The following is a 112,700-nucleotide window of genomic DNA, read 5'->3' on the forward strand; positions in this document are numbered from 1 at the left end:
CAGGGCCGACACCAGGCTGACCCACATCATGCGGGCCACCGGGGCCGTGGAGCCCGCGCCCGCGTCGCGGCCGAACAGGGCGGCCTTGTAGGTCTCCCAGAAGTGGCCGCCGGGCAGCAGCGGCATGGGGGCCTGCACGATCTCCTGCGCGGTGTGCGTGGAGGCGACGAACGCCAGGTACAGCGGAAAGGCGACGATCAGCACGCCCAGCACCATGATCACATGGGCCAGGATGCCGGCGGTCAGGCGGCGCTCAACCATGGGCGGCCTCCATCGAGGAAACGCATTGCATCGGGCGTTGCATCAGTAGTTCACTTTCTTTTCGACATAGCGGAACTGCACCACGGTGAGCGCGACGACGATCAGCATCAGCACCACCGATTGCGCGGCGGAGCCGCCCAGGTCCATGGCCTTGAAGCCGTCGTAATAGACCTTGTAGACCAGGATGGCCGTGTCCTTGCCCGGGCCGCCCTGCGTGGCCGCATCGACGATGGCGAAGGTGTCGAAGAAGGCATAGACCACGTTGATCACCAGCAGGAAGAACGTGGTGGGCGACAGCAACGGGAACTGGATGGTCCAGAAGCGGCGCCACGGGCGCGCGCCGTCGATGGCCGCGGCTTCGATGAGCGACTTGGGGATCGACTGCAGCCCGGCCAGGAAGAACAGGAAGTTGTAGGAGATCTGCTTCCACACCGAGGCCATCACGATCAGCGTCATGGCCTGGCCCGAGTCGAGCAGGTGGTTCCAGTGGATGCCGACCTTCTCCAGGCCGTAGGCCACCACGCCGAGCGACGGCGAGAACATGAACACCCACAGCACCGCGGCCACGGCGGGCGCGACGGCGTACGGCAGGATCAGCATGGTCTTGTAGAACATGGCCGCCTTGACCACGCGGTCGGCGAAGATCGCCAGCATCAGCGACAGGCTGATGCCGATGCCCGCCACCAGCACGGAGAACATGGCCGTGGTCTTGAACGACTCCACGTAGCTGCCGTCGTTGAAAAGCTGGCGGAAGTTGGCCAGGCCCACCCATTCGGTGGAGGTTCCGAAGGCGTCCTGCAGCTGCATCGACTGCACCAGCGCCTGGCTGGCGGGCCAGAAGAAGAAGACCAGGATGATGGCCATCTGCGGCGCGATGAGCAGCCAGGGCAGCCAGGCAGATTTGAAACGGACGCGTTTTTCCATGGGGCGGAAGGTTGGGAGAAATCGGCGCTTCCCAAAGCAAAAAGCAGATGGATGACCCATCTGCTTTTTACGGTTGGCGAAACGGTCAGTTTAAGCCGTATTACGACTTGTTCGCCTTCTGGAAGCGTTCCAGTTGCTCGTTTCCACGCTTGACGATCGTGTCCAGCGCTTCCTTGGCGGTCTTCTTGCCGGACCACACCTGTTCGAGCTCTTCGTCCTCGATCGCGCGGATCTGCACGTAGTTGCCCAGGCGGATGCCGCGGCTCTTGTCGGTCACCTTGCGGATCATCTGCGTCACGGCCACGTCGGTGCCGGGGTTCTGCTGGTAAAAGCCCGACTTCTCGGTCAGCTCATACGCGGCCTTGGTGACGGGCAGGTAGCCGGTGCGCTTGTGGCTGGCGGACTGCACTTCAGGCGTGGAGATGAACTGGAAGAACTGCGCCACGCCCTTGTATTCGGCAGGCTTCTTGCCGGCCATGACCCACAGGCTCGCGCCGCCGATCACGGTGTTCTGCGGTGCGCCGGGTACATCGGGGTAGTAGGGCAGGGGAGCCAGGCCGTAGGCGAACTTGGCGTTCTTGGCCACGTTGCCGTAGAAGCCCGACGACGTGTTGATCATGGCGCACTCGCCGGACACGAAGCTGGCCTCAGGCACGTTGCCACGGCCCTTGTAGACGAACAGGCCCTGCTTGGCCATGTTGGCCAGGTTCTCGATGTGGCGCACGTGCAGGGGCGAATCGACCTTCAGGCGCGCGTCCAGGCCCTGCAGGCCGTTGGACTTGCTGGCGAACTCCACGTTGTGCCAGGCCGAGAAGCTCTCGACCTGCGTCCAGTTCTGCCAGGCCGTGGTGAACGGGCACTTGTGGCCCGAGGCCTTGAGCTTGGCCGCCGCGTTGACCACTTCGGGCCAGGTGGCAGGTGCCTTGTCGGTGGGCAGGCCGGCCGCCTTGAAGGCGTCCTTGTTGAAGTAGAAGATGGTGGTGGAGCTGTTGAACGGGAAGCTCAGCATCTGGCCGTTGGGGGCTGTGTAGTAGCCGGCCACGGCGGGGATGTAGGCGGCCGGGTCGAACTTGGCGCCTGCGTCCTGCATCACCTTGCCCACGGGCACGATGGCGCCCTTGCTGGCCATCATGGTGGCCGTGCCCACTTCGAACACCTGCAGGATGTGCGGTGCGTTGCCGGCGCGGAAGGCGGCGATGGAGGCCGTCATGGACTCGTCATACGTGCCCTTGTAGGTCGGCACGATCTTGTATTCCTTCTGGCTCTCGTTGAACTGCTTGGCCAGGTCGTTCACCCACTCGCCGTTGACCGCGGTCATCGAATGCCACCATTGGATCTCGGTCTGTGCCTGCGCCGTGGCGCAGAACGAAGCGGCGATGGCGGCAGCGGCCGCCAGGTGCTTGAATTGCATGAAAACTCCTCGAATCGATACGAAATGCACGAAGCGCCGATGGTAGGACGCATTTCGTGACACGAATATGTCGTTGTCGCATAGGCCCACGCAGCGATCAAGCGGGGAAACCCGTCGCGGCGCAGTGGCCCGCCATGGCCGCCAAACGGGCGCCAGCGCTGGCGATTTCGTGACAATTCCGTGACAGATCGGCGGTGACCGGAGTCGCCTTCGCGACTCGTGTCGCGCACCATTTCAGCGAATTGCAAGGATGCCAGCAGGGTTTTGTGCGGTGCACAATGATCTCGCGTCCCCATTTCGGGGCTGATCGCGGGGCCGAATCCCGCGCCTTTTCCTTTTCCGATCCTCCGGACCTTTCCATGGCCAAAACCTCTCTGGACAAAAGCAAGATCAAGTTCCTGTTGCTCGAGGGCATCCACCCGTCCGCGCTCGACGTGCTGCGCGGTGCGGGCTACACGCAGATAGAGGCGATCTCTGGCGCGCTGCCCGACGACGAGCTCAAGCGCAAGATCGCCGATGCGCACTTCGTGGGCATCCGCTCGCGCACCCAGCTGACGGCCGAGGTCTTCGCCCAGGCGCACAAGCTCGTGGCCGTGGGGTGCTTTTGCATCGGCACCAATCAGGTGGACCTGAACGCCGCGCGCGAGCGCGGCATCGCCGTGTTCAACGCGCCGTACTCCAACACCCGCTCGGTGGCCGAACTGGTGCTGGCCGAGGCCATCCTGCTGTTGCGCGGCATTCCCGAGAAGAACGCGGTGGCGCACCGCGGCGGCTGGCTGAAGTCGGCCGACAACGCCTACGAGATCCGCGGCAAGACGCTGGGCATCGTGGGCTACGGCTCCATCGGTACGCAGCTGTCGGTGCTGGCCGAGGGCCTGGGCATGCACGTGATCTTCCACGACGTGGTCAACAAGCTGCCCCTGGGCAATGCGCGCCAGGCGCCTTCGCTGCACGCGCTGCTGGGGCAGGCCGACATCGTGAGCCTGCACGTGCCCGAGCTGCCTTCCACGCAGTGGATGATCGGCGCGGCCGAGATCGCGGCGATGAAGCCGGGCGGCATCCTCATCAACGCCGCACGCGGCACGGTGGTGGAGATCGAGCCGCTGGCCGAGGCGCTCCGCGCCAAGAAGCTGCTGGGCGCCGCCATCGATGTGTTCCCGGTCGAGCCGCGCACCAACAAGGACGAGTTCCTGTCGCCGCTGCGCGGGCTGGACAACGTGATCCTGACCCCGCACATCGGCGGATCGACCATGGAGGCGCAGGCCAACATCGGGCTCGAAGTGGCCGAGAAGCTGGTCAAGTACAGCGACAACGGCACCTCGATCTCGTCGGTCAACTTCCCCGAGGTGGCGCTGCCCGCGCACCCGGGCAAGCACCGGCTGTTGCACATCCACCAGAACGTGCCGGGCGTGCTGTCGCAGATCAACCAGATCTTCTCGGACAACCGGATCAACATCGCCGCCCAGTACCTGCAGACCAACGAGAAGGTGGGCTACGTGGTGATCGACATCGACGCCCAGTCGTCGGACCTGGCGCAGGACGAGCTGGCCAAGGTGCCGGGCACGATCCGCAGCCGCGTGCTGTTCTGACCAGCCGGGCCGGCCGCCAGGGGCTCCGCCGGCCGGCCTTGGGATTTGGTGCCAAAACGGCCTCCAGCACAATAAAAACGCCGGCATGATGCTATAGAAATAGTAGCAACCGGGGTGCGGTCGTTGCCGCGCCGGCTGGCGGGGCCGTCCCGGCCCCCGGGACCGCCCGGAGGCTGGCATAAAATCGCGGCCCCGAGGCACAGGGGCGCCCCACGCGCCCGACCCAGGTTGACCCCATGAACGTTCCCATAGCGCTGGCTGCCCTGCAGGCGCAGGCCGCCGAGCCCGCCCGCCTGCGAGAGATTCCCTACAACTACACCTCGTTTTCCGACCGGGAAATCGTCATCCGCCTGCTCGGGTCTCCGTCCTGGGACGTGCTCGACCAGCTGCGCCGCGAGCGCCGCACCGGCCGCTCGGCCCGCATGCTCTATGAAGTGCTGGGCGACATCTGGGTGGTGCAGCGCAACCCCTATTTGCAGGACGACCTGCTGGACAACCCCGACCGCCGCAAGCTGCTGGTCGAAGCGCTGGAGCACCGCCTGGCCGAGATCGGCAAGCGCCGCACGCCGGCCGACGACTCCGGCCGCGACCAGCTCGTGGGCCAATTGGTGGACGCCGCCCGCCGCGCCATCGCCGAGTTCGACGCCACCTTCATCGAGGCGGCGCAACTGCGCCGCCAGGTGCAAAAGCGCCTGGGCCGCCACACGGCCAAGGACAACATCAAGTTCGACGGCCTCTCGCGCGTGTCCCACGTGACCGACGCGACTGACTGGCGCGTCGAATACCCGTTCGTGGTGCTCACCCCCGACACCGAGGCCGAGATGGCCGCGCTGGTCAAGGCCTGCATCGACCTGGAGATGACCATCATCCCGCGCGGCGGCGGCACCGGCTACACCGGCGGCGCCATTCCGCTCACCTGGCGCAGCGTGGTCATCAACACCGAGAAGCTCGAAGCCATGACCGAGGTGGAAATGCGCCGCCTCCCGGGCATGGACCGCGAGGTCGCCACGGTGTGGACCGAGGCCGGCGTGGTCACCCAGCGCGTGGCCGATGCGGCCGAGCGCGCGGGCTACGTGTTCGCCGTGGACCCGACCAGCGCCGAGGCCTCTTGCATCGGCGGCAACATCGCCATGAACGCCGGCGGCAAGAAGGCCGTGCTGTGGGGCACGGCGCTCGACAACCTCGCCAGCTGGCGCATGGTGACGCCCGACGCCCAGTGGCTGGAGGTGACCCGTGTGAACCACAACATGGGCAAGATCCACGACGCCGAGGTGGCCAGCTTCGAGCTGCAGTACTTCGAGGCCGACGGCAGGACGCCGATCCGCACCGAACGCCTGGACATCCCCGGCAAGACCTTCCGCAAGGAGGGCCTGGGCAAGGACGTGACCGACAAGTTCCTGTCGGGCCTGCCCGGTATTCAGAAAGAGGGCTGCGACGGCCTCATCACCAGCGCGCGCTGGGTGGTGCACCGCATGCCCGAGCACACGCGCACCGTGTGCCTGGAGTTCTTCGGCAACGCCAAGGATGCGGTGCCCAGCATCGTGGAGATCAAGGACTTCATGTTCGCCGAGCAGCAGCGCAGCGGCGTGCTGCTGGCAGGCCTGGAACACCTGGACGACCGCTACCTGAAGGCCGTGGGCTACGCCACCAAGAGCAAGCGGCACGGCGGCGGCCTGCCGAAGATGGTGCTGTTCGGCGACATCGCGGGCGACAACGCCGACGATGTGGCGCGCGTGACCAGCGAGGTCGTGCGGCTGGCCAATTCGCGCTCGGGCGAGGGCTTCGTCGCCATCAGCCCCGAGGCGCGCAAGAAGTTCTGGCTGGACCGCAAGCGCACGGCCGCCATCAGCCGCCACACCAACGCCTTCAAGATCAACGAAGACGTGGTGATCCCTCTGCCGCGCATGGCCGAGTACACCGACGGCATCGAGCGCATCAACATCGAGCTGTCGCTGCGCAACAAGATCGCGCTGTGCGATGCGCTGGAAGACTTCTTCCTGCGCGGCAACCTGCCGCTGGGCCGCCAGGACGACGCGCACGAGATCCCGTCGGCCGAGCTGCTGGAAGACCGCGTGGGCCAGGCCGTGGCGCTGGTGGGCGAGGTGCGCGCGCTGTGGACCGGATGGCTGCGCGACGTGGAGCCGCTCTTCGCCCAGCTGCAGGACCACACGCTGCGCGCCAGCTGGAAGACCCAGCTGCGCGAGCCGCTGGCCAAGATCTTCGCCGGCGCCGCCTTCCAGCCCATCATGGACGAGGCCCAGGCCATCCACCAGCGCGTGCTCAAGGGCCGCGTGTGGGTGGCGCTGCACATGCATGCCGGTGACGGCAACGTGCACACCAACATCCCGGTCAACAGCGACGACTACCGCATGCTGCAGACGGCCCATGAGGCCGTGGCGCGCATCATGGTGCTGGCCCGCCAGCTCGACGGCGTGATCTCGGGCGAGCACGGCATCGGCATCACCAAGCTGGAGTTTTTGACCGACGACGAGCTGCGGCCGTTCGCCGACTACAAGCAGCGCGTGGACCCCGAAGGGCGCTTCAACAAAGGCAAACTGCTACGAAATCAGGAGCGTGGTGCCCTAGTGGATATTGCCCGGGAGCCCGGTTCGGCCCGCAACTCGCTGATGTTCGCCGACCTGACCAACGCCTACACGCCGAGCTTCGGCCTGATGGGGCACGAGTCGCTGATCATGCAGCAGAGCGACATCGGCGCCATCGCCGATTCGGTCAAGGACTGCCTGCGCTGCGGCAAGTGCAAGCCCGTGTGCGCCACCCACGTGCCGCGCGCCAGCCTGCTGTACAGCCCGCGCAACAAGATCCTCGCCACCTCGCTGCTGGTCGAGGCCTTCCTGTACGAGGAGCAGACGCGCCGGGGCGTGTCGATCAAGCACTGGCAGGAGTTCGAGGACGTGGCCGACCACTGCACCGTGTGCCACAAGTGCTACACGCCGTGCCCGGTCAAGATCGACTTCGGCGACGTGACCATGAACATGCGCAACCTGCTGCGCAAGATGGGCAAGAAGACCTTCCGCCCGGGCAACGCGCTGGCCATGACCATGCTCAACGCCACCAACCCCGACACCATCAAGCTGATGCGCAGCGCCATGGTCGGCGTGGGCTTCAAGGCCCAGCGCATCGCCGTGGACCTGCTGCGCAAGGTGGGCCGCCGCCAGACCGCGCGGCCGCCGGCCACGGTGGGCACCGCGCCGGTCAAGGAGCAGGTGATCCACTTCATCAACAAGAAGCTGCCCGGCGGCCTGCCCAAGAAGACGGCGCGCGCGCTGCTGGACATCGAGAACAAGGACTACGTGCCCATCATCCGCAACCCGGCCACGACCACGGCCGAGACGGAGGCGGTGTTCTACTTTCCCGGCTGCGGCTCCGAGCGCCTGTTCAGCCAGGTGGGCCTGGCCACGCAGGCCATGCTGTGGCATGCGGGCGTGCAGACCGTGCTGCCGCCGGGCTACCTGTGCTGCGGCTACCCGCAGCGCGGCAGCGGCCAGTTCGAGAAGGCCGAAAAGATGATCACCGACAACCGGGTGCTCTTTCACCGCGTGGCCAACACGCTCAACTACCTCGACATCAAGACCGTGGTGGTGAGCTGCGGCACCTGCTACGACCAGCTGCAGGGCTACGACTTCGGCAAGATCTTCCCGGGCAGCCGCATCATCGACATCCACGAATATCTGCTGGAAAAGGGCGTGACCCTGCAGGGCAAGGGCGCCTACCTGTACCACGAGCCCTGCCACAACCCCATGAAGCTGCAGGACTCGGTCAAGACCGTGAAGGCGCTGGTGGGGCCGCAGGTGCTCAAGAGCGAGCGCTGCTGCGGCGAGTCCGGCACGCTGGGCGTGACGCGGCCCGACATCTCCACGCAGGTGCGCTTTCGCAAGGAAGAGGAAATCAGGAAGGGCGAGGCCGCGCTGCGGGCCAGCGGCGCAGCGGGCGCGCAGGACAACGTGAAGATCCTCACCAGCTGCCCCAGCTGCCTGCAGGGCCTGAACCGCTACCAGGACGACCTGAACAACGGCCTGCTGGAGGCCGACTACATCGTCGTCGAGATGGCGCGCGAGATCCTGGGCGACCAATGGATGCCCGAATACGTGCAGCGCGCCAACGCGGGCGGCATCGAGCGGGTGCTGGTCTGATGGCGGCCACGGCGCCTGCTGCGGCCACCGTACCCGGTTGCCCGCTGTGCGATGGCGACGGCGGCGCACTGGTCTGGCGCGGCCCGAAGCTGCGCGTGATCCGCGCGCAGGAGCCCGGCTTTCCGGCCTTCTACCGCGTGGTGTGGAACGCGCACGCGGCGGAGTTCACCGACCTGGACGCGGGCGACCGCCTGCACTGCATGGAGGCCGTGGCGGCGGTGGAGACCGCGCTGCGCGCCGATGTGCAGCCTGACAAGATCAACCTGGCCGCGCTCGGCAACATGGTGCCGCACCTGCACTGGCACGTGATCGCGCGCTTTGCCTGGGACAGCCATTTCCCCGGCGCCGTGTGGGCCACGCCGCAGCGCGACCGCGCGCCCGAGCGCGAGGCCGAGGTGGCCGCCCGCCTGGCCGCGGCCGAGGCGGCGATGGCCGCGCGGCTGGCGCAACTGGCCTGACGCCCAGGCGCGTGAGCCCGCGCAGGGCGCGCTGACGGCCCGGCCAGGGCGCGGTGGGACAATCGCGCTCCGGCTCCATCGGGCCGCCCGCAGCGGGCACAACGCAAACGCACAGAGGATTTCCATGGCAGGTTTGAAAGCCGGCGCACCCACGCCGCAGTCGATCACGGTGCACGAGGCATCCCGCGTGCTGGAGGTGGTGTTCTCGGACGGTGCGGCCTTCCGCATCCCGTTCGAGCTGATGCGCGTGTACTCGCCCTCCGCCGAGGTGCAGGGCCACGGCCCGGGCCAGGAGGTGCTGCAGACCGGGCAGCGCCACGTCACGCTCGCGGGGCTGGAGCCGGTGGGGAACTACGCGGTCAAGCCCACGTTCTCCGACGGCCACGACACGGGCATCTTCTCGTGGGATTACCTCTACGAACTCGGCCAGCGCCAGGACGCGCTGTGGGCCGACTACCTGCGCCGGCTGGACGAGGCCGGCGCCGATCGCGACACGCCGATGCCGCCCCGGCGCGGCGGTGGCGGCCATTCGCACGGTTCTGGCGGCTGCGCGCACTGACGGCGGCGGGCCCGCTCGGCGCGCGCCGCAGCGTCCAAATTGCGACAGATGCCCCATGCAGGTGCGGGGTTGTCGCTGTACGAGCGGGGCCCGCGCCCCTAGCATCGCGGAATGAGCACCACGCATTTCGGATTCCAGTCGGTCGATGAAGCGGAAAAGGCGCGCCGCGTGCGCGGCGTTTTCGACTCCGTCGCATCGAAGTACGACGTCATGAACGACCTCATGTCCGGTGGCCTGCACCGCGCATGGAAGGCCTACACGGTCATGGTCGCCAACCTGCGCGAGGGCCACCGCGTGCTCGACATCGCGGGCGGCACGGGCGATCTGGCGAAGGCCTTCGCCAAAAAGGTCGGCGCATCGGGCGAGGTGGTGCACACCGACATCAACGAAGCCATGCTGCGCGTGGGGCGCGACCGCCTCATCGATGCCGGCGTGGTGCTGCCCACGCTGGTCTGCGACGCCGAGAAGCTGCCCTTTCCCGATGGCCACTTCGACGTGGTGAGCGTGGCCTTCGGCCTGCGCAACATGACGCACAAGGACCAGGCCCTTGCCGAGATGTGCCGCGTGCTCAAGCCGCGCGGCCGCCTGCTCGTGCTGGAGTTCTCCAAGGTGGCCAAGCCGCTGGAGAAGGCCTACGACTGGTATTCCTTCAAGGTGCTGCCCCAACTGGGCCGGATGGTGGCCGGCGACGACGCGAGCTACCGCTACCTCGCCGAGTCGATCCGCATGCATCCGGGGCAGGAAGAACTCAAAACCCTCATGCAGAAAAATGGCTTTGGGCATGTGGACTATCACAACATGACGGGGGGAATCGTTGCTTTGCATGTTGGAATCAAGTGCTGAGCCGCCTTGCGTTTTCGTTCGCAGCCGGCACCTATCTATAAATTGGAGATGACATGATGAAACTGTGGTCCGTGGCGCTGGTCGCCATGTTGTTGGTGGTGCATGCCGATGCGGATGCGCGCCGCATGGGCGGCGGCAAGTCCGTTGGCAAGCAGTCGAGCAATGTGACGCAGCGCGAGTCGGCTTCGCCTCCTCCCGCTGCGCCCGGCGCACCGGCTCAGAACGTCAACAGCGCGGCGGCCGCCAAGCCCGCCGCCGCACCGGCGGCCGCTCCCGCGGCGGCCGCCAAGAAGCCCTGGGGCGCGATGCTCGGCGGCCTGGCCGCGGGCCTGGGCCTGGCCTGGCTGGCCCACTCGCTCGGCCTGGGCGCGGGCTTCGGCCAGTTCCTGCTGATCGCGCTGCTGGCGCTGGGGGCCTTCGCCGTGTTCCGCATGTTCATGCGGTCGCGCAAGCCCGCCGAAGGCGGTGGCGCGGGCAATTCGCCCTTCGCCTTCCAGGGCGCCGGCGGCGGTGCCGCTTCACCGGCCGAGGCGCAGATGCCCCGCCAGTACAGCCCGCAGAACGTGGGCAACGATGCCTCCGCGCGGCCCTTCGAGCGCAGCAGCATGGCCTTCGACGCCTCGCGCCAGAGCGGCGGTGGCTCCGGCGTGGTGATCGGCTCGGCGCTGGCCGGCTCGCAGAACTGGGGCGTGCCCGAGGGCTTCGACACCGAAGGCTTCCTGACCGCGGCCAAGCGCAACTTCATCACGCTGCAAGGCGCCTGGGACCGTTCCGACATCGCCGCGCTCCGTTCGATGATGACGGACAGCATGGTGGAGGAGATCCGCACCCAGCTGAGCGAGCGCGAGTCGCTGCGCGGCGCCAGCCAGCCCAACCACACCGACGTGGTCATGCTGGAGGCACAGTTGCTGGGCATCGAGGACCTGGGCGATGGCTACATGGCCAGCGTGGAGTTCTCCGGCATGATCCGCGAGGAACTCTCGGCCGGCCCGAGCCCGTTCCGCGAGGTGTGGAACATGACCAAGCCCAAGAGCGGCGGCAGCGGCTGGCTGGTGGCCGGGGTGCAGGCCCTGCAGTAACCGGCCGCAATGGCGCGGCGGGCGCGGGGGTAAAGCCCTCGGTGCCGCGCCCAGTTCGGGGAATAATCGGGGACTATGGCAACACAGTCCCCTTTTTCATTCCTGGATGGGCTTTTCGAGCGCATCGCCGCAGGCCCGCAGCCACCGCAGTGGCTGGTGCACGAGGTGCAGCACCGCCTGGTGCTGTTCCTCAACCACGTGCTCATGCAGGAGCCCGAGGCCATGGACCGCCTCGTGCGCCAGAAGGGGCGCGTGGCGCGGGTGCAGTGGCGGGTCTATTCCATGGCCCTGCAGATCACCCCGGCCGGGCTGCTCGACCTGGCGCCCGAGGGCCAGGTGCCGGACCTGCGCCTGGAGGTGATCGAAACCTCCCCCCTGTCGCTGGCCCAGACCGCGCTGCGCGGTGACAAGCCCGGCATCCGCATCGAAGGCGACGTGCAGCTGGCCGCCGACATCAACTGGCTGGTGGACCACGTGCGCTGGGACGTCGAGGAAGACCTGGCCCGCGTGATCGGCGATGCGCCGGCCCATGCCATCGGCTCGGCGGCCCGCCGCGCCGCGCAGGCGCTGCGCCAGTTCGTCGGCGCACGCCGGGCGTCCTCCGCCGGCGAGGCCGGCGGTACCGACCGATTCGCACCATGAGTCGTTTCCTTCGCGGCGTCACCATCGTCTGGGTGGTGCTGCGCTATGGGCTGGACGAGCTGGTCCTGACGAGCTTCCAGAAGCCCTGGCTGCGCCTGGTGGCGCGCATCGTGTCGATCGGCCGCAATCTGGACGCCCCGCGCGGACAGCGCCTGCGCGAGGCGCTGGAGCGGCTGGGCCCGATCTTCGTGAAGTTCGGCCAGGTGCTCTCCACCCGGCGCGACCTGATGCCGCCCGACATCGCCGACGAGCTGGCGCACCTGCAGGACCGTGTGCCGCCCTTCGATCCCGACGTGGCAGTGGCCACCATCGAGCGCGCCTTCCGCCGCCCGCTGGCTGAGGTGTTCGTGTCGTTCGACCGGGTGCCGATCGCCAGCGCGTCCATCGCCCAGGTGCACTTCGCGGTCGTGCGCGACCGCAAGGGTGTCGAGCGCGAGGTGGCCGTCAAGGTGCTGCGCCCGGGCATGCTGCCCGTGATCGAGAACGACCTGGGCCTGATGCGCCTGATGGCCGGTTGGGTGGAGAGCCTGTCGGCCGACGGCAAGCGGCTCAAGCCCCGCCAGGTGGTGGCCGAATTCGACAACTACCTGCACGACGAGCTGGACCTGGTGCGCGAGGCCGCCAATGCCGCGCAGCTGCGCCGCAACATGCAGGGGCTCGAACTGGTGCTGATCCCCGAGATCCTCTGGGACTTCTGCCACGCCGAGGTGCTGGTGATGGAGCGCATGAAGGGCGTGCCCATCAACCAGATCGAACGCCTTCGTGCCGCGGGGGTGGACATCCCCAAGCTGGCGCGCGACGGGGTCACGATCTTCTTCACCCAGGTGTTCCGCGACGGCTTCTTCCACGCCGACATGCACCCGGGCAACATCCAGGTGAGCCTGGAGCCCGAAACCTTTGGGCGCTACATCTCGCTGGACTTCGGCATCGTCGGCACGCTGACCGAGTTCGACAAGGAATACCTCGCGCAGAACTTCACGGCGTTCTTCCGCCGCGACTACAAGCGCGTGGCGGAGCTGCACATCGAAAGCGGCTGGGTGCCGGCCCACACGCGCGTGAACGAGCTGGAGGCGGCCATCCGCACCGTGTGCGAGCCGTACTTCGACCGCCCCCTCAAGGAGATCTCGCTCGGCATGGTGCTGATGCGGCTGTTCCAGACCTCGCGGCGCTTCCATGTGGAGATCCAGCCGCAGCTGGTGCTGCTGCAAAAGACGCTGCTCAACATCGAGGGCCTGGGACGCCAGCTCGACCCCGACCTGGACCTGTGGAGCACCGCCAAGCCGTTCCTCGAAAAGTGGATGCTCGACCAGATGGGACCGCAGCGCCTGTGGCGCGAGCTGCGCGCCGAGGCGCCGCGCTTTGCCAAGATGCTGCCCGAGCTGCCGCGCCTGCTGCACGGCTACCTGCGCGAGCGGCCGCACGACCACCGGCGCGAGCTGCTGGAACTGCTGGCCGCGCAAAAACGCACCAACCGCCTGCTGCAGAGCCTGATCTACGGTGGCATGGGATTTGTATTGGGGCTGCTGGCGATGCAGCTGCTGATCCGCGTGCGGCTCTTCTAGCCTTTTTCCGACCCCTCCCTTTCCCCTTACCCCTCCCTACGCGACATACGAGGAGCATGCCGTGCTGTTGACCCTGGTCATTGTCTATCTGCTGATCACCATCGCCATCGGCCTGCTCGCAGCGCGGCGGGTGAAGAACTCGGCGGACTTCGCCATCGCCGGGCGGCACCTGCCGCTGTACATGATCGTGACGACCACGTTCGCCACGTGGTTCGGCTCCGAGACGGTGCTGGGCATTCCGGCCAAGTTCATCGAGGGCGGGCTGGGCAACGTGGTGGAAGACCCGTTCGGCGCGGGCTTCTGCCTGATCCTCGTGGGGCTGTTCTTCGCGGCGCGCCTGTACCGCATGACGCTGCTGACCATCAGCGACTACTACCGCGAGCGCTACGGCCGCGCGGTCGAGATCGTGTGCTCGCTCATCATCATGCTGAGCTACCTGGGCTGGGTGTCGGCGCAGGTGACGGCGCTGGGCCTGGTGTTCAACCTGCTGTCCGGCGGTGCCATCAGCATTCCGATGGGCATGACCATCGGGGTGATCTCCATCCTGGCCTACACGCTGTTCGGCGGCATGTGGTCGGTGGCGGTGACGGACTTCATCCAGATGATCATCCTGGTGGGCGGGCTCACGATCATCGCCGTCTTCGCCGGCAACATGGCCGGCGGGGCGGACAAGGTGATCGAGCTGGCCAGCAGCCGCGACCTGTTCCGCTTCCTGCCCGAGCCCAAGCTGCACGACATTCTGTTCTTCATCGCGGCGGGCATCACGATGATGTTCGGCTCCATTCCGCAGCAGGACGTGTTCCAGCGCGTCATGTCGGCCAACAACATCCGGGCGGCCACGCGCGGCCCGGTGATCGGCGGCATCTGCTACATCCTGTTCGCCTTCGTGCCCATGTTCCTGGTGGCCAGCGCGCTCATCATCATGCCGACCGAAACGGCCGAACTGCTCAAGGACGACCCGCAGAAGGTGCTCCCCACGCTGGTGCTGCAGAAGATGCCGTTCATCATGCAGGTGTTCTTCTTTGGTGCGCTGCTGTCCGCCCTCAAGTCCACGGCCTCGGCCACGCTGCTGGCGCCCAGCGTCACGTTCACCGAGAACATCTGGCGCCAGTTCCGCCCGAACGGCACCGACAGCGACCGCCTGCGCACCATGCGCATCAGCACGCTGGTGTTCAGCGCCCTGGTGCTGGCCTATTCGATCCACATGCAGGGCACGTCGATCTATGAACTGGTGTCGGGCGCCTACCAGGTGCCGCTGGTGGGGGCCTTCGTGCCTCTGGTCTTCGGCCTGTACTGGAAGCGCGCGACGACCCAGGGCGCCATCCTGGCCATCATCGCGGGCCTGTCGTCGTGGCTGCTGTTCCTGGCCACGCCGGCCGGCGCCGTGTTCCCGGCCCAGCTGGCGGGCGTGCTGGCCGCCACGGCGGGCATGCTGATCGGTTCGCTGGCGCCGCAGGGGCTGCGCAACGTGCATGCATCGCACCACCCGGTGGCAGGGGTGGAGCAGGCGTGAAGGGGGTTGGGACGCGGTGCCTATAATTGAAGGTTTTGCACTTTCCATCGCACACGCTCAAGATGCCTATCTATGCTTATAAATGCGGTTCCTGTGGCCACGCCAAGGATGTGCTGCAAAAAATCTCGGACGCCCCCCTCACGGTGTGTCCGGCCTGCGGGGCCGAGGCCTTCACCAAGCAGGTGACGGCGGCCGGCTTCCAGCTCAAGGGCTCGGGCTGGTACGTGACCGATTTCCGGGGCGGCAACAGCGGTGCGGGCGGCTCCAAGCCCGACGCCACGGCCCCCGCCGCCGCATCGCCTGCCAGCGACAGCGCCCCCAAGAAGGAATCCGCCAGCCCGGCGCCCGCGCCGGCCGCCAGCAGTTCCGACACCAAGAAGAACTGAACGGCCCCGGATGTCCGCTTTGCGCAAATGGCTGTTCACCGGCCTTCTGGTCATCGTTCCCGGCGTCATCACGGCCTGGGTGCTGAACTGGATCGTGAGCACGCTCGACCAGACCCTGCAGATCCTGCCCGGCTCCTGGCAGCCCGACAAGCTGCTGGGCTTTCACATTCCCGGCTTCGGGGTGCTTCTCACCCTGGGCATCCTGCTCGCGGTCGGCGCGCTCACCAGCAACTTCGCGGGGCGCAAGCTGGTGGAGTGGGGCGATGCCCTGGTGAGCCGCATCCCGGTGGTGCGCTCGATCTACTCCAGCGTCAAGCAGGTGTCGGACACGCTCTTTTCCGAGGGCGGCAACGCCTTTCGCACCGCCGTGCTGGTGCAGTGGCCGCGCGAGGGCGTGTGGACGGTGGCGTTCATCACCGGCACGCCGAGCGGTGAAGTGGCGGCCTACCTGCGCGATGAATACGTGAGCGTCTATGTTCCCACCACCCCCAACCCGACGGGCGGTTACTTCGTGATCCTGCGCAAGAGCGATTGCATCGAGCTCGAAATGAGCGTCGATGCGGCACTCAAGTACATCGTCTCCATGGGGGTGGTCGCACCCCCGGATCTCACGCCGCCCGATTCCCGATAACACCTCGTCGCATGCCCGCTTGCCGCGGGCGTGCGGAAACCTTGTCGCGCTCCACGAGGGCGCAGGAAGACTCTCCAATGGCCATGCGTTCCCACTACTGCGGTCTCGTCACCGAAGCCCTCCTGGGCCAAACCGTCACCCTCGCGGGCTGGGTGAACCGCCGCCGCGACCATGGCGGCGTGATCTTCATCGACCTGCGCGACCGCGAAGGCTACGTGCAGGTGGTGTGCGACCCCGACCGCGCCGAGATGTTCAAGACGGCCGAAGGCGTGCGCAACGAGTTCTGCGTGCAGGTCAAGGGCCTGGTGCGCGCGCGCCCCGAGGGCACGACCAACGACAGCCTCAAGAGCGGCAAGATCGAGGTGCTGTGCCATGAGCTGAACGTGCTCAACCCCTCGGTCACGCCCCCCTTCCAGATCGACGAGGAAAACCTGTCGGAAACCACGCGCCTCACGCACCGCGTGCTGGACCTGCGCCGCCCGTACATGCAGAACAACCTGATGCTGCGCTACCGCGTGTCGATGGAGGTGCGCAAGTTCCTCGACGCCAACGGCTTCGTGGACATCGAAACCCCCATGCTCACCAAGAGCACGCCCGAAGGCGCGCGCGATTACCTGGTGCCCAGCCGCGTGCACGACGGCCAGTTCTTCGCGCTGCCGCAGTCGCCCCAGCTGTTCAAGCAGCTCTTGATGGTGGCTGGCTTCGACCGCTACTACCAGATCACCAAGTGCTTTCGCGACGAAGACCTGCGCGCTGACCGCCAGCCCGAGTTCACCCAGATCGATATCGAAACGTCGTTCATGGAAGAGCAGGACATCCGCGACATGTTCCAGGGCATGATCAAGACGGTGTTCCAGAACACGCTGGGCGTGGACCTGGGCGAGTTCCCGGTCATGACGTACCAGGACGCGGCCTACCGTTACGGCTCCGACAAGCCCGACCTGCGCGTGAAGCTCGAATTCACCGAGCTGACCGAGGTGATGAAGGACGTGGATTTCAAGGTGTTCTCGGGCGCTGCCAACATGAAGGGCGGCCGCGTGGTGGCTCTGCGCGTACCCGGCGGCGCGCGCGAGACCGGCGGCCTCTCGCGCGGCGAGATCGACGGCTACACCGAGTTCGTGAAGATCTACGGCGCCAAGGGCCTGGCCTACATCAAGGTCAACGAGCTGGCCAAGGGTCGCGACGGTCTGCAGTCGCCCATCGTCAAGAACATCCATGACGCGGCCATCGCCGAGATCCTCAAGCGCACCGACGCACAGGACGGCGACCTGCTGTTCTTCGGCGCCGACAAGGAAAAGGTCGTCAACGACGCCATCGGCGCGCTGCGCATCAAGATCGGCCACAGCGAGTTCGGCAAGAAGAACGGCCTGTTCGAGGACCGCTGGGCGCCTCTGTGGGTGGTGGACTTCCCGATGTTCGAGTTCGACGAGGACTCCCAGCGCTACACCGCCGTGCACCATCCCTTCACCGCGCCCAAGGACGGCCACGAGGACTGGATGGTCACCGCACCCGAAAAGTGCATCTCCAAGGGCTACGACATGGTGCTCAATGGCTGGGAGATGGGCGGCGGCTCCGTCCGTATCCACCGCGCCGACGTGCAGCAGAAGGTGTTCGACGCCCTCAAGATCACGCCCGAGGAAGCGCAGCAGAAGTTCGGCTTCCTGCTGGACGCCCTGCAGTACGGCGCGCCACCGCACGGCGGCCTGGCCTTCGGCCTGGACCGCATCGTCACGCTGATGACGGGCGCCGAGTCGATCCGCGACGTGATCGCCTTCCCCAAGACGCAGCGTGCGCAGTGCCTGCTGACGCAGGCGCCGAGCCCGGTGGACGAAAAGCAGCTGCGCGAGCTGCACATCCGCCTGCGCAACCCCGACGCCGTCAAGGCGGCCTGATCCGTCCAGGCGCACGGCCGATCCCCCGGGACCGCTGAAGCGATGGACCCCCAAGCGGCAGGAGCGTCATGTTCCTGCCGCTTTTTTCATTGAAGGACGCGTTGATGCAAACCCGCAAAGTGACCCGGCTCTCCGTGGCCCTGCTGGCCCTGGTGGCTGCGCTGGCCGGCTGTGGCGAGAAGAAGACCGAGCTGGGGCAGGGCGGCTCCGTCGTCACCGGCTCGGCCGGCCCGGAAGGGGCGCGCAACGCCGCGCGCGAACTGGTGCGCTGCGACGCGCCCGTGGCCACGCTGGCGCTGGCCGAGAACCCGAACGGCTACATCATGGGGTCGGGCTACCAGTTGCCGGCCTCGCCCGTGCCGCTGATCAAGCTGCTGGCGCAGCAAAGCGGCTGCTTTCGCGTGGTGGACCGTTCCGCCGGCCTGCGGGGCACGGTGCAGGAGCAGGACCTGAAGGACGCGGGCGTTCTGCGCAAGAACTCCACGGTGCAAAAGGGCCGGGGCTACGAGGCGCAGTACACGCTCACGCCCAGCCTCACGTTCAGCGAGCAGGACGCGGGCCGCGGGCTGTCCGGCGTCATCGCCATGATTCCGGTGCTGCGCGACATCGCGGGCCTGGCCGGCCTGGTGGAGCAGGTCAAGTTCAAGGAAGCGCAGACGGCCCTGCTGCTGTCCGACAACGAGACCACCGAGCAGGTGGCGGCCTCCACCGGCGCGGCGCGGTCCACCGACCTGGGCGTGGGCGGGCTGGTGTTCGGCAAGCTGGGCGGGGCGGCCGGCGCGGGCTGGAGCAATACCAACGAGGGCAAGGTGATTGCCGCGGCTTTCCTGGATGCGCACAACCAGCTCGTCACGCAGGTTCGCGCGCTGCAGGCCAAGGAAATGCCGCCGCCCGTGGCCACGGCACGCCAATCCTCGGGACGCTGACGCGCCGGGCGCAGCGAATCGGGGGGCACCGGGTCGCCCGAGTGGGTGATGGGGCCGGGAAGGCGGAACAGGGTGCGGGGGTGTGGCACGCATTGTGCTGCTGTCTTCGGCCCCGTCGTGCAGGCCCTGCCTGGATGGCAGAGGGCAAACCCCATGCCGATGGCATGCGGTTTGCGCCATGCATGCATCACAATCTGGGCCATCGCCCAGGCAAAAGGACTTCCTGTGTCTCACGCGTCTCCCTTTCTGGCCACCCCCGAGCAATGGTTACGGTACATGCCGGCGGCGCAGCACCAGCGACAGGAATTGAGACTGGTCGAGAACGCATGGGACCACCTGTCCTTGCTGTCATCCCTGTCGCTGCTGTCGTCCAAGGCCTCCTCCGGCCATGATCTGGCGCAGGCCCGCAGGGACTTCGCCGCGCTGTCGGCCGACCTGATGCGCGGTCTGGCCGGCGAGGCGCTCAAGAACCGGATCAGCGATCTCGCCTCGCGCGCCCAGGTCTGCATCGATGTGCTGGTGCGCAACCTCTTCGAGCGCACGGCCGACATCGGCTTTTTCGCCACCGACGTGGGCGTGGCCGAATTCCTGGGACATCCCGACCCCGGCACCCGCCCCGCCATCGCCGCCCGGCTGCGCGAGTACGCCGACAAGTACACGGTCTACGGCAACATCTTCCTGTTCGATACCGCTGGCCGGCCGTGCGCCCAGTTGCATGCGGTGGAGCCGATCGCCTCCGAGGCGCAGCGGCAGGCTGACCAGGCGTTTCTGCTGTCGGTGCTGCAAAGCCATGCGCCCTATGCCGAGCACTACGCGGTGCACGGTTTCAGCGGCGAGGCTGGCAAGACGCTCATGTACGCCCGGCGCGTGGATTTCGAGGGGCATGCGGCGGGTGTGCTGTGTCTGCAGTTCAAGCTGGCCGACGAAATGCCGGCCATCTTCGCCTCGGTGCAGGACGGCGGTCGCCCGCAGGGCCAGGGCTGCGACGCCGTGCTCGCGCTCACGGACGGCCAGGGCCGCGTGCTGGTGTCCAGCGACCCGCTGCAGCTGCCGGCCGGCTGGCCGGTGCCGCAGGCCGCGGCCGCCGGTGTGCAACCGATCCACCATGCGAGCCGGCGCTACCTGATGGTCGTGCGCGACGCCGAGGGTTTCCAGGGTTATGCCGGGCCGGGCTGGCGCGGCGTGGCGCTGCTTCCCCTGGACGTGGCCTTCGACGAAGCGGCCCAGAGCGATGCCGACGCTTTTCCCGTCGAACTGGCAGGCCACGCCGATGTGCTGTCGCAGGAACTGCGCGATATTCCGGCGCGCTCGGCCACCATCCAGTCGGCGCTGGAGCGCTCGGTGTGGAACGGCCTGCTGGACCTGCACCAGCTCGGTGGCGACGCGGCGGCGCCCCGCGAGCTGCAATTCGCCAAGACCTTGCTGTCCGAGATTGGCGCCACCGCCCGCAAGACGGCGCTGGCCTTCGCCAGCGCCCTGCAGGACCTGTACGGCGTGGTCATGCGTTCGCTGCTGAGCGATGCCCGGGGCCGCGCGTCGCTGGCGATGCAGATCCTGGACCGCAACCTGTACGAGCGGGCCAACGACTGCCGCTGGTGGGCGTTGACGCCGCAATTCGCCCGCACCCTGGAGGCCGGCACGCCGGGCTGCGAACAGGCCACCGCGGTGCTGCAGGGCATCAACCGGCTCTACACCGTGTACGCCTGCCTGGTGCTGTTCGACCGCGAGGGCCGCGTGGTGGCCGTCTCCCAGCCCGGCCAGGCGCGGCAGGTGGGCACGTCACTGGACGAGGAATGGGTCGGCCGCTGCCTGCGCCTGCAGGGCAGCCAGGGTTACGTGGTGAGCCGCTACGCGCCGAGCCGGTTCTACGGCCAGGGCCCGACCTTCGTCTATGCCGCAGCGGTGCGGGGCGAAGCACGCGGCGAGGGCAACGGCCGCGGCACCCCGGGACCGCTGCTGGGCGGCATTGCGATCGTCTGGGATGCGGCCGAGCAGCTGTCGTCCATCCTGGCCGACTGCGCGGTGGGTGCGGGCGGGCGCGACGTCCTGGCGTTCGTCGATGCGCAGGGCGCGGTGGTCTGTGCCACGGGCAGCGAGGCGCAGGCGGCGCTGCCCGCCTGGACGGCCGGCCGCACCGAGCCCCGCATGGCGGTCCTGGGCCGCCACCTGTACGCCACGGGGTTCGCGCGGGGCCAGGGCTACCGCGAGTTCCGCGCGCAGGACGGCTACGACCACGGCCTGGGCTGCGCGGTGCTGCGCCACGTGTGCGAGCACCAGGCCGCCGCGGCGCTGGCGCCCGCGCTGGCGACATTGCCCGGCGCGCGCATCGAGGCCGCGCAGGGTTTGCAACTGGCATCGTTTCGCATGGGCGCGCAGTGGTTCGGGCTGGAGGCCGCCTCGGTGGTGGAGGCCGCACCCGACGTGACCGTGCTGCACGCGGGTGGCCTGCGCGCGCCGTTCCTCGGCCTGGCGCAGATCGGCCACCGCGTGTGCCCGGTGGTGGACCTGCGCAGCGTGATCGCCGCGCCGGCAGGCCAGGCGCATGCGCCGGCCCCGCGCGAGGGCGACCCCAACCGCCAGATCGTGGTGGTGCGCGCGACCCTGGACGACGGGCGCCTGCAGGAGTTCGCGCTGCGGGTGGATGCGCTCGGCGCCATCCTCGAACTGGACCGCCGCACGCTGCAGCCGGTGGGCGTGGGAGCGGTCGCCGGAGCGGCGCCCTTGATCGATGCCGTGGTGCCGGTCGCCACCGCGGGCGAGCCGGCCGGCCGGGCCATGCTCTGCCGCATCTCGCCGCAGTGGCTGCAGCAGTGCGCGGCCGGTGCGCTGGCGGACGCGCCCCGGCAGGACCTGCAGTCCTTGCTCGCCGCGGCGGCCTGATCCCGTTGCCGGGCGCGTTCAAGATCCCCGAGTCGGTGCTGGTGGTGGTCCACACCCCGGCGCTGGATGTGTTGCTGATCCACCGGGCGGGCGGTGGCGACCACTGGCAGTCGGTCACCGGCAGCAAGGACTGGCCCGAGGAGCCCTTCGAGGAGGCGGCGGTGCGCGAAGTGCGCGAGGAAACCGGCATCGATGCCCGCGCCCCCGGCTGCGTGCTGACCGACTGGGCGCTGGAAAACGTCTACGACATCTGGCCGCAGTGGCTGCATCGCTACGCGCCGGGCGTGGTGCGCAACCGCGAGCGGCTGTTCGGCCTGTGCGTGCCCCAGGGCACGCCGGTGGTGCTGAGCCCGCGCGAGCATGTGGCGTGGCGCTGGCTGCCTTGGCGCGATGCGGCGCTGGCCTGCTTTTCGCCCTCCAATGCCGAGGCGTGCCTGATGCTGCCCCGGTTCACGCCGCCCGCCTGACCGCGGCCTCCTGGCCAGCGCTACATCGGCCGCAGGCGCAGCACCGCAGCGAGATCGGCCGGTTCGGGCAGTGGCGAGGCGGGTGACGAAGGCGAGGCGGGCGTGGCGGCGGGCGTGCTGGCGGCGCTGGACGTGCGCAGCACCAGCTCGCCCGGCTTTCTTTCGGTGGCCTGGCCCAGCACGGCGCGCGGCGTGGTTGGGCCGCAGCGCGAGCGCAGGGCATCGATGGCCGCTTGCCGCGCGGCAGCGTCGTCGATGCGGGCGGCGTGCCGGGTCAGCATCTGCTGCGCCAGGTCCAGCAGCTTGGTGTTGAGCGTGGTGCCGGCCGCTTCGAGCAACTGCGCCACCGCGCCGCCGGGATCGCCCGACAGGCTGAGCGCCACCGCGTTCTCGGCGGCCTTGTTGATCTGGGGCAGGCAGCCGCGCACGATGTCCGAGTAGTCGGGGTGGACCAGGCAGGCATTGGCCATCAGCTCGCACAGGCCGCGCGTGTTGGCGTAGCGCATGCCGATGGCGGTGACCCACGCCGGTCCCTCCTGCAGGTCGATCGAGGTGGCCGCCAGCACGGCCAGCAGGCTGCTCAGGTTGCAGGCGGCTTCGTAGTCGAAATCGCCGATGCCGATCTCGCGCGCCATGGAGCGCACCCCCGCCACGGCCTGGGCGAACTGGCGCTGCTGGATCTGCTGCAGCGCCGCCACGATTTCGCTGAAGCGCTGCACGCGGCGGCTGTCGCCATGGCGCTCCAGGATGCGCACGAAGTCGGCCATGCAGCGCTCCAGGCCCTTGCGGTCGTTGCCCGCGAAGTGCGCGAAGGCCAGCAGCACCAGCGACTGGTAGTCGAACAGCTTGGAGTCGATTCCCAGCACCGCGGCGCGCGACAGGGCCTTGGCCGCCGTTTCGCGGTCGCCCATGTAGTGGGCCATCATGCCGAGCTTTTGCAGCCGCACCACCGAGTCCGGCGTGAGGCCGCTGGCCGTGCGGTAGGTGGCCATGGCGTCCTCGAAATGGCCCATCTCGACTTGCGCGCGCCCCAGCACGTCATACGCGTCGGCGAACGAGGCGTCCTCCCCGATCAGGCCCTGCAAGGTGGTGATGGCCCGCGGCGCCTGGCCGGACTCGATCTGCGCCCGCGCCACCCCCAGTTTGGCCCAGGGCAGGGCGCGCGCCTCGATCACCGCCTCGAACAGGGTGCGGGCCTCGTCGTGCCGCGCCAGGCGCAGCAGCAGTTCGGTGCCGATGCGCGCGGCATACAGCCAGTAGGGCTTGCGCGCCTCGAAGCGCTCCACGCACAGCTGCGCGGCGGCCTCGAAGTCTTCCCGCCCGATGGCATCGAAGATCGGGCGCAGGTGGGTCTTGCGCAGGCGCGCCAGGCCCAGCCGCTCGAACAGCGCGCTGGGCGTGAAGGGCTTGAGCAGGTAGCCGTCCAGCGCGGATTCCGCCGCCTCAGCCACGGCGGCGTAGGAGGCCTCGGCGGTGACCATGAAGAACACGGTGGAAAACGGCAGCATCTGGGCGCGCCGCAGGTCGTCCAGCAGTGTCTGGCCGGACTGCCCTGATTCGGCGAAATACTGCTCGCACAGCACGTAGTCGAACACGGTGTGCTCCAGCCGGCTGCGCGCGTCCTGCACCCTGCTGCACTGCACCACGCGGTGGATGCCGTACTCGCGCAGCTGCGCCACCAGGATGCTGCGCGAGGTCGCGTTGCTGTCGATCACCAGCGCCTGGGATTCCGTGGAGTCTGGTTCTTTGGCGGTGGCCATGGCGGTGCGGCGCGCGTCCCGTTGAGCAAAGAGCACAGTGTAGGCCGCGCGGCGCGGGCCCGAGGGTGGAAAAAAGCCCCTTCCCGCAGGCTGACACCGGAACGACGCGCGCCTGCGACACAATCGCGCCATGGACCCCTCCGACATCCTGCGCGTTGCCACCTACAACATCCACAAGGGAGTACAGGGCCTGGGCCCAGCCCGCCGCCTGGAGATCCACAACCTGGGCCATGCCGTCGAGCAGCTCGACGCCGACATCGTCTGCCTGCAGGAGGTGCGCAAGATGCACCGCCGCGAGCAGCAGTACTTCCAGCGCTGGCCGGACATGCCCCAGGCCGAGTTCCTGGCGCCCGAGGGCTACGAGGCGGTGTACCGCACCAACGCCGTCACCCGCCATGGCGAGCACGGCAATGCGCTGCTGTCGCGTTGGCCGGTGATCGGGCACCGGCACGAGGACATCTCCGACCACCGCTTCGAGCAGCGCGGCCTGCTGCATGTCGAGGTCGAGATCCACGGCCGCCGCGTGCATGCCATCGTGGTGCACCTGGGCCTGATCCCCGGCAGCCGCGTGCGCCAGGTGGCGCAGTTGCAGCGTTTCATCGCCCGCGAGGTGCCGCCGGACGAGCCGCTGGTGGTGGCCGGCGATTTCAACGACTGGGGCCTGCAGGTCAAGCGCGCGCTGGCGGCCTGCGGGCTGTACGAGTACGAGGAGGCGCCCCGCACCTTCACCTACCCGGCGCGCCTGCCCATGGTGCAGCTAGACCACGTGTACGTGCGCGGGCTCACGCCGCTCGGCCTGCACGTGCCGCGCGGGCGCATCTGGTGGCGCATGTCGGACCACCTGCCGCTCATCGCCGAGTTCCGCCTGTGAGCCGCGGGGGGCTTTGAGCCATGTCGCATGCCGCCGTCCTCGGCGCGGACCACCGCGTCCGCTTGCTGCAGGGGTCCGAGGAACTGTTCGCGGCCCTCGTGGCCGACATGGACGCCGCCACGTCCGACATCCAGTTCGAGACCTACATCTTCGACTGCACCGGCACCGGCGCCGCCATTGCCGAGGCGCTGGTGCGCGCGGCCGAACGCGGCGTGCGCGTGCACCTGGTGGTGGACGGCGTGGGCACCGGCTCGCTGCCCGGCCCGTGGCCCGAGCGCTTCCAGGCCGCGGGCGTGCAGATGCAGGTGTATTCGCCGGTCGGCACGCTGGGCCTGCTGCTGCCGCACCGCTGGCGCCGGCTGCACCGCAAGCTGTGCGTGGTGGACGGCTGCGTGCTGTTTTGCGGCGGCATCAACGTGCTGGACGACCTGCACGACCCCAATCACGGCGTGCTGGAAGCCCCGCGCTTTGATTTCGCGGTGCGTGCCGAGGGCCGGCTGGTGGAGCAGGCCGACGAGGCCATGCAGCACGTGTGGTGGCGGCTCAAGGCGGTGCGCGACGCGCGCCGCCACCGCCTGGCCGATGCGCTGCGCGACCTGCGCGCGGCCGCCCGGGCCCGGCGCGCGCAGGAGGACGCGGACGACGCGGGCCCCCGCATGCGGGCCGCGCTGGTGCTGCGCGACAACCTGCGCAACCGCAGCCGCATCGAGCGCGCCTACCGCCGCGCCATCGCCAACGCGCGGCACGAGATCATCATCGCCAACGCCTACTTCGTGCCCGGCGGCAAGCTGCGCCGCGCGCTGGTGCTGGCCGCGCGCCGCGGCGTGCGCGTGCGCCTGCTGCTGCAGGGGCGCTACGAATACTTCATGCAGTACCACGCGGCCCGGCCCGTGTACGGCGCGCTGCTCAAGGCCGGCGTGGAGATCCACGAGTATTCGCCCAGCTTCCTGCACGCCAAGGTGGCGGTGGTCGATGCGCTGGGCGAACACCCCTGGGCCACCGTGGGCTCGTCCAACCTGGACCCGCTGTCGCTGCTGCTGGCGCGCGAGGCCAACGTGGTGATCGAGGACGCGGGCTTCGCCGCCGACCTGCGCGAACGCCTGGTGCACGCCATGGAGCATGCCGGCCAGCGCATGGACCCGCGCGCCTATGCCGAGCGCCCCTGGCGCCAGCGCGCGCTGGACCGCATCGCCTTCGCCATCATGCGCGCCGCGCTCTGGGTGACCGGCAACCGCTACTGAGCCGGTGCGGCTTGGGTTAGATGCTATTATTTTTATAGCTATACGCCCTAGAGGAATATGCGCTGGGGGCCAAAAACACTCGGCAAGCCGGGGCGGGCATTCGCTGGTACGATGCCGCCCATGTTCAGACAACTCGCCGCCGAATCGAACGACGCGCCGCCCGAAGAGGGCACGCCCGTTTCCGTCAAAATCCGCGAACGGCTGGCCGCGGCACGCAAGCGCTTCAATGCGAACGACAACATTGCCGAGTTCATCGAGCCTGGCGAGCTGGAACTGCTGCTCGACGAGGTCGAGGCCAAGATGCAGGGCGTGCTCGACAGCCTGGTCATCGACACGGCGACCGACCACAACACCCAGAACACCGCGCGGCGCGTGGCCAAGATGTACCTCAACGAGGTCTTCAAGGGCCGCTACGCGCAGCAGCCGGCCATCACCGAGTTCCCCAACGCCGAGCACCTGAACGAGTTGATGATCGTCGGCCCGATCACCGTGCGCAGCGCCTGCAGCCACCACTTCTGCCCCGTGATGGGCAAGATCTGGATCGGCGTGCTGCCCAACGAGCACACCAACGTCATCGGCCTGTCCAAATACGCGCGGCTGGTGGACTGGGTCATGGGCCGCCCCCAGATCCAGGAAGAGGCCGTGGTGCAGCTGGCCGACCTCATCATGGAAAAGACCCAGCCCGACGGCCTGGCCATCGTGATGGAGGCCAGCCACTTCTGCATGTCCTGGCGCGGCGTGCGCGAGATGGACAGCAAGATGCTCAACTCCGTCATGCGCGGCGTGTTCCTCAAGGACCCGGCCCTGCGCCGCGAATTCCTCTCGCTCATTCCCGGAAGGAACTGACATGCTCGTCCGACTGCTTTACGCCAGCCGCGCCGTGGACACCTCGCCCGACGCCATCGAAGCCATCCTCAGCCAGTCGCGCCAGCACAACCCCACCTGCGGCATCACCGGCGTGCTCTGCTACGGCGGGGGCGTGTTCCTGCAGGCGATCGAGGGCGGCCGCTCCGCGGTGAGCGCCCTGTACGGCCACATCCAGAAGGACCCGCGGCACAAGGACGTGGAGCTGCTGCACTTCGAGGAGATCCACGAGCGCCGCTTCGGCGGCTGGACCATGGGCCAGGTCAACCTGACCCGGATCAACCATTCCATCTTGCTCAAATACTCCGAAAAGCCCGAGCTGGACCCGTACTCGGTGTCGGGCCGCGTGTCATTCGCGCTGCTGGAAGAACTGATGGCCACCGCGTCCATCATCGGCCGCGCCTAGGCGGGCCTGCCTCCCCCGTCCCCCACCCGTCCTCCGAGGCCGCAGGCGCCATGCGCTGCGGCCTTCTGCATTCAGGCTTCCTCTCCCCCGTTTCACCACCGTGACCTTCAACGCCTTCGCCCTCATCCTGCTGGCCGGGCTCATCCACGCATGCTGGAACATCGCGGCCAAGAAAGCGGGCGGCGATTCGCGCTTTGCCTTCTTCACCTCGGTGCTGATGATGCTGGGCTGGGCGCCGCTGGGCTGGTGGCTCGGGCGCGATGCCGTGCCCGAATGGGGCGCCAGGGAATGGGGCTTCGTCGTGGCCAGCGGGCTGCTGCACGTGGCGTACTACGTCATCTTGCTGCGCGGCTACCGCCAGGCCGACCTGACCGTGGTGTACCCGCTCGCGCGCGGCTCGGGGCCGCTGATGTCGTCGCTCGTCGCCATCACGTTCCTGGGCGAGCAGATCTCGCTGCTCGGGGGGCTGGGCATCGCGGGCGTGGTGGGCGGGGTGTTCCTCATCGCCGGCGGCCCCGCGCTGCTGCGCGCCGCGCACGACCCGGCCGCGCGGCAGCGGGTGCATGCGGGCATCCGCTACGGCGTGCTCACCGGCGCGTTCATCGCCAGCTACACGGTGGTGGACGGCTACGCGGTGAAGGTGCTGCGCATGTCGCCCATCCTCGTGGACTACATGGGCAACTTCGTGCGGGTGGCGGTGCTCGCGCCCGTGGTGCTGCGCGACCTGCCGGCCGCGCGCGTGCTCTGGCGCGTGCAGTGGCGCTTCGCCCTGCTGGTGGCGGCGGTGAGCCCGGTGGCCTACGTGCTGGTGCTGTACGCCATGCAGGAAGCCCCGCTGTCGCACGTGGCGCCGGCGCGCGAGGTGTCGATGCTGTTCGCCGCTCTCATCGGCGGCCACCTGCTGGGCGAGGGCGATCGGGCCGCGCGCATCGCGGGCGCGGTGCTGATCGCGGCGGGGGTCACCGCCCTGGCGCTGGGGTAGGGCATGGATGCGGGTGACAGCGCCGTGCCGCCGCTGCCGATGCTGATCGGCTGCGATTTCTCCAGCAGCCCCAGCCGGCGCAAACCCATCGTGGTCGCCAGCGGGCAACTGGCCGGCGCGCGCGTGGTGCTGTCGGGGCTGGAGACCTTCGACACCCTGGCCGGCTTCGGCCGCTGGCTGGCCGAGCCGCGCACCTGGGTGGGCGGGTTCGACCTGCCGTTCGGCCTGCCGCGCGAGCTGCTGGCGCACCTGGGCTGGCCGCTCACCTGGCACGCGAGCATGCAGCACTACCGGGGCCTGAGCCGCGCGCAGATCCGCGACACCTTCGCGGCATTCTGCGATGCGCGCCTGGCGGGGGCCAAGTTCGCCCACCGCGCCGCCGATGGGCCGGCGGGCTCCAGCCCGTCGATGAAGTGGGTCAACCCGCCCGTCGCCTACATGCTGCACGCGGGCGTGCCGCTGCTGCTCGATGCCGGCGTGCACCTGCCCGGCCTGCATGCGGGCGATCCGGCCCGCGTGGCGCTGGAGGCCTACCCCGGCCTGTTGGCGCGCGAGATCCTGGCCCGGCGCAGCTACAAGAGCGACGACCGCGCCAAGCAGACGCCCGACCGCCTCATCGCCCGCAAGGACCTGGTCACGGCGCTGGAGAACGGCGCCACCCGGCTGGGGCTGCGGCTCAAGCTCACGCACGCGCAGCGCGATGCGCTGGTGGACGACGCCAGCGGCGACCGCCTGGACGCCGTGCTGTGCCTGGTGCAGGCCGCCTGGGCGGAGCAGCGCCACCGGCAGGGCGATGCGCTGTACGGCCTGCCGCCGGGGCTGGACCCGCTGGAGGGCTGGATCGTCTCGGCGCCCGTGGATTGAGGCCCGGGCCCTCACAATGGCAACGGGGCGGCGCCGCAGGCTGCGACCCGTCCATGCTCAACAGCCATGTCAAAGACACGCCATGACTTCGTCGCTTCCCGATTTCCGCACCCGCCCGGCCGGCGCCTTCGCCCTGCGTTGCGGCGCCGCGCTGCTGGCAGCCGCATGCCTGGCCGGCGCTGCGGGGGCCGCGCCCGCGCCGTGGTACTTCTGGCGCAGCAAGGTCGACGGCAAGCGCGTCTGCGCCCAGGTGTCGCCAGGGCCGGGCTGGGAGCGCGACAGCACGCCTTACGACGGCCCGGGCTGCGAGGCGCGCCGCCGGGTGTTCGTCATCCCGATGCGCTGACGCTGCCGCCGCAGGGCATGGCAGCACCTGCACCGCGCCGCTATACGCCGGCCTGCTGGTGCCGCCATTCCTGGCTGCGTCCGCCGTAGCCGTAGGCGGCCGCGCGGGCATCGATCAGGTGGATGTAGCTCACCTCGTGCAGGCGGGGCAGCAGGCCGGCGAACGCGGCATGGATCTCGCGCAGGTAGCGCGCCTTCTCCGCCTTGGTGTTGGTCTCGTCGGTGATGCTGATGTCCAGGTGGAAGGCGGTCTGGCCCAGCTCGGCCAGCGAGACGCCCCCGATGAACCATTGGTCGGCCGCGATGAACTGCACCGTGGTGGCGATCACGGGCAGGGCCTTGCCCAGTACGTTCTGGGTGATGTCGGCGACAGCCGCCGTCGCGCGGCGGGCCAGGGCGGCATCGGCGGGGCCGGACAGGTGGATGGCGATGTGGGGCATGGTGCGGGTGCTCGTTGAGAAGATGCCGTGATTTTTCGCAGCATCCACCGTCCTGAAAAGCGGGATTCATGGATACCATCCATCGGTTTTACCGTTGGATCTTCTGGACCATGCACGCCTTTCCCCTCGACCAGCTTCGCACCTTCGCCGCCGTGATCGACGCGGGCAGCCTCACGGCTGGCGCGCCGCGGGTGTTTTTGTCGCAGTCGGCCGTCAGCGAGCAGTTGCGCAAGCTCGAAGAGCAGGCCGGGCAGTCGCTGCTGCTGCGCTCCAAGGCCGGCGTGGCGCCCACGGCAGCAGGCGAGCGGCTGCTGGGCCATGCGCGCCAGTTGCTCGCGCTGAGCGAGGCGGCCTGGCGCGATCTGCACGGCGTGGCGCTGCAGGGCACGCTGCGGCTCGGGGTCACCGATTACTTCCGCCCGGCCGATCTGGCGGGCCTGCTGGCGCGCGTGGAGGCGCAGTACCCGCAGGTGCGGCTGCAGGTCACGGTGCAGAAAAGCGGGCTGGTCGAAGCGGGCTATGCCGGCGGCGAGTTCGACGTGGGGCTGACCATGGCCTTGCCCGCCGCGCGCACGACGGCCGGCGCGGCCCGCGCACGGCCTGCCGCCAATGCCGCCGCGGCGAAGGCGTCGCTGCTGCGCCAGGAGGCCCTGCACTGGATGGCCGCCCCCGGCGTCACGCGCGTGCGGGGCGAGCCGCTGCGCCTGCTCGCGCTGCCCGACAGCTGTTCGCTGCACCAGTTCACCGTGTCGCTGCTGGAACGCCGCCGGGTGCCTTACCGCATCGCGCTGCTGGCCTCGGGCGTGGCGGGGCTGCAGTCGGCGCTGGCCGCGGGCCTGGGCGTGGCCTGCCTCAATGCCTCGGCGCTGTGCCCCGGCGTGCGGGTGCTGCCGGCGCCCCACGGCCTGCCGGCCTTGCCGCAGGCGGGCTTTTATCTGCTGCCGCCCCGGGCCGGGGAGTCGGACTTCGTGCGCGAGGCGCGCGGGGTGCTGGCGGCGGGCTTTGGCTGATCCCCCCACGTCCGTGCGGATTGCTATTAAAAATATAGCGATATGCCCTGGTTCCAGTTGCGCTGGAGGCACTTTTCGCCCCCAATCATTGAAGGGCGGCCCGCGCAGGTCTCGGCCCGGATGGCCGCAGGCGCGCCCGCCCGCATGGCCCTGCCGGCACGCGGGCCGGGCCGGCTGACTACAATCGCGCTCCCCGAAAGGCGGCTGTCCCGGCCGCCTTTCGCGTTTCCATCCCCCGGGACCATGTAGAGGACCACCATGTACAAAAACCTCGCAGCCACGCTCGTGGCCGCTTGCTGTTGGCTTTCCCCCGCCTTTTCCCAAACCAGCCACACCGCCCAGACCGTCCCCCCGGCCGTGGTGAAGGCCGGCTTCGTCTATGTCTCGCCCATCACCGAAGCGGGCTGGACGCGACAGCACGACGAGGGCCGCAAGGCCGTCGAGGCCGCCTTGGGCGACCGCGTGCGCACCACGTTCGTGGAGAACGTGGCCGAGGGCGCGGACGCCGAGCGCGTCATCCGCGACTTGGCCGCCACGGGACACCAGATCATCTTCACGCCCAGCTTCGGCTACATGGAGCCCACGCTGCGGGTGGCGCGGGACTATCCCGGCGTGAAGTTCGAATCCATCACCGGCTACCAGACCGCGCCCAACGTGGCCACGGCCAACGCCCGTTACTACGAGGGCCGCTACCTGGCTGGCGTCGCCGCCGGGCGCATGACGCGCACCAACGTGGCAGGCTACGTGGCCGGCTTTCCCATCCCCGAGGTGCTGCAGGGCATCAATGCGTTCACGCTGGGCCTGCGCTCGGTCAACCCTCAAGCCACGGTCAAGCTGGTGTGGCTGGACGTGTGGTTCGACCCGCCCAAGGAACGCGATGCGGCCATGGCTCTGTTCAACCAGAACGTGGACGTGGTGGCCTTCCACACCGGCTCCACGGCGGTGATGGCCGCGGCCCAGGAGCGCGGCAAGCTCGCGATCGGCTACCACTCCGACATGCGCCGAATGGGGCCGGACGCGCAGATCCTCGCCGTCACGCACCAGTGGGGCGGCTACTACACCGAACGCGTGCGCGCCGTGGCGCAGGGCACGTGGAAAAGCGGCAACCTCTGGGGCGGCGTGCGCGAGGGCATGATCCGCGTCGAGGGCTTCGGCAGCAAGGTGCCGCCGGCCGTGAAGGCCGAGGTGCTGGCCCGCCAAGAAGACATCGCCAAGGGGCGCTTCCACCCGTTCCGCGCGGGCGCGACGCCCGTGCGCGACAACACCGGCCGCGAGGTCATCGCCGCGGGCCAGACCCTCGGCGATGCGCAGATCCTGCAGATGAACTGGCTCGTCGAGGGCGTGCAGCGCTGAAAAGGGCGGAGAGGGGCCTTGGCGAGGGGCCGTCCTCTCTTTCGGCCGCTACAGGTGGCGCGCCACCAGCTGCGGCAGCGACGAGGCCAGCAAGGCCACGCCCGATGCCGTGAGCAGGCCCAGCACGATCTGCCGGAATGCCGCGTCGCTCAGCCCGATGTACAGCCGCGTGCCGAGCAGCGTGGGCACCAGCATCGCCGGCGCCACGATGGCGAAGAAGGGCAGCATGTCCCGCGTGACCATGCCGGTGCCCAGGTAGGTGCCCATGGTGACCAGCAGCATCGACAGGTTGAAATTCTGGATCACGGCGCGCTGCTGGTCCTTCTCGTAGCCGCGCAGGGTGCACCACAGCGTGGGCAGCGTGCCGGTGAATCCGCCGATGCCGCCCATCACGCCGCCGGCCAGCCCCACGACGCCATCGGCCACGCGGCCACCCGAGCGGATGCGCGGCAGGCGCTTGGCCATCAGCATGGTCGGGCACCACAGCACCAGCAGGGCGCCCAGCAGCGTCTTGAACCACACCATGTCCAGCCGTGGCAGCAAGGCCACGCCCAGCGGAATGCCCAGCAGACCACCCAGCACGAATGGCGCCAGCGTGCGCACGTCGAAGCCGCGGCGCACCGACACCGCCGCGACGATCTGCCCGGTGAGCGCCCCGAACACCGCCAGCGCCGCCGCCAGTCGCGGCTCCAGCGTCCAGGCCCAGAACGACATGGCCACCATGCCGAACGCGAACCCCGACAGCCCCTGCACGAACCCGGCCACCACGGCCCCGATGCCCACCACCCAGTAGATCGTTTCCATTGCGCGCTTCTCCCCCTTTTTTTGGATTGGAAGGCGTCCGGCCCCGCAGGGCCGCCGCCGCATGGGCTGCGATTGTGGGGGAGCCGCATGAGCCAATCTTTCTCATTTAGTATTGCCCCATAAGCCAATGGATATGGCTTTGGGAGCGTTCGATGACCCCTGCCGAGATGGAGGCCCGGCTCGCGTCGCGGCTCAAGATGCGCCACCTGGTGCTGCTGCGCATGATTGCGGAACACGGGTCGCTGACCCGCGTGTCGCACCGCATGGCGACCAGCCAGCCGGCCGTCACGCACGCGCTGGCCGAGCTGGAATCCATGTTCGGCGGCGCGCTGTTCCACCGTTCCGCGCGCGGCATGGCGCCCACGGCGCTGGGGGAGCTGGTCATCGCCCGGGCCCGGGCGATGCTGGAGGACCTGGGCCATTGGGTGCGCGACATCGAGGCCGTGGGCCTGGGCCGCGCCGCGCACCTGCAGGTGGGCGTGATCCCTTTCGTGTCCGGGCGGCTGCTGGCGGCCGCCATCGGCCAGACGCGGCCGCAGGGCCTGCAGGTGACCGTGACCATCCACGAAGGCACCAGCGACCGCCTGCTGGAGCGCCTGCGCCAGCACGAACTGGACTGCGTGATCGGCCGTGCATCGGCCGTGCTCGACATGCAGGGGCTGGAGCATGAGGTGCTCTACCACCAGGAGCCCCGCCTCATCACCCACCGCCGCCTCGCCGCCCGGCTGGGGCGCCAGCCCCTGGCCTGGCAGGAACTGGCCCGGCTGGAGTGGATTCTGGGCGCCCGCCAGACGCCCATGCGCGAGCAGATCACCGATTTCTTCCTGCGCGCGGGGGTGGCGCCGCCCGCGCCGTTCGTCGAGAGCCTGTCGTCCAAGCTCATCGGCGAGCTGATCGCGGCCAACGAAAAAGCGGTGTCCATCGTGCCCGCCGACATCGCGGAGGAACTGGCCCGCATCGCAGGCGTGGGCATCGTCGCCCACTGCTTCGGCTGGACGCTGCCGCCCATCACGCTGTTCCAGCGGACCGAGGGCGCGCGCTACGAAGAGCAATCGCTGTTCGTGGCGGCGCTGCGCGCGGTCTGCGCCCGGCAGGCGGCAGCGCAGGCTGGCGACGCGGCATAGCACCGTGCACGCCGCTCACTGGGCTCCTTGCTGGCCTGGGTTTCATCTGCGCCGGTCTGGCAACTACCCGAAGGGATAGTTTCCAGGCGCCCCGGGCATTGCTGTAATGCCACCGACATGCCCGCCAGGCGCGCGATGCGCCGGCCGCGGCGCGCGGCGGGTTCAGAAAAAACCAAGGGGAGAAGGTCGATGCGAATGTTCATCACGGCAGCGCCTGTGGGCGCCGTTCCACAGCAAGCCCTGGCCCGGGAGCCGAAATTCCTGCCTGCCCGGTCGGTCGAGGCCGCGGACGCCCAGGGCATGGGCTTGGCCCATCGGCTGGCCGCCGATGGCTGGGAGGCGGTGCCGGCCGGCGGCCTGGGGATCTGCGACAGCCTGGACGCCCTGCAGGTGGCCAGCGCGGCGGACGGGCCCCAGGCGCCGGGCCGCCGCCTGGGCGACGTGGAGGCACGCCGGCATCTGCCGGGTGTGGCCCTGCACCGCATCGCCTCGGCGAAGACGGCGCGCGAGCTGGTGCTGACGCTCACCTCCCAGGGTTGGGACGTGGCGGGCGCCGGCGATCTGGCATGGCGCGCGGAAACGATCGAGACCTACCTGCCGCCCGCATTGGTGGCCGCGTTGCAGGCCGAGGCGCCGCGGCTGCTGGACACCCTGCGCGAGCGCGGCTGGGCCGACCACGGCGCAGGCCATTGGAATCCGGGCAGGACCGCATCGCCGCACCTGCCCATCGCACCCGAAGCCATCGTCGCGCAGAGCGTGGCGGCCGTGCGCGAGGGGGCCGCCATCGTGCACCTGCACACGCGGGACTGCAGCGGCCAGCACCCGGTGCACGTGCCCGGGGTGGCCGTGCCGGTGCGCCTGGGGCGGCAGGCCAACCACATCGACGAAGCGCAGTACGCGGCGATCGTGCCCCGCCTGCACCAGGCGGCGCCTGCCGCCATCCTGAACCTGTCCACCAGCGTGCGGGGCGGCGCCGCCGACTTCGAAAGCCCCGTGCGCCGGGTGCATCTGCGGGCCTATGGTGCGCAGCAGCGCGCGCCGGAGATGGGCTCCTTCAGCCCCGGGCCGGTGGTCTTCCAGGCGGGGGGCGGCTATGAAAACCCCCCGGCCTTCCTGGCGGCGCAGATCGCGCACTGCCGGCAATGGGGTGTGCGGCCCGAGGTGGAGGTGTTCAACGGCGCGATCCTGGACGGCGCTCTGGGGTCCTATCAGGCCGGCCTGCGTTCGGTGGGTGGGCCGGTGCTGTTCATGCTGGTGGTGGGGGTGGACCAACACCGGCGCCTGCCCGAGGGCGGGGTGCAGGACGACTCCCTGTTGCCGGTGCAAGAGCGCAAGGACATCCTGCGCCTGCTGGCAGAGGGCTCTGCAGAGGCCTTCGAACAGGCCCTGGCCCAGGCGGTGGCGCGGCTGCGGCCGGTGGTGGCGCGCATCCGCGCGGAGTGCCCTGGCGCCAAGGTGTCCGCCCTCGTGCCCGGCCCGATGATCGTGCTGCTGCCGCGCATGGCTGTGGCCCTGGGCCTCGACGGCGTGCGGGTGGGCCTGGAAGATGCCCTGAACGTGCCGGATCCCGAGGTGGCGGGCGGCTGGCGCCGCGGCACCACGGCGGAGCAGGTGCGCTATGTGCGCGAGCAGTTGCAGGCCCTGGGGGCCACGGTGTTGACGGCCGAGGAAACGCGCGTGGCGCTGGACATGCCCCACCCCGATGTGGCGCTGCTGCAGGCCGCGATCGCCCGGCTGCAGCCGCTGGCCGCGACCGTGCCGCTGGACCGCCCCCGGGCCATGGCCAGCGCCGTGCTGGCGGCGCTGGCACCGCTGCAGCCCGCCTACGCGGCCCGGGAATCGCGGTTCCTGGACGCGCTGGAGGCCGCGGCCAACCACCTGCCGCCCGATCCGCAGGCACCGGGTGCGGGCGACCTCGCGCTCGCGGCCCTGCGCGACCATGGGCTGTACGCGCGCTTTTTCGTGGAGGAGCGTGATCGCTATCCCCGTGAAGGTGCGGCGGCGTTCCGGCACGTCTATCCGCTGCAGGCCCTGAACTTCGTGCGCGAGTTGCTGGCCGAGCGCCAGCGCCCTGGCGGCCGGTGGGACGCGGCGCTGCAGGCCATGGCCGCCGAAGCGGGCCTGCCGCCCCATGCCTTCCAGGTGCCGCCTGCGCAGTTCAAGGGGCCGCAGGGGCGGTTTCTCGAATTCCTCACCGCCATTCCTTGCCACTACACGGACGACCGCACCGACATCGTCCATACCGCCGTGCGCAGCGAGCCCGGCTACAGCGCCGCCATGGCCGTGCTGTTCGAGGCCATCCACGAGCGGGCGGTGGCCCTGCGGGCCGATTCGGAGGCCGAGCCCAAGAGCGCCGGCATCCGGGTGTACCGGGACGCGCCGCGCAGCGGCGGCCTGGCGGGGCCCATCGACATGGACGTGGCGGCCGTGCAGGGCGCCATCGCCCGCGGCGCATGGATCGTCCTGCCGAGCACGCCCACCACCCACTACCCGGAGGGGCTGAAGCTCTCCACCGGGCTCACGGCCACGTTTGCCCGGTTCCTGGAGCGCACGCAGGCCGCCGCCGAAGTGCTCGGCATCGCGCACGCGGGCCTCGATGCCGACGGCACCGTGCTGATCGAATCCAGCATGCTGCACAACCGCTTCACGCTCAACACGAAGGCGCATGCGCAGGTGGTCAGCCACTCGTCCCGCCTCATCTACGAGCGCGTGGTGCTGCCCCGGCTGGTCGCGTTGCCGCGGGCGCTGGCCTGGACGGCCACCGGGCTGGTGGAGCGCGATGCGGCGGGCCGGCCGCTGAACCGCGACGGGCAGCCGGCGGGGCGGCTCTCTTTCCAGGGCATCGAAGACCTGGTGCGGCTGCATTTCCTGGCGCACAGTTCCGGCATCGCGACCATCCAGCAGATCGACAACGCCGCCCGGGCGGACCTGCAGCGGCTGGGCTATTCGGTGCAGGAGCAGGAGGAAATCTTTAACCGCTCCGTCGCCCTGTCGTTCGCGTCGGCCTGCGATGTGAACCTGTCCGTGCTCGGCACACCCACCGTGGACGTCACCGCGCTGAACGATGTGCGCAGCGTGGCCGGCACGACCACGCCGGACTACCTGTGCGGCAGCGGCAACGGGCTCTGGAGCCTGGCGCCGCTCCTGCCGCACCGCGATGACGAGGCGTTCCGCTACGGCAGCGCGCACTGGATCTTGCGCAAGGGCGAGCAAAAGAAGCTGCTGCTGCGGCTGGCGGGCGTGGTGCTGCGGGAAGACCCCGTGCGCCTGCACGACGGGCACTCCATCCGCCGTTACCTGGAAGGCGCGCCCGCTTCGCTGGTCGAACTGGTGACGCTGCTGCAGACCGCTCCCGCCTCGCTGCGCGCCGACATGCTGCTGCGCCAGCATTTCGCACGGCATGGCTCCCCGTCACGCCCCGTGTCCGCGGCCCGGGATCGCGCGGCGGACCTGGCCCTGGCCGGTGGTGCCGCCTGATGCGGCGGCGCACCGCATCCGCGAAGGAGACATGACCATGGCCAGGATCGCCATCATCGGGGGCGGCTGCAGCGGCACCCTCGTCACGCAAGCGCTGAGCCGCATGGGCGGCCATGCCGGGATTTCCGAGGTGCTGCTGTTCGACGAGTCCGGCGGGTTCGGCCCGGGACTGCCCTATGGCCGGGACACCAACGACGGCGAGTTCATCCTCAACATGGCTTCGTCGTTGCTGAGCGCACGGACCGGCGAGCCGGACGGGTTCGACCGCTGGCTGCAGCAGCTCTGCGCGGGACAGGCCGAAGCGCCCGGCGGATACGTGCGGCGCTCGCTCATGGGGGCCTACCTGCAGGATGTCGCCCACCAGGCCGAGAGCGCGTTCGCCGCACGCGGCGTGAAGCTGGTGCGCGTGGCGCAGGCGGTGACCGACATCGAGCGCGGGGCCAGTGGCTTTCACGTGGCCACGGCCCAGCATGCCTGGCATGTGGACCAGGTCGTGCTGGCGCTGGGGCATCTCAAAAAGCGGTCGCCGTTTCCGGGCGTGGCGCACTACCACGCGAACCCGTACCACGACCTGGGCGCCATCAAGGCCGAGCTGCCGCGGAACGCACGCATCGGCATCCTCGGCACCAAGCTCACGGCCATCGACATGGCGCTGCTGCTCGGCCGGCTCGGTGTGGAGCGCATCCACATGTTTTCCCATTCCGGCCAGTTGCCCCTGGTGCGCGGCGCCTTGCCCACCACCCCCCTGGTGCGCCCCGAGCACCGCTATGCGGGCGACACGCTGCGCGGCTTCCTGCGCTGGTTCCGCGAAAGCCATCCTTGTGGGCACGAATACCCGGGCCTCATGACGATCCGCGACCCCCTGGTCCGCATCGGCCGGGAGATCGAGGCGGCCCAGGCCGTGCGGGACTGGCAGCTGCAGCTGGACGCCACCAAGGAGGACATCGACCGCTACTGGACCGCGCTGCGTCCGGACCAGAAGCGCCGGTTCTTTCGCAAATACCAGGGCCTTTGGATGAGCTACCGGCACCCGATGCCGCTGGACAACGCGCGCAAGATCCAGGCGCTGCTCCAGGCGGGCCGGCTGACCGTGCATCCCGGCTACCGGGCCACCCGGCTGGCGGAGGGCCGGCCGGGATTCCAGGTGGAACTGGCCGGCGGAACGCTGGCGCTCGACGGCATCCTGGATGCGACCGGCGTGGCCGGCAACCTGGCGCGCATCGATTCGCCGCTCATCGAGAACCTCATCGACCGCGGCTTGGTCCGCCAGCACGAACTGGGCGGCATCGCGATCGATGCGCAAAGCTTTCAGGTGCTGGGCCAGCCCGGCCTGTTCGCCATCGGGGCGCTGACCCAGGGCGCGCTGTTCTACGTGTCTGCCATCGAGCGGCTTTTGCTGCACGCCCAGCGCATCGCGGGGCAGCTGAGCCGCTCAGCCGCCCCGACGGCGGTCGGAGACCGCGAGGCGTTGCCGCCCCGGGAGCGGGTGGCGGTGTAGCGCCGCCGGTATAGGCCCCATGCGCTGCGGCGCATGAAAGGCGCCGTGCCCGGCGTTAAGCTGCCGCCATGCAAATCTACCGCTCCGGCCTGCTGCGTTTCGCCGACGACCATTCGGCCCTGTATGAAGAAGACGGCCTGCTGGCCATCGGCCCCGATGCCCAGGGGCGCCAGCGCGTCCAGGCCGCAGGCGCCTGGAACACCCTGGCGGCCCATTACGCGCAGTGGCCGGTGGTGCATTGGCCCGGCCGCATCATCGCGCCGGGGTTCGTCGACATGCACGTGCATTTTCCGCAGACCGACGTGATCGGCTCGCCCGCCGACGGCCTGCTGCCCTGGCTGGAAAACTACACCTTTCCCCACGAGTCCCGCTTTGCCGATCCGGCCTATGCCGCCGGCGTGGCCACCGTGTTCCTGGACGAATTGCTGCGCAACGGCGTGACCACCGCGCTCACGTTCGCCACCTCGCACCCGGCGTCGGTGGACGCGCTGATGGGCGAGGCGCAGGCGCGCGGACTGCGCCTGATCGCCGGCAAAGTGCTGCAGGACCGCCACTCGCCCGATGGCGTGCGCGACCAGACCGAACAATCCTTGCGCGACACCGAGGCGCTGATCCGCCGCTGGCACGGCCAGGACCGGCTGGGCTATGCCATCACGCCGCGGTTCGCGCCCAGTTGCACCGAAGCCCAGTTGCGCGGTGCGGGCGAACTGGCCGCGCAATACCCCGACGTGTGGATCCAGTCGCACGTGGCCGAGAACCTGGACGAGATCCGATGGGCCCGCGAGCTGTTTCCCGCGGCCCGCAGCTACCTGTCGGTGTACGACGACTTCGGGCTGATGCGCGAGCGCGCCGTGTACGCCCACTGCATCCACTTTGACGATGCCGACCGGGCGCTCATGCGTGACACCGGGGCGGTGGCGGCGGTCAGCCCCACCAGCAACCTGTTTCTGGGCAGTGGCTTCTTCGACTACGCCGGGGCCGACCGGGTCGGCTTTCGCTATGGACTGGCGAGCGATGTGGGGGGCGGCACGAGCTTCAGCCCGTTCCACACCATGCTCGCCGCCTACTACGTGGGGCGTGAAGGGCAGACGAAGCCCGGCCTGTCGCTTTCGCCGCAGGCGCTGTGGTGGCAGCACACGGCCGGCGCGGCGCGCGCGCTGGGGCTGGCGGGCGTCATCGGCAACCTGCAGCCCGGGTGCGAGGCCGACTTCGTGGTGCTGGACCCGCGCGCCACGCCGCTGCTGGCGCGCAAGACCGCGCACGCGGCCAACCTGGACGAACTGCTCTTCGCGATGATCGTGCTGGGCGATGACCGGGTGATCGAGCGCACCGTGGTTTCCCAAGCCGAATAGGCCCCTGGCGCAGGTTGCACTAGCGCATGTCGCTATGAAAAATATAGTGCCTGCCCGCGCGTCCTCTCTACAATGGCGGCCCAGCAGGAGTGAGCAATGAGCATCAAAAGCGACAAGTGGATTCGCCGCATGGCGGAGCAGACCGGAATGATCGAGCCCTTCGAGCCGGGCCAGGTCCGTGAGGCGGAAGGCCGCAAGATCATCAGCTACGGCACCAGCAGCTATGGCTACGACATCCGATGTGCGCCGGAATTCAAGGTGTTCACCAACATCCACAGCACCGTGGTGGACCCGAAGAACTTCGATGAAAAGAGCTTCGTCGACTTCGAAGGCGACAGCTGCATCATCCCGCCCAACAGCTTCGCGCTGGCACGCACGGTGGAGTACTTTCGCATTCCCCGCAACGTGCTGACCATCTGCCTGGGCAAGAGCACCTATGCCCGCTGCGGGATCATCGTGAACGTGACGCCGTTCGAGCCCGAGTGGGAGGGCTATGTCACGCTGGAATTCAGCAACACCACGCCGCTGCCGGCCCGCATCTACGCGGGCGAGGGATGCGCCCAGGTGCTGTTTTTCGAAAGCGACGAGGTTTGTGACGTGAGTTACAAAGACCGGGGCGGCAAATACCAGGGACAAAGCGGCGTCACCCTGCCCAAGGCCTGAGGCGGGCCTGATTTTTCGGGCGGTGGAGTCCTACACCGCCACGGCTTTTTTGCCGTGAGCGGGGGCGGCTACGGTTTTTTACGATTCAGGCAGGTTCTGTGTTGCATCCGGTTGGATGCTGTAAATCCCACGCAGAACGCTGCCTGAGGAGCCCACCATGCCTGCCACCCACCACGCCGTATCGTCTCTCCAGGCCGAGCGCACGGGCCTTTCGCATGTGCTGCACGAGGCTTCGGGAGGCAGCACCCACCGCTGCTACTGGCCCGCCGAAGCGCTTGATGCCTTCCTGCTGGAGATGGCTGCCCGTGGCCATTGCATCAGCGCCGCGATGATGCTCGGCGACCGCACCTACGCCCTGCAGCAGATCGAAATTGCGCGCTCTCTTCCGGGATGCGCCCTGCAAGCCCTGGTGCAGGAGTTGTCCGGGTATTTCGAAGACGCCGAGCCCGCCGCCGCCAGCGTGCATTGGTGCACGCGTTGATCCAGGCAGGGAGCGCCTGAAGGCCGCGCGTTGCGTGGATGCCTCTGGACCGGCCGCGTCCTACGCCCCCGCAGGCCATCGACCGGGTTTTCGACCCTGGCGCGCTGCCTAGCATCCCACCCATCCATTTCAGCCCCATCCGCAAGAGACTGCCATGCACGACGATTTCCATCCCCCTGTGTCCTCCGCACCCAGGCTGCGCCCGTGGCCCATCGTGATCGGCAGCGTGGTGATCGCGGCGCAACTCGTCGCGCTGGGCTGGGTGGTGCAGGGGCAGGTGCAGCAGGCATCGGAGCGCCAGGCGCACTGGGCGCCCCGGGGCCTGCAGAGTTCACCGGCCACCTATGCAGCGGTGGACGCGCCCTCGTTCAGCGAGCCGCAGCCTTGATGGCGTCGCGAATCGACCCATGGGAACTGCTGCCCGGCGTGCGGCACGGGCGTAACATCCGGCGCACCGCATCCGCAGGTGCGAGCAGGAGAACCGTATGAAATGGGAAGGCAACCGCGAGTCGGACAACGTCGAGGACCGCCGCGATGGCGGCGGCGGTGGGGGCATGCCGGTGTTCGGCGGCCGCAGCATCGGCATCGGCACCATCGTGGTGGCGTTGCTGGGGGGCTGGATTTTCGGGATCAATCCGTTGACGATTCTGGGACTGCTGAGCGGCGGCGGAGGCGCTCCCGCCCAGGTCCAGCAGGCGCCGGCACACCGCCCGCCGGCCGACGACAAGATGGCGCGCTTCGTCTCCACCGTGCTGGCCGACACCGAAGACGTGTGGACCGACATCTTCCGGCAGGGTGGCAACGCCTATCAGGACCCGAAGCTCGTGCTGTTCCGTGGTTCCACACCCACTGCCTGCGGCACCGGCCAAGCGGCGATGGGCCCGTTCTACTGCCCCGGCGACCGCAAGGTGTACATCGACCTGGGCTTCTATGAAACCTTGAAGAACCGGCTGGGCGCACCGGGGGATTTCGCCCAGGCCTACGTGATCGCCCACGAGGTGGGTCACCACGTCCAGAACCTGCTGGGCATCAGCGCCAAAGTGGACCAGATGCGTGGCCGCGTCAGCCAGGTGCAGTACAACCAGTTGTCCGTTCGCCTGGAACTGCAGGCCGACTGCTTTGCCGGGGTCTGGGCCCACCATGCCCAGAATGCCCGCCAGATCCTGGAGCAGGGCGATGTGGAAGAGGCCATGAACGCCGCAGCCAAGATAGGGGACGACGCCCTGCAGCGGGCGGGCGGCGGCGCCGTCGTGCCGGACAGCTTCACCCACGGCACCAGCGCGCAGCGCCAGCGGTGGTTCCATGCAGGCCTGGAAAACGGCAGCGTGAAGGCTTGCGACACGTTTTCGGCCCGCAGCCTGTAGTGTGAACGCCGCAGTGGAAGCGTTCACCCTGCAATGCCTGGGGTGGCGTTTGCGCTTTTACAGCCATCGTATGGTGCTATGAATTGAATAGCATCGTGCCTTTGGCACACGAATGCCTACCCGAAAAAACACCCCGTTCAGCCCCTGGTGCGACAATAGCGGGCTAAATGACAAGTTCTTTCTCCAATTTATCGCTGGCTGAACCGCTGGCACGCGCCGTGGCCGAAATGGGCTACGAGTCCATGACGCCCATTCAGGAGCAGGCCATTCCGGTCGTCTTGACTGGCAAGGACGTGATGGGTGCGGCCCAGACGGGCACCGGCAAGACGGCCGCCTTCTCGCTGCCCTTGCTGCAGCGCCTGCTCAAGCACGAAAACAGCTCCACCTCCCCCGCCCGCCATCCGGTGCGCGCCCTGGTGCTGCTGCCGACGCGGGAGCTGGCCGACCAGGTCGCCCAGCAGGTCGCCCTGTACGCCAAGTACACCAAGCTGCGCAGCACCGTGGTGTTCGGCGGCATGGACATGAAGCCGCAGACTCTGGAGCTGAAAAAAGGCGTGGAAGTGCTCGTGGCCACGCCGGGTCGGCTGCTGGACCACATCGAAGCCAAGAATGCGGTGCTGAACCAGGTCGAGTACGTGGTGCTCGACGAAGCCGACCGCATGCTGGACATCGGCTTCCTGCCCGATCTGCAGCGCATCCTCTCGTACCTGCCCAAGCAGCGCACCACGCTGCTGTTCAGCGCCACGTTCTCCCCCGAGATCAAGCGCCTGGCAGGCAGCTACCTGCAAGACCCGATCACGATCGAAGTGGCGCGCCCCAACGAAACGGCTTCCACGGTGGAGCAGCGTTTCTACAGCGCCAACGACGACGACAAGCGCCGCGCCATCCACCAGGTGCTGAAGACGCGGGGCCTGAAGCAGGCGTTCATCTTCGTGAACAGCAAGCTCGGCTGTGCCCGGCTGGCCCGCAGCTTGGAGCGCGAGGGCCTCAAGACCGCGGCGCTGCATGGCGACAAAAGTCAGGACGAACGCTTGAAGGCGCTCGATGCCTTCAAGCAGGGCGAAGTCGATCTGCTGGTGTGCACCGACGTGGCGGCACGCGGACTGGACATCAAGGATGTGCCGGCCGTGTTCAATTTCGACGTGCCGTTCAATGCCGAGGACTACGTGCACCGCATCGGCCGCACGGGCCGCGCAGGCGCCTCGGGCCTGGCGGTCACGCTGGTGTCGAGCAGCGACACGCGCTTGGTGGCGGACATCGAAAAGCTCATCAAGAAGAAGATCGATCTCGAAGCCCTCGAGTACGAGGAAGACCGCCCGCGCGGCCGCATCAACGACGGCCAGCGCGCGTGGCGCGAGGATGGCCAGCGCGAAGGTGGCCGGCGTGAGCGGGGCGGCGAGGCGCACGACCCGCGCGGCAGCGCGCCGCGCAGCAGCTACCGCGCCCCTTCGGCACCCCGCGATCCGTTCTTCGACAAGCCCTACGAGGCACCGGCCACCGAGGCGGCGCCCCATTGGGAGTCCGCGGCCAAGGCCCAGCCGGCGCGCAGCGGCATCTCGGCCAACATCAAGCCCAAACGCAAGGTGGCGGCCCTGTTCAAGGCCGTGCAGCCCGAAACCGAAACCTCCTCGCAGTGAGCGCCCAGGGCCGATCCGTCGGCCGGGGCCAGACCCGCTCAGGCCCTAGGTGATTTCTTATTGCCGTTGGGCAGTGGGTGGCCCGTTCTTGTTCAGGCCCCTGGCTTTTGCGCCTCCTCGCAATCGACATGGCAGTGCTCGCGGTCTGCCAACGTGCGGCCAAAGCGGACCGCGCTGAGGCAGCCTCCCCACACGCAACCGGTGTCCAGCGCCAACAGGTTGGAGCGGTTCATCCAGCCCAGGGTGGACCAGTGCCCGAATGCCACCAGCCCGTCCTGCGTTTTTCGGCCCGGTGCTTCGAACCACGGCACCAGGCCGGCGGGGGCAGCGCTGGCACCCTCGCTGCTCTCGAAATCCATGGCGCCCTCGGGTGTGCAGAAGCGCAATCGGGTGAAGGCATTGACGATCACGCGCAAGCGGTCCGTCCCCGTCAGCGTGGGTTCCCAGCGGTCCGGGGTGTTGCCGTACATGGCGTGAAGGAATGCGGGCATGTCGGCACCGCGCAGCACGGCCTGCACCTCGTCGGCATGCGCCAGCACATCCTGGGCCGACCACGAGGGCAATACGCCCGCGTGGACCATCAACAGGGGCTCTCCACCATGCACATGCTGGCGTGCCAGCGGCTGGTGGCGCAGCCAGTCCAGCAGGGCCTCGCGGTCGGGTGCCTGCAGCACCTGGTCCAGCGTGTCGCGGCGGGAAGGCTTGCGGGCCCCGTGGGCGGCCGCCAGAAGATGCAGGTCGTGGTTGCCCAGCAGGCTGCGCAGGCTGTCACCCTGCTGCATGCAGCGGCGCAGCACGGCTGCGGAATCAGGGCCTCGGTTCACCAGGTCGCCCAGCAAAAAAACGGTGTCCCGGCTGGGAGAGAACCCGATGTGGTCCAGCAGGCGCTGCAATGCCGTATCGCAGCCTTGAATATCCCCGATGCAGTAGAGCGCCATGGCGTTTCCGAAGGTGGTAAACCTGCATTGTCGCGGCTGCAAGGAATTGTGCCAGGTAATCGCCCAGGCCAGGATAGCCCAGCCGGTGCAAATCGGGGCGCGCGCTTCGATATGGCTGAGCTGGCAGAGTTCCCCGAAATTCCAGAAATCGATGGGTTATTCAAGAGGTGGATTGCGCCCGCTTTCTCTGCACGATATTGAAAGATACCTATAATGCGGCCTTCGTTATTAATCTCCGCACACTACCATGAGCACTAGCTACAAAGACCTGCTGAAACAGCGTGAAGAACTTGAGCAGCAAATCGGCGAAGCACGTCGCCGCGAACTTTCCGATGCCATCAATCAGGTTCGCAATCTGGTGGCGGAGTATGGCCTGACCGCCCAGGACGTATTTCCTACGGGCCGCGCCCGCAGTGCCAGCGCCGGCGTCAAAGTCGCTCCCAAATATCGCGATCCTGCGACGGGCCAGACATGGACGGGCCGTGGCAAGGCTCCCAAGTGGATCCAGAACCAAGACCGCGAGCAATTCGCCATTTGATGGGCAAACCTTGAATTCCAGATCCCGCGCAGACCTTGTTGGCGCTGCGGATTGGCAAGAGCAACCCACGCAATAAACAGCCCGCCTTGGCGGGCTTTTTTCATGGCCACGGAATACCGTTCCGTTTGGTGGGGCGGCATGGGCATCCATGATGTGTGTCTTGGCTTCCCGTTCATGGGTGCACTGAGTGCTTTCTGCGTTGCGTCTTGTCTCGAAATCCCAACCATTGGGAATTGTCTTCACCTTCATCACGGGTAGTGCTGCACAGCGATTAATTTCAAGAGAGATGATTCAATAAAAACGGAGATTCCACGGTGCGGTATTTCATTAATCGAATGGCCCGCGGTATATGGTTGCGCACTTACTCGCGCTGCGGTTCCCATGGCGTAGGACGGCAGGCCTTGTGATCGGGCGTTTTGCCTGGAGTTTGGCGGTGGACTCTCTGAAATGTCGTGCATGCGATTACCCCACGATTGCATCGATATGTAGGACTGCCAGAATAGGTGCTCTCGTCCCCACAGGAGTAGCACTACATGGCCTCGATGTCACCCCCGGTTTCCCGCCACGCGTTCGCATCCACCCTGAAGAATTTCACGACGGGGTCCGGTAAAAGCGGCAAGTTCTATTCGCTCCCGGCACTGGCCAAGCAATACCCGTCGATCAAACGGCTGCCGGTTTCGATTCGGATCGTTCTGGAATCGGTGCTGCGCAACTGCGATGGCCGCAAGGTCACGGCGGAACACGTGGAGCAGTTGTCACGCTGGCAGCCGGTGGCGGACCGCAAGGACGAGATTCCCTTCGTCGTGTCGCGCGTGGTGCTGCAGGATTTCACCGGAGTGCCCTTGCTGGCCGATCTGGCCGCCATGCGCAGCGTGGCCCAGCGCCTGGGCAAGAAGCCCAAGAAGATCGAGCCGCTGGTGCCCGTGGACCTGGTGGTGGACCACTCCATCATGGTGGACCACTACGGCACGAAAAAGGCGCTGGACCTGAACATGAAGCTGGAATTCCAGCGCAATCGCGAGCGCTACGAATTCATGAAGTGGGGCATGCAGGCATTCGATACCTTCGGCGTGGTGCCGCCCGGGTTCGGCATCGTCCACCAGGTGAATCTGGAATACCTGGCGCGGGGGGTGCACAAGAGGGCCGATGGCGTGTACTACCCCGACACGCTGGTGGGCACGGACAGCCACACGACCATGATCAACGGCATCGGCGTGGTGGGCTGGGGCGTGGGCGGCATCGAGGCCGAGGCGGCGATGCTGGGCCAGCCGGTGTATTTCCTGACCCCGGACGTGGTGGGCTTCGAGCTGACCGGCCAGTTGCGCGAAGGCGTGACCGCCACCGACCTGGTGCTCACGGTGACCGAGATCCTGCGCCAGCACAAGGTGGTGGGCAAGTTCGTGGAATTCTTCGGCGAGGGCACGCGCACGCTGTCGCTGCCCGACCGGGCCACCATCGGCAACATGGCACCCGAGTACGGCGCGACGATGGGGTTTTTCCCGGTGGATGAAAAGACCATCGATTACTTCAAGGGCACCGGCCGCATCGACAGCGAGATCGAAGCGTTCGAGGCGTATTTCCGCGCCCAGGGCCTTTTCGGCGTGCCGCTCGCGGGCGAAATCGACTACTCCAAGATCGTGCGCCTGCACCTGGGCGATGTGACCCCCAGCCTCGCGGGACCAAAGCGGCCCCAGGACCGGATCGAGCTGGGCAACGTGAGCAGCGACTTCGTGTCGCTGTTCAGCAAGCCCGCGGCGGAAAACGGCTTCAACCGCCCGGCCGAACTGCTGCACACGCGGCACCACATCCACCGGGGCGACGAAGGCGTGAGCGAGGCGGTTCCCGCCGAGAAGCCGGCCCCTGCGGGTGGCCCGCGTTTCCTGGTCGAGATGGAGCACAACAAGCCGCCGCTGGCGGTCACGCATGCCGATGCCGCCGTGCGCCTGCCGACCAAGGGGGTGGACCCCACCATCGGCAACGGCGATGTGCTGATCGCCGCCATCACGAGCTGCACCAACACCTCCAATCCGAGCGTGCTGCTGGCCGCCGGACTGCTGGCCAAGAAGGCCGTGGAGGCCGGCCTGAAAGTGCGGCCGCACATCAAGACTTCGCTCGCGCCCGGCTCCCGCATCGTCACGGAATACCTCACCGAAACCGGCCTGATGCCCTATCTGGAAAAGCTCGGTTTCGCGCTGGCAGGTTATGGCTGCACGACCTGCATCGGCAACGCCGGCGACCTGGCGCCCGAGCTGAACGAAGCCATCACCGGCAACGATCTGGTCTGTGCCGCGGTGCTGTCGGGCAACCGCAATTTCGAGGCCCGCATTCACCCCAATATCAAGGCCAACTTCCTGGCCAGCCCGCCCCTGGTGGTGGCGTACGCGATCGCCGGCACGGTGCTGCGCGACCTCATGACGGAGCCGGTGGGCAAGGGCAAGGGCGGGCGCGACGTGTACCTGGGCGACATCTGGCCCACCAGCGATGAAATCCACGCGCTGATGCGCTACGCCATGAACGGAAAGGCCTTCCGTGACAACTACGGCAAGGTCAAGACCGACCCGGGCGCGCTCTGGAACAACATCAAGGGCGTGAAGGGCGACACCTACGACTGGCCCGCCAGCACCTACATCGCGGAGCCGCCCTTCTTCGCGCGGTTCACGCTGGAGGCCAAGGAGCGGGCGGTGGGCGCGGACGGCTCCAAGGCGTCGGAGTCGGTCGTGGGCGCACGCATCATGGCGCTGTTCGGCGACTCGATCACCACCGACCACATCTCGCCGGCGGGCTCCATCAAGGAGACCTCGCCCGCCGGGCAGTGGCTGCTGCACAACGGCGTGATGAAGCAGGACTTCAACAGCTACGGCGCGCGCCGCGGCAACCACGATGTGATGATGCGCGGCACCTTCGCCAACGTGCGCATCAAGAACCTGATGATTCCGCCCACCGCCGACGGCTCGCGCGAGGAGGGCGGCGTCACGCTGTTCCAGAACGAGGGGGAGCTGCAGGGCACGAAGATGTTCATCTTCGATGCGGCCATGAAGTACATCGCCCAAGACACCCCCACCGTGATCTTCGCGGGCGAGGAATACGGCACCGGCTCCAGCCGCGACTGGGCGGCCAAGGGCACGCAGCTGCTGGGCATCAAGGCGGTGGTGGCCAAGAGCTTCGAGCGCATTCACCGTTCCAACCTCGTTGGCATGGGCGTGCTGCCCCTGCAGTTCAAGGCGGGCGATTCCTGGGAGTCGCTGGGCCTGACCGGCAACGAGACGATCGACGTGGCTCCCGATTCGGAACTCACCCCGCAAAGCGACGCGCTGCTGACGATCCGCCGGGCCGACGGGTCGCGCCAGGAGGTCACGGTCACGCTGCGCATCGACACGCCGATCGAGGTGGACTACTACCGCGCCGGCGGCATCTTGCCCTATGTGCTTCGGCAGTTGTTGACCGCCTGATTGGGGGACATCCGCCCAGGGGGCGAGCGGCCCGATACACTTGTGACGATATGTTCAGGTAACCCGCCGCCGCCATGACCCCCCCTCCCCACCGTCCGGTCACTGCAGCCATCGCGCGGACGCTTTTGTCGGAGGCGCCCGCGGTCACGCTGATGCTGGTGGTGGCGGTACTGGCGCTGCTGCTGGTGCCGGTGGTGCAATTGCTGGGTTCGGGCCTGCAGGGGCTGCACGGCCTGGAGCCTTTCCTCGACATGGTGGTGGTGCTCATCGGCCTGCTGGCCGTGGCGGTGTCCCTGCATATGCTCGACGACACGCAGCAAGGCCGCGCCAACGTGCTCGTGGCGGGGCTGGCGACCGCTGCGGTCTGTAATTTCCTTCACGCCGTCCTGCTGCACCAGATGGAAAGCATGGCGACCGTCACGCGGGCGAATGTCTCTTCCTACTTCGGATTGCTGGCCCATGGGGTCGAGGCGCTGACCCTGCTGCTGTTCGCCTTGCGGGTCTCGTTCCACGGGCCCGGCCGGGCCTGGGCTGTGGCCTCGGCCGGCGTGTCGCTGGTGCTCGTGTGGTCCGCCTCCAGCGGGTTGCCCGAGCAGTTCGGACTGGCGCATGGCGAGCGTTTCGCCATGGGGGCGGATGCCTTGCTCGGCGGTGCCATGGCGATGGCCGCCTGGGTCATGTACCGGGTGGACGACACCGCTGGCAACGAGCGCGGTCGGGGGCGCCGGCGCATCATGGCCTGCGCGGCGGCGGCGCTGGCGCTGGCGGAATTCGCCATGCTGCTGTACCCGCTGCACCCGGTCTTCGTCGACACGTTCGCGCACGCCTTGCGCGTGCTGGGGTATGCGCTGATGTTCCAGGCGGTGTTCATCGCCGGCATCCGCATGCCGTTCGCCCGTGCGCGCGAGGCCGAGGCCCGGTTGCTGGAGAGCGAACGCCGCCTGCAGCTGCTGGGCCGCAACCTGCCCGACAGCGTCCTGTACCAGCGCGTGCGCGAGGCAGATGGCCGCTGGCATTTCGTGCACATGGGCGATGCGATCGAGCGCCTGAACGGCATTTCGGCCCAGGCGGTGGTGAACGATGCCACCCTGTTCTTCGAGCAGATGGAGCCGCAGGACCGCCTGGCCTGCGCTGCGTCGGACGAGGCGTCCTACCGCACCATGGGCGTCGGCGACTCGGTGGTACGCATGCGCGTGGCCAACGGCCAGTTGCGCTGGATGCGCATGAGTTCCACCCCCCGGCCGCTGGACAAGGGCCGCGTGATCTGGGACGGCGTGCTGACCGACGTCACGGAGCAGCGGGAGGCCCAGGACCTGAGCCGCGCGCACGAGGTGCAACTGGCGAGCCTGCTCAGCCACCTGCCGGGCGGCGTCTCGCGGCTGGATCGCGATCTGCGCATCGTGTACGTGAATCCCTCGCAGGCGCACTGGCTGCGCCGTCCGGTCGAGGAACTCGAAGGCCAGTTCCTCGTGGACGTGCTGCCCGCCGACCTGATGGCCCCGATCCAGCCGCATTTCGACCGGGCGCTGCAGGGCGAAACAGTGGTGTTCGAGCACCGCATTCCCAAAACCCATGGGGCCCAGTTCTGGCACACCACGCTGGTGCCGGAGGTCGCCGCCGATGGCCGCACGGTGGCCGTGGTGGTGTTCGCGTTCGACCTGACCGAGCAAAAGCGCATGGCGCTGGAACTCACGCAGCAACGCACCCGCCTGGCCAGCCTGGTGAGCGCGATCCCCGACGTGGTGTTCCTCAAGGATGCGAACGGCTGCTACCTGTCGTGCAACCCCGTTTTCGAGCGCTTCATCGGGCGGCGCGAGCGCGACATCATCGGTCTGTCGGACGACGATCTCCTACCCGCCGTCGAGGCCCAGCGGGTGCGCCAGCTCGACCAGCGCGCCATGGCTGCCTGGCAGCCACTGGTGTACGAAGAGACCCTGACGTTCCAGGAGGACGGCTACGAGGGCTACTTCGAAACCATCAAGACCCCCATCCGCGACCTGCACGGCCATGTCACCGGGCTGCTGGGCGTGTGCCGCGACATCACCGACCGCAAGAAGGCCGAGCAGCAGATCGAATTGCTGGCTTTCTTCGATGCGCTCACCGGCCTGCCCAACCGCCGCCTGCTGCTGGACCGCCTGCAGCGCGCCAGCGCCGTCTGCCAGCGCAACGGCCAGCTGGGCGCGTTGCTGTTCATCGACCTGGACAACTTCAAGGACCTGAATGACACGCTGGGCCACGACATGGGCGACCAGCTGCTGGCGCAGGTGGCCACGCGCCTGGTGTCATGCGTGCGTGCCACCGACACGGTGGCGCGCTTCGGCGGCGACGAGTTCGTGGTGATGCTGGAAAACCTCGATGCCGGGCTGACCGAGGCAGCGACGCAGGCCGAGCACGTGGCCGACAAGCTCTTGCTGCAGCTCAACCAGCCCTTCATGCTGGGCACGCAGCAGCACTACAGCACGCCGAGCATCGGCATCACGCTGTTCGGCGACCAGCCGCGCAGCGTGGACGAGTTGCTCAAGCGCGCCGACCTGGCGATGTACCAGGCCAAGGCCGAAGGCCGCAACACGCAGCGCTTTTTCGACCCGGAAATGCAGGCCCAGGTGCATGCCCGTTCGCACCTGGAAGCCGATCTGCGCCAGGGTCTGGCCCGCCACGAACTCACGGTGCACTACCAGCCCATCGTGGACCACCGCGCTCAGCTGTGCGGCGCCGAAGCCCTGGTGCGCTGGCGCCACCCGGAGCGCGGCATGATCAGCCCCGGCGACTTCATCCCGCTGGCCGAGCAGACCGGGCTCATCCTGCCGCTGGGGCGCTTCGTGCTCGAATCGGCGTGCGAGCAGCTGGTGCGATGGGCCGAGCACCCCGACACCGCGCGGCTGACCATCGCCGTCAATGTGAGTGCACGGCAGTTCCGGCAGCCGGCCTTCGCGGCCGAGGTGCTGGAGACGCTGCAGCGCACGGGCGCCAACCCCCAGCGGCTCAAGCTGGAGCTGACCGAGAGCCTGCTGCTGGGCGACATCGAGGATGCGATCCAGCGCATGGCCCAGCTCAAGAAGCAGGGCGTGGGCTTCTCGCTCGACGACTTTGGCACGGGCTATTCATCGCTGAGCTACCTGAAGCGGCTGCCGCTGGACCAGGTCAAGATCGACCAGGGCTTCGTGCGCGACGTGCTCACCGATCCCAACGATGCCGCCATCGTGCGCACCATCCTCGCCCTGGCCAAGAGCCTGGACCTGCAGGTGGTCGCCGAAGGGGTGGAAACCACGGGGCAACTGGCCTTTCTCAAGCTGCACGGCTGCGAAGGCTTCCAGGGCTACCTGTTCGGCAGGCCGAGCCCGGTGGCCCAGTTCGAACGCGACCAGCAATTGCCGGGCACCCTGCCTGCGGCCGCAGAAGCTGGCATGGCATGAGCGCGCTGTCCACCGCTCCCCCTGCCGCACCCGCCCAGTGCCCTCTGGGAACGGGCGGGGCGCCGGTATCCACCGCCATGGCGGTGCGGCCGCGCATCGGATGGGTGGGCGCCGGCGCGGCACCGGCCCGCGCGGCGATGCACTGGCTGGCGAGCCACCGCCCCGACTGGGACGTGTCCCCCGCGGAATTCGCGGCCGGTAGCGATGGCGTGGCGAGGTCCCCCGTGGTCGCGGTGCCACAGGCCTGCCAGGCGTTGGTGCTGGACCTGGAACGCGGTGCGAACGCCTTGCCGGATTGGGCGGCCCAGGCGCGCACCCAGCCCCTGGTGCTCTGCCTGGACCCTGCGCAGGAGGCGCTCGCCGCGCGTGCCCTGCGCCTGGGCCCCGGGGATTACGTGCTGCGCGCCGAAGGCGGCGCGCACCTGCCGCAACTGGCCCAGCGGCTGGCGGCGCTGCTGCAGGCGCATGCGCCGCACGGTCCGATGCCCGCCGCCTTGCCCGCGCTGCCGTGGCCGGACGAACCCCCTTCGCAGCGCGCGCTGCTGCAGACCACGCTGGCCAGCATGAGCCAGGGCCTGTACACCGTGGGGCCCGACGGCCGCATCACCGTCTACAACGACCGGGTGCTGGAGTTGCTGGAGCTGCCGCGCGAACTGCTCGATGCCCGGCCCACGCTGATGGAGCTCAAGCAGCTGCAGCAAGCGCGCGGCGATTTCGGCGAAAGCGCGGAACTGGTCGATGCCCAGGCGCGGGCCTATGTGCAAAGCGCTGGCGGCCTTCCCTCTCCTGCGGTGTATTGGCGCCGCACGCGCCACGGCCGCACGCTGGAGGTGCACACCACGCAACTGCCCGATGGCGGCATGGTGCGCACCTTCACCGACGTGACCGACCATGTGCGCACGCAGGCCGAACTGCGGGTGAGCGAGGCGCGCTTTCGCAGCCTGAGCGACCTTTCCTCCGACTGGTACTGGGAGCAGGACGCATCCTTCCGGTTCATCCACTTCGTGGGCGGGCGCAGCCCCGTGGGCATGGAGCCCGGCGAAGTCGTGGGGCGCACCCGCTGGGAGCTGGGCGCCCTCAACATGACCGAGGAGGACTGGGCGGCCCACCGCCGGCTGCTCGATGCGCGCGAACCCTTCCGGGAGCTCGAACTGCAGCGGCTGGCATCGGACGGCACGGCCTACTGGGTGTCGATCAGCGGTGTGCCCGTGTTCGACGAGGCCGGTGCGTTCCAGGGCTACCGGGGCGTCGGCCGCAGCATCACCGACCGCAAGCAGGTCGAGGCCGAGATCGAGCGGCTGGCGTTCTTCGACGTGCTCACCGGCCTGCCCAACCGGCGGCTGCTGATCGACCGGCTCTACCGTGCCACGCTGTCCGTCGGCCGCACGGGGCGGCACGGCGTGCTGCTGTTCATCGACCTGGACAACTTCAAGGACCTGAACGACACGCTCGGCCACGATATGGGCGACCGCCTGCTGGTGCAGGTCGCCCAGCGCCTGCAAGGCTGCGTGCGCCAGAGCGACACCGTGGCCCGTTTCGGCGGCGACGAGTTCGTGGTGCTGGCCGAAGGGCTGCCCGCCGAGGCCTGGGCCGCCAGCGCCGATGCCTCGCTGCTGGCGCGCAAGATCGGCAACGCCCTGAGCCTGCCGTACCTGCTGGACGGCATCAGCCACCACAGCACGCCGAGCATCGGGCTCACGCTCTTCGGCGAATCCGCGGGCAGCGTGGACGACCTGCTCAAGCACGCCGACATGGCCATGTACCAGGCCAAGGCGGCCGGCCGCAACGCCGTGCGCTTCTTCGACCCCGGCATGCAGGCCGCCGTCAGTGCTCGGGCCGCCCTGGAAGCCGAGCTGCGCCGCGCGCTGCAGGGGGGCGAGCTGATGCTGCACTACCAGCCCATCGTGGACCGGCGCGGCCAGATGCTCGGCGCCGAGGCGCTGGTGCGCTGGCAGCATCCGCAGCGCGGCATGGTGTCGCCGGGCGAGTTCATCCCGGTGGCCGAGCAGAGCGGCCTCATCGTGCCGCTGGGGCAGTGGGTGCTGGAGCACGGCTGCCGGCAGCTCGTGGCCTGGTCCCGCAGCGCGGCCACGGCGCACCTGGTGCTGTCGGTGAACGTGAGCGTGCGCCAGTTCCGCCAGCCCGACTTCGTCGATCAGGTGCTGCAGGCGCTGCGCGAGAGCGGGGCGCAGCCGCGGCTGTTCAAGATCGAACTGACGGAAAGCCTGTTGCTCACCGACGTGGAGGACGTGATCGCCCGCATGGAAAAGCTGCGCGCGCACGGCGTGGGCTTTTCGCTGGACGACTTCGGCACCGGCTACTCGTCGCTCAGCTACTTGAAGCGCCTGCCGATCGACCAGCTCAAGATCGACCAGGGCTTCGTGCGCGACGTGCTGACCGACCCCAACGACGCGGCCATCGTGCGCACCATCCTTGCCCTGGCGCACAGCCTGGACCTGGACGTGGTGGCCGAGGGCGTCGAAACCACGGGCCAGCTGCAGTTCCTGCAGCGCCACGGCTGCCATGCCTTCCAGGGCTACCTGTTCGGGCGCCCGGCGCCCGCCACGGTGCTGGAGCGGGCGGTGCGGCCCGCGCTCTGAGCCCTGGCGGGGCCGGCACCCGGCCCTTGCGAAGGGCGGGATCATTTCTTCCTTGATCTGCCCCCTGCGGGTGCCAGCCCCGCCGCGGGCACAATCGCCCGCATGCAGAAACAACAGGTGTTGGTCGCCGGCGGCGGCATCGGCGGGCTCGCGGCGGCGCTGGGCGCCTCCCGGGCGGGATGGGACGTGCGCCTGTACGAGCGCGCCGAGGCCTTCAGCGAAGTGGGCGCGGGCGTGCAGCTCGGCCCCAACGTCGTGCGCCGGCTGCAGGCCTGGGGCCTGCAGCACCGGCTGCAGTCGGTGGCCGCGTTCCCGGAGCGTCTGCAGGTGCGCAGCGCGCTGAGCGGCGCCGAACTGGCCGTGCTGCCCCTGGGGCCCACGGCCGTGGCGCGCTACGGCGCGGCCTACGCCACCATCCACCGCGCCGACCTGCACGGGCTGCTGCTCGCCGCCGTCACCAAGTACACCGACACGCAGATCTCGCTGGCCCACGCCATCGACCATTTCTCCGATGCCGAGGGCGTCGTCACCGTGCGCACCAGCCGTGGCAAGGAGGTGGAGGGCGATGCGCTGGTGGGCGCCGATGGCCTGTGGAGCCGCACACGCGCCGCGTTGCTGGGGGACGCGCGCCCCCGCGTGACGGGGCACCTGGCCTACCGCGCGCTGGTGCCGCAGCACGCCCTGCCCGACGTGCTGCGCACCCGCCAGGTCACCGCGTGGCTGGGGCCGCGCCTGCATGCCGTGCAGTACCCGGTACGCCGGGGCGAGCTGCAGAACCTGGTGGTGATCGTGCAAGGGCCGGCGCCGGACGACCTGGAGGGCTGGGACCACGCCGCCAACGCCGCCGGGCTGGCATCGGCGCTGCGCGGTGCCTGCCCCGCGCTGCAGCAGGCGGTGAGCGGCGTGGCCGACGCCGGCGGCGGCTGGCGCCTGTGGCCGCTGTGCGATCGCCCGCCCGTGCGCGGCGCCGACGGCATGGCGCGCGGCCGGGTCGCCCTGCTGGGCGATGCCGCGCACCCCATGCGGCCCTACCTCGCGCAGGGCGCCGGCATGGCCATCGAGGACGCCGCCGAGCTGCAGCGCGCCCTGTCCATGCACGACCTCGACGTGCCCCTGCGCCTGCGCCGCTACGCCCTCAACCGCTGGCAGCGCAACGCCCGGGTGCAGGCGCGCTCCACGCGCAACGGGCGGATCTTCCACGCCACCGGCCCGGTGCGCTGGGCGCGCGATGCCTCGCTGCGGCTGCTGGGCGAGCGCCTGCTGGACGTGCCCTGGCTTTACCGGGGCGATGGCTCCAGTGCCAGTTCACTTTAGTTTGCTATTAAATTAATAGCTATACGCCATAGTACTGATTGCGGTGGAGGCCGATTTGGTTGGAGTGTTTCTTGCGGGTATCACGGGTGTGTTTGTGCGGACATTGCGGTGAGTTAACAATTAGTTAATAGAATGTTGCATCCTGGAGCCGGAGCGCTCCCATCTGCAGTTAGCATTCGCCCCCAATAAAAACGCGATCTCGAAGGGGGGATTGAATGAGCGCAGAACTTGCGGCCACGTTCTTCAACGTCGGCTACGGACAGACCCTGGCCCAGTCCATGGACAGGAACCAGGTGGACGTGCTGGTGCTGACGCAGGGCCAGTACCTGAGCATCCTGCAGGACAAGGCCAGGCGCAATGCCGCGCTGGAATTCAACCTGCGCAAGATGCTGTCGCAGTCCACGTTCGGGCAGTATTGGCAGAAGGAATTCAGCCCGAATGCCAGCGAGCCGTGGGTCGGGCCCGTAGCGCAGGGGGCCAACGACATGCTGGCCATCACCAAGACCCTGAATGCCATCGGCATGGCCGGCATTGGGACCTACATCAAGACCACGGCAACAGGCACGTACATCATCATCAAAGGGTACTCAGCCAAACGCAGCAGTGCATTGCAGGGCACGCGCTACCTGGCGACGAATCCCAAGATGCTTCAGTTGGGCTTGGGAATGAAGAGCCTGCAAGGCATCGCCAAAGGCGGCTTCATGCTGGGCGTGGTGGTGTCCACAGGGATCGAGTTGATGGACTTCATGTTCAATGACGAGAAGACCATGTATGACCTCGTGGGCGGAATCGGGGTGGAGGCTGTGAAAGGGGGACTGGCTGGGCTGGTGGCCTATGGTTTCGCAACCCTTGCAGGACTTTTCACCACGGTGGCGGTCACCCCACTTTTTGTCATGGCCGTTTTTGCTGTGGTCGTGGGGACGGTTTTGAATGCAGCGGACAACAAATGGCAGATCAAGAAAAATGTGATTGATGCGCTGAAAGCCACTCCTGAATCCATGTCGCAAGGGCTTTACTACATCGATAAAACTGTCGAATCCTGGGCTAAGGAAATAGGTAGTTCTGTCGAGCAAACGGGTGTTCGGATGGGCAAGTCCATCGACCAGGGAGTGAAGGATTTCTTGTGCCGAATGACATGCCGTCGATACTGATTTCGTCTTTCCTTCAATGAGCTAACCCATGAATAACACCCGTCAGATCAGAAATGCATTGGTGTGGGGCCTGCCTCTGTGCCTGTCTATGGCGTTTCTATTTGGATGGCTCATTCTTGATAGCGTCATACCGCCGATCAAGCAAATGATCTTTTCGATGCCTGTCATTCGGATCAGGCCCACGGCACTGCTGGCGCCTTTTGCGCTGTTGATTTCGTTGGTTCTCCCACTGGGCTTGGTGCTCAAGGCTGTCCCTTATGAAGGCGTCTGGGTCAAGAGGTTGGAAGCTCTGTTTAACTTCCTAGTGTTTTTAAGCGTGGGCGTTTTATTCTTGATCATCAGCACCTCTGCGCTTGTGCAAAGTCGATGGATGCCGCGGCTGGGTTACGTCCAATGCGATCAGCTTCAAGATCAACCTTCTATCTGGTTTACCGACTGGGTGCGCAATCCCGACTGGTGCGTTAAAGGCAAGAGCTTGGAGTGGGTCAATGACAGGGCGGCGGGAAAAGTCTGATGGCAAAAGCCAGGCGGCAGTGAAAGTTCGTCAATGCCGAGCGCCAGATGTTCTTGATTCGCTATTAAATTAATAGCTGCACGCCCTAGTGCTAATTGCGGTGGAGGCCGATTTGGTTTGAAGCCCTATCGCGCCGCTCCATGGGCACCGGCTCAGGTGGGCGCCGGCGCCGGTAGCCGCAGGAAGGCCAGCACTCCCGCCATCAGCAGCGCCGCGATCGTCAGCATCACGGCCGTGTATGGCTCCACGCCGTGCGCCGCTGCCATGGCCGCGGCCACGCCGGTCAGCCACTGCATCAGCGCCACGCCGAGGAACATCGCCATGGTGAACACGGCCATGGCGCGGCCCGTCATCGCGGCGGGGTAGGCCGAGCGCACGTCGGCGTACTGCAGCACCATGTAGCCCGACAGCAGCCCTACGCCGATGGCGCCGCCCACGTCCAGCCAGGCCTGGTGCAGCAACCCGATGGCCACAAACAGCCCCGCCAGCACGCCGGTGAACCCGGCGATCCAGCGCCGGCGCCGCGCGGGGCCCGGGTCCAGCCGCCCGAACAGCGCGGGGCTGAAGAGCGACACGAGCGACACCACCACGGCCACGTTGCCGCTTTGCACCAGCGAAAAGCCGTGCCGCTCGATCAGCAGCGGCCCCAGCCACAGCCCGCGCAGTGCGAGGAACGACGCATAGGTGTTGAGCGCCAGCAGCACGATGCCCGCTGTGTGCGGCAGCAGGAACAGCGCCGCGAAGCCGCGAAAGGCTGCGCCCACCGATTCGCGCGCGGCGCCGTCAGCGTGCGGCCGCGCGGGCTCGCGCACCTTCCAGAAGATCAGCAGCCACGCCAGCGCGGCCAGGCCCGCCAGCACGCCGAACCCCCAGCGCCACGACGCGTGCTGCACCAGCCAGGCCAGCGGCGTGCCCGTGAACAGCATGCCCAGGCCACCGACGCCCATGGCCACGCCCGACACCACCGCGAACCGCTGGGCCGGAAAATGCCGCGCGATGAACACGGTGCACACCAAAAAGGCCGGGGCGCAGCCCACGCCGATCAGCGCCTGCCCGAGCAGCACCAGTCCGTAGCCCGGCGCCAGCGCCGAGAGCAGCGCGCCCGCGATGGCCAGCGGAAACGCCGCCAGCAGCGTGCGCCGCACGCCGTACAGGTCGATCCCGATGCCCATGAACAGCTGCATGGTGCCGAAGGCGAATGCGAAGGCCCCGGCGAAGGCGCCCAGCGCCGCGGCCGACAGCCCGAACTCCGCCCGCAGGCCCGTGGCGATGATCGCCGTGATGGTGCGAAACGCCTGGCTCAGCGCGAAGCCCGACACCAGCGCCAGCAGCATGCCCCAGGCCGCGCGCGGCGCCAGGGTGGCAGGGGGCGGTGCGGCGGGCGCGGTGGGCATGGGCGATGGCGGGGTGGGGGCGGGGTGTGGACGATGAGGGCGGTCAGCCGTTGACCAGCGCCAGATAGGCCTTGCGCGTCTCCGGCGACACCGAGGCCACGAGCTGGTCGTAAGGCGTCTGGTGCCGCGCCATCATGCGGGCCGAGGCGATGGTCTTCGATTTGCAGAACCAGTGGCAGGTGTGCTGCATCAGGAACAGCTCGGCCGACAGGGTGAAGGCCTTGTCGCGCGCATCGCGGCCGGCTTCGTTGCGCACCGCGCGGTCGATGCCCTGGGCATGCACCAGCAGGGCCTTGCGCATGTCGAACGCGGCCGATGGAAACAGCTGGTGGGCGAACGGCAGGCTGATCGCGATGCGGCTCACGCGGGTCAGCGCCGGGTCCAGGCGCGAGAACTCGGCCGTGAAGCGGTTGAACTGCTCGGTCAGCTGCGATTCGGTGGTGGTCAGCAGGCTCCAGATCTGGTCGCGCCGCTGCGGCTCGCTCTCGCCCAGGGCGCGCAGGTAGCCCTCGGTGAGGTTCTCCATCAGCTTCTCGATCTGGTAGTTGGCCAGGTGGCGCGCCAGCAGCGCGATGCGCCGGCGCTGCTGGCGGGCGTTGAGGGCGTAGGTGCCGGTGGCGATCAGGATCGCCAGAAGAAAGGTGTCCATGTGCGGGGTCGGGCCGTGGTGTCGGAAAACGGGGGTGAAGGAAAGCAGGGCAGGCGTTGAAAGGACCATGGGCCTGAAAGGCGCGCCCGCGGGCGCACCCGTCAGGCCCCGGGGGGCTGGGGCCAGGGGCGTTGCGGCCCGCGGATCTGCTCGAAGGCATGGGCGACCTGCAGCACGCCCAGGTCGTCGAAGCGGGGCCCGGCGATCTGCAGCCCGATCGGCAGGCCCGCCGCCGTGTACCCGCAGTTCACCGAGGCGGCGGGCTGCTCGGACATGTTGAACGGCACGGTGAAGCCGATGTGCTCCAGCGGGCGCAGCGGGTCGTCGGTGGGCGAGGGCAGCTCGGCCGCGAAGGCGGGCATGGGCGCGACGGGCGAGAGCACGTAGTCGAACGCGCTGCAGGCCTGCACCGTGGCCACGCGCGTCGCGTGGAACTGCTGGCTGGCGTGGAACACTTCGGTGCCCGATAGGCCCGCGGCGCTGTCGGCCCAGGCACGGATGTAGGGCAGCACGCGGGCGCGCCGCTCCTCGGGCAGGGTCTGCAGGTCGGTGTAGGAGCGCATGCGCCAGAAATGGTCCATGCCATCGAGCATGCCCGGCGTCATGAAGGGCGCCATGGGCTCCACCCGGGCACCGGCCGCCTCGAACCAGCGCGCGGCCTGCTCGACGGCGGCGCGCACCTCGGGGTCCACCGGCAGGCCGCAGCCGGCATCCAGCAGCAGCCCCAGGCGCAGCCCGCGCAGCCGCTCGGGCCCGCGCGCGGCATCGCCCCAGGCGATGGGCTGGAACGGCAGTCCCATGCTGTCGCGCCCATCCGGCTGGCTCAGCACCTGCATCATCAGCGCGGCGTCGGCCACGGTGCGCGTCATCGGGCCGGCGGCGCGGCCGGTGTAGGGCGGATCGATGGGAATGCGGCCCAGGCTGGGCTTCAAACTGAAGATGCCGCACCAGCTGGCCGGCAGGCGCAGCGAGCCGCCGATGTCGGTGCCGATGTGCAGCGGCCCGTAGCCCGCCGCTGCGGCCGCACCGCCGCCGGCGCTGGAGCCGCCTGGGCCCTTGGAGCGGTCCCAGGGGTTGCGCGACAGCGCATGGAAGCTCGACAGCCCGGACGACAGCATGCCGTAGTCGGGCATGGTGGTCTTGGCCACGATCACCGCGCCGGCCTCGCGCATCCGCGCGGCCGGCGGGGCATCGGCCGGGGCCGGCACCAGCACCGTGGCGGCCGTGCCCAGCGGCGTGGGGTCGCCCGCGGTGGCGATGTTTTCCTTGATGGTGGCGGGCACGCCGTCCAGCAGGCCCTGCGGGGCGCCGCGCAGCCAGCGCGCCTCGCTCGCGCGGGCCTGCTCCAGGGCCGCTTCGGGACGCAGCAGGTAGGTGGCGCACAGGTGGGGCTCCCACCGGGCGATGTGGTCCAGCACCGACTGCGTGACCTCCACCGGGGACAGGCGGCGGCTGCGGTAGGCGTCGAGCAGGGCGTGGGCGGGCAGGTCGTGCAGTGCGGATGAGGCGGACGATGCGGGCGTTGTGGAGGCGGCCTGGGGCATGGCGGGCTCGTTCACGCTCAGGCCCAGGACAGGGCCGACAGGTCGTTCACGAAGATCGGCATGTCCTTCCACAGCCCGCGCAGGTTCTTGTTGGCCACCGTGACCCATTGCGGCTGGTACAGGAAGGCATGCACGGCATCCTCGGCCAGCAGGCGCTGCGCATCGCCCAGCAGGCGCGCCCGGTCGGCGGGGCGGGCGGCGTTCTTGATCTGCTCGTACAGCGCGTTGAATTTGGGCGAGTTGTAGCCCCAGTAGTAGTCGGGCTTGGCGAAGTTGCCCAGGTCGAACGGCTCCACGTGCGAGATGAGGGTGAGGTCGTAGTTCTTGTTGCCGTAGGTGCCGCTCAGCCACTGCGCCCACTCCACGTTCTGCAGCTTGGCGACGATGCCCACCTTGGCCAACTGCGCCGCGATGACCTCGCCGCCCTGGCGCGCGTAGGGCGTGGGCGGCAGTGTCATGGTCAGCTCCAGCGGCGTCTTCACGCCGGCCTCGGCCAGCAGCTTCTTCGCCTTTTCGGGGTCGAAGGGGTTGATGCCCGTGGTGTCCAGGTAGCCGAAGGCGCCCGGTACGTAGTGGCTGCCGATCGGCACACCCAGGCCGTCCCCGGCGCCCTGGATCACGGCCTTGCGGTCGATGGCGGCCGCGATGGCGCGGCGCACCCGCACGTCGTCCAGCGGCTTCTTCTGCTGGTTGATGGCCAGGATGGTCTTGGCGCGCGAGCCGCTCACGATCACCTGAAAACGCGGGTTGGCCTTGAACTGCGCCACGCTGCGCGGCGTGACGCGCGGGAACGCGTCCACGTCCCCCGCCATCAGGGCCGCCACCTGTGCGGCCGGGTCCGAGATGAAGCGGAAGGTCGCGCGGCGGATGTGCATCGCGTTCGCCGTGCGGTAGCCGTCCCAGCGCGCCAGCGTGACCGAGGCGCCCTTGCTCCACGATTCGAGCCGGTACGGCCCCGTGCCGACGGGCTTGGTGGCGTTGGTGTCGGCGCTGCCCGGCTCCACGATGACGGCGGTGGCCTGGCCCAGCAGGAAGAGCAGGTCGGGGTCGATGTCCTTGTTGATGACCACCACCGTGAGGTCGTCCACCACCTGCGTGGTGAGGTTGGCGAAGGTGCGCTTGTCCTTGTTGGTGCTCTTGTCGCCCGCCGCGCGCTCGAACGAGAACTTGACGGCCGCCGCGTTGAACGGCGCGCCGTTGTGGAACTTGACGTTCCCGCGCAGCTTGAAGGTGTAGGTCTTGAGGTCGGGCGAGACCTCCCAGCTTTCGGCCAGCAGCGGCGAGACGCTGCCGTCCGCGTTGATCTTGGTGAGCGGCTCGAACACGTTGTACAGCGTGATCTCGCCGATGGACGAGGCCGCGCCGGCCGTCGGGTCCAGCCCCGGGGGCTCCAGCGTCATGGCGAGGGTGACGGCGTCCTTCTTGCCCTGGGCCAGCGCCTGCAGGGGCGCGGCGAGCGGCACGGTGGCCAGGGCGCCGGTGGCGAGGACGGTGCGACGGTTCAGCATGGGCGGATTCTCCGGATAGGAACAGACCAGGGGCGGGACGGAAGGCGAGGGGGCGGGCGGCGGCATCGGATCGGCGGGGTGGATCGGCCGGCGGCGCGCGCCCTCGGCGGCCAACAGGCTTTTTACTACACCCCGGGCCCGGCCGGGGCGCGCCGCGCCGCTGGCGCACGCGCCCGCCCGGGTTCGATGGATGGCACGGCGGCCACCAGCGCGCGGGTGTAGGGGTGCTCGGCCTGGGTGAACAGCGCCTGGGGCGTGCCGCGCTCCACGATGCGGCCCTGGTAGAGCACCACCACCTCGTCGCACAGGTGGTGGACCACGGCCAGGTCGTGGCTGATGAGCAGGTACGTGATGCCGAAGCGCTCCTGCAGGTCCTGCAGCAGGTTCAGCACCTGCGCCTGCACCGAGACGTCGAGCGCGCTCACCGGCTCGTCGGCCACCACCAGCCGCGGCCGCGTGACGATGGCGCGCGCGATGGCGATGCGCTGGCGCTGCCCGCCCGAGAACTCGTGCGGGTACTTGCCCAGGTCGCTCGTGCGCAGGCCCACCTGGGCGAGCGCCTCGCCCGCCCGCTCGCGCTGCTCGGCGCGCGACACCTTCGCCGTGCCCGGCGTGGCGGGCAGCGCCTGCAGCGGCTCGGCCACGATGCGCGCCACCGTCTGGCGCGGATCGAGCGAGCCGTAGGGGTCCTGGAACACCATCTGGAAGTCGCGCCGCGCGGCCCGCAGTTCGGCCGCCGGCAGCGCGTGCAGGTCGCGGCCCAGCAGGTGCACGCTGCCGGCGGTGGGCGCATCGAGCGCCATCACCAGCCGCGCCAGCGTCGATTTGCCCGAGCCGGATTCGCCCACCACGCCCAGGCTGCGGCCGGGGGCGATGGACAGGCTCACCCCGTCCAGCGCTCGCACCGTGGGCGGCGGCGACCACAGGCGCTCGCGCGGCAGGGCGTATTCGCGCACCAAGCCAGTGGCCTGCAGCAGCGGGGGCTCTTTGGGGTCGAATCGGTCTTGTGCCCTAGTACTGATTGCCGTGGATGCTATGTTTTTGATAGTTTCATCCAAGGTCATGCCCGGCCCTCCTGCGCCGCTTCCGCCACCGCGTCCAGGCGAATGCAGCGGGCCGAATGGCCGTCGCCCAGCGGCACGGGCGCCGGCAGGGCCGGGTAGCACGCGGGCACCGTGAAGCCGCAGCGGCCCGCGAACGGGCAGCCGGGCGGCAGGTCCACCAGTTCCGGCACCGTGCCGGCGATGGTGGGCAGGCGCACGCGCGCACCGTGGGCGTCCCTTCCCGACGCAGCCGCGTCGAGCCGCGGGCGGGCCGCGAACAGCCCCCGCGTGTAAGGGTGGGCCATGGCCGAGAACACTGCCGCCGTGGGGCCGCGCTCGACCACCGTGCCGCCGTACATCACCAGCATGCGGTCCACGTTCTGCGCGATCACGCCCAGGTCGTGCGAGATCAGGATCAGCGCCATGCCGCGCTCGGCCACCAGTTCGCCGATCAGCCCCAGGATCTGCTGCTGCACCGTCACGTCCAGCGCGGTGGTGGGTTCGTCGGCGATCAGCAGGTCCGGCCCGCAGGCCAGCGCCATCGCGATGGTGATGCGCTGGCGCTGCCCGCCCGAGAACTGGTGCGGGAACGCATCGAAGCGCTGCGCCGCGCGGGCAATGCCCACGCGGTCCAGCAGCGCCACGGCCTGTGCGCGCGCCGCGGCGGCGGGCAGGCCCAGGTGCCGCCGAAGCGGCTCGGCCACCTGCCGGCCGATGGTGTGCACCGGGTTGAGCGCCGTCATGGGCTCCTGGAAGACCATGCCGATGCGGCGCCCGCGGATGCGGCACAGCGCCGCCTCGTCCTGGCCCAGCAGCTCGGTGCCGTCGAAGCGGATGCTGCCGCGCGTGGTGGCGCGGTCCGGCAGCAGGCCCATCAGCGCCATGGCGGTGAGCGACTTGCCGCAGCCCGACTCGCCGATCAGGCCCAGCGTCTCGCCGCGTTCGAGCGAGAAGCCCACGCCCCGCACGGCATCGGCCGGGCCGCGGTGCGTGTGCAGCCGCACGTGCAGGTCGGAGACGTCGAGCAGGGGCATGGCGGGCGGGGCGTGGGGGGCCATGGCGTCAGCGCTGGCGCGACAGGCGCGGGTCGAGCAGGTCGCGCAGGCCGTCGCCCAGCAGGTTCAGCCCCAGCACCGCCAGCGCGATCGCCACGCCGGGCCACACGGCCAGCAGCGGCGCCTGGAACATCAGCGTCTGCGCCTCGCTCAGCATGCGGCCCCAGGACGGCTGCGGCGGCTGCGTGCCCAGGCCCAGGTACGACAGCGCGGCCTCCGCCAGGATGGCCAGCGCGAACTGGATCGTGGCCTGCACGATCAGCGCCGCCGCGATGTTGGGCAGCACGTGCTCGCGCGTGATGCGCCACGGGCCCTTGCCGCAGGCGCGCGCCGCCAGGATGAATTCGCGCGACCACACGGCATTGGCCGAGGCGCGCGTGACCCGGGCGAAGGTGGGAATGTTGAAGATGCCGATGGCGATGATCGAATTGACCACGCCCGCCCCGAACACGGCGGTGAGCATGATGGCCGAGAGAATCGCCGGGAACGCGAAGGTGAAGTCCGCCATCCGCATGATGAGTTCTTCCACCCAGCCGCGCCGCGCCGCCGCCAGCAGCCCGAGCGCCGTGCCGATGGACAGGCCGATGCCCACCGCGATCACCCCCACCAGGATGGAATTGCGCGCCCCCACCAGCAGCAGCGAGGCCACGTCGCGCCCGAACGCATCGGTGCCCAGCCAGTGCGCGGCCGAGGGGGGCAGCAGCTTGGCCTCCATGTCCATGTCGTAGGGCGAGCCGGGCGTCCACACGAAGGACACCAGCGCCGCCAGCACCAGCAGCAGCGACAGCACCGCGCCGATGGCGAAGCTGCGGTGGCGCAGCGCGCGGCGCAGGCCGGACGGCGCGGCCCCCGCTGCCGGGACGGGCTGGGAGGGCGTGGCGGGGGACGGGGGCATCACAGGTCGCTCGCTTTCACGCGCGGGTCGATGGCGGCATAGAGAAGGTCCACCACGAAGTTCACCACGATCACCATGGCCGCCAGCAGCATCACGCAGTTGCGCACCACGATCAGGTCGCGGTTGGCGATCGACTGGAAAATCAAGCGCCCCAGGCCCGGCAGGTAGAACACGTTCTCCACCACGATGGTGCCGGCCAGCAGGTTGGCGAACTGCAGGCCCATCACCGTCACCACCGGAATCATCGCGTTGCGCAGCACGTGGCCCCAGAGCGCCGCGCGGCGCGACAGGCCCTTGGCGCGGGCCGTGCGCACGAAGTCCTCGCGCAGCACCTCCAGCACCGACGAGCGGGTGATGCGCGCCAGGATCGCCGCCTGCACCACGGCCAGCGAGATCGCGGGCAGCAGCAGCGCCTTCAGCGCCTCAAGCGGGCTGCCGCCGCTGTCCTCGGTCCAGCCCGGAAAGCCGCCCGCCGAGAACCACTGCAGCTTCACCGAGAACAGCAGGATCAGCAGGATGGCGAACCAGAAATTCGGAATGGCGATGCCGATCTGCGCCAGCCCCATCACGCCCACGTCGCCCCAGCGGTTGTGGCGCGATGCCGCGTACACGCCCGCCAGCAGCGCAAGCACGGTGGTGATCGCCATGGCCATCAGCGCCAGCGGCACGGTGAGCGCCAGCCGCTCCAGAACCAGGTCCCGCACCGGAGTGCCGTAGGCGTAGCTGTCGCCCAGCTGGCCCGTGAGCAGTCCGCCCACCCAGTGGCCGTAGCGCTGCAGCGCGGGCTGGTCCAGCCCCAGCTTCGTCGCCAGGGCGGCCACGGCCTCGGGCGAGGCATCCGGTCCCATCAGCATCTGCGCCGCATTGCCGGGCAGGATCTCCAGCACCACGAACACGACCACCGACGCCCCGGCCAGCGTGGCGATGAGCGTGAGCAACCGTTTGAGGAGGAAGGGTCCCATGGGATGGATCGGAAGGGCGCCGCAAGGCGTCCGGGCTGCCGAAAGGGGCAGGGCGGTGTGGGTGCAGCATAGCGGCAAACACCGTGCGGCGGTCGGAGGCGGGGCGCGTGCGGTGCACCGGTACCCGTTGCGGCGCGGGGCCGGATGGGCACGGCGCAGTGCGCGCGGGGACGGGGCAGGGATGGGGCAGGGGGGCAGACCGCCCCGCCTGCGCCAGGGACTTGCCGGGGCGGGGATAATCCCGGCATGACGTCCGCCCTCCGTGCCCTTGCGGCCTTTCGCGCGCCCCAGGCCTGTGCCAGGAGATCGCCATGGCTTTGATGATCACCGACGAGTGCATCAACTGCGACGTGTGCGAGCCCGAGTGCCCCAACCAGGCCATCTATCTGGGCGAGGCCATCTATGAAATCGACCCGGCTAAGTGCACCGAGTGCGTGGGCCATTTCGATGAGCCGCAGTGCGTGCAGATCTGCCCCGTGGCCTGCATTCCGGTCAGCCCGCAGCACGTGGAAAGCCGCGAAACCCTGTTCCAGAAGTACGAGCGCCTGCAAGCCGCGGCGGCCTAGGGCGCGGCGTCCTGATCCAGGCGTTTCGGCCTCCCGCGCACGAGGGTATTGCGCGGGCAGCTCTCAAAACAATAGCTAAATGCCGTCAGGCCGTGGCGGCTTGGGGCGCGGGGGCTTGGTCGTGTGCACCAGCAGCGTGGCCTTTTCCATGTCGCCCGCCAGCATCGCCGGGTGCGCCTTCAACGAATGGGCAATGCTGTCTTCGATCAGGGTGCGTTGGTCGGGCGATGGCTTCTTGAGCACCCAGTTGGCCACTTCCGCCTTGATGCCCGGGTGCCCGATCCCGATGCGCAGGCGCCAGTAATCCGCCGATCCCAATTGCGCATGGATGTCGCGCAGCCCGTTGTGGCCGGCATGGCTGCCGCCGCGCTTGAGCTTCACATGGCCCGGGGCGATGTCGAGTTCATCGTGCGCCACCAGGATTTCGTCGGGCTGGATCTTGAAGAACCGCGCCAGCGCCGCCACCGATTTGCCCGAGAGATTCATGAAGGTCTGGGGCTCCAGCAGCCAGACGCTCTGCCCATGCACGTTCGTGCGGGCGACAAGGCCGTAGTAGTTGCGGTCCGGCACCAGCGTGGTTTTCAGTTCGCGGGCCAGTGCATCGATCCACCAGAATCCGGCGTTGTGGCGGGTGGCGTCGTAGTCGGGCCCTGGGTTGCCCAGGCCCACAAACAGTTTGATCATGGTGTCCGCGATTATCCGTGTGTGCCCAAGAAAAACGGCCCACGCAGGTGGGCCGTTGGGAGCGGTGCCGCCGGAGCGGCCCGCCAGGAGGTTGCCTTCCGCCTGCCGCCGGGACGGCGACAGTTGGGGAGAAGATTACTTACTTCTTCTTGCCCTTGCCGCCCTTGGCGTCGGCGGCAGGTGCTGCGTCGGCAGCAGGTGCTTCCACTTCGACCACGGGGTTGGTCACGGACACCAGAACGGGGTTGTTCTGGCCGCCACGGATCACGGCGCTCACGCCGCGAGGCAGCTTGATGTCCTTCAGGTGCAGCGATGCACCCTTCTTCAGCTTGGTCAGGTCCACGGCGATGAATTCGGGCAGGTCCGAAGGCATGCACGACACGTCGAGTTCGTTCACGACGGGGTTGACCAGGCACTTGTCCACCTTCACGGCGTCGGATTCTTCAGCGCCGCTGTAGTGCAGTGGCACCTTCATGTGCAGCTTGGTCTTGGCATCCACGCGCTGGAAGTCGATGTGCAGCACGAGTTGCTTGTAGGGGTGGTATTGCACGTCACGCAGCAGCACCTTGGAGGTGGTGCCGGCCACTTCCATGTCCAGCACGCTGGAGTGGAAGGCTTCCTTCTTGAGGGCGTGCCACAGCGCGTTGTGGTCGATCTCGATCAGTTGGGGCTCGGCGGCACCGCCGTAGACGATGCCGGGCGTCTTGCCCGTGTTGCGCAGACGGCGGCTCGCACCCGTACCTTGCTTGGCGCGCTCAAAAGCGACGAAGTTCATGGTTAGCTCCTGTGAGGGCCGGCCGCGACCAGCTCAGCCCTGTTGAAAAAGACCCGTGCCACCTGGCAGCGGACCTGCTTGTGTTCCCGAACGAACAAACCTCCCGAAGGAGGTCTGCCATCCCTTCCGCCCCGAGGGCGGACGTCATCAGAAAAGGTTGTCCTGGTCCGAGAACAGACTCATCACCGACTCTCCCTTGGCGATGCGCTGGATCGTTTCTGCGATCAGCGGTGCCACGGAGAGCTGGCGAATCTTGGTGCATCCCTTGGCGGCTTCGCTCAAGGGGATGGTGTTGGTCACGACCACTTCGTCGAGTGCGGAGCCCTTGGCGATGCGCTCGATGGCCGGGCCCGAGAAGATGGGGTGCGTGCAATAGGCGTACACCTTTTTGGCGCCACGTTCCTTGAGCACTTCGGCGGCCTTCACGAGCGTGCCGGCGGTGTCGATCATGTCGTCCATGATCACGCAATTGCGGCCGTCGATCTCGCCGATCACGTGCATCACTTCCGATACGTTGGCCTTCGGGCGGCGCTTGTCGATGATGGCCAGATCGCAGTTCAACTGCTTGGCCAGGGCCCGTGCGCGCACCACGCCGCCCACATCGGGCGACACGACGATCAGGTCGTCGTATTGTTTCTGGCGCAGGTCGCCCAGCAGCACGGGCGAGGCATAGATGTTGTCCACGGGGATGTCGAAGAAGCCCTGGATCTGGTCTGCATGCAGATCCATCGTCAGCACGCGGGCCACGCCCACGGCCTGCAGCATGTTGGCCACCACCTTGGCGGAGATCGGCACGCGGCTGGAGCGCGGACGGCGGTCCTGGCGGGCATAGCCGAAGTAGGGGATCACCGCGCTGATGCGTTCGGCCGAAGCGCGCTTGAGCGCATCGACCATGATCAGCAGTTCCATGAGGTTTTCGTTGGTCGGCGCGCAGGTCGACTGCACGACGAACACATCGCGGGCACGAACGTTCTGCTTGATTTCGACAGTGACTTCGCCGTCGGAGAAACGGCCTACGTCCACTGCACCCAGCGTGGTGCCGAGGTGCCGGGCAATGTCCGCCGCCATCCCAGGATTGGCGTTGCCGGTGAAAACCATGAAGTCGGGGTGATTGGCTTGCATGAGCGACCCAGCAGTCTAAAAAAAAGCCCGTGTGCGAAAGTATTTGGCAGGGGAAGAAGGATTCGAACCTTCGCATGCCGGAATCAAAATCCGGTGCCTTAACCAGCTTGGCGACTCCCCTACACAGGTCGATCACTGAAAGTAATCAACCGAAATCCTGATCTGAAGTCCATCCTGCCAGAGGATGAATCATCAAATTTTCACATGCCTTCACTTGCCACGCACCGGGCGCGTCTTGCAAGTTCACTGCCTGTGGCATCTGCGCAAACACCGCACTTCCCGAGCCAGTCATTCGACCTTGCAACCCTTTCGATTCCAGCCACTGAAGGGCTTGACCGATCTCGGGACACATTGCCTGAGCAACCGGCTGCAGATCGTTACTTCCAAATTGGTAGTGTGCTGCAGCAAAGCCTAAGATTGTAGCACAGCCAGAATCGCGTTTTAAGAAAGGGTGCGAAAAAATCGATTTCGTATCCAATCCCGCTTCTGGTTTGACCACCAGGAATTGTGTTCTTGGCAGTGCATGCGCTTTCTCGAGCGGGCGTATTGTCTCACCAATTCCTTCCACCCAAGCGTTATGGCCGCGTAAAAAAAATGGCACGTCGGCGCCCAGCGACAGTCCGATGCGCTCCAGTTCCCCACGCGTCAGCTGCAGGTTCCACAATCGGTTGAGGGCCAGCAGGGTCGAGGCCGCATCGGACGAGCCACCCCCCATGCCCGCCTGCGCCGGAATCCGCTTTTCGATGCCGATGTGCGCGCCCAGCGTGCATCCAGTGGCAAGCTGCAAAGCCGAGGCTGCGCGCACGCAAAGGTCTTGGGGAGGCAGCACCTCCGACAGGTCCTCCCGGGTGATTGCGCCGTCCTGACGCAGTTCGAAATGGAGCGTGTCACACCAATCGATCAGCATGAACACCGACTGCAGCAGGTGGTAGCCGTCGGCGCGTCGCCCCGTGATATGCAGAAAGAGGTTGAGCTTGGCCGGCGCCGGCACATCGTGCAAAGACCGCATGTGTGTCAGCGGTCCAGGGCAATGCGCAGTGTGGCGTGCGGCAAGGGGCTGCGACGGTGAGCGACGAGCCTGCCGCGGTCCATTCCGTCGAGTTCTGCCTCCCAGCCATCGACCGCGATGGGTTCGCGTTTGAGCCAGCCGAACAAGGCGGACACCGGCACCGTGCTGCCTGTCAACTGCAGGACCAGCGCGTCCAGCGAGTCGGATCGCCGCGTTTCCGATCCGTTGGTCAGTGTGGCCAGTCCGGGCGACCAAGCCAGCTTGGCCATCACATTGCCGAAGGGGTTGAGAAGCGTCAGTTCTCCTTGTTCAGGGGCGCCTCGCAATTCGAATGCCGCGTTCAACGGTTGTGCGGCGGGATCATCCACTTGCAGCGACAGCCGGCCGCTCCACGCATCGCTGGGCGCTGCGTCCTGCGTGACCATCCGGGCGTGCTGCGCACAACCCGCGAGGAGCAAAAAGGTCAGCGTTGCCAGCCAGGCGCTCCAAGCGGGCCAGGTGCTTTTGGCATTTGCGCGGTAGCGGCCATTGATCGCGGCGCGCCGCATCAAGGGTTGGCTCCCAGGCGCTTCAAAGTCTGGCGCAGGGTGTCGTTGTCCTTGTTCAGCCGCAGGCCTTCTTTCCAGACAGACGTCGCGCGGTCACGCTCTCCGAGCGACCACAGCACTTCGCCCAGATGGGCCGCGATTTCCGGATCGGGCTGTGCCTTGAATGCATCGCCGAGCAAGCGCGCGGCTTCTTTCCGATTGCCGAGCCGAAACTCGACCCAGCCAAGGCTGTCCATGATGAACGGGTCACCGGGCGCGTATTCCAGCGCTTTTGCAATCAGCTGCTTGGCTTCCGGCAGTCGGATGTCACGCTCCGCGAACGAGTATCCCAGGGCGTTGTAGGCATGGTGGTAGTCGGGCTGGCGGGCAATGATCTGCCGCAGCAGTTTTTCCATGTCGTCCAACAGGCCCGCCTTTTCGGCCAGCATGGCTTGGTCGTAGACGAGTTCGTTGTCTTGCGGAGCCAAGGCAACGGCCTTGGCTTGGGCTTCATAGGCTTCCCGGTATTTCTGTGCATCGCGCAGCAGTTGGACCTCGGCGAGCAATTTCATTCGCTCTTCCTGGGGCGTCTTCGCAGGCAACGCGCGAATGAGCGCAAGGGCTTCGGGCAGCTTGCCCTGGCGAGCCAGCAGGGACGCCTTGCGGCTTTGCACCGTCAGCAGTTCAGCAGAGTTCTCGATCCGGCCCAGCCAAGCCTCCGCTTCCGCCAGGTTGCCCCGCTTTTCTGCGATCTGGGCTTGCAGCAGGAATGCCTGCGTCATCGCACTTCGGCGCGGATCGCCCGCAGGCAGTGCCTCGAGGAGTTTCTGAAACTGCGTCAGGGACGCATACGCCTCATCGAGGCGGTTGGCCTGCAAGTGCAGGCTGGCTTTGACCAGCCAGGCTTCTGCCATGTCGGGCGTGCTCTGGGTCAGCAGATCCGCCTGTTTGGAGGCTTCCGCATAGCGCTGTGAGTCCAGCAGGGTGCGAACGTACACCATGCGGATTTCCGGCTTGGGCGTCCCGGCCAGATAGCGGGCAACCAATGGCTCTGCCTCTGGTTCGCCGGCTTCCAGCAGTTGCAGCGCCAGCAAGGCGACGCCTTCGGCTGGCGCATCCATGGTCTGGGCCTGGCGTGCGGCTTCCAGTCCACCCTTCTTGTCGCCCGCGGCCAGGCGCATTCGGCCGATGGTGATCCACGCGGAGGGGCCGGATGCCGGGTTGCTGAGCTGATCTGCCAGCGCCTGCTCGACGACCTTGGCGGCCATGGTCTTGTCGCTGGCCCGCCCGTACAACTGCGGAATGGCCTGGAGCGTCATGGCCCTGTCATTCGCAGGCGATTGATCCAATTCCTGCTTGAGGAGGTCGGATGTCTCCTCGATGCGATTGAGCGCAATGAGGATCTGCAATACGTACCGGTTGGCCTCGCGCGACTGAGGCTGTGCACTTTTCCACGCCCTCGCCGCCGCCAGCGCATATTCAGCCGAGCGCGATTGCAGGGCAATTTCGACGGCCCGCCGATAAAGCTGGCCATCGCCGCTGCGGCGGGCTGCTTCCAGCATGAGCGAATAACCGGTGCCGGGATCGCCCCCCGTGGTGCTGATCTCTCCTAGCAGGATTTCATAGAACAGTTCTGCATCGAGCGCGGCGACTGCATCGCTGGAAGTCTCCTGAGACGCTCGAAGCCCGGCTTGCGATGTCGGTGCTGGCGAATTTTGCGCCTGTGCAGAAAGAGTTCCCGTCACCATGGCGCATGCCAGGGTGATGGTCCAGAGTCGATGTGATTGCGCCATCAACCCATAATAATCCATGGTTCAACGTCTTTGTGGAGCGTGCAGGCATGCCTGAGTTGCCGGAAGTGGAAGTAACGCGACTCAGCATCGCGAAGGGGATTTCCGGCGCGGTAATCCAGTCGGTCACGGTGGGCAAACCATTGAGATGGCCACTTGGTTGCCCGCCCGAGGGGTTGATTGGCCGCACCGTCACGGCAGTGCGGCGCCGGGGCAAGTATTTGCTCCTTGACCTGGACGGAGGGCTTCTCCTGATCCATCTCGGCATGTCGGGGAGCCTGCGTCTGGGGCAAGCGCTGGAAGCGCGTGGTCCACACGACCATTTTGAAATGGAAACGACCTTGGGGACCCTGCGCCTGCGGGATCCTCGAAGATTCGGCGCAGTGGTTTGGGCGCAAGACGAGGGCGCCGAAGAAGCGAAGAAGCTGTTGGGTTCACTGGGGGTGGAACCCCTTTCCGATCTGTTCACCGTCGATGGTCTCTTTGCCGGTTTGCGTGCGAGCCGGGCGCCTGTGAAGCAGGTCTTGCTCAGCGGCAAAGTGGTGGTGGGGGTCGGAAACATCTACGCGTCGGAAGTGCTGTTCCTGGCGGGTATCCGCCCGACAGTGAAGTCATCGACCATCGGCTTGGCGCGGGTTCGTCGCCTGCACGCAGCCATTCGCGAGGTGCTGGCGCGCGCGGTGGAGCGGGGGGGCAGCACGCTGCGGGACTTTGCCAGCGCGGACGGCAGTGAGGGCCATTTCCAGCTGGAGGCGCATGTCTATGGACGGCACAACGAGGCGTGCCGGGCCTGCGGGTCTCCGGTGCGAATGATCCGGCAAGGTCAGCGCAGCACCTACTATTGCATCCGTTGCCAGAAGGCATAGGGTTAAGAGGGGTGGCACCACGCCGTTTCGAGCCTTCAAGAAGTTCGTGGGGTGCTATATTTTGCGAAGGCTCCTGCACGTGCGGGCGCAGCGACACTCGGGAGCAAAGTGGGACCCTCTTTTAACGAACAGTTCGACCAGCACGGCGCATGGCGCCGGGCATTCGCACTTCAACTGAAGCAGTTGGCCGACTGGATGGCGTCGCATTCCCTCATGGATGCGGCCGTTGGCGAGAAGCTCCAGCGACTGGAGGGCCAAGTGCGCAGCGACAAAGTCATGGTGGCTTTCGTCGCGGAGTTTTCCCGGGGCAAGTCCGAACTGATCAACGCCATCTTCTTTGCCGACTATGGCCGCCGGATCATGCCGGCCAGCGCGGGGCGAACGACGATGTGCCCGACGGAATTGGGCTACGACCCCGGCGTGCCTGTGAGCCTGCGCCTGCTTCCCATCGACACCCGGCTGCAGGTGCAGGGACTGGCCGAGTGGCGCCTGAAACCCGAACGCTGGGTGCAGATTCCCTTGGATGTCAATGATGCGGGGCAGATGGCCCGCTCGCTCGAGAAGGTGGCCGAGGTCCGGCGCGTCAGCTTGGACGAGGCGCGAGCGCTGGGCTTCTGGCACGACGACCTGCCGGAAGAAAACCCGGTGCCGGACGCCAGCGGCCTGGTGGAAGTTCCGATGTGGCGCCATGCCCTCATCAATATTCCCCATCCGCTGCTCAAGCAGGGCCTGGTCATTCTGGATACGCCCGGACTGAACGCGGTGGGTGCGGAGCCTGAACTCACCATCAATCTGATTCCGCAGGCGCATGCGGTGGTCTTCATCCTGGGGGCGGACACCGGGGTCACGCGGTCCGATCTCTCGATCTGGCGGGAACATCTTGCAGCCCCGTCTGAAAATGCGGATGCCCGCTTGGTGGTCCTCAACAAGATCGACACACTGTGGGACACCCTGAACTCGCCTGAGCAGGTTCAAGAACAACTGGAGCGCCAGCGCCTGACCTCTGCTGAGATGCTGGGTATCTCGCAAGAGCACGTCATGCTGGTTTCAGCCCAGAAAGGATTGATCGCCAAAATCCAGTGCGATGACCTGTTGCTGGAGCGCAGCGGCTTGCCTCTTTTGGAAGAAGCGCTGGCACAAGGGGTGATGGGCAAGCGCCAGTCCATTCTCCGCTCTGCCGTTGCAGCGGGCATTGCCGGCCTGCGGTCGGAAACCTCCCGCGTGATCAACATCCGCCGGCGCGATCTCGATGACCAGATGCTGGAGTTACGGAGCTTGCGGGGAAAGAATGCTTCCGTCATCGATTCCATGCGCACTCGGATCGAGCAGGAGCAGCGGGAGTTTGAGATGAGCACCGCGAAGATTCAGGCGGTGCGTGCAGTCCATCTCAAATTGCTGCGCGATATCTTCCATGAGCTCGGAGCCCGTTCACTGAAGGCTGAGCTGGCGCTGCTCACAGACGCATTGCAGCAAAAGGGACTGAAGCTGGGCGTGCGCAAAATCTATGCGGAGACCTTCCAGCGGCTGCAGGCCATCGTGGACAAGGCGCAATCTTCGGGCACTGAAATCCATGCCATGTTGGGCGGTACATTCCGACAGCTCAACACGGACTTTGGCTTTTCACTCCAAGTGCCTCCGACTCCGCAACTGGAGCCCTTCCTGCAGGAAATCGCGCAAATTGAGCAGCGGCATTTGCAGTACCTGGGCGTGGGCAATGCCCTCAAACTGGCGCAGCCTGAGTTCGCGCAGCGATTGGTCCGTGCGCTCGGCATGCGGCTTCGCACGGTGTTCGAGTCGGTTGCCAACGATTTGGAGCTGTGGAGCAAATCCGCAACAGCGCAACTGGATGCCCAACTAAGAGAGCGCAAACGCAGCTTTGCGCGTCGCATCGAAGCGGTGGACCGCATTCAGCACGCAGCAAGCGGTTTGGTCGAGCGCATTGCAGAGATTGAAATGGCCGAGCAGGAGTTGGGGCAGATGGAGGCGCGCTTGAATGAGATGACGGAGCAGCTCGCAGCCGTCCCGCGCGCCGAGCCGCCCCAGGTCAGCCCGCAAACGGCCCTGGCATGAGCGACATCCCGGAAATTGCCACCGATGTGGTTCGGTGGCAGGCGGTGCATGGCCGCAACCATTTGCCATGGCAGCAAACACGTGATCCTTATCGGGTGTGGCTGTCGGAAATCATGTTGCAGCAAACCCAGGTCGTCACCGTCTTGGGCTATTACGAACGCTTTCTGGCTCGATTTCCGGATGTGCAGTCGCTCGCAGCGGCAACGGAGGGCGAGGTGCTCGCTTTATGGAGCGGGTTGGGCTACTACAGTCGTGCACGAAATCTGCACCGCTGTGCTCAGAAAGTCGTGGATTTGCACGGGGGCGAGTTTCCCCGGACCGCCGAGGTATTGGCACAGTTGCCGGGAATCGGCCGCTCGACGGCAGGTGCGATAACCGCCTTCTGCTTTTCCGAGCGTGTTCCCATATTGGATGCAAATGTTCGCCGGGTGCTGACGCGAGTGCTTGGCTTCACGGCCGATTTGGCAATCGCCAAGAATGAACGTCTTCTTTGGGATCAGGCCTGTGCCTTGCTGCCAGTCAGTGATCTGCAGCATGCGATGCCGCGCTATACCCAGGGCCTGATGGATCTCGGGGCGACGGTGTGCACGCCAAAGAAGCCGACCTGCATGGTCTGCCCTTTGAACCGGCAATGCAAAGCCCGCCGCGACGGAGACCCCGAACGCTATCCCGTGCGGACCCGCAAATTGTCGCGTCGTGCGGAGTCGTGGTGGCTGATGCTGCTGCAGGACGGCAATGGGCGCGTCTTGCTCCAGCCGCGTCCCTCGAGCGGCATTTGGGCAGGTCTGCATTGCCTGCCGGTGTTCGAGGAGCGCGCAGCACTGCAAGCGTCATTGGCATCACGGCCTGCGCCGCTTCAGGATTTGGAGGGCTTTCTTCATGTCCTGACCCATCGGGATCTGCACCTCCATCCCGTGCGAATCCCGTGGCAGGCGGATTGGGGCCTTCCGGTGGACGGTGCCTGGTTCGGTGCTTCCGACTGGGACCGCTTGGGTATGCCAACGCCCATCCGAAAATTGCTGCTGAACCTATCCTGATTTTTTTCACGTCTCGCCACTCTGTGGCGAGACGTGAAAGTCACAGGCCGTCCAGCTCACGATGCCGCCGCAGGGTGGTCCAACGCTGGCTGAAGTGCACCGCCAGGCGCTCCACCAAATAAACCGAGCGGTGTTGCCCCCCCGTGCAGCCAATGGCCACGGTCACGTAGCTTCGGTGATTCTGCGCCAAAGGCTCCAGCCAGTGAGAAAGGAACTGCGCGATGTGCTCCTGCATCAGTTTCACATCAGCCTGGTGTTGCAAATAGTCGATGACAGGCTGGTCTTTGCCCGTCAATGCCTTTAACGCGGGCTCATAGTGGGGATTGGGCAGCATGCGCACGTCAAAGACGTAATCCGCATCGACAGGCACCCCGCGTTTGAATGCAAACGATTGGAAGACCAGCGTCAATTGCCCGGGCAGGGCGGGCATCAGGCTTTTGACGTAACCCTGCAATTGCGCTGCTCGAATGGCGCTCGTGTCGATGACATGGGACTGCTCACGCAACTCGGCCAGCAGTTCACGTTCCAGTTCGATGGTTTGCAGCAATGCGCGTTGGCCTTCCGTCCATTCGTCTCTGGAGAGGGGGTGGCGTCGGCGCGTTTCCGAAAATCGCCGGATCAATGTGTCGGTGGTGGCATCCAGAAACAGCGAATGGACGACCACGCCCTCGCCGCGCAGGCGTTTCAGTTCCTGCGGAACCAGCGGTAACGCGGTGGCGCTGCGAACATCCATTGCGATGGCAATCCGGTTGCCATGGTGCTGATGCTCCAGCGCCACGAAGGCGGCCAACAATTCCGGTGGCAGGTTGTCTACGCAGTAGTAGCCTGCGTCTTCCAATGCATGCAAGGCAACGGATTTGCCGGAACCCGCCATGCCTGTGATCAATACGACCTCTAGCGTCATTTCGTCATGCCTTGATCTGTGCGGGTTGGTTGCTGCTGAGCATTTCGCGTGCGTGCGCCATGGTCGCCTTCGACTGGCGTTCCCCTCCTAACATCCGAGCCATTTCGATCACGCGTTTTTCTCCCTTCGCCACGGTCACCTGACTGACGGTGTGCTGATCCTGACTGGTTTTTGCCACGATCAGATGGTGATCTGCACAGGCTGCCACCTGCGGAAGATGGGTAACGGCCAGCACCTGTCGATCGCGGCCCAACTGCTGCATCAGCCGACCCACCGTCTCGGCGACGGAGCCTCCGACGCCTGAGTCCACCTCGTCAAAAATCAGGGTAGGGGCCTCGCCCAACTGGCTTGTCGTCACGGAAATGGCCAACGATATGCGAGACAGCTCCCCCCCCGAAGCGACTTTGCCAACAGGCCGGGGCGTGGCGCCAGGATGCCCTGCGACCAGAAAAGAAACACTGTCGAGACCTTGAATGCCGGGTTCCGGTGTCGGTTCCAAAAGCACCTCAAACCGCCCGCCCACCATGCCCAGGCCCTGCATGGCTTGTGTGATTGATTGGGCAAGCCTTGGTGCTGCGGCTGTCCGCTGCCGGGACACAGCCTGCGCCGCCTTGCGATAGGCTGTACCACTGGCCTGTTCGGCCGCATTGAGCGCTTCCAGGTCTGCTGCCGTCTCCAGTTTGGAGAGTTCCGCTTTCCATCCCTCCAGCAGTGCCGGCAACTCCGATGGCGTCCGCTTGTATTTGCGTGACAACGAAATCCACAGCGACAGGCGTGAATCCAACTGTTCAAGTCGCTCGGGATCGAGTTCCGTGTGCCGGAGATAGCTTTGCAAGGAGTGAGCCACATCGGCCGCTTGGTCCATGCACGACTGAAGCACCTCTCCCATCGCCTTGAATTCGGGATCGAGGGTTTGCTGCTCCTGCAGCAGATGGCAGGCGCGGCTCAACTGAGTCTGTGCACCGGACTCTTCATCCTCCAGCGCGGACAGGGCCGTTTGCGCGCTGTCCAGCAAGGCTTGGGCGTGGGAAAGGCGGCTGTGCTGGGTGTTGAGTTCTTCCCACTCGCTGGATGCCGGACCCAGCTTTTCGACTTCACTGATCTGCCACTGCAGTCGTTCCCGCTCCTGTTGCAGGGTATGTCTGGCCGCTTCTGCTTGCGCTACCGCTTTGCGGTCGTCACGCCAGCGAGTCCAAAGCGGCTCCAGCGCCGCAGTGCTGATGCCGCCATAGGCATCCAACAGGCTGCGAACGGCATCCTGGCGCGTCAAGCTCTGCCATGCGTGCTGGCCATGGATATCGAGGAGATGCGCCCCCACGGTCCGCATTTGGGTAGCGGTTGCTGGAATGCCGTTCATCCACGCACGGCTTTTTCCTTGCCGATCGATGGTTCGGCGAAGCAGCAGGCTTTCCTCCTGCGGTATGCCTGCTTCATCAAGCCATGCAGACAAACTGGATGGGCAATCGAATTCAGCGCAGATGTCCGTACGCTCGGTTCCCTCGCGAATCACTCCGGCATCGGCGCGGCCGCCCAGCAGCATTTGCAAGGCATCGATCAGGATGGATTTGCCTGCACCCGTTTCTCCGGTCAGCACCGTAAATCCTTTGTGAAGATCCAGGTCCAGGACATCCACGATGACGAAATCGCGCAATGCGATCCGTTTGAGCGCCATCTATGAGCCCCCTTCATTCCAGCGCAATTTTTTGCGCAACGTAGCAAAGTAGTTCCAGCCTCGAGGGTGCAAGAAGCGCACGCAGTGCTCCGACCGCCGAACCACAATCCGATCGCCATGCTGGAGCGATGCCAGCGACTGCATGTCGAAATTGGCGCTGACGTCCCGGCCCCCTACGACTTCCACCGCAATGTCGGTCGAATCCGGCAGCACGATGGGTCGATTGGACAGCGTATGGGGTGCGATGGGGACCATCACCCAACCAGGAATCGCAGGGTGCAGCATTGGGCCTCCCGCGGAGAGCGCATAGGCAGTAGATCCAGTGGGCGAAGCGATGATCAGCCCGTCTGCCCTTTGGTTCGAGACGAAATGCCCACCCACTTCCACCCGCAATTCGACCATGCCGGAAGTGGAGCCACGATTGACTACGACGTCGTTGAGTGCCAGTGCTTCAAATACGCATTCGTCCTGACGCATCACGCAGGCATGCATGAGGGGCCTGGCGTCTTCTTCGTACTCGCCATGGAGCATCGGCCTCAGTGCTGAAGCGTGCTCACCCAAAGGGATATCGGTGATGAAGCCCAGACGTCCCTGATTGATGCCGATCAGCGGAATTTTGTAGGGGGCCAATTGCCTACCGATGCCCAGCATCGTGCCGTCTCCCCCGATCACCATCCCCAGATCGCACTCCTTGCCGATCTGTTCCACCGGCATCGCAGGATAGTCAGAAATGCCGGTGTTGTTCGCCGTTTCCTGTTCCAGAATGGGTTCACAGCCTTCATTTCTGAGGAACTGGGCAACCTCTTGTACGGCATTGCGCGAACTGTCAGAAATAACGCTGGAAGTGAGCGGCTGGTACTTGCCGAAGAGTGCGACCCGTGTGAACCTGAGCTTCATTGGGAAATTAGATCATTAAAATGATTCAATGCTTGATGATCGTGCCAAGTTGTTGCTGAAGGCGCTCGTAGAGCGCTACATAGCCGATGGCCAACCCGTGGGTTCGCGTACGCTGTCGCGCGCGTCCGGTCTCGACCTCTCTCCCGCCACCATCCGTAACGTGATGGCCGATCTCGAAGAGATCGGACTGATCGCAAGCCCGCACACGTCTGCCGGCCGAATTCCGACGGCCAAAGGGTATCGCCTGTTCGTTGACACCATGTTGACAGTGCAGCGCGAACAGCTGTATTCGCCGCAACTGGCTGCAGAGCAGCCGCAAAAGGTGATTGCCAACGCGGCGCATTTGTTGTCCAGCCTGTCCCAGTTCGTGGGCGTTGTCATGGCGCCCCGACGTGCCTCGGTGTTTAGGCACATCGAATTCTTGAGATTGTCCGAAAAGCGGCTTCTGGTCATCATCGTCTCTCCTGAAGGAGACGTGCAGAACCGCGTGATCTTCACCGATGTGGACTACTCACAATCGCATCTCGTGGAGGCGGCCAATTTCCTGAACAGCCACTATTCCGGAATGGACATGGAGCGGGTGCGCGAGCGCTTGAAGACGGAGGTGGATCAGCTGCGGGAGGAAATCGGCTCGCTGATGCAGGCGGCTGTCAACGTCGGGTCCGAAGCGATGGCGGAGTCTCAGGACAATGTGGTGATTTCTGGCGAGCGCAACCTGCTGGCAGTGAGTGATTTTTCCAACGACATGGGCAACCTGCGGCGTGCTTTCGACCTGTTCGAACAGAAGACGCAGATCCTGCGTTTGCTCGATGTTTCCAACCGTGCAGATGGCGTACGCATCTTCATTGGGGGAGAGAGCCAGATCGTCCCTTTTGAGGAGCTTTCGGTAGTCACCTCTCCATATGAAATAGACGGGCAAGTCGTAGGCACACTGGGGGTCATCGGGCCCACCCGAATGCCGTACGACAGGATGATCCAGATCGTGGACATCACGTCCAAGCTGGTTTCCAACGCGCTGAGTTACCGCAAGTAAGCACATACAATTGGCGCGGGGGGCGTTAGCTCAGTTGGTTAGAGCAGAGGACTCATAATCCTTTGGTCGCGGGTTCAAGTCCCTCACGCCCTACCAGTTCAACGGGCTTGATTGCTGTTCATGGCCATTCCTCGCGTGCCTGTTCAGGCGCATTGCGTGGACATGAGAGTTGAGATGTCTGCGTTTTCTGCAAACGAAGCCAAGCAGCTATCAAAAGATGGGTTAGAATTTAAGTCTTGCTTGATTGCGAAGTTCGTCACAGAGTTCGTGTAAAAATCAAAACAAGAAATGAATGATGGCGTTGAAAACATGCTATAATTCAAAGCTTAGCGGCTGTAGCTCAGCTGGATAGAGTACTTGGCTACGAACCAAGGGGTCGTGGGTTCGATTCCTGCCAGCCGCACCAAACGGTAAGCCCTAGAACAGTGATGTTCTAGGGCTTTTTCCGTTGGGGATTCGAATGCTCTCTGCATCAAAATGCACCCATGAGCAAGGCATTCACCAAAGAATCGGATCAGTCCGATGACGAAGATTTTTCCCCTGCACCCCTTCCTGCGGGTAGCAAGAACTACATCACCCCTTCCGGTTACGCCAGGCTGCGCGATGAACTACTGGATCTCATCGACAACGAGCGGCCCAAGATCGTTGAAGTGGTTCATTGGGCTGCAAGCAATGGGGACCGTTCGGAGAACGGGGACTACCTGTACGGCAAGAAACGCCTGCGCGAAATTGATCGCAGGATTCGGTTCCTGACCAAACGACTCGAAATTGCCGAGGTGGTCGATCCCGCCATCCACGCCGGAAGTGATCAGGTGTTCTTTGGTGCCACGGTCCACTATGCGGACGATGAAGGCGTCGAGCGCACCATCACGATCCTGGGAATCGACGAAGTCGAGACGGGCCTGGCGCAAGTCAGTTGGGTGTCGCCGGTGGCTCGGGCCTTACTGAAGGCCCGCGAAGGGGATCAGGTTCAGTTGGCCACGCCAGGTGGCACGCGGACGCTGGAGGTTTTGGACGTCCGCTATCCCCAACCGGTGGCATAGGGAGCAAGGTGCCTGCCTCACCCCTGGGGCAGCACGCGGAAGGCGCGAAGCACTGCGGGCGTTCGGCGCAAATTGCGCAAGGAGGCCTCGACGTGTGACTGGTCTCGTGCAGCGATGACAAAACGCAAATCGGTCGTGTCCATGGCGGCTTCATCGTCCATGTCGACGTGAACGATGTCCGCTTCGGAGCTCGCCAGTTCGGCGGCGATGCGTGCCAAGACGCCCTTGCCGTTGGCCACGGTCACAACGATGCCGGTTTCGAACATGCGCGTGGGCTCATCGGCCCAGTCCACCGCGATAAAGCGCTCGCTGTCCTTGTGCTGAAGCTTTTTCGCCACGCTGCATTGGGCGTTATGAACCACCAGCCCTTCACCGCGCCCCAGGTAGCCGACGATGGGGTCTCCCGGTACCGGGCGGCAGCAATTCGCGTATTGAACGGATGCGTTCTCGCTGCCGTCCAAAGTCACGCCACCTTGCGACAGGGTTTCGTGGGATGAATACCTTTCACGGGTCAGCAACAGGGCATCGGGTCGGTGTCCATGCTCCGTCATCAGCACCATGAGTCGTTTCGCCACGATGCCCGCGATGCGTTTGCCCAGACCGATGTCGGTCATGAGTTCATTGCGTGTTCGATTGCCTGTGAAGCGGAGCAGCTTGTCCCACAGTGCCTGGTTCTCCGACTCGGTCGGCAGGCGTTCCAGCCCTTCGGCCCTCAGGGCCTGGGTCAGCAGCTTCTCTCCCAGTCCCGCTGATTCAGTATGGGCCAGCGTTTTGAGGTAGTGGCGAATCTTCGAGCGTGCGCGACCCGTGCGCACGAAGCCCAGCCAGGCGGGATTGGGTGTGGACACCGGCGCTGTGATGATCTCCACCACATCGCCGTTCTTGAGCTCGGTCCGCAAGGGGACCTGCTCGTTGTTGATCTTGGCGGCCGTGGTGCGGTCACCCACATTGCTGTGGATGGCATAGGCGAAATCGACCACCGTGGCGCCCCGTGGCAGTGCCATGATCTGGCTCTTGGGGGTGAAGACATAGACCGCATCGGGGAACAGGTCGACCTTCACATGGTCCCAGAACTCCGCGGCATCCCGCGTTTCGTTCTGAATGTCGAGCAGTGACTGGAGCCACTTGGTGCCAAGGCGCTCCGCGGCCGATCCGTCGGCGTCCTGTGCTTTGTACAGCCAATGGGCGGCCACGCCGGCTTCCGCCACCACGTGCATTTCCTCGGTGCGCATCTGGAATTCGATGTTGACTCCGGAAGGTCCGACCAAGGTGGTGTGCAGCGATTGGTAGCCGTTGAGCTTGGCGATGGCGATGTGGTCCTTGAACCGCCCAGGAACAGGCTTGTACATCTGATGCAGCACGCCCAGTGCCGTGTAGCAATCGACCACGGTCGGCACGATCACCCGAAAGCCGTAGATGTCCGTGACCTGGGCAAAGCTCAGGTGCTTGGTGTCCATCTTCTGGTAGATGGCATAGAGTGTTTTCTCGCGGCCTGCGAGGCGGGCTTTCATGCCCAGCTTCGAAAACGCGGTGTCGACCTCGGTTTGAACCCGCTGCACGATATCGCGCCGCCGGTTGCGTGATTTATTCACTGCCTTGGACAGGGTCGCGTAGCGCCAGGGGTGGAGATGCCGGAATGACAGATCCTGCAGCTCCCGGTAGGTCTGGTTCAGCCCAAGCCGGTGGGCGATAGGGGCATAGATCTCGAGGGTTTCGGAAGAAATGCGGCCCCATTTGCTGCGCGGCATGTCCGAGAGCGTGCGCATGTTGTGCGTGCGGTCGGCCAGCTTGATCAGAATGACCCGTACATCGCGGGCCATTGCCAACAGCATCTTGCGGAAGGACTCGGCCTGGTTCTCTTCGCGGGTGTTGAACTGAAGCTTGTCGAGCTTGGTGAGGCCATCCACCAATTCGGCCACCGGCAGGCCGAAGCGATCGATGAGATCGGACTTGGTGACGCCGCAATCTTCCATGGCGTCGTGCAGCAGTGCCGCCATCAGCGCCTGGCCATCCAGCTTCCAGGTGGCGCACTGGGCCGCCACTGCGATGGGGTGGGTGATGTAGGGCTCGCCACTGTTGCGCAACTGCCCCAGGTGGGCTTCGTCGGCAAAGCGGTAGGCCTGCCGAACCTGTTCGATGCTGGCTGCGTCGAGGTAACCGAGGTTCTCGGTGAGGGCCGCAAAACTGGCCGCTGCTGCGTTGGCGGCTGCTGCGGACGTGCCTCCCGCCGCCCCGCTTTCGCCGGGGCGCGGGTCTTGGGCAGATGGTTTATTCAAGACCGCATTCATCCCTTTAATGTAGCTTGCTGGGGAGATCGGGGGTTTTGGCCAAAAAAAAGCACCGCAAAGCGGTGCTATTGGGCTGCAGCAGCAGAACTGGGCGCGTCAGCCCGGGACCTTCTTCAGCATCTCCAGACCGACCTTGCCTTCGGCGATTTCGCGCAAGGCGGTCACCGCAGGCTTGTTGCGGCTTTCGATCTTGGGGGCATGGCCTTGGCTCAGCATGCGGGCGCGGTACGTGGCTGCCAGCACGAGTTGAAAGCGGTTGGGGATGTGCTCGAGGCAGTCTTCAACGGTAATGCGGGCCATGCGTCTTCTCCAGAAGGATCAGGTGATATTGAGGGATTCGAACGTATCGGCCCGTGCACGGCGTTGCGCCGCATACTTCAGCCGCTGAGCGTGGACGATGGTTTTCAGGTCGAAAAGCGCACGCTCAAAGAGTTCGTTGATTATAACGAAGTCGAATTTGTAGGCCTGTTCCATTTCCTGGGCGGCATTCTTCAGCCGGACCTCGATCACGTCCGGGGCGTCTTCGCCGCGGCGTTCCAGGCGGGATCTCAGTTCTTCCCAACTGGGGGGGAGGATAAAGATGAGGACGGCATTCGCAAAGGCCTGCTTGACTTGGATGGCGCCCTGGAAGTCGATTTCCAGGACCACATCGGCGCCTTGCGCGATGCGCTCCTCGATGGCCTTGCGGGATGTGCCATAGCGGCGGCCGTGCACGTGGGCCCACTCCACGAAGCCGTCCGAGGCGACCATGGCGTCGAATTCCTGCTCCGAGGTGAAGAAGTATTCGCGGCCGTGCTTTTCCTGCCCGCGTGGTGCCCGAGTGGTGTGCGAGACCGAGGGCTGCACATGGGAGTCCAGCTCCAGCAACGCCTTGACCAGGCTCGATTTGCCCGCGCCGCTGGGCGCTGCCACTACGAATAGATTTCCAGGGTAGTCCATGCGGGATAGGTACTGGCTGCTATCAAAAAAGGATTATCACTCACTCGATGTTCTGGACCTGCTCGCGCATCTGCTCGATCAGGACCTTCATGTCCACGCTGATGCGCGTGAGTTCCATGGCGGCAGATTTGGAGCCGAGCGTGTTGGCTTCGCGGTGCAGTTCCTGGATGAGAAAGTCCAGGCGTTTGCCCACTTCACCGCCTTTCTTGAGCAGGCGTTCGATCTCGTCCAGGTGCGAATCCAGCCGGGTGATCTCTTCCGCGACGTCGATGCGGATGGCGAAGGCGGTGGCCTCGGTCAGGGCGCGGTCCTGAGCGGCTTCGGGCAGCGTGGCGTTGTCGGCCAGGGCCATGGCCTCCTTCCAGCGTTCCATGAAGCGCTGGCGCTGCTGCTCCACCAGCTTGGGAACCAGCGGCGTGGCCTGGTGGGCCAGGGCGCGCAGTTGTTCGAGCCGGTCCTGCAGCATGGCCGACAGGCGCTTGCCTTCGCGTTCACGGGCTTGGAGGAGATCTTTCAGTGCTTTCTCGGCCAGGGCCGGGACGGCATCGCTCCAGTCGTCCTGGACGGAGCCGGCATTCGCGCACAGGCGCAGGGCGTCGGCGACGCTCAAGGGGGCCGCGTCGGGCAGCCAGGCGCGCACGGCGTCCTGCGCGGAGTTCAGCCGTTGCAGCAGGCGGGGTGCCGGGTCGGGCAGGGCGGTGGTGTCTTCGTTCTCGATGGAGGCGCGGACTTCGACCTTGCCCCGCTTGAGGCGGGCGGTGAGCAGGCTGCGCAGCACCGGTTCCTGGGCGCGCAACTCGTCGGGCAAGCGGAACGACAGATCCAGGAAACGGCTGTTGACGGACCGGATCTCCAGCCCCAGGCGGCGGGTGCGGCCATCGGTTTCGCCCCCTCCCGCGGATGCACTTTGCTGTGCGCTGGCGTATCCGGTCATGCTGTAAACTGCCATTGGACTTTTCGGTGGTTGCTTGCGATCCGGCGATTATCCGGGTTCCGATTCGTGCCCGAGGTTTCTTCGCAAAATATGTCAAAAATCAAGCCGGCCCCCCTGCCGCCCGACACCACGATTGGTGGCTACCGCGTGGTGCGCCGGCTCTCCTCCGGCGGCTTCGGCGTGGTGTATCTGGCCATCGACCCGGACGGCCAGCAGGTCGCCATCAAGGAATATCTGCCGTCTTCCCTGGCCACCCGCGGCCCGGGCGAGTTGCTGCCCAAGGTGCCTCCCGAAAAGCTGTCGCTGTACCGCCTGGGCCTCAAGAGTTTCTTCGAGGAAGGCCGGGCCCTGGCGCAGATCTCGCACGCCTCGGTGGTGAGCGTGCTCAATTTCTTCCGGGAAAACGAAACCGTCTACATGGTGATGAACTACCTGGAAGGGGCCACCCTGCAGGACTTCATCATCACCGCGCGCGACCTCAAGACGCAGAAAGTGTTCCGCGAGTCCACGATCCGCTCGCTGTTCGACGAGGTGTTGCGCGGCCTGCGCATCGTGCACCAGCACAAGATGCTGCACCTCGACATCAAGCCGGCCAACATCTTCATCACCGACGACAACAAGGCGGTGATGATCGACTTCGGCGCGGCGCGCGAGGTGCTCTCGAAAGAGGGCAACTTCATCCGCCCGATGTACACGCCCGGCTTCGCGGCGCCCGAGATGTACCGCCGCGATTCGTCGATGGGCCCCTGGACCGACATCTACGCGATCGGCGCCTGCATCTACGCCTGCATGCAGGGATTCCCGCCCAACGAGGCGCCGCAGCGCTCCGACAAGGACCGCCTGTCGCTGGCGCTGACCAAGCTGCGCGGCGTTTACTCCGACAACCTGATCGAGGTGGTCGAATGGTGCATGGCGCTCGACCCGCTGTCGCGGCCCCAGTCGGTGTTCGCCTTGCAAAAGGAACTGAGCCGCGAGGGCGAGCGGCGCTACACCAAGCTGTCCGTGGGCGAGAAGATGCGCCTGCAGCTCGATACGCTGGTGTCCGATACCAAGAAGAATGTGCAGAAGGTGGGCGAGGCCACGCGAATGGGGGCGAAGCCGAAATGAAATTCTCCGTCTTCCAGGTCAGCCGTCGGGGCGGCCGCGAAACCAATGAAGACCGCATGGGCTACTGCTACACGCGGGAGTCCAGCCTGTTCGTGCTGGCGGACGGCATGGGCGGCCACCCGGAGGGCGAGGTGGCGGCGCAACTGGCGCTGCAGACGGTGTCCGCCGCGTTCCAGCGGCACGCCAAGCCCACGCTGGAAGACGTGCACGGATTTCTGGCCGACGCGCTGCTGGCCGCACACCACCAGATCCTTCGCTACGCGGCCGACCGCGGCATGCTGGACACGCCCCGCACCACGCTGGTCGTGGCGGTGGTGCAGGAAGGGTCCGCCAGCTGGATCCACTGCGGCGACTCGCGCCTGTACATGGTGCGCGGGGGCGAGCTGTTCACGCGCACACGCGACCACTCGTACCTGGAGCTGCGCAACATGCCGCTGCAGGGCATCGAACGGGTGAACCGCAATGTGCTGTTCACCTGCCTGGGATCGCCGACCAAGCCCATCTATGACATCACCGGCCCGGTGGCCCTGGAGCAGGGCGACCGCATCCTGCTGTGCTCCGACGGCCTGTGGGGCACACTGGACGACGAGACCATCGCCCGCCAGCTGAGCCGCCTGCCGGTCTCGCAGTCGGTGCCCGACCTGGTCGAAGACGCGCTGCGCAAGGCCGGCGACACCAGCGACAACGTGACCGTGGTGGCGCTGGAGTGGGAAACGCCCGATGCGTTCGAATCCACCCAGGGCATTTCGACCGACAGCATCAGCGACGACGGGTTTTCCTCCACGATCCAAGCCGGGCCGCTCGACATGGTGGACGATGACCTGGACGACGAGGCCATCGAACGCTCCATTGCCGAGATCAACGAGGCCATCCGCCGTTCGGCCGCACGCAAGGCCTGAACGCTCGCTCCGCCCGGCGCTTGGCCTGAAGCGGCGCCTGCCGGGTGACCGTTCTGTTTTCGCCGTCCTGTTTTCGTTTCCTACCGGACCCCATTCCATGACCTCTTTCACCCGCCCGGGCGGCCGTGCCGCCGACCAGTTGCGCCCGGTGCGCATCACCCGCCGCTACACCATGCACGCCGAAGGCTCGGTGCTCATCGAGTTCGGCAACACCAAGGTGCTGTGCACCGCGTCGGTGGAAGAGCGCGTGCCGCCCCACAAGCGCGGCAGCGGCGAGGGCTGGGTGACGGCCGAGTACGGCATGCTGCCCCGGTCCACCCACACCCGCAGCGACCGCGAGGCGGCCCGCGGCAAGCAGAATGGCCGCACGCAGGAGATCCAGCGCCTGATCGGCCGCAGCCTGCGGGCCGTGTTCGATCTCCAGCGCCTGGGCGAGCGCACCCTGCAACTGGACTGCGACGTCATCCAGGCCGACGGCGGCACGCGCACGGCGGCCATCACGGGTGCCTGGGTTGCGGCGCAGGATGCGGTGGCCCATCTGATCGCGCGCGGCAAGCTGGCCGAATCGCCCATCACGGCCCCGCTGGCAGCCATCTCGGTCGGCATCGTGGAAGGCACGCCGCTGCTCGATCTGGAGTACGTGGAAGACGTGGCCTGCGACACCGACATGAATGTGGTGATGACCGGCGCCGGCCACTTCGTGGAGGTGCAGGGCACGGCCGAAGGCGTGGCGTTCACCCGCCAGGAGATGGACCGCCTGCTGTCGCTGGCCGAAAAGGGCGTGGCCGAACTGGTGGCGCTGCAGCAGCAGGCGCTGCGCAACGGATAGCGATAGCGAATGCGGGCTTGGCTGTCCCTGGCCAGCCCCGTTGCACCGATGGAAATCGCATTTGCTATTAAATTTGTAGCGGTATGCCCTAGATAAATATGTGCTGGAAGCCATTTTGACAATGAAACTCGTACTCGCATCCAACAACCAGGGCAAGCTGGCCGAACTGCAGACGCTGCTGGCGCCGCTCGGCGTGGTGCTCGTGCGCCAGGCGGACCTGGGCGTCGGCGAGGCGGCCGAGCCCTTTCGGACCTTCGTGGAGAACGCGCTGGCCAAGGCGCGCTTTGCCGCCCAGCACACCGGACTGCCGGCGCTGGCCGATGACGCCGGCCTGTGCGTCGATGCCTTCGGTGGATTGCCGGGCGTGGACACGGCGTATTACGCGACCCGTTTCGGCTACGACAAGGGCGACGCGAACAACGTGCGCGCGCTGCTGGAGCAGATGCAGGGCATCGACCAGCGCCGCGCGGCGATGGTGAGCACCCTGGTGGCGGTGCGCACGCCCGAGGACCCGGAGCCGCTCATCGCCGTGGGCCGGGTCGTGGGCGAGATCGCGCGCGAGCCGCGTGGCAGCCAGGGCTTCGGATTCGATCCGATCATGGTCGTGCCCGAGTTCGGCAAGACCTTCGCCGAGCTGCCGACGGAGGTGAAGAATGCCCACAGCCACCGGGGCCGGTCGGCACAGCAGATGCTGGCGCTGATGCGCGAGCGCTGGTTCTGAGGCGCAGGCGCCTTTCGGAGATTCCTGGCCGTGTCCCTTTCCATTCCCATCGTTCCCGAGGCCTCGGCCGAGGCCGCGCCGGCGCCCGTGCGCGACGTGCAGCATTCCATGCGGCCGGGCGTGCTGCAGCTGGGCAGCCTGCCGCCGCTGTCGCTGTATGTGCACCTGCCCTGGTGCCTGAAAAAGTGCCCCTACTGCGATTTCAACTCGCACGAGTACCGCGAGGGTGGCGTTGCGCAGGCCCTGCCCGAGCAGCGCTACCTGGACGCCTTGATGGCCGACCTGGAGGCGGCACTGCCGCTGATCTGGGGCCGGACGGTGCACAGCATCTTCATTGGCGGTGGCACGCCCAGCCTGTTCTCGCCCGCCGCCATCGACCAGTTGATCGGCGGCCTGCGCGCGCGGCTGCGCCTGGAGGCGGACTGCGAGATCACGATGGAGGCCAATCCCGGCACGTTCGAGAAAGACCGCTTTCGGGCGTACCGCGCGGCCGGCGTGACGCGGCTGTCGATCGGCGTGCAGAGCTTCGACGACCGTTTCCTGAAGGCGCTGGGGCGGGTGCACGACGGTGCCCAGGCCATGGCTGCGGTGGAAGAGGCGGCGCAGTCGTTCGAGACCTTCAATCTCGACATCATGTACGCCCTGCCGGGCCAGACGCTCGCCGATCTGGAGCAGGACATGCGCACCGCGTTGGCGCTGGGGCCGCCGCACATCTCGATCTACCACCTGACCATCGAGCCCAACACGGTGTTCGCCAAGTTTCCGCCCGTGGTGCCTGAGGATGACCAGGCCTACGCCATGCTGGACCGCATCACCGAGATGACGGCGCAGGCCGGGCTGCAGCGCTATGAAATCTCGGCCTATGCGCGCGATGGCCACGGCTGCTTCCACAACACCAACTACTGGCAGTTCGGCGACTACCTGGGCATCGGCGCGGGTGCGCACAGCAAGATCAGCTTTGCGCACCGCGTGGTGCGGCAGGTGCGATTTCGGGACCCGGGGCGGTACATGGACCACGCGCTGGCAGGCCATGCGGTGGCGCAGGACGACGAGGTGCGCCGGGCGGACCTGCCGTTCGAATACATGCTCAACGCGCTGCGCCTGCGCGAGGGGTTTGCGCTGCAGGACTTCATGGCGCGCACGGGCCTGCCGTTGACCGCGATTGCCAAGGCGCTGGACGAGGCCGAGCGCAAGGGCCTGATCGAGCGCGACATGGCGCGCGTGCGCCCCACCGAGCGGGGCTTCGATTTCCTGAGCGACCTGCAGGCGCTCTTTCTGGCCGACTGACGGGCGAGCGCTCCGGCGCCTGGACCGCCAGCCACCACCGGCCGAGCCGACCGGGTGCCGGTCGTCAGCCGCAGCGCGCCGCGACGATGCGGCCGTTGGCGTCCACCTGCAGGTTCAGGCGGGTGGCGTCGAATTCCTTGGTCACGATCTGGTCGGGGCGCAGCACGCGGGCCATCTGCGCGCCCGAGCGCACCCGGGCGTCTTCCACCACCTTGGCCGTGCTGTTCTGGCCCACCACCACCTGTGCGGGCGGGCCGCTGCAGATGCCGCCCGCGGGCGCGCCCGTGCTGCTGGCGGTGCCTGGCGTGGCGCTGCCCCAGGGGGCGTTGGTGGTGCAGCCGGCGGCCAGCAGGGCGGCGGCGATGAGGGCGAAGGCCGTCAGGGAGCGTTGGGACATGGTGGAAAGCGATGTCGTTGGTGAATGAAAGGAGCACACCTTAGCGCAGGGTGCTGGCGGCAGGGTCACCAGTGGTAACGCGGCAGCGGTCCCCGCGCCGTCCCCGCGGCCAGGGGGGCCGAAGGGTCAATTCCGCGCCGGCGCAGGGAGCGCCGCCGCGGAAGCATCCAGGCCCAGGTCGCGCACCTTGGCCGCCGCCGCGTTGGCTTGCGACGCGGAGGCGAACGGCCCCACCCGCACGCGCAGCAGCTTCTGCCCGCCCGAGGTGGTGACGGGCTGTGACGTGGCTGGCAACCCGGCCTCCCGCAGCCGGGCATGGGCGCGGCGCGCATTGGCGGGTTCGGCAAAAAGGCCGACGTTGATGTACAGGCGGCGGTCGGGCGCGGCGGTCGCGCTGGATGCGCTCGCAGCTGGGGTGGAGGTTTTGTCCGAGGCCGTCGCCGTCCGAGCCGCGGCGGGCTTGGGCGCGGAGGCGCGCGGTCTAGCCGGTTCGGCAGCCGCACGGCTGGCGGGTGCGGCTTTCGAGGCCGCCGTGGCCGGGGCCGACGCTGGTGCCGGCGCGGCTACCGCCTGCGCTGGCACAGTGGCCGGTACGGAGGCCGTGGATGGAGCGGGCCGGGCGGCGGGCGGCTGCGCGGGAGAGGACGCGCTGAGCGCCGTGGCCCGCGTGGGTTCTGCCGAGACCTGGGAGGCGACGGCGGATGCCGGAGCCGCTATGGCCGGGGCTGCTGCGGAGGAGGCCGCTGGCGCGCGCGGAGTGGCTTGCGTGGCTGGTGCTTTCGCCGGCAGCGAAGCCGCAGGGACGGGCGCGGCGGGCGCACTGGTCCCGGCTGCGGTGGGAGCGGGGCCAGGGAGCGGGGCGGTGGCCGGCGCTTCGGCCTGCACGGCACCGCTGGCCCCGTTCGATGCCGCTGGCCTGGCGGCAGGTGCCATTCCGGGGGCGGTCGCTGGCGCGGCCGATGCGGCGGGCGTGGGCGCTGCCGCAGGGGGGGTACCGGAGGCGGGGCCTGCCAAAGAAGCCCCGGCAGGCAGCAGCAGGTACAGCGCCAGCGCGGCCACCGCCAGCGCCACGTTGGCCGCGGCGATCCACCCCAGCCGGCGCCGGGTCGCCGCGCGGCGGGCGAGCCATTCGCCCGCCTGGGGCAAGGTGGCCGAGGCCGAGAGCGCCTTGGTGATGCGCTTGCGCACCTCGGCATGAAAGATGGCGTCGCCGTACAGCCCCGGCACCACGGTGGCGGCCAGCAAAAGCGCGAGCAGCACGCCCGACAGCACCGGCAGCGGCCACTGCGCCACGTACTGGCCCAGCGCGAACACCAGCAATGCCACGCCTTCGAGGGCGGCCACATAGACGAGGGCGGCCCCCCAGAGCTGGCGGAACACCAGCCAGTTCAGCGTGCACAGGGCCGCGGCCCAGTTCCAGCGCGGCAGCGGGCGGCCCGCGGTGTCCAGCCGCTCGAAGGCGGGCAGGTAGTAGTCGGCATTGACCGGGCCGATCGCGGCGCGGTAGAGCGTTCCCATCGTGGTGTCGTCGGAGCGGCGCGGAACGAGGGCGGCATGGGCCGAATAAGCCGTGTGGGCAAGCATGGCGAGATTCTGGCACGCACCCCGCCGTGTGGGGCGCTGGGCGCATGCGGTTTACCCGGGGCGGTGCGATGCGCCAGGCGTGTCCGGGGCGCCCGGCGGCGCATGGACGATGGTGTACAGGCCCACGTCCACCCGGCCGGTGCTGAAGCCGGCTTCGCAATAGCACAGGTAGTACTCCCACAGCCGCCGGAACGGCGCATCGAAGCCCAGCGGCTCGATCGTGGGCCAGGCGCTCAGGAAGCGGTGGCGCCATTCGGCCAGGGTGGTCGCATAGCTGGGGCCGAAGGTTTCCGCGGCCTGCAGTGCCAGGCCCGCGTTCGCCAGCGCTTGCCGCAGCCGGGAGGGCGAGGGCAGCATGCCGCCCGGAAAGATGTAGCGCTGGATGAAGTCGGTGGTGCTGCGGTACTGTTCGAACTGCGCGTCCGCGATGGTGATGACCTGCACCACGGCCCGGCCGCCGGGGCGCAGCCGCTCTTTGAGCGTTTCGAAATAGGCAGGCCAGTAGCGCTCGCCCACGGCCTCCAGCATTTCGATGGAGACGATGTGGTCGAACTGGCCTTCGACGTCGCGGTAGTCCTGCAGCCGCAAATCGATGTGCTCGGTGAGCGCCTCGTCATGCACGCGCTGGCGGGCGTGGCGCAACTGCTCGGACGACAGGGTGAGGCCGGTCACCGATGCGCCGGTGTCGCGGGCCAGGGCAATGGCCAGGGCGCCCCAGCCGCAGCCGATCTCCAGCACGCGTTCGCCGGCCCGGGGCGCCAGCAGGGTGGCGATGCGGGCCAGCTTGGCCTGCTGCGCCTGCTCCAGCGATTCCTGGCCCGTGGCGTAGATGGCGCTGGAATAGAGCATGTCCGGGTCCAGCCACTGGGCATAGAAATCGTTGCCCATGTCGTAATGGAACGAGATGTTCTGGCGGCTGCCCCGGCGGGTGTTGGCGCGGCGCAGGTGGAACAGCCGCGCCAGCAGCCGCGCCGGCAGGCTGGCCTGCAGCGCGCGGCCCCAGCCGGCCTCGTTGCGCACGCCCAGCTCCAGCAGGGCGGCCAGGTCGGGGCTGGACCATTCACCCTGACGGTAGCTCTCCGCCAGGCCCAGGTCGCCGCCCACGGCCAGGCGCCACAGCGGGCGCCAGCGGTGCAGCACGAGGGTGCCGTGGGGCCCGGGCTCGGTGCCGCGGCCCTCGGCGCGTTCACCGCCGGGCAGCTCCACGGTCAGGGTGCCGCAGCGCACGTTGGTCAGCAGGCGGCGCAGCACGCGCTGCAGGGGCCGCGACCGCCAGGTGGCCCGGCGGGGCATCGACGCGACCGCATGCGTGCCGTCCGTCGGAAGTCCGGTGGAGGGGGTGGGGAGGGTCATAGGTCTGTGGTTTTGATGATGGTCACGGGCAGGGCCGGCGCGGGCGGCTTGGTGTGCAGCGGCACCCTTTTGATCCAGAGCTTCAATGCTTCCCAGTGGATGGCGCCCATCACTTTCAGCGTGAGCAGCGGGTGGGTGAGGAAGGTGCGGGCGAGGGCGCGGTCGTCGAGCGGCCGGCGGCGCGCATGGAAGCGCGCGACCAGCACGGGTCCGTTCGCATCGCTGGCCGTGATGCCCACGCCCAGGTGGTCGCGCTGCGCCGCGGGCAGGGAGATGTCGAAGGCATAGCGCATCGACAGCCCCAGAAAGGGCGACACATGGAATTCCTTGTCGCACGACTGCCGGATGCGGGTGGCGTGCTGCTCGGCTTCGGGGACGGCAATCAGGTAGCTGTGGCGCTCGCCGAAGGTGTTGTTCACCTCGTAGAGCAGGGCCTGGAGCGCGCCGTCGGGCCGGTGGCAGAAGTACACGGTCAGCGGGTTGAAGGCGTAGCCCAGGATGCGCGGCATGGTCAGCAGCTGGATGCGGCCGCCGGGCGCCAGCCCCGCCCGGGCCAGTTGCTGCTCCACATGCTGGCGCATCGGCAGGCCCTCGGTGCCGCCGTAGTCTTTCTCGTGCAGGCTGAACAGGTTGAAGCGGTTGACGGAGAACAACCGCAGGCGGCGGTCGAGCCCTGCCAGTTCGTCCAGATCGATCAGCAGCGAAAAGACGCGGTACTGCAGCCGGTGCCGCGCCGGGCTGAGCCGCTGGTGCATCACGCGGCCGGTATAGAGCGCGGACTGGCCGGTCACCGCTCGGCCCCTGGGTGGGCTGCAGTTCCTGCAGAGACTGCGGACAGGTGGATGCGGCCGGATTCGTTGTCAACGCTCCAGGGCCGGCGCACGCCGCCCAGGGCCTCCGCCACGGCGAGGCCGGCCTGCAGCCCGTCTTCGTGAAAGCCGGAGCCGAAGTAGGCGCCGCAGAACCAGGTGCGTCGCTGGCCCTGCAGCGACCAGAGCGATCGCTGGGCCTGCATGGCGGCGCCGTTGAAGATCGGGTGCTCGTAGGTCTGCGTGTGCAGCAGGTGGCGGGGGTGCGGCTCCTGCGTCGGGTTGAGGGTGAGGAACAGCGGGGTGGCGTCCGGAATGTGCTGCAGGCGGTTCATCCAGTAGGTCACGCTCAGGGCCTCGCTGCGTTCGCGCTCGGCAGCGTAGTTCCAGCTGGACCACACCGCGCGGCGCCGGGGCATCAGGGCCGGGTCGTTGTGCAGCACGGCCCGGTTGCGGCTGTAGCCGAAAGCACCGAGCAGGTCGGTCTCTGCCTGGCTCGCATCCGGCAGCAGGCGCAGGGCCTGGTCGGCATGGGTGGCGATGACCACCTGGTCGAAGCGCCGCGATTCCTGCGCATCGCCCGTGCGCACGTAGGCGCCCTCGGCGGTGCGTCGCACTTCGATGGCCGCGCTGTCCAGGCGCAGTCCCTGGCCGAGAACCTCCGTGATCTTCTGCACGTAGCGCTGGCTGCCGCCTTGCACGGTGCGCCAGGCCGGGCGGTGCCCGAGGTTCAGCAGGTGGTGGTTTTCGCAAAACCGCACGAACGCCTGGACGGGGTACTCGCCGATGCGCGCGGCGGGCGTGGACCAGATGGCGGCGGCCATGGGATAGAGGTGATCCTCGCGGAACGCCCGGCCATAGCCATGCTGGTCGAGGTAGGCATCGAGCGAGAGGTCGCCCAGTCGGCGGACATCGGCGGGCGCCCGGCGGTAAAAGCGCACCAGATCGCGCAGCATCGACCAGAAGCGCGGGCTCAGCAGATTGCTGCGCTGGGCGAACACGCCGCCAAAGCCCGTGCCGCTGTACTCGAGTGCGCCTCCATCCAGGCTCACGCCGAAGGACATGTCGGTGGCCAGCGTGGCCACCTGCAGGTGCGCGAACAGCGCCGTCAGGTTGGGATAGGCCGATTCGTTGTAGACGATGAACCCGGTGTCCACGGCGATCTCGCCCCCCGGCCCGGGCACGTGCACGGTGTGGCTGTGGCCGCCGGGCCGGCGGTCGGCCTCGAACAGCGTGACCTGGTGGCGTTGGGCGAGCAGCCACGCGGCCGACAGGCCGGAAATGCCGCTGCCGATCACGGCCACATCCAGCGGCCGTCCCGGCGGGGCGGCCTTGGCAGGCGATGCGGGCGCGTGCGCCGCATGGATTGTCATTGCGTCCATCCTCGAAGTCTCCTCGCGGAGTATTGTGTGGGTATACGCAGTGGCTGCGCGTTTGGATTCCACCAGATGGACGTGATCTAATCCGCCGGGTGTTGCGTATGAGCAGCATGACCACCGTCCGCCAGCCCGCAGAGCGGCCTTCCAGGCCTCGAAAATCCTGGCCTCCTTATTTGTCGATCGTGACCCAGCCACCCACCCATGGAGCCCATCCGACGGGAGACGCGTTGAGCGCCCTGGTCCAGGCGGTGGCGTCCCAGGGCGACCGGCAGGCGTTCGCGGCGCTGTTCAAGCACTTCGCCCCGCGCGTGAAGGCCTACCTCATGCGCCTCGGAACCCCGGAGAGCGTGGCGGAAGACCTCGCTCAGGAGGCGCTGGTCAGCGTCTGGCGCAAGGCGCACCTGTTCGACCCGGCCCACGCTGGTGTGTCCACCTGGGTTTTCACGATTGCGCGCAACCTGCGGGTGGATTATTTCCGGCGCCGCTCCAATCTGGCGCTAGAGCAGGACGAGGGCCAGGGCGAACAGATCCCCGACACGGCGCCTGCGCCCGACGAACATTGCTACGCCGCCCAACAAGAGAGCGAAGTAAGGCGTGCCCTGCAGCAGTTGTCGCCCGACCAGGCGCAGGTGCTGCAGCTGTCTTTCTTCGAAGAGCATCCCCACGCCCGGATCGCGCAGGATCTGGGCATTCCGCTGGGCACCGTGAAGTCGCGGGTCCGCCTGGCGATGAACCATTTGCGCCGCTTGCTCGGCCACCTTGAGCCATGACGATCCAACACCATCCCGCCGACGACGTGCTGCTGGCCCAGGCCGCCGGGCACCTGCCCGCGGCCGCCTCGCTGCTGATCCAGGCGCATGTGGCCATGTGCGCGCACTGCCGCGAGCGCTTGTGCACACTCGAAATGGTCGGCGGTGCCATGCTGGACGGCATCGCCCCGGCCACGTTGCAGCCCGATGCGTTGGCGCGCACCCTGGCGGTGATCGACGGCGTAGCGCATCGTCCTGGTCATGGCGCTGGCCGCCGGCCATCGACGCGCCCCGGATCCTGGCCGCAAGGGGCCTTCTGGCCCGATGCGCTTGATGCCTGCCAGGTTTCGCCCTGGCGCTGGCTCGGTCCCGGCGTGCGCTGGAGCCGCGTGATCCTGCCGGACGATGCCCGGGCCAACGTGCTGCTCCTGCGGATCGGTGCGGGCAAGCGTTTGCCGCAGCACACGCACAGCGAGGTGGAATGGACCCAGGTGTTGCATGGCGCCTTCCACGATGGGCGCGCGCGGTTCGGCCCGGGAGATTTCGACGGCGCCGATGGGCAGGTGCACCATCAGCCGGTGGTGGAGCCGGGCGGCGAATGCATCTGCCTGGCGGGCATCGAAGGTCGGGTGGTTTTCGATGGCGCCATCGCGCGCTGGGCCGGCGCGCTCGTCGGCATGTGAGCGGGATCGCGCCCTGTCCAGGGCGCGTGGCTGCCATCAATCAGCGCAGCGGGCCGCCCCAGCGCAGGGTCGCCATGCAGGCTGCCGTGGCGGCTGCGCCCGTGACGAAAGCGCCCCAGCACATGTCGGCGATCGTCACGCTCCACGGCCAGTCTTTCAAGGTGGCCTGGTTGGTCAGGTCGTAGGTGGCATAGGCGATCAACCCCAGCAGGGCGCCCATGCCCAGGGCCGATGTCCAGCTGCGCTGCTCCACCGCAGGCAACACCGCCATCACGACCACGCCGGCGACGTAGATCAGGTAGAACAACGCCGCGGGCGCCACCGAAAACTTGTCCTGCATGAGGTGCCCGATGGCGGGGCGGTAAAGGCGGTCGGCCATGGTGGAGAGCCACACGGCGTCGAGCGCCAGGAAGACCAGGGCCGTGGAGGCATAGGCGACGGCAAAGGGGCGGATCATCATGGGTTTTCTCCTGAGAGTCGGTTATTTCAATCGGTAGCTGAGCCGGCGGCCGCTGCCCACGGTGGAGTCGAGGCCGATCCACGCGCCGTCGGCGGCATACCAGAGGTCGATGGGCTGCGGCAATCCGGTGATTCGCCAGCGCACTGCCGCCACGGTTTCGCCCCGCACATCGAGGGTGCCTTCGCCCTGCCGCACCACCTGCACGGCATCGATCTTGCCCGTCTGGGCATTGAGCAACTGCGTCTGGCTCAGGATGGCCGGGTTCCAGTACGCAAAACTCAAGGTGCACGCGGGCATGCCTTCGGCGGGCGGAGTGGCGCTGCCCGGCGCGGGAAAGCGCAGGTCCACTTTGTTGACCTTGCCATCGTCCTGCGTCTCCGCGGTGATGGCTTCAAGGCATCCATCGCGCCAGAGTTCACGGGCATCGTGCCGGTAGCGATAGACGACCAAGCCAAGCAGCTTGACGGCAAAGCGTGCTTCGCTGGTCAGCACGCGCTCCTGGGCCGCAGGCGCCGACAGTCGAAAGCGGTGTTCGCCGATCGGCGTGCCATCCAGGGCCACCTGGAAATTCCACTCGTTTGCCGCCGGCATCGCTGCGGCCGCAGGCATGGCCGTAGCAGTCCACAGCAAGGCGGCGGCAACGCACCAGGCGGTTTGCCGGCCGGGGGATGCCAGGCGGCCGGTCATCGGGAGCCTCCGGTGCGCGGTGGTCCCGGAATGAAGGCATTGGTGCGCAGCATGTACTCGCGGTAGGCCGGGCGACGCTCGGCGATGTCTTTTTCCAGCAGTGCCACGCCCGACACGCGCAGCAGCAGGACCGTCATGAGCGCGGGCGACACGATGGTCCATACGCCCGCCCAGCCCGTACCTGCGAGCGCCACGAGCCAGAGGCCCCACCAGACGCAGGCCTCACCGAAATAGTTGGGGTGGCGCGTGAACCGCCACAGTCCCCGGTCCATGACCTGCCCCGCATGGGCGGGATCGGATTTGAAGCGCGCCATCTGCGCATCGCCCACCGCTTCGAACACGATGCCGAATCCGGCCAGGGCAATGCCGATCGCATCGATCGCGCCCAGTGGGCGGGGCGATGCCGCCAGGCCTGCCAGCAACGGCGCCGAGACGATCCAGGCCAGCATGGCTTGCAGGCCGAACACGAGGTAGAGGCTTTTGAAGGCGAAGTTCGGGCGGTTGCGTTCGCGCATCGCGCGGTAGCGGTGGTCTTCGCCGTGCCCCCAATTGCGTGCGGTGATATAGACGCACAGCCGCAGTCCCCAGATCCCCGACAACAGCAGCAACGCGGTGCCCCGGGCCCCAAGGCTCGGGGCCAAGGCCCCATACACGGCGCCGCAGCCGGCGATGAGTATGGGCCAGGCCCGATCGGCCAGGCTGGCGTCCTTGCGGGCAAGGCTCACCACCCACGTGGCAACGGACGCGGACAGGGCCCAGGCGAGGCCGAACAAGGCCCAGGTGGTGGTGGCTGATGCGTTCATGCCCATCCGATCAGTTGCGACGGTCGAACAGGTAGTGGCTCACCCACCATTGCTGCCCACCGTGAAAGCCGAAGAGTTCTTCCACCGACAGGAAGAACAGGCGCCACCGGCTCCACCATGCCGGGGCGTCTTCTCCGTAGGTTCGGCGGAACAGTGGCATGAGCGCGTCGTGTTGCAGATCCATGTTGTCCAGCCAGGCGCGGGCCGTGCGTTCGTAGTGCGTGCCATCCCAACGCCAGCGCCGCCGCAACTGCAGATCGTCCTGGCAGTGCAGGGCCAGATCGTCGCTGGGCATCATGCCACCGGAGAAGAAATGCTTGCTCATCCAGTCGCTCGCGTCGCGTTCCTCAAACGGGTAGGGTGCCTCGCGGTGCGCGAACACATGCATGAAGAAACGGCCCCCGGGTGCGAGCCAGCGCGACACGTTGGCAAAGGCCTGCGGCCAGTTGCGCAGGTGCTCGAACATCTCCACCGAAACGATGCGGTCAAAGCGGTCCGCAATGTCGAAGCGGTTGAAATCGCAGGTGATCACCTGCACGTTGGACAGACAGCGCCTGGCCGCCTCGGCGTTGATGTAGGCGCGCTGCGAGTGCGAATTGGAGACCGCGGTGATGCGGCTGGCGGGATAGCGCTGAGCCATCCACAGCGTGAGGGACCCCCAGCCGCAGCCCAGCTCCAGAATGCGCTGCCCGTCGGCCATGCCGGCGTGCTCGCACGTCCGAAGGAGCGCGGCTTCTTCTGCCTGCGCCAGGGTGGCAGCTCCGTCGCCCCAGTAGCCGCTGCTGTACTTGCGATGCGGGCCGAGCACCGCGCCGAAGAATTCGGCCGGCACCTCGTAATGCTGCTCGTTGGCCTTGTCGGGCAGTGGTGCCAGTTCGGCCGTGCGCATGGCGTCCACGAACGCCTGCGTCTGCTCTGCCGCGGCTGCGGCGTCGCCGCTGCGCATTTCCTGCAGGCGTTCTTTCAAAAGACGGCGGATGCCGTAGCGCACCATCTGGTCGGGCACGATGCCCTGCTCGGCCCATCGAATGGCATTGGCGGTGCTTTTCGGCATGTGCGGCTCCTGGAGTGCCGCATCGGAATGTGCGGCCTGCTTCCTGTACGCAGGCCTGTCGCCGTTGGATTGCTGGCGTCGCGAAATTTCAGTGCATCGCGCGCCCGGGTGCATGCGGTCAGGTCCGGGTGCCGGTGGCGCCGTCCAGCACCATGCGCACGCTGCGTGCCAGGTCTGCCAGCCGGTAGGGCTTTTTCAGGATCTCGAACTCCGTCGGCGCGACATTGGCCAGGCTGCCCATGTCGCGGTCGAACCCCGTGGTGAGCAGAATGTGGATGCCCGCCACGGTCTTGCGCATCTCGCGCGCGAGTTCGTAGCCGTTCAATCCCCCGGGCATGACCACGTCGGTGAAGAGCAGATCCGGCAGTGCGTCCTGTGGCATCGCCCGCACCAGTTTCAGCGCGGCATGTGCGCTGTGCGCCGTGTGCACCGTGTAGCCCAGGCCTTCCAGCATGGCCTGGGCCAGTTCGGCCACCTCGACCCGATCGTCCACCACGAGGATGGTTTCATTGCCTCCGCGATTCTTCGGGACCAGCGATTCGGCCAGGTCGGGGTGGGGACGGCCGTGCACTGCAGGGAAATACATGCGCACCGTGGTGCCCAGGCCCACTTCCGAGTAGATGGTGACGGCACCGCCCGACTGCTTGGCGAAGCCGTACACCATCGACAGGCCCAGGCCCGTGCCCTTGCCTTCTTCCTTGGTGGTGAAGAAGGGGTCCATCACGCGCGACACCACTTCGGGCGGGATGCCGGCGCCGGTGTCCGTCACGGAGATGGTGGCGTAGCGGCCGGACTGCAGTCCGGAGAAGTTGTTGCCATCCTGCGCATCCAGGTGGATGGCCTGCGTTTCCACGCGGATGCGGCCCCCGTTGGGCATGGCGTCGCGGGAGTTCAGCAACAGATTGAGCACGGCCACTTCGAGCTGCGTCGTGTCCAGCTCGCAGTTCGGCAGGTCTTCGCCGAGCACGTATTCCATCTCGATCGCATCGCCCAGCGTGCGCTCGGCCAGGGTGGCCATTCCCCGGGCGAGGCTGTTGAGATTGACCACCCGCCCTTTGAGCTTTTGCTTGCGCGAGAAGGCCAGCAACTGCTGGGTCAGCGTGGATGCCTTGGACACCGCACTGCGGATGCTGTCGATGGAGCGGTCGATGTCCTGCGGCCCCAGGCGGTTGTTGCGGTTCTTGACGCGCATGACGTCCAGGTGCCCGGACATCACCTGGAGCAGGTTGTTGAAGTCGTGGGAGATGCCGCCGGTGAGTTGGCCCAGGGCCTCCATCTTCTGCGCCTGCGAGAGGGCTTCCTCCGCATCGCGGCGTCGGCTCACGTCCAGCTGCGAGGCGAAGAAATAAACCAGTTCGCGCCGGCTGTTGTAGACCGGGGAGATGAAGAGGGCGTTCCAGAACGAGGAGCCGTCCTTGCGGTAGTTCAGCAGTTCCAGCGAAATCTCGCGCCGTTGCTCGATGGCTTCGCGGATGGCGGCGACGGTGTTGCGGTCGGTGGCCGGGCCCTGCAGAAATCGGCAGTTGTGCCCCATGATTTCCTGAACGGAGTAGCCCGTCATCGCCACGAAAGCCCGGTTGCAGAACACGATGGGGTTGTCGGGCTGGCGGGGGTCGGTCACCAGCATGGGCATGCGGGTGGTTTCGATGGCCGCAAAGAAGATGTCGTCCTTGTGGTCGGACACTTCGCTGGGGGCGCCTTCGGCCACGTAGGCTTGCCACGGGCCGGGTACGGGGGGCTTTTCGCTGCTGCTCATGTTGCAGGAATCGTAATGCAATCGTCCTTGCCACTGCCTGCCAGATCGGCCTGCCCGATGTAGGCGCACACGCCGCCGCTGCCTTTTCGAATGAAAGCCGGGGCCGCAGGCGAGCGCGCTCAAAGCCCGTACGTCAGCGCTTTCGCCTTGCCCCAGAACACCCGGTACATGAAAATGGTGTAGGCGACGATGGCTGGCAGGGTGATGCCCACGCCCACCGCCACGACCACAAGCGACTCGGGTGCGCTCGCCGCCTGCCACACCGTGATGCGGTCGATGACGATGTAGGGATAAAGGCTGTATGCCAGGCCGAAGAACGCGAGAAGAAACACCGCGACGGTGGCGACGAACACGATCCAGCCGTAGCCCGCGTTCACGATGCGCGGGGTATGCAGCACGTGGTGGATGGCGAACAGCGCCGCGGCGCAGGCCAGGGGAATCGGCAGCAACACGAAGAGCTGGGGCAGCGCGAACCACTTCTCGAACACCGTGTGGCTGACCAGGGGCGTCGCCAGCGAAATGGCGGCGAGGGCCAGGGCCATGGGCCACAGCACGGCACGGCCCCACGCCAGCGCCTTGCGCTGCAGGTCGCCTTCGGTCTTCATGAGCAGCCAGCCGGCACCCAGCATGCAGTAAGCCGCGGGCAGCGTGGCGGCAATGCCGGCGGCGAACAGCGTGGGCCACAGGCCACCTGCGAAGCCGGTCACATAGGCGCCCAGCATCCAGCCCTGCGCGAGCGTGGTCACCAGCGAGCCGGCGGCGAAGGTGCGGTTCCAGGCGGTCTTGTGGGCATCGCGCGCCTTCACCCGGAAGTCGAACGCCACACCGCGCAGGATGAGCCCCAGCAGCATCACCGTGGCCGGCGCATAGAGCGCTGAAAGCACCACGCCGTGGGCCATCGGAAAGCACACCAGCAGCACGCCAACGCCCAGCACCAGCCAGGTTTCGTTGGCATCCCAGAACGGTCCGATGCTGGAGACCATGGTGTCTTTTTCGGCATCGGTGGCGAAGGGCAGCAGCATGCCCACCCCCAGGTCGTAGCCGTCCAGCACCACGTACGCCAGCAGGGCCAGGCCCATGACCGCCATGAAGGCGAGGGGCAGAACATTGGCAAGGGTCATTTCCATGGCGGGCACCTCAAACGGCTTGCGGCGCCGGCGGGCGGACCGCCGGCGTGGGCATGGCGGCGTGTTCGGCCATGTACTTGATGACGGCGACATAGCTCACCAGCAGCGTGGCATACACCGCCAGATAGGCGGCGAGCGACATCGCCACGGTGGAGGGTGGGTGCTGCGCCACCGTGTCGGCGGCGCGCAGCAGGCCGTACACCAGGTAGGGCTGGCGTCCGATCTCGGTCACATACCAGCCGGCCAGCGTGGCCACCCAGCCCGAGAAGGTCATGGCCACCAGGGTGAACAGCAGGGCGCGCGGGAGCGAAGCCACGGCAGAGGCCTCCTTGCGGCGGCGCCACAGCGCGAAAGCGCCCCACCATGCCACCGCCAGCATGAGCATGCCCATGCCCACCATCACCCGAAAGCTCCAGAACACGGGCGCGACGGGCGGATGCGCGCCTTGGAATGCGTCGAGGCCCTTGAGCTCGGCCTCGCTGTCGTGCGCCAGGATCAGGCTGGCGGCCTTGGGGATCTGCACGGCGTAATCGGTGCGGCCCTCCTTCTCGTTGGGCCAGCCGAACAGCGTGAGCGGCGCGCCCTTTTCGGTGTGCCAGATGCCTTCGATCGCGGCGATCTTGGCGGGCTGGTGCTGCAAGGTGTTGAGGCCATGCATGTCGCCCATCAGGATCTGTGCGGGGATGGCCACGGCCACCGCGACGAGGGCGGCGCGCAGCGCCAGGGGCGTGCCGAGCGTGGCCGTGCCGCGGATCAGCTGCCAGGCGCTCACGCCGGCCAGCAGGAAACCGGCGGTCAGCGTGGACGCCAGCAGCTTGTGGCCCAGGCGATAGGGGAAGGAGGGGTTGAAGACGATGGCCAGCCAGTCCACCGCGTGAAACTTGCCGTCGATGATCTCGAAGCCCGCAGGCGTCTGCATCCAGGAGTTGAGGCTCAGGATCCAGAAGGCCGACAGGGTGGTGCCCCCGGCCACGAGCAGGGTGGCGATCAGGTGCACGCGGTCGCTCACGTGCTGGCGGCCGAACAGCATGATGCCCAGGAAAGTCGCTTCCAGGAAGAACGCGGTGAACACCTCGTAGCCCAGCAGCGGGCCCGCGATGTTGCCGGCGCGCTCCATGAAGCCGGGCCAGTTGGTGCCGAACTGAAAGCTCATGGTCACCCCCGACACCACGCCGAGGGCGAAGGTCAGCGCGAAGACCTTGGTCCAGAAGTAGTAAGCCTGCTCCCAGCCCTGCGCGGCCGGGGTGCCGGCGGCGGCCCGGTGGCGCAGCCGGAAGTACACCAGGAACCAGCACAGCGCGATGTTGATGGTGGGAAACAGGATGTGAAAGCTGATGTTGGCCGCGAACTGGATCCGCGAGAGCATGAAGGTGTCCATGGCGATCTACCGGTCCTTTCCGCCCTGCTTGACGGTGCCGCCCTTGCCGGTGAGCCGGTCCTTGAACTCCAGCGCCCGCGTGACGGCAGTGCCCATGCCCATGAGCTGCATCGCGGTCTCGGGTGCGAGGCGCTGCACGTCATCGAACCAGGTCATCAGGCGGTCGATGAGGTCGTGCATTTCCTGCATGCGCTGCTGCGCGTGGCGTTCGTCCTCGGACGCGGGCTCTTCCAGCAGGGCCATGCGCAGCATGGACAGCGTGGGCTCGATCTCGCGGCGCCGGCGCTCTTCGGCCAGGGTGCGGAAGATCTGCCAGACGTCCTGCGGCGCTTCGAAGTACTCGCGCCGGTCACCCGGCTGGTGGCGCAACTGGACGAGCCGCCAGGCCTGCAGTTCCTTCAGGCCCATGCTCACGTTCGAGCGCGAGAACTCCAGCGTCTCGGCGATTTCATCCGCATTGACGGGGCGGGGCGACAGGTAGAGCAGGGCGTAGATCTGCCCGACGGTGCGGTTGATGCCCCAGCGGCTGCCCATTTCGCCGAAATGGGCCACGAATTGTCGATTCAGGGAGGGGAGCGGCTTGATCTGTGTCATGCCGCGATTGTGCTTCAGGTTTACTGAATTTTCAGGATTTACTGAAAATTCAATAAGTACATCAGGGTCGATTCATCGATGGAAAACGCTGCAAGGCCGGGATGGGCCGTTCATCCCAGGGCGGTGTCGAGCAGCATCATCACCACGAATCCCAGCATCAGCCCTCCCGTGGCGAAAGCCTCATGCCCCTTGCGGTGGGATTCCGGAATGATCTCGTGGCTGATGACGTACAGCATGGCGCCCGCGGCCGCGGCGAGCCCCCAGGGCAGCAGGCTGGCCGACAGGCCGATCAGTGCCACACCCATGACGGCCGCCACCGGCTCGATCAGGCCGGACACCACGCCCAGGCCCGCGGACATCCAGCGGCCGTAGCCCACGCCGCGCAGGGCCAGCGCCACCACCATGCCCTCGGGAACGTCCTGGATGGAGATGCCCGCGGCCAGCGCCTTGGCCCCCACGCCGTCCGGGCCGGCGAAAGCGACCCCGATGGCCAGGCCCTCGGGCAGGTTGTGAAGGGTGATGGCGAGCACGAAGAGCCAGGCGCGCTTGATGGCGCGGGCCTGCGGGCCTTCCAGCCCTTTCACGAAATGCTCGTGCGGCACGGCGCGATCGATCAGCAGCAACAACAGGGCCCCGCCCAGGATGCCCGCGCCCACGATGCCGCCCGCCCCCCACGGCCCGGCGCCCTGGGACTTCGCCGCGGCCAGGGCGGGAATGACGAGGGAGAACGCACTGGCCGCGAGCATGACCCCGGCGCCGAAGCCGAGCATGGTGTCGTGCGTGCGTTGCGAGAACTTCTGCGACAGCAGCACGGGCAGCGTGCCCAGCGCCGTTGCTGCAGCCGCCATCAGCCCGCCCAGCAGGGCGCCGCGCAGCCGGTCGTCTCCGCTGACCAGGCCACCCATGGCCTGTGCCGAGAGGATGGCCAGGCCCGCGGCCACGATGCCCAGCCCCAGCCATTGGCGCCAGGACAGGGCGTGATGCGCGGGCACTTCGGCATGGCTTGCCGGATCATGGGAATGCAATGGCATGGCAAGGACTCCTGCAAGGATGAGCGGTGTGGGCGGAGACCACGGCGGCACGACGCCGCGGCGGTGCCTTCGGGCGGCTACATGTACACGCTGCTCAGACGCAGGCTGCCATTCACGCCGGCCGGGAAGAACCCGCCCTGGCTGGCTGCGTTGGGCGTGAGATAGACGATGTTGAGCACGTCGTCCGGAGAGCGGCTGTAGGCGATGCCGTTGGCGTCCAGCGGAACGATGTTCGATGCCCCGCTGGCGTCGGGTGCGATGCCCTGGTCCAGGTCCTTGGAGTTGTCCAGGGTGTCGCGCGCGTCGGAAATCTTGCCCGCCGCCGCCTGGGCATCGATGCCCTTCGAATACAGCACCGTGCGCACCAGGCCCGCGTGGTAGGCCTCGGCGGCCAGGATGCCGGCAGCGGCCTCCAGGTAGGTCTTGTTCTGGATCAGCGGCGCGGCACCCTTGTAGGCCGTGACGCCCACGTCCTCGAAGATGAAGGCGCCCAGCAGAAAGCTCAGATCGTCCTTGTAGGGATTGAAGGCCGTCCCGGCCGGGATCAGCCCCGAGGCCTGCGCCGCCTTGGAGAATGCACCGTTCGGGTCGGTGCCGCCCACGTCGATCGACGGCATGGCGACGGCGGACGATCCCAGGGCGGCCCGCAGGAAGTTCACATGGGCCAGTTCGTCGGCGGCAATCTCCTTGGCGTAGGCCGCCACCACCGGGTCGGAGAAGGGCACCTTGGTGCCGCCGATCACGGTGCCGCGCGTGCCTGTGCCAGTGGTCTGCGCATCGGGCAAACCGGCGCCGGTCGTGGCGTAGAGGTAGAACTGCGCCTCCAGGTATTCCAGGTTCAGCGCGAAGTTGAGAATCTCCGGGTCGGTGGGGGCGTCGGCGCCGATGGCCGGGCCCGACCCGCCGCCGCACGCGGTCAGGATGGCGCCTCCCGCCATGCCGGCGGCAAAGCCCCCGGTCTTGCGAAAGAACATGCGACGCTCTTTGAGCTTGTCGGAGCGGCGTTGCAGGATTTCAAGGGGCGATGCAGGGATGTCGATCATGGTGGTTCCTGGTGGTGTGCGAAGCACGAAGGTCACATGTCGGTCCAGCGGCAGGGAGCCGTTGCCGGAGAGGCAGGAAAGCGGGGCCGGCCGATGCGCGGCACTGCATGCCATGGATCGCCTCCGCCGTCTTCCTGTGGTGGGGGTACGGGGCCGGGGCTGCAACGGATTCAAGTTTTTTTGCACGTCATCCATGCAATGGCGCGGCATGGCGGATGGCCCGCTGGGGCTACCATCGCCCATGCGAAAAAACTTCACCCTCATTTCCCCCAACAAGCAGCGCGAGCGTGTTCTGGATGCCGTCAAGCATGAAATCCGCCAGTACCTGCGCCGCGAACGCAAGCGCGAACTGCCCGCCGGATCGAACTACTGGGACTTCGACTGCCGCTTCGGCCTGACGAAGGATTCCGCGGAAACCGTGCCGCTGGCCGACCTGATCGATCGCGTGGGCGCGGCGGCGGCGGACGGGGCGGATGCCTTCTATGTGGAGGTGCTGGCGCGCCCGGCCGTGAAGGCCGTGCACGAGCGGCGTGCCGCTCCGGACGACGAAGGAGACGGCGAGGGCGCGCAGGGGGAGGCCTGAGCGGCGGAGAAGGGCCGCTGGCTGCCATTGGCAGTCATGGCAGTCAAAAGCCGCTCATGCCGGCGGATTGTTTGCCTTTGATGCTATATTTTTAATAGCAACCAGTCTGACTGGGCATTCCTGTCCCGACTTTGCGGGAGGCGTCGCCCGCTTTCGGCGCGCCGGTAGCGGAGGCGATCCCTGCGCCGCTGCATTGGTTCGCTGCGTTTCCTGACCGGGCCGTGCGGCAGGACGCGTGCGTGGCGCCTCGTCCCTGTCTTCATCTTTCGCGCTCGCACGTCTTCATGGGTAAGGTCATTCACCGCGGATTCGCGGTTTCTTTCTGTCACCAATTAATAATAATTCTCATTAACATTTCATGGATGATCGATGAAATAGTCCATGAAATAACCGCTTGCTCTTTTGGCGCTGGATGGCAGCGGGGAGCGCTGTAGGCGGGCGACCTGCCGGGCCAGGGGCGAAGGCAGCCGGCCGCTCCGGACCATGGCGATTTATTCAGTTCACTGGGAGGTGCTGTACATGTCTTTGCATTCGTCCGGGCCATCGCTCGGAGAGGTGTTCGTGGCCAACCGGGCGCAGCTTTTGCGCGTGGCGCACAAGATCGTTCGCACGATGGATCTGGCGGATGACATCGTGCAGGACGCCTATCTGCGCATCGTCGGCGGTGCGAGCGAACGCAAGATCGACCAGCCCATCGGCTACTGCTGCCAGGTGGTGCGCAATCTGGCGCTCGACCATTGCCGGCGGCAGGCCGTGGAGCGCAACTGCGTTGCCTCCGGCATGGATGTCGAAGCCCTGGAGGTGGCCGGGCCCGGGTCGCCCGACCGCCTGATGCGCGACCGGCAGCTGGTGGGCCTGATCGAAAAGGCGCTGGCGGACCTGCCCACGAGAACCCGCGTGGCATTCCAGCTGTACCGGCTCGATGGCATGACGCAGCGCGACATCGCCATTTCGTTGGGCTGCGCTCTGGGGCTGGTCAACCGGCTGATCGCCGAGGCCACCCAGGCCATTGCCGCCCTGCACCACCTGCTCACGGACGATTGAAACGCTCGCCACGGCGCCATCGAACTCCGTACTTTCCGAAAAAGCGCTTTGCCCGGCGAGGCCCACTTGCGGTAAGGTGGCCGTCAGCCAGGGCCGGTGCATCCGCATCCGGTCGGTTGGCCACCGATGCGCCGCGGCGCGAGCGAGTTTGAGGCATGACACAAGCCGACCCCCATTGGGCCGTGGCGTGGGACTGGGTGCAGCGCGAGTACGACCGAGAGAATTTCGACCCGGCTGCCCGCGAGGCGATGATGCACTGGCTGGCGACCGACGAGGCGCACCGCAAGGCCTACGACAAGGCGGCGCGGCTCTGGCTGCTGGCCGGCCTGACGGCACCCATGGGCGATCTGGAGGAGCACGCTTTGGCGCAAGTCCAGCCCAGGATGCAGGACTGACCTGCCTGTCTGGCTGCCAGCGTCGTGCAGCCACCCTTGCCCTGCCAGAATTCCTTTCGTCGCGCGCATTCTTGCGGGTCGGATGGTGCGCCGCATGCGCTGCGTCGCGCACCATCCCGTGAACAGATTCGTCCCTGCCACGTCTAGTTGAGCAGAAGCGCATGGCGCGTCCTTGTCGGACTGCGCTGTGCAGCCATCCCTCTCAACTGCCCAAGGACGTATCCATGTCAACCAGCTGCCTCGACCGCGACGACGAGACTTTCATTGTTCTGGTCAACGACGAAGACCAGTATTCGATCTGGCCGCACTGGAAGGCCATTCCGAGCGGTTGGTCGGCCGTGCCGGGCGTGCAGGGCGACAAGAAAGCCGTGCTGGCCCATGTCGAGCAGGTCTGGACGGACATGCGCCCCCGCTCGCTGCGCGAGTGGATGGAGGGGCAGGCGGCTTCGGTGTCTTCTTCCGTGGGCGGCTGATGCCCGTCGAATCCCGCATCGATCTGCTCTGCCTGCCCTGTGCGGGCGCCAGCGCCGCGATGTATCTGCGGTGGAGGCGACTGCTGCCGCAGTGGCTGCGGGTCGTTCCCGTGGAGCTGCCGGGCCGCGGTGCGCGCCTGGCCGAGGGCTTCGTCCCAGACTTCGATACGCTGGTGTCGCAGTTGTGCTCCGAGCAGTCACAGGCGATGCAGGGTCGCTATGTGGTGTTCGGCCACAGCATGGGCGCCCTGCTGGCCTATGGCATGGCGCGCCGCCAGAAGCAGCGGGGTGGGCCGATGCCGCAGGCACTGCTGCTGTCGGGGAGTTCGGCTCCCTCGATGCGTGACCCGAATCGGTTCGCGGGCAAGGACAACGATGCCGCCCTGATCGCCGATTTGCGGGAGCAGGGCGGCACACCGGAGGAGGTCTTCGAAAGTGCCGAACTGATGCGCCTCACGCTCGATGCGCTTGCGGCGGACTACCAGGTGTGCCAGAGCTTTCGCCACACCGAGCCAGGTGTCTTGTCCGTGCCATTGCATGTGTTTGCGGGCCGGCAGGACCGCATCGATCCAGCGAGCATGCAGGCATGGTCGGCGGAGTCGAGCGCGGCGTGCACGCTCGACTGGTTCGAAGGCGGGCACT

Annotated in this window: 101 protein-coding genes and 3 tRNA genes (2 of these 104 only partly in view); 60 read left to right on the top strand and 44 right to left on the bottom strand. The window is 67.2% G+C overall.

Going from position 1 to position 112,700, the window contains the following annotated elements; all coding sequences use genetic code 11:
- The 3 genes from ugpE to ugpB all read right to left on the bottom strand — a co-directional run.
- Nucleotides 1-261, bottom strand: partial view of a sn-glycerol-3-phosphate ABC transporter permease UgpE gene (gene ugpE, locus R1Z03_RS02425; protein ID WP_284393761.1) — the beginning only. It extends 591 nt beyond the left edge of the window; the window shows 261 of its 852 coding nt (coding positions 1-261); the start codon lies at nt 259-261; its stop codon lies off the left edge, out of view.
- 42 nt (nt 262-303) lie between these two features.
- The gene (gene ugpA / locus R1Z03_RS02430) at nt 304-1,185 is read right to left on the bottom strand and encodes a sn-glycerol-3-phosphate ABC transporter permease UgpA (protein ID WP_284393763.1); all 882 of its coding nucleotides are present in this window, start codon (nt 1,183-1,185) and stop codon (nt 304-306) included.
- 100 nt (nt 1,186-1,285) lie between these two features.
- The gene (gene ugpB, locus R1Z03_RS02435) at nt 1,286-2,596 is read right to left on the bottom strand and encodes a sn-glycerol-3-phosphate ABC transporter substrate-binding protein UgpB (protein ID WP_317356561.1); all 1,311 of its coding nucleotides are present in this window, start codon (nt 2,594-2,596) and stop codon (nt 1,286-1,288) included.
- A 359-nt stretch (nt 2,597-2,955) separates the two neighbouring features.
- Between ugpB and serA the strand changes: the two genes are divergently transcribed.
- The 15 genes from serA to nudB all read left to right on the top strand — a co-directional run bounded on the left by serA (nt 2,956) and on the right by nudB (nt 22,174).
- Complete coding sequence (gene serA / locus R1Z03_RS02440) at nt 2,956-4,185, top strand: phosphoglycerate dehydrogenase (RefSeq protein WP_284429244.1); 1,230 nt, start codon at nt 2,956-2,958, stop codon at nt 4,183-4,185.
- A 236-nt stretch (nt 4,186-4,421) separates the two neighbouring features.
- Nucleotides 4,422-8,336: an FAD/FMN-binding oxidoreductase gene (locus R1Z03_RS02445; RefSeq protein WP_317356564.1), complete on the top strand. Its 3,915-nt coding sequence runs from the start codon at nt 4,422-4,424 to the stop codon at nt 8,334-8,336.
- Complete coding sequence (locus R1Z03_RS02450; protein WP_317356567.1) at nt 8,336-8,794, top strand: HIT family protein; 459 nt, start codon at nt 8,336-8,338, stop codon at nt 8,792-8,794. Before R1Z03_RS02445 ends, R1Z03_RS02450 begins: the two co-directional genes overlap by 1 nt.
- Nucleotides 8,795-8,918: 124 nt before the next feature.
- Nucleotides 8,919-9,353 (top strand): DUF971 domain-containing protein, encoded by a 435-nt coding sequence (locus R1Z03_RS02455; protein WP_272565478.1) that lies wholly within the window; start codon nt 8,919-8,921, stop codon nt 9,351-9,353.
- A 111-nt stretch (nt 9,354-9,464) separates the two neighbouring features.
- Entirely contained in the window at nt 9,465-10,196 is a 732-nt protein-coding gene (gene ubiE, locus R1Z03_RS02460; protein WP_284405490.1) for a bifunctional demethylmenaquinone methyltransferase/2-methoxy-6-polyprenyl-1,4-benzoquinol methylase UbiE, read from the top strand.
- Nucleotides 10,197-10,249: 53 nt separating this feature from the next.
- Nucleotides 10,250-11,275 (top strand): Tim44-like domain-containing protein, encoded by a 1,026-nt coding sequence (locus tag R1Z03_RS02465; RefSeq protein ID WP_317356572.1) that lies wholly within the window; start codon nt 10,250-10,252, stop codon nt 11,273-11,275.
- Nucleotides 11,276-11,350: 75 nt separating this feature from the next.
- Nucleotides 11,351-11,917 carry a hypothetical protein gene (locus R1Z03_RS02470; RefSeq protein ID WP_272565475.1) on the top strand — a complete coding sequence of 189 codons (567 nt, stop codon included), beginning with the start codon at nt 11,351-11,353 and terminating at the stop codon, nt 11,915-11,917.
- On the top strand, nt 11,914-13,479 hold the full coding sequence (gene ubiB / locus R1Z03_RS02475; protein WP_284405492.1) for a ubiquinone biosynthesis regulatory protein kinase UbiB: 1,566 nt from the start codon (nt 11,914-11,916) through the stop codon (nt 13,477-13,479). Before R1Z03_RS02470 ends, ubiB begins: the two co-directional genes overlap by 4 nt.
- 61 nt (nt 13,480-13,540) lie before the next feature.
- Nucleotides 13,541-14,992, top strand: a complete 1,452-nt coding sequence (locus R1Z03_RS02480; RefSeq protein WP_284408230.1) for a sodium:solute symporter family protein — start codon at nt 13,541-13,543, stop codon at nt 14,990-14,992.
- Between the two features lie 62 nt (nt 14,993-15,054).
- Entirely contained in the window at nt 15,055-15,378 is a 324-nt protein-coding gene (locus tag R1Z03_RS02485) for an FmdB family zinc ribbon protein (RefSeq protein WP_284408231.1), read from the top strand.
- A 10-nt stretch (nt 15,379-15,388) separates the two neighbouring features.
- The gene (locus R1Z03_RS02490) at nt 15,389-16,009 is read left to right on the top strand and encodes a DUF502 domain-containing protein (RefSeq protein ID WP_272565470.1); all 621 of its coding nucleotides are present in this window, start codon (nt 15,389-15,391) and stop codon (nt 16,007-16,009) included.
- A 77-nt stretch (nt 16,010-16,086) separates the two neighbouring features.
- Nucleotides 16,087-17,901: an aspartate--tRNA ligase gene (gene aspS, locus R1Z03_RS02495; protein ID WP_317356580.1), complete on the top strand. Its 1,815-nt coding sequence runs from the start codon at nt 16,087-16,089 to the stop codon at nt 17,899-17,901.
- A 104-nt stretch (nt 17,902-18,005) separates the two neighbouring features.
- Nucleotides 18,006-18,827, top strand: coding sequence for a CsgG/HfaB family protein (locus tag R1Z03_RS02500; RefSeq protein ID WP_317356582.1), 822 nt, complete (start codon nt 18,006-18,008; stop codon nt 18,825-18,827).
- A gap of 225 nt (nt 18,828-19,052) precedes the next feature.
- Nucleotides 19,053-21,707, top strand: coding sequence for a chemotaxis protein CheW (locus R1Z03_RS02505; RefSeq protein ID WP_317356584.1), 2,655 nt, complete (start codon nt 19,053-19,055; stop codon nt 21,705-21,707).
- Between the two features lie 5 nt (nt 21,708-21,712).
- Complete coding sequence (gene nudB / locus R1Z03_RS02510) at nt 21,713-22,174, top strand: dihydroneopterin triphosphate diphosphatase (RefSeq protein WP_317356586.1); 462 nt, start codon at nt 21,713-21,715, stop codon at nt 22,172-22,174.
- A gap of 20 nt (nt 22,175-22,194) precedes the next feature.
- On the opposite strand, the gene R1Z03_RS02515 is transcribed toward nudB, so the two are convergent.
- Nucleotides 22,195-23,934, bottom strand: a complete 1,740-nt coding sequence (locus R1Z03_RS02515) for a response regulator (protein ID WP_284405499.1) — start codon at nt 23,932-23,934, stop codon at nt 22,195-22,197.
- 130 nt (nt 23,935-24,064) lie between these two features.
- Here R1Z03_RS02515 and R1Z03_RS02520 point away from each other — a divergent pair, with 130 nt between their 5' ends.
- The 7 genes from R1Z03_RS02520 (at nt 24,065) to R1Z03_RS02550 (ending at nt 29,508) form a co-directional block, all read left to right on the top strand.
- Nucleotides 24,065-24,805: an endonuclease/exonuclease/phosphatase family protein gene (locus tag R1Z03_RS02520; RefSeq protein ID WP_284405500.1), complete on the top strand. Its 741-nt coding sequence runs from the start codon at nt 24,065-24,067 to the stop codon at nt 24,803-24,805.
- Between the two features lie 20 nt (nt 24,806-24,825).
- Nucleotides 24,826-26,046: a cardiolipin synthase ClsB gene (clsB, locus tag R1Z03_RS02525; protein WP_284405501.1), complete on the top strand. Its 1,221-nt coding sequence runs from the start codon at nt 24,826-24,828 to the stop codon at nt 26,044-26,046.
- A gap of 120 nt (nt 26,047-26,166) precedes the next feature.
- Nucleotides 26,167-26,892 (top strand): GTP cyclohydrolase I, encoded by a 726-nt coding sequence (gene folE / locus R1Z03_RS02530; RefSeq protein ID WP_272565459.1) that lies wholly within the window; start codon nt 26,167-26,169, stop codon nt 26,890-26,892.
- 1 nt (nt 26,893) lies between these two features.
- A complete protein-coding gene (locus tag R1Z03_RS02535) occupies nt 26,894-27,316 on the top strand; it encodes a BLUF domain-containing protein (RefSeq protein ID WP_272565458.1) in 423 nt (140 codons plus the stop codon).
- Nucleotides 27,317-27,416: 100 nt separating this feature from the next.
- Nucleotides 27,417-28,298 (top strand): DMT family transporter, encoded by an 882-nt coding sequence (locus tag R1Z03_RS02540; protein WP_284405502.1) that lies wholly within the window; start codon nt 27,417-27,419, stop codon nt 28,296-28,298.
- Between the two features lie 3 nt (nt 28,299-28,301).
- Nucleotides 28,302-29,162: a DUF429 domain-containing protein gene (locus R1Z03_RS02545; protein WP_317356595.1), complete on the top strand. Its 861-nt coding sequence runs from the start codon at nt 28,302-28,304 to the stop codon at nt 29,160-29,162.
- A gap of 82 nt (nt 29,163-29,244) precedes the next feature.
- Nucleotides 29,245-29,508: a hypothetical protein gene (locus R1Z03_RS02550; RefSeq protein ID WP_284429234.1), complete on the top strand. Its 264-nt coding sequence runs from the start codon at nt 29,245-29,247 to the stop codon at nt 29,506-29,508.
- A gap of 40 nt (nt 29,509-29,548) precedes the next feature.
- On the opposite strand, the gene R1Z03_RS02555 is transcribed toward R1Z03_RS02550, so the two are convergent.
- Complete coding sequence (locus R1Z03_RS02555) at nt 29,549-29,947, bottom strand: 4-oxalocrotonate tautomerase (RefSeq protein WP_284393805.1); 399 nt, start codon at nt 29,945-29,947, stop codon at nt 29,549-29,551.
- Nucleotides 29,948-30,057: 110 nt separating this feature from the next.
- Between R1Z03_RS02555 and R1Z03_RS02560 the strand changes: the two genes are divergently transcribed.
- Together R1Z03_RS02560 and R1Z03_RS02565 are read left to right on the top strand one after the other, a co-directional pair.
- Nucleotides 30,058-30,957: a LysR substrate-binding domain-containing protein gene (locus R1Z03_RS02560; protein WP_317356600.1), complete on the top strand. Its 900-nt coding sequence runs from the start codon at nt 30,058-30,060 to the stop codon at nt 30,955-30,957.
- A gap of 258 nt (nt 30,958-31,215) precedes the next feature.
- Nucleotides 31,216-32,310: a BMP family ABC transporter substrate-binding protein gene (locus tag R1Z03_RS02565; RefSeq protein ID WP_317356603.1), complete on the top strand. Its 1,095-nt coding sequence runs from the start codon at nt 31,216-31,218 to the stop codon at nt 32,308-32,310.
- A 48-nt stretch (nt 32,311-32,358) separates the two neighbouring features.
- On the opposite strand, the gene R1Z03_RS02570 is transcribed toward R1Z03_RS02565, so the two are convergent.
- The gene (locus R1Z03_RS02570) at nt 32,359-33,114 is read right to left on the bottom strand and encodes a sulfite exporter TauE/SafE family protein (RefSeq protein WP_317356606.1); all 756 of its coding nucleotides are present in this window, start codon (nt 33,112-33,114) and stop codon (nt 32,359-32,361) included.
- A gap of 152 nt (nt 33,115-33,266) precedes the next feature.
- Here R1Z03_RS02570 and R1Z03_RS02575 point away from each other — a divergent pair, with 152 nt between their 5' ends.
- The 9 genes from R1Z03_RS02575 (at nt 33,267) to R1Z03_RS02615 (ending at nt 44,710) form a co-directional block, all read left to right on the top strand.
- Complete coding sequence (locus R1Z03_RS02575) at nt 33,267-34,238, top strand: LysR substrate-binding domain-containing protein (RefSeq protein ID WP_317356609.1); 972 nt, start codon at nt 33,267-33,269, stop codon at nt 34,236-34,238.
- Between the two features lie 189 nt (nt 34,239-34,427).
- Nucleotides 34,428-37,715, top strand: a complete 3,288-nt coding sequence (locus R1Z03_RS02580) for a 3-keto-5-aminohexanoate cleavage protein (RefSeq protein WP_317356611.1) — start codon at nt 34,428-34,430, stop codon at nt 37,713-37,715.
- A gap of 37 nt (nt 37,716-37,752) precedes the next feature.
- Nucleotides 37,753-39,213, top strand: a complete 1,461-nt coding sequence (locus tag R1Z03_RS02585) for an FAD/NAD(P)-binding protein (protein WP_284429230.1) — start codon at nt 37,753-37,755, stop codon at nt 39,211-39,213.
- Nucleotides 39,214-39,281: 68 nt separating this feature from the next.
- Nucleotides 39,282-40,565, top strand: a complete 1,284-nt coding sequence (gene guaD / locus R1Z03_RS02590) for a guanine deaminase (RefSeq protein WP_317356615.1) — start codon at nt 39,282-39,284, stop codon at nt 40,563-40,565.
- Between the two features lie 96 nt (nt 40,566-40,661).
- Nucleotides 40,662-41,228 carry a dCTP deaminase gene (dcd, locus tag R1Z03_RS02595; RefSeq protein WP_272564912.1) on the top strand — a complete coding sequence of 189 codons (567 nt, stop codon included), beginning with the start codon at nt 40,662-40,664 and terminating at the stop codon, nt 41,226-41,228.
- A gap of 157 nt (nt 41,229-41,385) precedes the next feature.
- Nucleotides 41,386-41,709: a hypothetical protein gene (locus R1Z03_RS02600; RefSeq protein WP_317356618.1), complete on the top strand. Its 324-nt coding sequence runs from the start codon at nt 41,386-41,388 to the stop codon at nt 41,707-41,709.
- A 154-nt stretch (nt 41,710-41,863) separates the two neighbouring features.
- Entirely contained in the window at nt 41,864-42,097 is a 234-nt protein-coding gene (locus tag R1Z03_RS02605; RefSeq protein WP_284424704.1) for a hypothetical protein, read from the top strand.
- A gap of 97 nt (nt 42,098-42,194) precedes the next feature.
- On the top strand, nt 42,195-43,073 hold the full coding sequence (locus R1Z03_RS02610; protein ID WP_284402275.1) for a neutral zinc metallopeptidase: 879 nt from the start codon (nt 42,195-42,197) through the stop codon (nt 43,071-43,073).
- Nucleotides 43,074-43,240: 167 nt separating this feature from the next.
- Nucleotides 43,241-44,710 carry a DEAD/DEAH box helicase gene (locus tag R1Z03_RS02615; protein WP_272564908.1) on the top strand — a complete coding sequence of 490 codons (1,470 nt, stop codon included), beginning with the start codon at nt 43,241-43,243 and terminating at the stop codon, nt 44,708-44,710.
- Nucleotides 44,711-44,802: 92 nt separating this feature from the next.
- On the opposite strand, the gene R1Z03_RS02620 is transcribed toward R1Z03_RS02615, so the two are convergent.
- A complete protein-coding gene (locus R1Z03_RS02620; protein ID WP_317356625.1) occupies nt 44,803-45,648 on the bottom strand; it encodes a symmetrical bis(5'-nucleosyl)-tetraphosphatase in 846 nt (281 codons plus the stop codon).
- A gap of 247 nt (nt 45,649-45,895) precedes the next feature.
- Here R1Z03_RS02620 and R1Z03_RS02625 point away from each other — a divergent pair, with 247 nt between their 5' ends.
- From R1Z03_RS02625 to R1Z03_RS02655, 7 genes are all read left to right on the top strand, one after another.
- Complete coding sequence (locus R1Z03_RS02625; RefSeq protein WP_272548868.1) at nt 45,896-46,186, top strand: H-NS histone family protein; 291 nt, start codon at nt 45,896-45,898, stop codon at nt 46,184-46,186.
- Nucleotides 46,187-46,719: 533 nt separating this feature from the next.
- Nucleotides 46,720-49,635 carry an aconitate hydratase gene (locus R1Z03_RS02630; protein WP_317356627.1) on the top strand — a complete coding sequence of 972 codons (2,916 nt, stop codon included), beginning with the start codon at nt 46,720-46,722 and terminating at the stop codon, nt 49,633-49,635.
- 74 nt (nt 49,636-49,709) lie between these two features.
- Nucleotides 49,710-53,048, top strand: coding sequence for an EAL domain-containing protein (locus R1Z03_RS02635; protein WP_317356630.1), 3,339 nt, complete (start codon nt 49,710-49,712; stop codon nt 53,046-53,048).
- 77 nt (nt 53,049-53,125) lie between these two features.
- The gene (locus R1Z03_RS02640; RefSeq protein ID WP_372588263.1) at nt 53,126-55,648 is read left to right on the top strand and encodes a putative bifunctional diguanylate cyclase/phosphodiesterase; all 2,523 of its coding nucleotides are present in this window, start codon (nt 53,126-53,128) and stop codon (nt 55,646-55,648) included.
- A gap of 102 nt (nt 55,649-55,750) precedes the next feature.
- Nucleotides 55,751-56,962 carry an FAD-dependent monooxygenase gene (locus tag R1Z03_RS02645; protein WP_284429223.1) on the top strand — a complete coding sequence of 404 codons (1,212 nt, stop codon included), beginning with the start codon at nt 55,751-55,753 and terminating at the stop codon, nt 56,960-56,962.
- A gap of 215 nt (nt 56,963-57,177) precedes the next feature.
- Nucleotides 57,178-58,113 (top strand): hypothetical protein, encoded by a 936-nt coding sequence (locus R1Z03_RS02650; protein WP_317356636.1) that lies wholly within the window; start codon nt 57,178-57,180, stop codon nt 58,111-58,113.
- Between the two features lie 28 nt (nt 58,114-58,141).
- Nucleotides 58,142-58,627, top strand: a complete 486-nt coding sequence (locus R1Z03_RS02655; protein WP_317356638.1) for a hypothetical protein — start codon at nt 58,142-58,144, stop codon at nt 58,625-58,627.
- Between the two features lie 152 nt (nt 58,628-58,779).
- On the opposite strand, the gene R1Z03_RS02660 is transcribed toward R1Z03_RS02655, so the two are convergent.
- The 8 genes from R1Z03_RS02660 to R1Z03_RS02695 form a co-directional block, all read right to left on the bottom strand.
- Entirely contained in the window at nt 58,780-60,021 is a 1,242-nt protein-coding gene (locus R1Z03_RS02660) for an MFS transporter (RefSeq protein ID WP_317356640.1), read from the bottom strand.
- 43 nt (nt 60,022-60,064) lie between these two features.
- The gene (locus R1Z03_RS02665) at nt 60,065-60,670 is read right to left on the bottom strand and encodes a hypothetical protein (protein WP_317356643.1); all 606 of its coding nucleotides are present in this window, start codon (nt 60,668-60,670) and stop codon (nt 60,065-60,067) included.
- 101 nt (nt 60,671-60,771) lie between these two features.
- On the bottom strand, nt 60,772-62,214 hold the full coding sequence (locus R1Z03_RS02670) for an amidase (protein ID WP_317356646.1): 1,443 nt from the start codon (nt 62,212-62,214) through the stop codon (nt 60,772-60,774).
- A gap of 17 nt (nt 62,215-62,231) precedes the next feature.
- Nucleotides 62,232-63,722 carry an ABC transporter substrate-binding protein gene (locus R1Z03_RS02675; protein WP_284424696.1) on the bottom strand — a complete coding sequence of 497 codons (1,491 nt, stop codon included), beginning with the start codon at nt 63,720-63,722 and terminating at the stop codon, nt 62,232-62,234.
- Between the two features lie 125 nt (nt 63,723-63,847).
- The gene (locus R1Z03_RS02680) at nt 63,848-64,786 is read right to left on the bottom strand and encodes an ATP-binding cassette domain-containing protein (protein WP_317356649.1); all 939 of its coding nucleotides are present in this window, start codon (nt 64,784-64,786) and stop codon (nt 63,848-63,850) included.
- The gene (locus R1Z03_RS02685) at nt 64,783-65,799 is read right to left on the bottom strand and encodes an ABC transporter ATP-binding protein (protein WP_317360218.1); all 1,017 of its coding nucleotides are present in this window, start codon (nt 65,797-65,799) and stop codon (nt 64,783-64,785) included. The genes R1Z03_RS02680 and R1Z03_RS02685 overlap by 4 nt, the downstream gene beginning before the upstream one ends.
- A gap of 28 nt (nt 65,800-65,827) precedes the next feature.
- On the bottom strand, nt 65,828-66,715 hold the full coding sequence (locus R1Z03_RS02690; protein WP_284405522.1) for an ABC transporter permease: 888 nt from the start codon (nt 66,713-66,715) through the stop codon (nt 65,828-65,830).
- A complete protein-coding gene (locus tag R1Z03_RS02695) occupies nt 66,715-67,677 on the bottom strand; it encodes an ABC transporter permease (RefSeq protein WP_272548856.1) in 963 nt (320 codons plus the stop codon). Before R1Z03_RS02695 ends, R1Z03_RS02690 begins: the two co-directional genes overlap by 1 nt.
- A gap of 311 nt (nt 67,678-67,988) precedes the next feature.
- On the opposite strand from R1Z03_RS02695, the gene R1Z03_RS02700 reads away from it, so the two are divergent.
- Complete coding sequence (locus R1Z03_RS02700) at nt 67,989-68,243, top strand: YfhL family 4Fe-4S dicluster ferredoxin (protein WP_317356653.1); 255 nt, start codon at nt 67,989-67,991, stop codon at nt 68,241-68,243.
- 75 nt (nt 68,244-68,318) lie between these two features.
- Here the strand turns inward: R1Z03_RS02700 and pth are convergent, their stop codons facing one another.
- From pth to R1Z03_RS02735, 7 genes are all read right to left on the bottom strand, one after another.
- Nucleotides 68,319-68,927 carry an aminoacyl-tRNA hydrolase gene (gene pth / locus R1Z03_RS02705; RefSeq protein ID WP_317356654.1) on the bottom strand — a complete coding sequence of 203 codons (609 nt, stop codon included), beginning with the start codon at nt 68,925-68,927 and terminating at the stop codon, nt 68,319-68,321.
- Nucleotides 68,928-69,066: 139 nt separating this feature from the next.
- The gene (locus R1Z03_RS02710; protein WP_272564888.1) at nt 69,067-69,702 is read right to left on the bottom strand and encodes a 50S ribosomal protein L25/general stress protein Ctc; all 636 of its coding nucleotides are present in this window, start codon (nt 69,700-69,702) and stop codon (nt 69,067-69,069) included.
- Nucleotides 69,703-69,849: 147 nt separating this feature from the next.
- Nucleotides 69,850-70,824 carry a ribose-phosphate pyrophosphokinase gene (locus R1Z03_RS02715; protein ID WP_272548852.1) on the bottom strand — a complete coding sequence of 325 codons (975 nt, stop codon included), beginning with the start codon at nt 70,822-70,824 and terminating at the stop codon, nt 69,850-69,852.
- A gap of 44 nt (nt 70,825-70,868) precedes the next feature.
- Nucleotides 70,869-70,945 (bottom strand) — tRNA-Gln (locus R1Z03_RS02720).
- A gap of 24 nt (nt 70,946-70,969) precedes the next feature.
- Nucleotides 70,970-71,833 carry a 4-(cytidine 5'-diphospho)-2-C-methyl-D-erythritol kinase gene (gene ispE, locus R1Z03_RS02725; RefSeq protein WP_317356664.1) on the bottom strand — a complete coding sequence of 288 codons (864 nt, stop codon included), beginning with the start codon at nt 71,831-71,833 and terminating at the stop codon, nt 70,970-70,972.
- Between the two features lie 5 nt (nt 71,834-71,838).
- Nucleotides 71,839-72,381: a lipoprotein insertase outer membrane protein LolB gene (locus tag R1Z03_RS02730; protein ID WP_317360220.1), complete on the bottom strand. Its 543-nt coding sequence runs from the start codon at nt 72,379-72,381 to the stop codon at nt 71,839-71,841.
- Entirely contained in the window at nt 72,381-74,171 is a 1,791-nt protein-coding gene (locus R1Z03_RS02735) for a tetratricopeptide repeat protein (protein ID WP_317356667.1), read from the bottom strand. The genes R1Z03_RS02730 and R1Z03_RS02735 overlap by 1 nt, the downstream gene beginning before the upstream one ends.
- Nucleotides 74,172-74,200: 29 nt before the next feature.
- Between R1Z03_RS02735 and mutM the strand changes: the two genes are divergently transcribed.
- From mutM to mutY, 3 genes are all read left to right on the top strand, one after another.
- On the top strand, nt 74,201-75,016 hold the full coding sequence (gene mutM / locus R1Z03_RS02740) for a bifunctional DNA-formamidopyrimidine glycosylase/DNA-(apurinic or apyrimidinic site) lyase (RefSeq protein ID WP_317356669.1): 816 nt from the start codon (nt 74,201-74,203) through the stop codon (nt 75,014-75,016).
- Nucleotides 75,017-75,124: 108 nt separating this feature from the next.
- A complete protein-coding gene (locus R1Z03_RS02745) occupies nt 75,125-77,086 on the top strand; it encodes a dynamin family protein (RefSeq protein ID WP_317356672.1) in 1,962 nt (653 codons plus the stop codon).
- Nucleotides 77,083-78,123, top strand: a complete 1,041-nt coding sequence (gene mutY, locus R1Z03_RS02750; protein ID WP_284429211.1) for an A/G-specific adenine glycosylase — start codon at nt 77,083-77,085, stop codon at nt 78,121-78,123. Before R1Z03_RS02745 ends, mutY begins: the two co-directional genes overlap by 4 nt.
- Nucleotides 78,124-78,163: 40 nt before the next feature.
- Here mutY and rapZ read toward each other — a convergent pair whose 3' ends face one another.
- The 3 genes from rapZ to R1Z03_RS02765 are packed head-to-tail and all read right to left on the bottom strand — an operon-like array spanning nt 78,164 to nt 81,596.
- Nucleotides 78,164-79,027 carry an RNase adapter RapZ gene (gene rapZ / locus R1Z03_RS02755; protein ID WP_284402296.1) on the bottom strand — a complete coding sequence of 288 codons (864 nt, stop codon included), beginning with the start codon at nt 79,025-79,027 and terminating at the stop codon, nt 78,164-78,166.
- A 4-nt stretch (nt 79,028-79,031) separates the two neighbouring features.
- Nucleotides 79,032-80,699 carry a DNA repair protein RecN gene (gene recN / locus R1Z03_RS02760; RefSeq protein WP_317356677.1) on the bottom strand — a complete coding sequence of 556 codons (1,668 nt, stop codon included), beginning with the start codon at nt 80,697-80,699 and terminating at the stop codon, nt 79,032-79,034.
- Entirely contained in the window at nt 80,700-81,596 is an 897-nt protein-coding gene (locus tag R1Z03_RS02765) for an NAD kinase (RefSeq protein ID WP_317356679.1), read from the bottom strand.
- A gap of 28 nt (nt 81,597-81,624) precedes the next feature.
- On the opposite strand from R1Z03_RS02765, the gene hrcA reads away from it, so the two are divergent.
- The 4 genes from hrcA to greB all read left to right on the top strand — a co-directional run bounded on the left by hrcA (nt 81,625) and on the right by greB (nt 83,672).
- On the top strand, nt 81,625-82,629 hold the full coding sequence (gene hrcA / locus R1Z03_RS02770; RefSeq protein ID WP_317356680.1) for a heat-inducible transcriptional repressor HrcA: 1,005 nt from the start codon (nt 81,625-81,627) through the stop codon (nt 82,627-82,629).
- 19 nt (nt 82,630-82,648) lie between these two features.
- Nucleotides 82,649-82,725 (top strand) — tRNA-Ile (locus R1Z03_RS02775).
- Nucleotides 82,726-82,958: 233 nt separating this feature from the next.
- Nucleotides 82,959-83,035, top strand: a tRNA-Arg gene (locus tag R1Z03_RS02780).
- 79 nt (nt 83,036-83,114) lie between these two features.
- Entirely contained in the window at nt 83,115-83,672 is a 558-nt protein-coding gene (gene greB / locus R1Z03_RS02785; RefSeq protein WP_284407618.1) for a transcription elongation factor GreB, read from the top strand.
- Between the two features lie 17 nt (nt 83,673-83,689).
- Here the strand turns inward: greB and R1Z03_RS02790 are convergent, their stop codons facing one another.
- The 4 genes from R1Z03_RS02790 to R1Z03_RS02805 form a co-directional block, all read right to left on the bottom strand.
- Nucleotides 83,690-85,960, bottom strand: a complete 2,271-nt coding sequence (locus R1Z03_RS02790) for a bifunctional (p)ppGpp synthetase/guanosine-3',5'-bis(diphosphate) 3'-pyrophosphohydrolase (protein ID WP_284402680.1) — start codon at nt 85,958-85,960, stop codon at nt 83,690-83,692.
- 96 nt (nt 85,961-86,056) lie between these two features.
- Nucleotides 86,057-86,260, bottom strand: coding sequence for a DNA-directed RNA polymerase subunit omega (rpoZ, locus tag R1Z03_RS02795; protein WP_272564822.1), 204 nt, complete (start codon nt 86,258-86,260; stop codon nt 86,057-86,059).
- Nucleotides 86,261-86,278: 18 nt separating this feature from the next.
- The gene (gmk, locus tag R1Z03_RS02800) at nt 86,279-86,899 is read right to left on the bottom strand and encodes a guanylate kinase (protein ID WP_284429207.1); all 621 of its coding nucleotides are present in this window, start codon (nt 86,897-86,899) and stop codon (nt 86,279-86,281) included.
- A 40-nt stretch (nt 86,900-86,939) separates the two neighbouring features.
- Nucleotides 86,940-87,833 (bottom strand): YicC/YloC family endoribonuclease, encoded by an 894-nt coding sequence (locus tag R1Z03_RS02805; RefSeq protein ID WP_284424763.1) that lies wholly within the window; start codon nt 87,831-87,833, stop codon nt 86,940-86,942.
- Between the two features lie 90 nt (nt 87,834-87,923).
- Here R1Z03_RS02805 and R1Z03_RS02810 point away from each other — a divergent pair, with 90 nt between their 5' ends.
- From R1Z03_RS02810 to hemW, 5 genes are all read left to right on the top strand, one after another.
- The gene (locus tag R1Z03_RS02810; protein ID WP_272548837.1) at nt 87,924-88,940 is read left to right on the top strand and encodes a serine/threonine-protein kinase; all 1,017 of its coding nucleotides are present in this window, start codon (nt 87,924-87,926) and stop codon (nt 88,938-88,940) included.
- A complete protein-coding gene (locus R1Z03_RS02815; protein ID WP_284424634.1) occupies nt 88,937-89,839 on the top strand; it encodes a PP2C family serine/threonine-protein phosphatase in 903 nt (300 codons plus the stop codon). Before R1Z03_RS02810 ends, R1Z03_RS02815 begins: the two co-directional genes overlap by 4 nt.
- Before the next feature lie 97 nt (nt 89,840-89,936).
- A complete protein-coding gene (gene rph / locus R1Z03_RS02820; RefSeq protein ID WP_272564819.1) occupies nt 89,937-90,668 on the top strand; it encodes a ribonuclease PH in 732 nt (243 codons plus the stop codon).
- A gap of 121 nt (nt 90,669-90,789) precedes the next feature.
- Nucleotides 90,790-91,389, top strand: a complete 600-nt coding sequence (gene rdgB, locus R1Z03_RS02825; protein ID WP_317356690.1) for an RdgB/HAM1 family non-canonical purine NTP pyrophosphatase — start codon at nt 90,790-90,792, stop codon at nt 91,387-91,389.
- Nucleotides 91,390-91,419: 30 nt separating this feature from the next.
- Nucleotides 91,420-92,676 (top strand): radical SAM family heme chaperone HemW, encoded by a 1,257-nt coding sequence (hemW, locus tag R1Z03_RS02830; protein ID WP_317356693.1) that lies wholly within the window; start codon nt 91,420-91,422, stop codon nt 92,674-92,676.
- A gap of 64 nt (nt 92,677-92,740) precedes the next feature.
- Here the strand turns inward: hemW and R1Z03_RS02835 are convergent, their stop codons facing one another.
- The 5 genes from R1Z03_RS02835 to R1Z03_RS02855 form a co-directional block, all read right to left on the bottom strand.
- Entirely contained in the window at nt 92,741-93,073 is a 333-nt protein-coding gene (locus R1Z03_RS02835; protein ID WP_317356695.1) for an I78 family peptidase inhibitor, read from the bottom strand.
- 126 nt (nt 93,074-93,199) lie between these two features.
- On the bottom strand, nt 93,200-94,657 hold the full coding sequence (locus R1Z03_RS02840; RefSeq protein ID WP_317356697.1) for an SPOR domain-containing protein: 1,458 nt from the start codon (nt 94,655-94,657) through the stop codon (nt 93,200-93,202).
- 51 nt (nt 94,658-94,708) lie between these two features.
- Nucleotides 94,709-96,010 (bottom strand): cyclopropane-fatty-acyl-phospholipid synthase family protein, encoded by a 1,302-nt coding sequence (locus tag R1Z03_RS02845; protein WP_317356699.1) that lies wholly within the window; start codon nt 96,008-96,010, stop codon nt 94,709-94,711.
- A complete protein-coding gene (locus R1Z03_RS02850) occupies nt 96,007-96,801 on the bottom strand; it encodes a DUF1365 domain-containing protein (protein WP_317356702.1) in 795 nt (264 codons plus the stop codon). The genes R1Z03_RS02845 and R1Z03_RS02850 overlap by 4 nt, the downstream gene beginning before the upstream one ends.
- Entirely contained in the window at nt 96,798-98,192 is a 1,395-nt protein-coding gene (locus tag R1Z03_RS02855; RefSeq protein ID WP_317356704.1) for an FAD-dependent oxidoreductase, read from the bottom strand. Before R1Z03_RS02855 ends, R1Z03_RS02850 begins: the two co-directional genes overlap by 4 nt.
- Nucleotides 98,193-98,425: 233 nt before the next feature.
- Here R1Z03_RS02855 and R1Z03_RS02860 point away from each other — a divergent pair, with 233 nt between their 5' ends.
- Nucleotides 98,426-98,968 (top strand): sigma-70 family RNA polymerase sigma factor, encoded by a 543-nt coding sequence (locus R1Z03_RS02860; RefSeq protein ID WP_284429199.1) that lies wholly within the window; start codon nt 98,426-98,428, stop codon nt 98,966-98,968.
- A complete protein-coding gene (locus tag R1Z03_RS02865) occupies nt 98,965-99,630 on the top strand; it encodes a ChrR family anti-sigma-E factor (protein ID WP_317356707.1) in 666 nt (221 codons plus the stop codon). The genes R1Z03_RS02860 and R1Z03_RS02865 overlap by 4 nt, the downstream gene beginning before the upstream one ends.
- A gap of 40 nt (nt 99,631-99,670) precedes the next feature.
- Here R1Z03_RS02865 and R1Z03_RS02870 read toward each other — a convergent pair whose 3' ends face one another.
- The 10 genes from R1Z03_RS02870 to R1Z03_RS02915 form a co-directional block, all read right to left on the bottom strand.
- Nucleotides 99,671-100,090 (bottom strand): DUF2177 family protein, encoded by a 420-nt coding sequence (locus R1Z03_RS02870; RefSeq protein WP_317356709.1) that lies wholly within the window; start codon nt 100,088-100,090, stop codon nt 99,671-99,673.
- Between the two features lie 21 nt (nt 100,091-100,111).
- On the bottom strand, nt 100,112-100,777 hold the full coding sequence (locus R1Z03_RS02875; protein ID WP_317356711.1) for a DUF6134 family protein: 666 nt from the start codon (nt 100,775-100,777) through the stop codon (nt 100,112-100,114).
- Nucleotides 100,774-101,580, bottom strand: coding sequence for a DUF1295 domain-containing protein (locus tag R1Z03_RS02880; protein WP_284429195.1), 807 nt, complete (start codon nt 101,578-101,580; stop codon nt 100,774-100,776). Before R1Z03_RS02880 ends, R1Z03_RS02875 begins: the two co-directional genes overlap by 4 nt.
- A gap of 10 nt (nt 101,581-101,590) precedes the next feature.
- Nucleotides 101,591-102,634, bottom strand: coding sequence for a cyclopropane-fatty-acyl-phospholipid synthase family protein (locus R1Z03_RS02885; protein ID WP_317356715.1), 1,044 nt, complete (start codon nt 102,632-102,634; stop codon nt 101,591-101,593).
- Nucleotides 102,635-102,752: 118 nt separating this feature from the next.
- Nucleotides 102,753-104,390 (bottom strand): histidine kinase famiy protein, encoded by a 1,638-nt coding sequence (locus R1Z03_RS02890; protein WP_284429193.1) that lies wholly within the window; start codon nt 104,388-104,390, stop codon nt 102,753-102,755.
- Between the two features lie 119 nt (nt 104,391-104,509).
- Nucleotides 104,510-105,511, bottom strand: a complete 1,002-nt coding sequence (locus R1Z03_RS02895) for a cytochrome d ubiquinol oxidase subunit II (RefSeq protein WP_372588264.1) — start codon at nt 105,509-105,511, stop codon at nt 104,510-104,512.
- A 16-nt stretch (nt 105,512-105,527) separates the two neighbouring features.
- A complete protein-coding gene (locus R1Z03_RS02900; protein ID WP_317356721.1) occupies nt 105,528-106,895 on the bottom strand; it encodes a cytochrome ubiquinol oxidase subunit I in 1,368 nt (455 codons plus the stop codon).
- Between the two features lie 6 nt (nt 106,896-106,901).
- Nucleotides 106,902-107,489: a GbsR/MarR family transcriptional regulator gene (locus R1Z03_RS02905; protein WP_317356723.1), complete on the bottom strand. Its 588-nt coding sequence runs from the start codon at nt 107,487-107,489 to the stop codon at nt 106,902-106,904.
- Between the two features lie 110 nt (nt 107,490-107,599).
- Nucleotides 107,600-108,520, bottom strand: coding sequence for a ZIP family metal transporter (locus R1Z03_RS02910; RefSeq protein ID WP_284429189.1), 921 nt, complete (start codon nt 108,518-108,520; stop codon nt 107,600-107,602).
- Nucleotides 108,521-108,597: 77 nt separating this feature from the next.
- Nucleotides 108,598-109,563, bottom strand: coding sequence for a ferritin-like domain-containing protein (locus R1Z03_RS02915; RefSeq protein WP_284429188.1), 966 nt, complete (start codon nt 109,561-109,563; stop codon nt 108,598-108,600).
- A gap of 241 nt (nt 109,564-109,804) precedes the next feature.
- Here R1Z03_RS02915 and R1Z03_RS02920 point away from each other — a divergent pair, with 241 nt between their 5' ends.
- From R1Z03_RS02920 to R1Z03_RS02940, 5 genes are all read left to right on the top strand, one after another.
- On the top strand, nt 109,805-110,146 hold the full coding sequence (locus R1Z03_RS02920) for a DUF6172 family protein (RefSeq protein WP_317356727.1): 342 nt from the start codon (nt 109,805-109,807) through the stop codon (nt 110,144-110,146).
- Between the two features lie 519 nt (nt 110,147-110,665).
- Complete coding sequence (locus R1Z03_RS02925) at nt 110,666-111,190, top strand: sigma-70 family RNA polymerase sigma factor (RefSeq protein WP_272548815.1); 525 nt, start codon at nt 110,666-110,668, stop codon at nt 111,188-111,190.
- Between the two features lie 155 nt (nt 111,191-111,345).
- A complete protein-coding gene (locus R1Z03_RS02930; RefSeq protein WP_317356730.1) occupies nt 111,346-111,585 on the top strand; it encodes a DUF4880 domain-containing protein in 240 nt (79 codons plus the stop codon).
- 224 nt (nt 111,586-111,809) lie between these two features.
- Nucleotides 111,810-112,058: an MbtH family NRPS accessory protein gene (locus R1Z03_RS02935; RefSeq protein WP_317356733.1), complete on the top strand. Its 249-nt coding sequence runs from the start codon at nt 111,810-111,812 to the stop codon at nt 112,056-112,058.
- Nucleotides 112,058-112,700: the 5' portion of a thioesterase II family protein gene (locus R1Z03_RS02940; RefSeq protein ID WP_284429184.1), read on the top strand. Its footprint extends 101 nt past the window's final position; 643 of the gene's 744 nt are visible here — the first part of the coding sequence; the start codon lies at nt 112,058-112,060; its stop codon lies off the right edge, out of view. The genes R1Z03_RS02935 and R1Z03_RS02940 overlap by 1 nt, the downstream gene beginning before the upstream one ends.

Source organism: Acidovorax sp. BLS4 (assembly GCF_032929295.1).
GTDB lineage: Bacteria > Pseudomonadota > Gammaproteobacteria > Burkholderiales > Burkholderiaceae_C > Paracidovorax.

Excerpts from the sequence above, each read along its gene's own strand:
- ugpA (WP_284393763.1), bottom strand. The coding sequence starts at position 1,185 with ATGGAAAAACGCGTCCGTTTCAAATCTGCCTGGCTGCCCTGGCTGCTC.
- ugpB (WP_317356561.1), bottom strand. The coding sequence starts at position 2,596 with ATGCAATTCAAGCACCTGGCGGCCGCTGCCGCCATCGCCGCTTCGTTC.
- serA (WP_284429244.1), top strand. The coding sequence starts at position 2,956 with ATGGCCAAAACCTCTCTGGACAAAAGCAAGATCAAGTTCCTGTTGCTC.
- R1Z03_RS02445 (WP_317356564.1), top strand. The coding sequence starts at position 4,422 with ATGAACGTTCCCATAGCGCTGGCTGCCCTGCAGGCGCAGGCCGCCGAG.
- R1Z03_RS02450 (WP_317356567.1), top strand. The coding sequence starts at position 8,336 with ATGGCGGCCACGGCGCCTGCTGCGGCCACCGTACCCGGTTGCCCGCTG.
- R1Z03_RS02455 (WP_272565478.1), top strand. The coding sequence starts at position 8,919 with ATGGCAGGTTTGAAAGCCGGCGCACCCACGCCGCAGTCGATCACGGTG.
- ubiE (WP_284405490.1), top strand. The coding sequence starts at position 9,465 with ATGAGCACCACGCATTTCGGATTCCAGTCGGTCGATGAAGCGGAAAAG.
- R1Z03_RS02465 (WP_317356572.1), top strand. The coding sequence starts at position 10,250 with ATGATGAAACTGTGGTCCGTGGCGCTGGTCGCCATGTTGTTGGTGGTG.
- R1Z03_RS02470 (WP_272565475.1), top strand. The coding sequence starts at position 11,351 with ATGGCAACACAGTCCCCTTTTTCATTCCTGGATGGGCTTTTCGAGCGC.
- ubiB (WP_284405492.1), top strand. The coding sequence starts at position 11,914 with ATGAGTCGTTTCCTTCGCGGCGTCACCATCGTCTGGGTGGTGCTGCGC.
- R1Z03_RS02485 (WP_284408231.1), top strand. The coding sequence starts at position 15,055 with ATGCCTATCTATGCTTATAAATGCGGTTCCTGTGGCCACGCCAAGGAT.
- R1Z03_RS02490 (WP_272565470.1), top strand. The coding sequence starts at position 15,389 with ATGTCCGCTTTGCGCAAATGGCTGTTCACCGGCCTTCTGGTCATCGTT.
- aspS (WP_317356580.1), top strand. The coding sequence starts at position 16,087 with ATGGCCATGCGTTCCCACTACTGCGGTCTCGTCACCGAAGCCCTCCTG.
- R1Z03_RS02500 (WP_317356582.1), top strand. The coding sequence starts at position 18,006 with ATGCAAACCCGCAAAGTGACCCGGCTCTCCGTGGCCCTGCTGGCCCTG.
- R1Z03_RS02515 (WP_284405499.1), bottom strand. The coding sequence starts at position 23,934 with ATGGCCACCGCCAAAGAACCAGACTCCACGGAATCCCAGGCGCTGGTG.
- R1Z03_RS02520 (WP_284405500.1), top strand. The coding sequence starts at position 24,065 with ATGGACCCCTCCGACATCCTGCGCGTTGCCACCTACAACATCCACAAG.
- clsB (WP_284405501.1), top strand. The coding sequence starts at position 24,826 with ATGTCGCATGCCGCCGTCCTCGGCGCGGACCACCGCGTCCGCTTGCTG.
- folE (WP_272565459.1), top strand. The coding sequence starts at position 26,167 with ATGTTCAGACAACTCGCCGCCGAATCGAACGACGCGCCGCCCGAAGAG.
- R1Z03_RS02535 (WP_272565458.1), top strand. The coding sequence starts at position 26,894 with ATGCTCGTCCGACTGCTTTACGCCAGCCGCGCCGTGGACACCTCGCCC.
- R1Z03_RS02545 (WP_317356595.1), top strand. The coding sequence starts at position 28,302 with ATGGATGCGGGTGACAGCGCCGTGCCGCCGCTGCCGATGCTGATCGGC.
- R1Z03_RS02550 (WP_284429234.1), top strand. The coding sequence starts at position 29,245 with ATGACTTCGTCGCTTCCCGATTTCCGCACCCGCCCGGCCGGCGCCTTC.
- R1Z03_RS02555 (WP_284393805.1), bottom strand. The coding sequence starts at position 29,947 with ATGCCCCACATCGCCATCCACCTGTCCGGCCCCGCCGATGCCGCCCTG.
- R1Z03_RS02560 (WP_317356600.1), top strand. The coding sequence starts at position 30,058 with ATGCACGCCTTTCCCCTCGACCAGCTTCGCACCTTCGCCGCCGTGATC.
- R1Z03_RS02565 (WP_317356603.1), top strand. The coding sequence starts at position 31,216 with ATGTACAAAAACCTCGCAGCCACGCTCGTGGCCGCTTGCTGTTGGCTT.
- R1Z03_RS02570 (WP_317356606.1), bottom strand. The coding sequence starts at position 33,114 with ATGGAAACGATCTACTGGGTGGTGGGCATCGGGGCCGTGGTGGCCGGG.
- R1Z03_RS02575 (WP_317356609.1), top strand. The coding sequence starts at position 33,267 with ATGACCCCTGCCGAGATGGAGGCCCGGCTCGCGTCGCGGCTCAAGATG.
- R1Z03_RS02580 (WP_317356611.1), top strand. The coding sequence starts at position 34,428 with ATGCGAATGTTCATCACGGCAGCGCCTGTGGGCGCCGTTCCACAGCAA.
- R1Z03_RS02585 (WP_284429230.1), top strand. The coding sequence starts at position 37,753 with ATGGCCAGGATCGCCATCATCGGGGGCGGCTGCAGCGGCACCCTCGTC.
- guaD (WP_317356615.1), top strand. The coding sequence starts at position 39,282 with ATGCAAATCTACCGCTCCGGCCTGCTGCGTTTCGCCGACGACCATTCG.
- dcd (WP_272564912.1), top strand. The coding sequence starts at position 40,662 with ATGAGCATCAAAAGCGACAAGTGGATTCGCCGCATGGCGGAGCAGACC.
- R1Z03_RS02600 (WP_317356618.1), top strand. The coding sequence starts at position 41,386 with ATGCCTGCCACCCACCACGCCGTATCGTCTCTCCAGGCCGAGCGCACG.
- R1Z03_RS02605 (WP_284424704.1), top strand. The coding sequence starts at position 41,864 with ATGCACGACGATTTCCATCCCCCTGTGTCCTCCGCACCCAGGCTGCGC.
- R1Z03_RS02610 (WP_284402275.1), top strand. The coding sequence starts at position 42,195 with ATGAAATGGGAAGGCAACCGCGAGTCGGACAACGTCGAGGACCGCCGC.
- R1Z03_RS02615 (WP_272564908.1), top strand. The coding sequence starts at position 43,241 with ATGACAAGTTCTTTCTCCAATTTATCGCTGGCTGAACCGCTGGCACGC.
- R1Z03_RS02620 (WP_317356625.1), bottom strand. The coding sequence starts at position 45,648 with ATGGCGCTCTACTGCATCGGGGATATTCAAGGCTGCGATACGGCATTG.
- R1Z03_RS02625 (WP_272548868.1), top strand. The coding sequence starts at position 45,896 with ATGAGCACTAGCTACAAAGACCTGCTGAAACAGCGTGAAGAACTTGAG.
- R1Z03_RS02630 (WP_317356627.1), top strand. The coding sequence starts at position 46,720 with ATGGCCTCGATGTCACCCCCGGTTTCCCGCCACGCGTTCGCATCCACC.
- R1Z03_RS02635 (WP_317356630.1), top strand. The coding sequence starts at position 49,710 with ATGACCCCCCCTCCCCACCGTCCGGTCACTGCAGCCATCGCGCGGACG.
- R1Z03_RS02640 (WP_372588263.1), top strand. The coding sequence starts at position 53,126 with ATGGCGGTGCGGCCGCGCATCGGATGGGTGGGCGCCGGCGCGGCACCG.
- R1Z03_RS02645 (WP_284429223.1), top strand. The coding sequence starts at position 55,751 with ATGCAGAAACAACAGGTGTTGGTCGCCGGCGGCGGCATCGGCGGGCTC.
- R1Z03_RS02650 (WP_317356636.1), top strand. The coding sequence starts at position 57,178 with ATGAGCGCAGAACTTGCGGCCACGTTCTTCAACGTCGGCTACGGACAG.
- R1Z03_RS02655 (WP_317356638.1), top strand. The coding sequence starts at position 58,142 with ATGAATAACACCCGTCAGATCAGAAATGCATTGGTGTGGGGCCTGCCT.
- R1Z03_RS02660 (WP_317356640.1), bottom strand. The coding sequence starts at position 60,021 with ATGCCCACCGCGCCCGCCGCACCGCCCCCTGCCACCCTGGCGCCGCGC.
- R1Z03_RS02665 (WP_317356643.1), bottom strand. The coding sequence starts at position 60,670 with ATGGACACCTTTCTTCTGGCGATCCTGATCGCCACCGGCACCTACGCC.
- R1Z03_RS02670 (WP_317356646.1), bottom strand. The coding sequence starts at position 62,214 with ATGCCCCAGGCCGCCTCCACAACGCCCGCATCGTCCGCCTCATCCGCA.
- R1Z03_RS02675 (WP_284424696.1), bottom strand. The coding sequence starts at position 63,722 with ATGCTGAACCGTCGCACCGTCCTCGCCACCGGCGCCCTGGCCACCGTG.
- R1Z03_RS02680 (WP_317356649.1), bottom strand. The coding sequence starts at position 64,786 with ATGACCTTGGATGAAACTATCAAAAACATAGCATCCACGGCAATCAGT.
- R1Z03_RS02685 (WP_317360218.1), bottom strand. The coding sequence starts at position 65,799 with ATGCCCCTGCTCGACGTCTCCGACCTGCACGTGCGGCTGCACACGCAC.
- R1Z03_RS02690 (WP_284405522.1), bottom strand. The coding sequence starts at position 66,715 with ATGCCCCCGTCCCCCGCCACGCCCTCCCAGCCCGTCCCGGCAGCGGGG.
- R1Z03_RS02695 (WP_272548856.1), bottom strand. The coding sequence starts at position 67,677 with ATGGGACCCTTCCTCCTCAAACGGTTGCTCACGCTCATCGCCACGCTG.
- R1Z03_RS02700 (WP_317356653.1), top strand. The coding sequence starts at position 67,989 with ATGGCTTTGATGATCACCGACGAGTGCATCAACTGCGACGTGTGCGAG.
- pth (WP_317356654.1), bottom strand. The coding sequence starts at position 68,927 with ATGATCAAACTGTTTGTGGGCCTGGGCAACCCAGGGCCCGACTACGAC.
- R1Z03_RS02710 (WP_272564888.1), bottom strand. The coding sequence starts at position 69,702 with ATGAACTTCGTCGCTTTTGAGCGCGCCAAGCAAGGTACGGGTGCGAGC.
- R1Z03_RS02715 (WP_272548852.1), bottom strand. The coding sequence starts at position 70,824 with ATGCAAGCCAATCACCCCGACTTCATGGTTTTCACCGGCAACGCCAAT.
- ispE (WP_317356664.1), bottom strand. The coding sequence starts at position 71,833 with ATGCGGTCTTTGCACGATGTGCCGGCGCCGGCCAAGCTCAACCTCTTT.
- R1Z03_RS02730 (WP_317360220.1), bottom strand. The coding sequence starts at position 72,381 with ATGCGGCGCGCCGCGATCAATGGCCGCTACCGCGCAAATGCCAAAAGC.
- R1Z03_RS02735 (WP_317356667.1), bottom strand. The coding sequence starts at position 74,171 with ATGGATTATTATGGGTTGATGGCGCAATCACATCGACTCTGGACCATC.
- mutM (WP_317356669.1), top strand. The coding sequence starts at position 74,201 with ATGCCTGAGTTGCCGGAAGTGGAAGTAACGCGACTCAGCATCGCGAAG.
- mutY (WP_284429211.1), top strand. The coding sequence starts at position 77,083 with ATGAGCGACATCCCGGAAATTGCCACCGATGTGGTTCGGTGGCAGGCG.
- rapZ (WP_284402296.1), bottom strand. The coding sequence starts at position 79,027 with ATGACGCTAGAGGTCGTATTGATCACAGGCATGGCGGGTTCCGGCAAA.
- recN (WP_317356677.1), bottom strand. The coding sequence starts at position 80,699 with ATGGCGCTCAAACGGATCGCATTGCGCGATTTCGTCATCGTGGATGTC.
- R1Z03_RS02765 (WP_317356679.1), bottom strand. The coding sequence starts at position 81,596 with ATGAAGCTCAGGTTCACACGGGTCGCACTCTTCGGCAAGTACCAGCCG.
- hrcA (WP_317356680.1), top strand. The coding sequence starts at position 81,625 with ATGCTTGATGATCGTGCCAAGTTGTTGCTGAAGGCGCTCGTAGAGCGC.
- greB (WP_284407618.1), top strand. The coding sequence starts at position 83,115 with ATGAGCAAGGCATTCACCAAAGAATCGGATCAGTCCGATGACGAAGAT.
- R1Z03_RS02790 (WP_284402680.1), bottom strand. The coding sequence starts at position 85,960 with ATGAATGCGGTCTTGAATAAACCATCTGCCCAAGACCCGCGCCCCGGC.
- rpoZ (WP_272564822.1), bottom strand. The coding sequence starts at position 86,260 with ATGGCCCGCATTACCGTTGAAGACTGCCTCGAGCACATCCCCAACCGC.
- gmk (WP_284429207.1), bottom strand. The coding sequence starts at position 86,899 with ATGGACTACCCTGGAAATCTATTCGTAGTGGCAGCGCCCAGCGGCGCG.
- R1Z03_RS02805 (WP_284424763.1), bottom strand. The coding sequence starts at position 87,833 with ATGACCGGATACGCCAGCGCACAGCAAAGTGCATCCGCGGGAGGGGGC.
- R1Z03_RS02810 (WP_272548837.1), top strand. The coding sequence starts at position 87,924 with ATGTCAAAAATCAAGCCGGCCCCCCTGCCGCCCGACACCACGATTGGT.
- R1Z03_RS02815 (WP_284424634.1), top strand. The coding sequence starts at position 88,937 with ATGAAATTCTCCGTCTTCCAGGTCAGCCGTCGGGGCGGCCGCGAAACC.
- rph (WP_272564819.1), top strand. The coding sequence starts at position 89,937 with ATGACCTCTTTCACCCGCCCGGGCGGCCGTGCCGCCGACCAGTTGCGC.
- rdgB (WP_317356690.1), top strand. The coding sequence starts at position 90,790 with ATGAAACTCGTACTCGCATCCAACAACCAGGGCAAGCTGGCCGAACTG.
- R1Z03_RS02835 (WP_317356695.1), bottom strand. The coding sequence starts at position 93,073 with ATGTCCCAACGCTCCCTGACGGCCTTCGCCCTCATCGCCGCCGCCCTG.
- R1Z03_RS02840 (WP_317356697.1), bottom strand. The coding sequence starts at position 94,657 with ATGCTTGCCCACACGGCTTATTCGGCCCATGCCGCCCTCGTTCCGCGC.
- R1Z03_RS02845 (WP_317356699.1), bottom strand. The coding sequence starts at position 96,010 with ATGACCCTCCCCACCCCCTCCACCGGACTTCCGACGGACGGCACGCAT.
- R1Z03_RS02855 (WP_317356704.1), bottom strand. The coding sequence starts at position 98,192 with ATGACAATCCATGCGGCGCACGCGCCCGCATCGCCTGCCAAGGCCGCC.
- R1Z03_RS02865 (WP_317356707.1), top strand. The coding sequence starts at position 98,965 with ATGACGATCCAACACCATCCCGCCGACGACGTGCTGCTGGCCCAGGCC.
- R1Z03_RS02870 (WP_317356709.1), bottom strand. The coding sequence starts at position 100,090 with ATGATGATCCGCCCCTTTGCCGTCGCCTATGCCTCCACGGCCCTGGTC.
- R1Z03_RS02875 (WP_317356711.1), bottom strand. The coding sequence starts at position 100,777 with ATGACCGGCCGCCTGGCATCCCCCGGCCGGCAAACCGCCTGGTGCGTT.
- R1Z03_RS02880 (WP_284429195.1), bottom strand. The coding sequence starts at position 101,580 with ATGAACGCATCAGCCACCACCACCTGGGCCTTGTTCGGCCTCGCCTGG.
- R1Z03_RS02885 (WP_317356715.1), bottom strand. The coding sequence starts at position 102,634 with ATGCCGAAAAGCACCGCCAATGCCATTCGATGGGCCGAGCAGGGCATC.
- R1Z03_RS02890 (WP_284429193.1), bottom strand. The coding sequence starts at position 104,390 with ATGAGCAGCAGCGAAAAGCCCCCCGTACCCGGCCCGTGGCAAGCCTAC.
- R1Z03_RS02895 (WP_372588264.1), bottom strand. The coding sequence starts at position 105,511 with ATGACCCTTGCCAATGTTCTGCCCCTCGCCTTCATGGCGGTCATGGGC.
- R1Z03_RS02900 (WP_317356721.1), bottom strand. The coding sequence starts at position 106,895 with ATGGACACCTTCATGCTCTCGCGGATCCAGTTCGCGGCCAACATCAGC.
- R1Z03_RS02905 (WP_317356723.1), bottom strand. The coding sequence starts at position 107,489 with ATGACACAGATCAAGCCGCTCCCCTCCCTGAATCGACAATTCGTGGCC.
- R1Z03_RS02910 (WP_284429189.1), bottom strand. The coding sequence starts at position 108,520 with ATGCCATTGCATTCCCATGATCCGGCAAGCCATGCCGAAGTGCCCGCG.
- R1Z03_RS02915 (WP_284429188.1), bottom strand. The coding sequence starts at position 109,563 with ATGATCGACATCCCTGCATCGCCCCTTGAAATCCTGCAACGCCGCTCC.
- R1Z03_RS02920 (WP_317356727.1), top strand. The coding sequence starts at position 109,805 with ATGCGAAAAAACTTCACCCTCATTTCCCCCAACAAGCAGCGCGAGCGT.
- R1Z03_RS02925 (WP_272548815.1), top strand. The coding sequence starts at position 110,666 with ATGTCTTTGCATTCGTCCGGGCCATCGCTCGGAGAGGTGTTCGTGGCC.
- R1Z03_RS02930 (WP_317356730.1), top strand. The coding sequence starts at position 111,346 with ATGACACAAGCCGACCCCCATTGGGCCGTGGCGTGGGACTGGGTGCAG.
- R1Z03_RS02935 (WP_317356733.1), top strand. The coding sequence starts at position 111,810 with ATGTCAACCAGCTGCCTCGACCGCGACGACGAGACTTTCATTGTTCTG.